Genomic DNA, 113,099 nt, shown 5'->3' with positions numbered 1-113,099 from the left:
CGCAGAAACCCTGGTGATGCGGCGGCTGCGGATCTTCCCGCGGTCGGAGAGGAACTTCCGCAGCAGGTCGGTGTCCTTGTAGTCGACGTAGGTGATCCCCGCCGCGTCGAGCGGGTTGGGGCGCGGCGCGGTCTTCTTGCGGGGGTCGGGACGACGGGGCATGGCAGGGGTTTCCTCACAGGATCGGGCCATCGAAGACGGCCGAGAATTGATGTAGATGCAGGACACACGCGTATCGCGGTTGGCGGACGCCGCCTACGGCACCGGGTCGAGCAGTTCGTCGAACGCGGTGGACAGCTGCCGCCAGTACTCCCGGCCGCGCGCGTACTCCGCGTCGGTGAGCAGGCAGGACTCCAGCAGCGCCGTCAGCCCCTCCCGGTCCAGGCCGGGCGAGGTGAACACCAGGTGCTGCGCCCGGTCACCGTGCTCGGGGTCCCAGTCCAGCGCGGCGGCGGCCCGGCGCATCGGCGGCACCATCTCCCAGGCGGCGTCCGGCAGCGAGGCCAGCCACGGCCCGGTGTTCTCCACGCAGAGCGCGCCGCCCGCCGCGTCCCAGGACAGCAGCGTGTCCGGGCGGTCGGCCAGCCAGAAGCGGCCCCGGCTGCGCGCGGCGGCACAGCACAGGTCCTCCAGCGCGGCATGCAGCCGGCCCGGATGGAACGGCCGCGTGCGGTGCCACACGAGGGTGGCGACGTCCGCCTCGTCGGCCTCCTGCGGCAGCAGTGCGCAGGCGGGGTGCTGGCGCGCTGCGGCGGCCGCGACGTCGAAGCCCGCCACCGCGGCGGCAGCCAGCTCCGGCGACTCCACCGCGATGCGCTGCGCCGTGGGGTGCAGCTGGTTCAGCAGCGCCAGGTCGGCCTCGTCGCCCGGCTCCTCACCGGGCGCGAGCACCAGCGCCGAGGGGTACTCCAGCTGGCGCGCCCAGGTGTCCGCGACGGTCCGCTGGTCGGAGGCGGCGGCCGCGAGGCCCGCCTCGGCGAGGTCGTCGCCGCAGCCCAGGTAGGGCAGCAACAGGGCCGGGTCGACGGCCGTCATGACGCCGGTCAGCGCGAGCGACTCGCCGCCGCAGGAGTCGATCACCTCGGCCATCGCCTTGGGCTCGACCGAGTCCCACAGCTCCACGACGGCCAGCCGGCAGGTCCGGCCGTCCGCCAGCCGCTCCAGCTCGGGCACCAGGTCCTCGCGCAGCGCGCAGCACGCGCAGTCGTTGACCAGCGGCGCCTCACCGCTGTCCAGCAGGCCCGTGCCGTCCCGCACGGTGCGCTGCACAACGCCGTCGGCGGCGGTGGCGAGGTCGTGGTGGAGGGCGACGCTGCCCGGGACGGTCCGCAGCAGCTGCTCGACGGCGGCCCGGCGGGCCTCCGCGTGCAGCCCGCCGACGATCACCACGGAGAGCCGGTCGCGGTCCATCAGCGGTCCCCGCGCTCACCGTCGGCCGCGCGCCGCCCGCCGGGCGTCCGCTTGCCGAACCGGCGCTCGAAGCGCTCCACGCGCCCCGCGGTGTCCAGTACGCGCGCCGTGCCCGTGTAGAAGGGGTGGCTCGCCGAGGAGATCTCCACGTCGATCACCGGGTACGTGTTCCCGTCCTCCCACTCGACCGTCTTCTCGCTGGTGGCGGTCGACCTGGTGAGGAAGGCGAAGTCGGCGGCCCGGTCGCGGAAGACGACGGGCCCGTAGGCGGGGTGGATTCCAGGCTTCATGACGCTGCTCAGCGCTCCTCTCGGAAGTCGACGTGCCGGCCGGCGACCGGGTCGTACTTCTTCAGCACCAGCCGGTCGGGGTCGTTACGGCGGTTCTTGCGGGTGACGTACGTGTAGCCCGTGCCGGCGGTGGACCGGAGCTTGATCACGGGACGTAGTTCGTTGCGGGCCATACGGGCTACTATACAGAAACGACAGTCATTTTCATTAAGCGCTCAGCAGGAGGTAGCTCACTTGTCCGCCCACTGCCAGCTGACCGGCCGCGCGCCGGCCTTCGGCAACACGATCTCCCACTCGCACCGGCGCACATCACGCCGTTTCGACCCGAACATCCAGCGCAAGCGGTACTGGCTGCCCAGCGAGAACCGCTTCGTACGCCTGCGGCTCAGCGCCAAGGCGATCAAGACCGTCGACACCATCGGCATCGAAGCCGCCGTCGCCCGGATCCGAGCACGAGGGGAGCGCGTCTGATGGCGAAGAAGAGCAAGATCGCGAAGAACGAGAAGCGCCGGATCGTCGTCGCCCGCTACGCGGCCCGCCGGGCCGCCCTGAAGGCGATCATCCGCGACCCGAAGACGCCGGACGAGGAACGGCTGGCCGCCCAGCGCGAACTGGCCCGCCAGCCGCGCGACGCCAGCGCCACCCGCGTCCGCAACCGCGACAGCGTCGACGGCCGCCCGCGCGGCTACTTCCGCGCCTTCGGCCTCTCCCGCGTCAACCTGCGCGGACAGGCGCACGCCGGCTACCTGCCGGGCGTGACGAAGTCCAGCTGGTAGCCGGCCCGGCGGCACCGGGGCCGGGGGCCGCCGTTCACGCGCCCCCCGGCCCCGGTTTCCTTCCCGTACCCCTGTACGGGTCATACTGAGCGGAACGTCCCAATCCGTACCGCGCGTACGGGTGCGCGGCCGCGCACCTACGGGAACGCACCCCAACGAGAGCGAGCCCCCCATGTTCCGCAATGCCCTCGAGCCCTGGCACCTGGTGCTGATCCTCGCCGTCCTCGTCCTGCTCTTCGGCTCGAAGAAGCTCCCCGACATGGCCCGCGGCCTCGGCAAGTCGATGCGCATCCTGAAGGCGGAGACCAAGGCCATGAAGTCCGAGTACCGCGACGGCGAGGCGGCGGCTCCGGAACAGCAGCGGACCGTCGGCCAGGAGTAACACCCCGGGTTCTACTGCCGGAGGAAGTCCTCCATCACGGCGGCCAGGGCCACCGGGGTTTCGTGCATCGGGTAGTGACCCGTGCCCGGAAGGGTGATGAGCTCGGCGTTCGGGTACCAGCTCTGCCATGTCGCGCGCATGACGTCGGCGGTGAGGGCGAGGTCGTGCTCGCCGACGACGACGCGTACGGGGACGGGGTTGCCGCGCACCGCGTCCGAGAGGTCCAGCGTGTGCCAGCTGGCCAGGTAGCCGGCGTGCGCCTCCTTGCGGGAGGCCGCCATCGAGTGGCTGATCATCCGCTGCTGCCAGACCCGCCCCGTACGGTGGCCGGTCACCAGGTCGAGGATGGCCCGGCGCTTCTCGGGGTCCTCGGACGCCCCGTAGAAGAGGGCCTGCGTCGGCTCGTCCATCGGGTACGGCGCCGCCGGTACGGGGGCGAGGCCGAGCAGGCGGCTGACCCGCTCCGGCGCGCGGACCAGCACCTGCTGGATCGCCTTGCCGCCCATGGAGTGCCCGACCAGCGCGAAACGGTCCCAGCCGAGCTGGTCGGCGAGGGCCAGCACGTCGTCGGCGATCTCGGGGAGGTCGTAGCGGCCGGGGACGTCCTTGCGGTCGCCGTAACCGCGGTAGTCCAGGAACGCGTACGTGAACTCCTCGGTGTCCAGGTAGTCCAGGACCGCGCCCCAGCCCGCGCAGGTGGCGAACCAGTCGTGCAGCACGATGACATGGCGTGGGCCCGAGCCGATGAGGCGGTGGGCGACGGTCTGCTCGGCTCTGGTCATGCGGCGGCTCCCTCATCGGTGTCCGTTTCTCCGGACTCGCGAGCGTATGGTCCCGCCGCCCGGTGGCGCGGGACCAGAGGCGGGACACGGTGAACGCCGCTGGCACCGCCGTGACTTGCGGTGCCGGGCGACTGTCAGTGACGTGCGGTGCAATGGGCGCATGAACCGAATCCTCAAGGTGCGTCACGACCAAGTGCTGGCCTGGCGGCTGCGGCAGCAGCGCCTCGCACCGCGCGGTGCCGGGTCCGTCGCGCAGCTCGCCGGCCGGCTGGCCGGGGTGCAGGCCCAGGTCGCCTCGGCCGCCGAGCTGGCGATCGCCACCCGCCGGAGCGACCCGGCCCCGGGCGCCGTCGACGCCGCGCTCGCGGACCGCTCGGTGATCAGGACCTGGGCCATGCGCGGCACGCTGCATCTGCTGCCCGCGCCGGCGGCCGGTGCGTACCTCTCCCTGCTCGGCGCGGCGCGGACGTGGGAGAAGCCGTCCTGGCAGAAGGCGTTCGGGGTGAGCCCGCGGCAGCTGGCGGCGCTGGGCGAGGCGGTCGACGAGGAGCTGGACGGGCGGGAGCTGACCCGCGAGGAGCTGGTGGCGGCCGTGTGCTCCCGCAAGGAACTCGGCGGGCTCAGCGAGCAGCTCTCCTCGGGCTGGAGCGCGGTGCTCAAGCCGCTGGCCTGGACCGGCCGGCTGTGCCAGGGCCTGCCCCGGGGACGGAACGTCACCTTCGCCGCACCGCGGTCGTGGGTGCCGGACTGGGCCGGTGTGCCGGACCCCGAGGAGGCGTCCGGTGCGGTGATCTCCGCGTATCTGGGGGCGCACGGCCCGGCGACGCCCGCCGCCTTCGACGCGTGGCTGCTGCGCGGCGCGACCCGCAGGGCGACGCTGCGCGGCTGGTTCGCGGCGCTCGGGGACGCGCTCACGCCGGTGGAGGTGGACGGCGAGTCCGGTGCGTACCTCCGCAGCGAGGACGCCGACGCGCTGGCGGCCGTGCGGCCCTCCCGCGAGGTGCGGCTGCTGGCCGGCTTCGACCAGTACGTCCTCGGGCCGGGCACCGCCGACAGCCGCCTGATCCCGGCGCACCACAGGAAGGACGTGAGCCGTGCGGCCGGGTGGATCTCCCCCGTCGTCGTGCACGGCGGCCGGGTCGCGGGCGTCTGGGCCTTCACCGATACGGCCGTGGAGATCAGCCTCTTCAAGGACCACGTGGCGGAGCACGGCCCCGTGCCGGCCGAGGGCCTGGCGGCCGAGGCGGCCCACCTGGCCCGCTGCACGGGCCTCGACCGCCCGACAGCAGTCCAGGAGATCTGAGAGCGAGGGCTCCGACGGGAGCCGGAGGGAGACCGCGCCACCGCCGGATTGTCGTACCCCGGTGCGAAACTCACGACATGCGGTGGGTGGTGGGCGAATCGGCGAACGGGGGTGTCCGGCTGTGTGCGGTGGACGGGACGGGAGCGGTGGTCGGTGCGGTCGCCGAGGAGCCGGACCTGGTCACGGCGGTGCGGGCGCGGCCGGACGTGGAGCGCTGGGTGTGGCGCTCCACGGCGGAGTCGTACCGCAGGCTGCTCGCGGCCGGGGTGCGGGTCGAGCGGTGTTACGACGTCGAGGCCGCCGAGGCGCTGCTGATCGGGCACGAGGAGGGCCAGTCCGGCCAGCCGCGGTCGCTCGCGGCGGCCTGGGCGCGGCTGCGCGGCCTGCCGGTGCCGGACGACCCGCCGGTGCGGACCGCGGAGACACAGCCCTCGCTCTTCGAGCCGGGCCCGGCCCCGCTGCCGCCGGGCACGGACGAGTTCACGGCGCTGCGGGAGGTGTACGCGGGCCAGCTGGCGCGTACGGAGAAGACCGAGCGGCCGGAGCGGATGCGGCTGCTGCTCGCGTCGGAGTCGGCCGGGATGCTGGTCGCCGCCGAGATGCACCGTGCCGGGGTGCCCTGGCGCGCGGACGTGCACCGCGCGCTGCTGGACGAGCTGCTGGGCGAGCGCTATCCGCGTGGCCTGGAGCCGCAGCGGCTGGCCGAGCTGGCGGACGAGGTGTCCCGCGCGTTCGGGGAGGGCGTGCGGGTCCGCCCCGACCTGCCGGCCGACATCATCCGGGCCTTCGCACAGGCCGGCATCAAGCTGACCTCCACCCGCAAGTGGGAGCTGCTCGGCATCGACCACCCGGCCGTCGCCCCGCTCCTGGAGTACAAGAAGCTCTACCGCCTGCACACCGCGCACGGCTGGTCCTGGCTCCAGCAGTGGGTGCACGAGGGGCGGTTCCGCCCGGAGTACCTGCCCGGCGGCACGGTCTCCGGGCGCTGGACCACCAACGGCGGCGGCGCGCTGCAGGTGCCCAAGGTGATCCGGCGGGCGGTGGTCGCCGACCCTGGCTGGCGGCTGGTGGTGGCGGACGCCGACCAGATGGAGCCGCGGGTGCTGGCGGCCGTCTCCCGGGACCGCGGCCTGATGGAGGTCGCGGGCAGCGGCCGGGACCTGTACGCCGACCTGGCTGCCCGCGCCTTCGGCGGCGACCGCGCGCAGGCCAAGCTCGCGCTGCTCGGCGCGATCTACGGACAGACCTCGGGCGACGCGCTCAAGCACATGGCGGACCTGCGGCGCCGCTATCCGGCGGCGGTGGCGTACGTGGACGACGCGGCGCGGGCCGGCGAGGAGGGCCGCCTCGTGCGCACCTGGATGGGGCGCACGTGCCCGCCCGCCTCGGTGGCCGCGCCCGACGAGGCGGGCCTGCCCCAGGAGGAGGCCCCGCCCTCGTACGGCAGCACGGCGGGCGCCCGGGCCCGCGGCCGCTTCACGCGCAACTTCGTCGTGCAGGGCAGCGCCGCCGACTGGGCGCTCCTCGTCCTGGCCGCGCTCCGCCGATCGCTGCACGAGGCGGGCATGCGCGCCGAGCTGGTCTTCTTCCAGCACGACGAGGTGATCGTGCACTGCCCCGAGGAGGAGGCGCCGGCGGTCGCGCAGGCCATCGCCGCGGCCGCCGACCTGGCGGGCCGCCTCGCCTTCGGCCCCACCCCGGTCCGCTTCCCGTTCACCACGGCGGTGGTGGAGTGCTACGCGGACGCGAAGTGAGGCCCGCGCCCGGGCCAGGGGAAGGCCGCCCCGCAGGCTCTAAACTCCGAGGAGGCCCCGGTGCGGCCGGCCGGGCCGTGCGGACGTGTAAGGACGTGGCCGACCGCCATCCGGGAGAGGACCAGCGTTGACCGGTACCGAAGGGACTGCCGACGGCACTGCCGAGGGGACTCCTGACGCCGTGCCCCCGGCCGACGACGCCGCGCCCCCGGCCCCGGCCGATGACGCCGCGCCCGCCGGCGGCGACGCCGCCTCCCCGGCCAAGCTCGGCCCCAAGGAGCGCCGGAAGCGGATCGCGGACCGGGTGCTGTCCGAGGGCCAGGTCAGCATCGAGGACCTGGTCAAGGAGCTGGGCGTCAGCCAGATGACGGTCCACCGCGACCTGGACACCCTGGAGCACCAGGGCTGGCTGCGGAAGGTGCGCGGCGGCGCCACGGCCGCGCCCAACGCCCTGTTCGAGTCGAACGCGCGCTGGCGCGGCAGCGAGCACGTCGCCGCGAAGGAGGCGATCTGCGCGGCCGCGCTGGCCATAGCGGAGCCCGGCCAGGCGGTGATCATCGACGACTCCAGTACGGCGCTGCCGCTGGCCCGCTCGCTCTCCGGACGCGGCGCGTACACCGTGATCACCAACTCGCTGCAGGTGATCAACGAGCTGGCCGACGAGCCCGACATCCGGGTGATCGCGCTGGGCGGCGAGTACCACGCCGCGTTCAACGCCTTCCTCGGCATGTCCACCGCCGACATCGCGCGCAGCTTCCGCGCCGACGTCGCCTTCCTGTCCACCTCCGCCGTCGACAACGGCCACTGCTACCACCAGGCCCAGGAGAACGTCCTGGTCAAGCGGGCCCTGATGGCGGCGGCCCGGCGCAAGGTGCTGCTCGTGGACCACTCCAAGTTCAGCCGTCAGGCGCTGTACGAGCTCGCTCCGCTGGCCGACTTCGATCTCGTCATCTCCGACCAGGATCTTCCGCAGGAGGAGCAGGAGGCGCTTCAATCGCTGGGTGTGCGCTACGAATTGGTGGCGACGAACGGCGGCTGAGGCGGAGGCGGAAGCATGAGCGAGCTGGAGCGGATCAACCCACCGCGGCTGTCCCCGCCGACCGGCTTCAGCCACGCCGTGCGCGCGCCCTCCGGCACGCTCGTCCTGCTCGCCGGGCAGACCGCGCTGGACGGCGCCGGCCGGATCGTGGGCTCGGACGTCGTCGAGCAGTTCGAGCAGGCGCTGACGAATCTGCTGACCGCGGCCGAGGCGGCCGGCGCCGCCCCCTCCGACCTCGGCAAGCTCACGGTGTACGCGGTCGACGTCGCCGACTACCGGCGCAACGCCGCCGCCATCGGGCAGGTCTGGAAGCGTCTGGTGGGCAGCGACTATCCGGCCATGGCCGTCATCGGCACGACGCGGCTGTGGGACGAGGCCGCGCTGGTCGAGATCGAGGGCATCGCCGTGGTGTCCTGAAATGCTGAGGGGCCCGGTCCGTCGTAGCGGACCGGGCCCCTTCGCGTCGGGCTCAGCGGCGGTGGCGGGCCGCCTCGGCCGGGTCCTTCTTGAAGGCCCAGGCCATCTTCGGTTCCATCGCCCAGCGGAACATCCGTTGCACGGGCGGGGTGCACAGCACGGTGATGAGCGTGCCCGCGAAGAGGGTGAGCAGAACGGCGCCCCACGGCGTGTGGATCCAGTCCCAGTCGTCGTACCAGCCCCAGAAGCGGGAGCCCTTGGCGAGGAAGCCGTGCAGCAGGTAGCCGTACAGCGTGCCGGCGCCGAGGGCGGTGCACCACATCGTGCGGCCCGGGATCCAGGCGAAGAAGCACGCGACCAGGACGAGCGAGCAGCCGAACATCGCGAGGGTCATGACCGCGCCGCTCCACCACGGGGCGGCGAGCTCCTGGGCGGCGTCGCGGTGGTAGAACCACGCGGCGTTCATCCGCGGCGCGGCCCAGTACGCGAAGACCAGCGCGCTCGCGAACACCGGCAGCGCGATGATGCGGGCCCGCTTGTTGCGCACGATCAGGAAGTGCTCGGGCTTGAGGTTCAGGCCGATGACGAAGAACGGCAGGAACTGCAGCACCCGCTGGAGGTCGAGGTCGTTGCCGATGTTCGGCGAGACGGACGCGAGGACGGCGATGGCCAGAGCCAGCGGGACCGGCCAGCGCACGACCTTCCAGATCGGCGTGGTGAGCCGCCAGATGAACAGCGCGATCAGGAACCAGGTCAGGTACCAGGGGTCCAGCAGGCTGAAGTCGTAGCCCGGGTCGTCGTCCGCGTACCGCTTGAACAGCGTGTACGCGACCTCGAACAGAACGTACGGCACCGCGACGCCGGTGATCAGCCGCTGCAGCCGGTCCTTGCGCATGTCGAAACTGCGCGAGAAGTAGCCGGAGATGATGATGAACGCCGGCATGTGGAAGGCGTACACCATGATGTAGAGCGCCGCGGCCGAGCGGCTGCCGTCCCGCAGCGGTTCCCACGAGTGGCCCATGGCCACCAGCACGATCGCCAGGTACTTGGCGTTGTCGAAGAAGGCGTCCCGCTGCTTGCCGTTCTTCGACGGCTCGGTGCGCTTCCGATCGGCCTGCTGTACGCCGCCCGTTACCGCGGCATCCGTGTCCGCCGGTGGTGCGGTCCGCGTGGGCGGGAGGGGGCTGCGCCGCTCACTGTGCGGCTGCGCGAGATTGTTCACGTCCCCTCCCCCGGGCAACCCAGGGAGAGAATTCTCCGTCTTACCGGAATTGCGGGGAGCGAGGCAGCTGAGAACATCAGAGGCACCCTAGCCCGGCACACCGAATCCCGTAAATCGTCTCCTCACATGCTTCACATGCCATGTACGTCACACGGCGGCCAGTGCATCCGAGGAGCGTGCGAAGGCGCAGGTCAGAGGATGACGCCGTCGACGCTGTAGGCCGAGAACGCCCGTTTGGCCTGACCGGCCGACACACCCCAAGTGTGCACCTCCAGCCGGTCGGCGTGCGGTCCCCACAGGCTTTGCACAGCGGACACATAGGCCGAACTCAGGCCCTTGTACGGCGGGTTGATCCAGTCGGCGAAGCGGGCGTACTCCGGGAGCTGCGCGCGGCTCGGCGTGCCGAGCACCGCCGTACGCACCTCCGGCTCCAGGGAGTGCACGCGGCGGACGGATGCGACGTCAAAGCTCTGGATGACGAGCCCGTCCATCACATGCGTCGCGTCCAGCCACCCGGACGACCGCAGCTGGGCGAGGATCTGCTTCTCGATGCCCGGGTACTTCTCGGGATTCTTGACCTCCAGCAGGAGGTGCTGGTCGTTGCGGTCCACCCGGTTCAGGTACGAGGCGAGGGTGGGCACCCGCTCCCGCGCGAATTTCCTGCCGAACCAGCTCCCGGCGTCCAGCCTGGCGATCTCGGCGGCGGTGAAGTCGCCCACCCGCCACGGCGACCGGTCGGGGTAGACCTGCTCCACGTTGGTGGTGCGCTTGAGCGTGGCGTCGTGGATGACGACCAGCTTGCCGTCCTTGGTGCGCTGCACGTCGTTCTCGACCCACTCGACGTCGCGCCGGTCGGCCGCGTCGACCGCGGCCAGGGTGTTCTCGGGGGCGTACTTGGCGGCGCCCCGGTGCGCGATGACCGTGGGGCCGTCGAGCGGCATCCCCTTCTTGGCGGAGACCAGGTGGACCGGGGCCGGCGGGGCGGCGAGGCGACCACCGCCCGGGGCACCCGCGTCGGCGGCGAGTACCGCCGCGAAAAGAAGGACGAGACCGGCGGCGGCGCTGCGGACGGCGCTTCGGAGCATGGGACCTCCTGGACGCTGGCGGCGGGCCTCGCGTGCCGGCCGGAGCGGACCGCCCACCCCTGCCAGGTACCGGAGCCCATGACAACTCCCACCACAATTGCACCAGTTTATCCGTTTTCCTATTCGTGTGCGCCAGGCGGGCTAAGCAGACCCGGTGTAATCAGGACACGGGCGCCGCCCGACAAGGGAGAAATACGAGGGGTAATTCACTGGCCATGGGTTAAAAGCGCCGGCCCCAGCACGTCACACGAGGGTGCGCAACTCCGGCAGCACATCGGCGTCCGTGCCGTCCAGTGCCGCCAGCGACAGCCGCCACTGTTCGTCCGACTCCGCCGCGCGCCCGAGAGTGCGCAGCACGTGCCCGTACTCGTACCGCGCCTTGCCGGCGGTGTACGCGTCGCCGCGCAGCTCGGCCAGGTCCAGCAGCGTCTCGCACTCCTGCGCGGCCCGCTCCGCGCGCGCCAGCGTGCGCAGCGCGCGAATCAGCCCGAGACGGCTCTCGGAGACCGTGTGCCAGTCGGTGGAGTCCTCCAGCGAGCGCAGCGCCTCTTCGAACTGACCGACCGCTGCCTCCGGTTCACCGAGCGTGAGGTAGGCGCAGCCGATATTGCAGCGCGCCGTCTGCTGCAACCGTGCGCTGTCCAGCCGGACGCCCGTCTCCAGGCTGCGCCGGTGGTACTCGATGGCCTTGCGCGCGTCGGTCAGCTCGTAGAGATTGCCCAGGTGGCTGAGGCAGATCGCCACCGCGTGGTCGTCGCCCAGCCGGTGCGCGTACGCGAGCGCCTCCTCCTGCGCCGCCGCCGACTCCTCGGCCCGCCCCAGTACGTACAGCAGCAGGCCCCGGTTGCTGAGCACCCGCTGCAGCCACTCGTCGTCACCCAGCAGCCGCCACCGGGCGATCGCGTCGTCGATCAGTACGAGCGCCTTCTCGTAGCGCCCCGACATGTAATACGCACTGGCCAGGTCGCTCATCGCGACCACCTCGGCGCCCGCGTCGCCCGACTCGCGGGCCCCGGCCCGCGCCAGGTCGCTCAGATTGGCCAATTCCTGCGTACGGCCCCGGCGTTGCAGATAGGGCGCGAGCATCCGTACCAGCGTCACCGCCGCTTCCCTGCCGTACTCGGTACCGACGTGCCGCGCCACCAGGCCGCTCATCACGGCCAGCTCCCGGTCGCCCCAGCGGAACGCCTGCTCCGCGTCCGCGAACGGCGCCGCCGCCTCCTTCGGCTCGCCCGCCAGCCGCAGCGCTTGGAAGGGGGAGGGCGGCAGGAGGACCCGTACGGACTGCGCGGCGCGGGCGGCGAACCACTCCAGGCCGCGCCGCGCCGCCGCCTCCCGCTCCGCCGCGTCCTCGTGCTGCGCCGCCAGTTCCCGCGCGAAGTCCCGCACCAGGTCGTGCGGCGCGTACCGGCCGAACGCCACCTCCTCCAGCAGCGCCACGTCCACCAGCCGGTCCAGCGCGGCACAGGTGCGCCGGGTACCGGCGTCCATCAGCCGGGCGGCCAGCTCCGTCTCGTACTCGGGCAGGTCCAGCGCGCCCATCCGGCGCAGCGCCAGCGCCGCGTCCCGGTCGGCCGGGCGCTCCGACGCCACCAGCGCGTCGTACGCGACGGCCAGCGAGCGCCGCACGCTCAGATCGTCGTACTCCAGATGGTCCAGCCGCCCGTCCTGCCCGTCCAGCAGCTCCACCAGCGCCTCCACGGTCAGCGCGCGGCGGGCCGCGAGCCGCGCCGCGACCACCCGCAGCGCCAGCGGCAGCTGCCCGCACAGCTCCGCCAGCCGCCGGGCCGCCGGGCTGCCGGCCGGCACCCGGCCGTGCCCCGACACCCGGCTGATCAGGTCCACGCTGTCCCGCTCGGCGAGCCTGGCCAGCGGGAGATGCACCGCGCCGTCCAGCGCGGCCAGCGGCGACCGGCTGGTGACCAGCACCGCGCAGCCGGGGCCCGCCGGGAGCAGCGGCCGCACCTGGGCCGCGCCGGCGGCGTCGTCGAGGACGAGGAGGGTACGGGCTCCGGCGAGCGTCGAGCGGAGCAGCGCCGAAGCGGCGTGCACCTCGTCGGGCACCCGCCCGGCCGGCACGCCGAGGTCGCGGAGCAGCACCTCCAGGGCCTGGAGCGCGCTCATGGGCGCGACGCCGGGGTTCGCGCCGTGCAGATTGAGGAAGAGCTGTCCGTCCGGGTACTGCTCGCGCAGCCCGTGGGCGACGTGCACCGCCAGCGCGCTCTTCCCGACGCCCGCCATACCGCTGAGCACGGCCGTCGCGGCCCGGCCGGCACGCGGCGCCAACGCCTCGTGCAGCGCGGCGACCTGCTCGTCCCGGCCGAGGAAGGGGTCGGGCGGGGGCGGGAGTTGGGCGGGGCGGCGGGCAGGCTTCAGGTCCGCGGGGGTTTCGGCCCGGGTTTCGGCCTCCGCGGGCGTGCCTACGGCGGCGCTCCCGACGCCGTCCTCGGCCGCGTCCCCGTCGGCCTGCTCCGGGATGCCCCGCGGCGCTTCCTGGGGCGCGTCGTCCTCCCGCAGCACCTCCTGGAGCGCTTCCTGGACCGCCGCGCCCGGCTCGACGCCCAGTTCGTCCACCAGCCGCCGGCGCAGCGCCTGGAAGACGGCGAGCGCCTCCGCCTGCCGGCCCGATCTGCGCAGGACCAGCATCAACTGCCGGTGGAATTCCTCCCGCAGCGGGTGCTCGGTGGCCAGCCGGCACAGCTCGGGGGCCAGCCCGTCGTGCCGCCCCAGCCGCAGCTCGGCCTCGTACCGCCACTCCAGCAACTGGAGACGTTCCTCCTCCAGTTGCTGCACGAAGGGCTGGGCGTCCAGCGCGTCGGACACCTCGGCCGGCAGCCCGTCCAGCGGACGGCCGCGCCACAGTGCGGACGCCGTGGCGGCCTCCCCGAGCACCGCGGTCCAGTCCGCACGGGCGTACGCCTCCCGGGCACGCCGTACGGCAGCGGTGAATTCGGTGCTGTCCAGCTCCCCCGGGCCGACCCTCAGCAGATAGCCCGGGGCCACCGAGCTGAGCCGGCCGTCGCCGTCCGCGCCGAGCGTCCGGCGCAGCCGCGTGACGTGGTTGTAGAGCGAGGCGTTGGCCGAGGCGGGCGCGTGCCCGCCCCAGAGTGCTTCCTTGAGCACGTCGACCGGTACGACGCGGTTCGCGCGCAACAGGAGGGCGGCCAGCAGCGCCTGGCCCTTCGCGCTGCTGAGAGGGCGGGCCCCGCCCGCGCCGTCGTGCACCGTCAGCGGGCCCAACAGGCCGAACCGCATGTTGCTCCTCCGTACAGGCCGACCCGTTGGCCACATGGTTGGGCACATGTTAGTCAGCCGTTGGACCCGTCCGATGAGATCGTCACATCGGATCCGGCCCGTCGGTGCGCCGGCGCGCACACCGCCCGTCGGGGGAGCGCAACCGCCGAGCCGGGTCCGCAGCCACATACAGCCGTCGGCCGGCCAGGGGCCCGGAGGTTTTGACGGCCGTCAAAGAGTGACAGGCTCTGGGGGACCGGTCAGGGACGACAGGGAGCCACGCTTGGAGAGCGACCACAGCGACCAGAGCGACGGCAGCGGTGGCGCCCGCGACGGTGCCCCGGACGAGGCCGTACGGCAGCAGGCCATCGCCGTCGTCCAGCGCATCCTGGACGGCGAGTACGACGGCGAGGCCGGGCTCTACGCCCACCTGGACTGGCTGGAGCAGGCCCTGCGGTGCCGTTACGTCAGCGACTTGATCTTCTGGCCCGACGTGCCGCCCACCGCCCAGGAGGTCGTGCGGCAGGCGCTCGCCTTCGGTCCGGCCATCCCGCGGCCGCGCGACTGCCCGCCGGACCGTACGAACGCCGCTCGCTGAGCACCGCCCCCGTACCGCCCTCGCCCCGGGCGCACCGGCCTCACAGCGGGTGCGAGGCCGCCACCGGCCGCGGCGCGACGGGCACCCTGCCCCTGCGCACCATCGCGGGCGGCAGCGCGGCAGGCAGCCGCCCGCCGGAGCCGCCGGGCCGGCCCGGTCCGCCGGGGCCGGGACCGCCGGGCCCCTGGCCGGTGCCGCACACCGTGTTGTCGTGCGGCCACAGGGCGGCGGGCCGCCGGACGATGCCCGCCCGCCATTCGGCCAGCAGCCGGTCGTAGATCGGGGTCGGCTCCATCGCGGGGCGCGGCACGACTCCCGGGCGCTGTCTGTCGAGAAAGAGCTCCACGCCGGGCTTCAACTCGTGCCCATGGCCCGTGGTTGCGGCCCGCACCCGTACCGGTTACGGAATACGCCTGCACCGGGGACGGCATGAAGATACGTTCCCTCAGCCGTACGAACGCGTCTCCGCCGGGGGCGGGACGGTGCCGGAGGGTGAAGACGGCACCGCCCCGCGAAGGCCCACGCATCACGGCCAGTGACACGTTCCGCCACACCCAGTGCAACGCCGTCACGGGCCGGGAGGTAATGACTCCGGTCCCGGTGCCACCCGGCCGTGCGCCCCGGCGGCGTCCCCGCCGCCACGAATGGCCGCAGCCCCGCCGTCTTCGCTGCTCGGCCAGAAACGGCAGGTCAGACAATACGACCGCAACCCACTGCTCCTGACGGCGCGTTGCCGATGAATTGCGCGCGGCGACCGGCCTTTGCACCGTGACGGTATCTCGGCGTTCTCCCGACGCACCGCTCGGCGGTACCGCTCGACGGCACCGCCGAGCCGACCACGGCCACTCCTACCGGTCACCCGAAAGGACCACCATGCGCATGCTCCGGAAGTCCGGACTCATCGTCACCTCCGCCGCCTGCGGCGCCCTCGTCCTCGGCACGGCCGGCCCGGCCGCCGCGTCCATCGCCGAGCGGAACGCCGCCCCTCCCGACGCGGCCGTCCTGGCGCCCGCCCCCGACGCCCCCCAGAACGGCAACGAGAACGGCGGCCTGCTGGGCGCCCTCAGCGACGTACTGCACGTGGTCGGCGACGCGCTGAAGAAGGACAACCACACCACCTCCCCCGCGAAGACCAAGACCGAGGCCCAGGCCATCGCCGCCGAGCTCGCCAGGCTGGAGGGCCGCGACGTGCGGCCGGCGCAGGGGTACTCGACGGACCAGTACGGACTCACCGGTTCGGACGCGCCCTCGGACGTGTACGCCCAGGCCGACCCGTACGCCGGGAGCGCCCCGTACGCACCCGCTGCCGGCGCGACTGCCGCCAGGAGCCCGGAGCGGACCGACACCCGGGCGCCGGCCGCCGCCGGTCCGCGGGCCCGTGCCGTCGGCGACCTCCAGGCGAAGATCGAGGCGCTCGTCCAGGCCCTCGGCGGGCGCGACCGGGAGGACGTGGTGACCGCCGCCCAGCAGACCCTGGTCGCCGCCGGCGACCTGGCCAAGACCATCGCCAACAGCCCGCGGGACCCCTGGGCACAGGCTCCGTCCACGCAGCAGCAGGACCCGTCCGAGGAGGCCCCCGACGTGGATTACTGACGGTCCGCCTCCGGTCCGCTTCCCCGTACGGCTCCGCCGGTATAACTCCTTCGGCCCACACCCGGCATAACCCGCGACCGGTACGGACGGTTGTACGTGGACGTGGACATGAAGGACGACGACGAGCACGCGGACCGGCAGCCGCCGCGCGTGCCACGGCCCGGCCGCTGGGTGCGGGAGGAGCCGACGCCGATCTACGACCGGCTGCTGGCCGAGTGGCACGCGCGGGGCCCGTTCCCGCCCCGCCGTGAACGCCCCGACGACGCCGAGCCGAAGGCCGGCCCGCGCATCCCGCCGCTCAGGCCGCCGCGCGTGCCCGACCCGCCACGCCGGCCACCCCGCCAGCGGCCGTACGAACTCTGAGCCGTACGCGAGGCCCGCCCCGGTCCGCCGCCCCACCGCGGCGGCCGGGGCCACAGCCGTGCGCGCGCCTCGGGGCCCCGGGGCCCCCGCCCCTCTCCGGTGTTCCGCGCAGCAAGAAGCCCGGGCCGTCCCCGCCGAAGGCGGAACGGCCCGGGCTCTCGTCACGCTCAGCTGTTGCCGGCGCCGTTCGCGGACAGGATCGGGATGTCGTCGAGCAGGTGCGACAGCGCCTCGTCACCCTTGTTCTGGGTGGAGTTCTCGGTGCACTGCTGGTTCTGCGGCGAGGAGAGGACGTTGATGTCCTGGACCGTGATCGGGATGAGGCCGATGAGCGAACCGACGTTCAGCTTGGCCGGCAGGCCGATGCACGGCTTGTTGAGCGAGCCCTGGATCAGACCGATCTGCGGGCTCATGTTGCCGTGGGTGGTGGAGTTGCCGAACGACTGCGACGCACCGTTGCCGGAGACGGCGGTGGCACCGTCGTCGTCACCGACAGCCATCGCCTGGGGAGCGGCGGCGGCCGAGGCACCGACGATGGACGCTGCGACTGCGGCCGAGGCCATGAACTTCTTGATCACGATTCACCCTTCTTGTTACTGAATGCCCGCATCCGGAGCGCTCTGCCCAACTCTTTTCAGCGGGTTTGGTTTTGCACTTTCACCCATATGGTTCTTCGCCTGGCAGCTAATTCACCGTGACGGCACAGCCGTACGGTGGAATAACCGGATACCCGGGCGCGTATTCGACCCGTGGAATCCCGCAGGCAATCCCGCGAAAGCGGACCGACGGCCGGCCTCCGCCGTTCGACGGTAAATTCGGCGGTGCGCCGAATTACGGGCCGGAGCGAGGTATGTTGATCGAGCGGCCGATCAGCGGGGGCGATTCCGATCCCCTTCACCTGGAACCGTCCTCGCGGTCGCGGGCCCGGACGGGCCGTACGCCGTCCCGCTGCACGGCGGCTGATCCTTGCGCCGGATCGGCCGCCCAGCGGCGTTACTTCCCGAGCGGCAGACCGGCCAGCGGAAGGTGCCCCGCGAGGTGCGTGACGCCGCCCACCAGGTCCTTGGTGTCGCCACGGCCCAGCGCGTGCGTGACGCGGTGCGCGTTGTCCATCAGCGGGTCGACCTCGGACCTGCCCGCGTTGGCGAGCGCGTCGTTCAGCCCGCCGTTCAGGCTCATGCTCGGGGAGGTCGAGGGGGCGGGGGCGGCGAGCGCGGGGGACGCGGCCCCCAGCGCCACCACCGAGCCGGCGAGGATCGCCGCGGTCTTCGCGAGCTTCATCTTCAGCGTTCCTTTCCGCAGCGGCGGGGCGACGAGAACGCCCTGCGCGTCGCGCAGGCAGTGTGGCGTGCCGTACTTCCGCCGCTGTCGTCATGCGTAACGAACCGGTCCGCACACGGAAACTGCGGGCCCGCTCCTTTTTCCCGTTCCACCCGAACGACGGGAATTCCGGCGGTTCTCCCGGCGTTGCCGTTCGCCCGCTTCCCGGACGCCCGCACAGCCGTCCATAAGGAAATCCGAATTTCTCCCCGGCGTCAGCGCCCGGCCGGCCGCGCCCGGCGGTACAGAATCGCCCCGCCGAGTACCAGCGCGGCTCCGGTGCCGGCCGCGAAGCCGATCTGCTGCGTACCGGTGTGGGCCAGCTGCGTCACCGGGGAGCCGGTGTCGTGCGCCTCGCCGGCGCGCGGGTCCGCCGGTCCGGCCGGCCGCGGCGCTTCGGGCGTCACGTGCTGCGGCGGTACGGAGTCGTCGGCGTGCTCCTGCTCGTTCGACGACCCGGCGCAGTCGTTGCCGAAGACGGGGTTCAGCAGGCCGACGATGTCCGCGGTGTTGCCGCAGGCGTTCACCGGGACGTCGACGGGGGCCTTGGCGTCGTTGCCGGAACCCACACCCGGCGAGTTCTGTGCCGAGCCGGCCGCGCCCGCGCCCTCGCCGGCGCCTTCCCCGGCGCCTTCCCCGGGCTCCTGCCCGCCCTCGGTGGAGCGCTGCTCCTGTCCGCCCTGCGGCTGCTGCCCGCTCTGCGTCTGGTGGCCGCCCCCGTCACTGGCACAGCCGTTTCCGAAGGACGGGTTGAGCGCCCCGACGACGTCCGCGCTGTTCCCGCAGATGTTCGCGGGCACCTCCACCGGTGCGTGGACGTTGTTCCCGGAGAGCACTCCCGGGGAGTTCGCGCTCTCACCGCTCGCTCCCGCGTCCGCGAACGCGGTGCCTCCGGTCACCCCGAGCACACCGGTGGTGGCCGCGGCGGCGAGGAGACCCTTAGCCAGGACCTGTCGCATTGGTCTTCCTGTCTTCGCTTGCCGTCGCGTAAGGGCTGCTGCCCGTACGCCCGTAACTACAAGGCGGCCCCGGGGCGCATGGCATGCGTCCCGAGGCCGTCCGGGTCGAACTCACAACTGCGTACGTCGCGGACGTCAGTCGTTGACGCAGGTGTTGCCGAAGGCGGGGTTCAGCAGGCCGATGATGTCGATCGTGTTGCCGCAGACGTTCACCGGAACGTGAACAGGAACCTGCAGGACATTGCCGGAGATCACACCCGGAGAGTTGTTGGCGGCACCGCTGGCACCCGAGTCGGCGAACGCCGGCGCGGCGGTCCCCGCTGCCATCAGCGTTCCAGCGGCGACCGCGGCGACCTTCGTGTACTTCACTTTCAGCCCTTTCTGCAGCGGAGTTCGTAACGGTCACGACCTTCGTGCCGCACGAGCGCTATCCCGATCGCCCGTAACAACGCTGCCGTGTCTGGTAACGAGCACCCGGGGGAATCGAAACCCCACTGCTGGAACTTTCCTCAGAACACCCTCTAATGACCCAACGACTCGGCCTGAAGTAATGTTTGTAGGAATTTCCGCTCGTCGCCTCGCCGGTACTCAATTCGGCGAATACAACCGGGGTTTCCTCTTCGGGCACGCGGCAGTTTTTCCGGGAACGCGAAGAGGCCCGGGCCGCCCAGGAGGAGAGGGGGGCGGTCCGGGCCTTCGCAGCCGGTGAGGATCAGCCGTTGCCGGTGCCGTTGGCCGACAGGATCGGAACTCCGTCGATGATGTGCGACAGGGGCTCGTCGCCCTTGTTCTGGCTGGAGTTGTCGGTGCACTGCTGGTTCTGCGGGTTCGCCAGCACGTTGATGTCCTGGATCGTGATCGGGATGAGACCGATGAGCGAACCGATGTTGGCCTTGAGCGGCAGACCGATGCAGGGCTTGTTCAGCGTGCCCTGGACCAGGCCGAGCTGGGTGCTCATGTGGCCGGCCGTCGTCTGGTTACCGAAAGACGACGAAGCACCGTTGCCGCTCAGGTTGGTGGCACCGCCGTCGTCACCGAGCGCCAGCGCCTGGGGGGCCGCTGCCGCCGACATGCCCACAATGGACGCCGCCACGGCACCCGTGGCAAGAACCTTCTTGAACACGATTCACCCTTCTCAATACGGAATGCCCGTAGTCGGAGCGAACTGGTCAACGTGTTCCGGGGAGTTTGGTTGCGTGCTGTCACTCGAATGAACGCGCAACGGCGCGGCGGCCTGACGCCCCGAAAGGCATCACGCCACCGCGCCGTACGGACGATCCGCGGCCGTGCGGGCGGCCGGTCACCGGCCGGCTCCGCGCACTCGCGTCAGTGGTTGACGCAGTCGTTGCCGAAGACCGGGTTGAGCGCGCCGATCACGGTCACGGTGTTGCCGCAGGCGTTCACGGGAACGTGCACCGGAGCCTGGACGAGATTCCCGGACCCGACACCCGGGGAGTTCTCGGCGGCGCCGAACGCGCCCGCGCCGCCGGAGGTGGCGGACGCCATACCGGAAGCACCGAGAACCGCGGCCCCGGCCACGGCGGTGAGCAGGGCGGTCTTGGCAACGCGCGACATAGCAGTACCTCTTCACTGAACAGCGGACAGTAACGTCGGCTTCGATTTCCGTCGCCCAGTTGGGCTAACAGACCGATCAACGCATCAACAGCCCGACGGGTGCGGTCCCGGCCGGGTGAACCACTGGTCAGATGTACGGATTTCAGTGTACGGAGCGCAACACGCCGAAAGCGGCTCGTGCGGCCGCTACGCAGTCCGGCGTTCAATACCCACCAGAATCCAGAATGCAGCCGGTCGCTCCTGCACATTCAGCGCATTGAGCCGATCGAAGGTTTATCGGCGGCTGCCCGTAGCCGATGAACCGGATCTGCGTTCAGCACGGTGCGGCCCGTCCGGAGCCGCGGTAACCATCCCTGGAGGGACTCCCCATGAAGACTGCCCACAAGGCCGCTATGGTTCTGGCCGCTGCCGGCCTCGCCGCGGGTGCCGCTTCCGGTTCCGCGATGGCCGACAGTGGTGCCAGCGGCGCCGCGAACAATTCGCCCGGCGTGATCTCCGGCAACGCCATCCAGGTGCCGGTCCACATTCCCGTGAATGTCTGCGGCAACTCCATCAACATCATCGGGCTGCTGAACCCCGCCTTCGGCAACACCTGCGTCAACGACTGACGTTCACGCGGCAGCAGTTCAGCGAGGAAGGGCCCCGCAGCAGCGGGGCCCTTCCTCCTTTCACTGGCCCCTCAGAGAATCCCGAGGCCGAGGTCGATGTTGATCAGGTTGTGGTCGTGGTGGTGCCAGCCCCAGCCCCAGCAGTCGTATCCCCAACCCCACCCACAGGGGCCGGCTGCCGACGCGGACGTCGGTGCGGCGGTCGTCGGCGTCTGTGCCGAGGCCACCCCGGACAGCGGGACGACCGCTGCTGCGGTGAGTGCGGCGGTGGCGGCGAAGCGTCCGATGAACTTGCGCATGGTTCTCTCCTTTTGCGCATGAAGTGGGACATAAAAATGATTACAGCCCCACCCCATTGGGCGCTCGCTCAGACTTGCGAATAACTCCACTGGCGCAATCCGCTGAACCCGCTGTCGCAGGAATTCCCGGACGCCCTTACGCTGCCCCACAACGCCCCTGAGTTTGACCATTCAACCGAATGGCGTAGCGCACCGAATGGCCGGCCCCGGCAAAAGGAAAAAGGCGGCGAGGGGTCGCCGCCGGGTGCGTGAGTCGGCTCCGGCGGCGACCTGCGCGAGAAGGCGTGGCTCCCCGTCCCCGTCTCCTGGCGCTTGTTTCGCCCGTCACCGGCCGCCGGAAGCGCGGGATGTTCCCGGCGGGACAAGCCCGGGAGGGCGGGGCCGGAAGAACCGCATGTCGCCGCAGACTCGGCGGATCTCCGGCCGTCTGTGGGCCCGGACGACGATCTCGGGGGCTCGGAGATCCCTGCACCCGCATGAACGGGTGGTCCTGCACCCCCCGACCCTACGACCCCCACCCCGCCCGCACACCGCCATTTCCCGACACATCCCCCGCCCCCGCCCGGGCCCCCGGCCCCCGGCCCCCGGCCACGACCCGGCCTCCAGCGACGCCGCACGTCCGACAACGGAAGAAGCCCCAGGTCACGATGTGACCTGGGGCTTCCCCTCGCCGAGCCGCCTAAGGGAATCGAACCCTTGACCTACGCATTACGAGTGCGTCGCTCTGGCCGACTGAGCTAAGGCGGCGTGGTGCGCGGCCCAGTCTACACATGGCGGAGGGGTGGTTCGTAATCGGATTCGGAGGGGGTCCGGGGGCCGGTGGTGCGGTCAGGAGCAGCGCTTGTTCTTGGCGGGGGGCGTGCCCTCCAGGAGGTAGGTGTTCACGGCGGTGTCGACGCAGTCGCTGCCGCGGCCGTACGCGGTGTGGCCGTCGCCCTCGTACGTGAGGAGGCGGCCGGAGGAGAGCTGGGAGGCGAGGCCGCGGGCCCACGGGTAGGGGGTGGCCGGGTCACGGGTGGTGCCGACGACCAGGATCGGGGCCGCGCCCTTCGCCTCGATGCGATGCGCCTCGCCGGTGGCCTTGGCGGGCCAGTACGCGCAGTTCAGCGGCGCCCACGCGAAGTTCTCGCCGAAGACCGGGGACGCCTTGCGGAAGGCGGGGAGCGCGGCCTCGACCTGCGCGGGCGAGGAGAAGGCGGGCGGCAGGTCGAGGCAGTTCACCGCGGGGTTGGCGAACATCTGGTTGGCGTAGCTGCCGTCCGGCTCGCGCTCGTAGTAGGAGTCGGAGAGGGCGAGCAGGCCGCTGCCGTCGCCCTTCTGGGCCTTGCCGAGGTACTCGCGGAGCAGCGGCCAGGCCGACTGGTCGTACATGGCGGCGATCACACCGCTGGTCGCGAGGGACTCGGTGAGCTTGCGGGACTCGCCGGTGGCGACCGGGCGCGCGTCCAGGCGGCGGAAGAAGGCGGAGAGCCGCTTGCCGGCGTCGGCGGTGCTCTTGGTCCCCAGGGGGCAGTCACGCTTCTTGATGCAGTCGGCGGCGAAGGAGTTGAAGGCGGTGTTGAAGCCGGCGGTCTGGTCCTCGTTGAGCTGCCGGGAGGTCAGGGAGGGGTCCATCGCGCCGTCCAGCACGAGCCGGCCGACCCGGGAGGGGTACAGGCCGGCGTACGTCGCGCCGAGGAAGGTGCCGTACGAGGCGCCCACGTAGGTCAGCTTCCGGTCGCCCAGGACGGCGCGGAAGATGTCCATGTCACGGGCCGCCTCGACCGTCGAGACGTGGCCGAGCACCTTGCCGGAGCGGGCCTTGCAGCCGTCGGCGAAGTTCTTGTAGGCGGTGGTGAGCTTCGTCTGCTCCGCCCTGTCGTCGGGGGTCTGGTCGACCTGCGTGTACCCGTCCATCTGCTTGTTCGTGAGGCAGCGGACGGGCTCGCTGCGGGCCACGCCGCGCGGGTCCATCGCGACCATGTCGTACCGGGCCTTCACGGCGGCCGGCTCCGGCGCGTACTGCTGGAGGTAGTTGATCGCCGAGGCGCCGGGGCCGCCCGGGTCGACCATCAGCGAGCCGATCCGCTTGCCGGGCCCGGTGGCCTTCTTACGGGAGACCGCGAGCTTCAGGTCGGTGGCGCGGCTGGGCTTCGCGTAGTCGAGCGGGGCCCGGAGCGTCGCGCACTGGAAGCCCTTGGGGCCGCAGGAGTGCCAGCTGAGCTTCTGGTCGTAGTACGGGCGCAGGGCCGCCGGTACGCCTGCGGGCAGCGGGTCCAGGGCCTTGGTCGCCTTGTCGCTCTCCGGGCGCGCGTCGGGGCCGTGCTGGGCCGGTGAGGCGACGGCGTCGCCGTCCGGGCCGGCGGGTTTACTGCAGGAGACGAGCAGCGCGGCGGCCGCGAGCACGGCGCCGGAGGTGCGGAGCAGACGGCTGGTGTCCATGGGAACGTCCCTCGTTCGGCGGCGGTGGCGGTGGCGGCACTCGGCTCGGTGACGATTGGTGACCAGTGGTGACAGTTCGCGACAGCTCTGGGGAGCGTATCGGTCCTGATGGGGTCATGCCTGGCCTTTTGCCCTCGTAAGAGTGAGTTCGGCCGTCCGCCCACCGTCATGGACGCCCGCGCGCCACTGCGGCCGCTGCTCGCCGCCGCCCGCGCGCTCAGCCCGCGCGGAGGGCCACCGTCATGGCCTCGACCGCCAGCAGCGGGGCGACGTTCCGATCCAGGGCTTGGCGGCAGGCGATGACCGCCTCTATCCGGCGCAGCGTGCGCTCGGGGGTGGAGCCGGCGGCGATGCGCTCGACGCTGTCCCGCACGTCCTCGTTGGCCAGCTCGGCGGCCGTGCCGAGCTGGAGCGCCAGGACGTCGCGGTAGAAGCCCGTCAGGTCGGTGAGGGCGAGGTCCAGGCTGTCCCGCTGGGTACGTGTGGAGCGGCGCTTCTGCCGGTCCTGCAGCTCCTTCATCACGCCCGCCGTGCCGCGCGGCAGCCGCCCGCCCGTGCCCGCCGCGGCGCCCAGCGCGGCCCGCAGCTCCTCGGTCTCCTTGGTGTCGACCTCCTCGGCGACCTGCTTGGCGTCCTCGCCCGCCGCGTCGATCAGCTCCTGCGCGGCCTTGAGGCAGCCGCCGATGTCGTCGACGCGGAGCGGGAGCCTGAGCACGGCGGCGCGGCGGGCCCGGGCCCGCTCGTCCGTCGCGAGCCGACGGGCCCGGCCGATGTGCCCCTGGGTGGCGCGCGCCGCGGCCGTGGCGGCGGCCGGCTCGATGCCGTCCCGGCGCATCAGCATGTCGGCGACCGCGGACGTGGCGGGCGTGGACAGCGTCAGCAGGCGGCAGCGGGAGCGGATGGTGGGGAGCACGTCCTCGATGGAGGGGGCGCACAGCAGCCAGACCGTGCGCGGCGCGGGCTCCTCGACGGCCTTCAGGAGGACGTTGCCCGCGCCCTCGGTGAGCCGGTCGGCGTCCTCCAGGACGATCACCTGCCAGCGGCCGCCGGCCGGTGACATCGAGGCCCGGCGGACCAGGTCACGGGTCTCCTTCACGCCGATGGACAGCAGGTCCGTACGGACCACCTCGACGTCGGCGTGCGTGCCGACCAGCGCGGTGTGGCAGCCGTCGCAGAAGCCGCAGCCGGGGGCGCCGCCCAGCGCGCGGTCGGGGCTCACGCACTGCAGGGCGGCGGCGAAGGCGCGCGCGGCCGTGGACCGGCCGGAACCGGGCGGCCCCGTGAACAGCCAGGCGTGCGTCATCCGGGACGCGCTCATGGACTCCGGCGCGGACTCGGGCACGGCGGCACCCGGCTGCTCGGCCGTGACCAGGGCGTCCGCGTCCCGTGCAGCGGCGGCGAGCTGCTCCTTCACCCGCTCCTGGCCCACCAGGTCGTCCCACACCGCCATTGCCGCTCCGCCGTCCTGTCCGTGTCCTGCCGCGCGCCGGGCTGCCCCGCCGCCTGTCGTGTCCCGTGTCCGAGCCCCGCCGTCGTATCCCATTGTGGTGGACGGCACTGACAATCCCGTCCACGTGGGGCGGAAAGCGCGCTACCGGGGGCGTCCGGGCCCGGAAACACCACCGGCCCCGGTACGGAATCCACGTACTGGGGCCGGAGAGGCGGGGATCAGCGGCGGCCCCAGCGGCCGCGGCGCTCCTCCTCTTCCTCCGTGTCGCGCGGGCCGAGCAGCTCGTCCGCGAGGGTCGGGAGGTCGTCGAGCGGGGTCTCCTCGGCCCACTCCGGGCGCCGCCGGCCGGCCGGCCGCGGCTGCTGCTCGTACTGGGAGTGCGGCTGCTGCGGCGCGTACGACTCGTACGGCGACTGCCCGGTGCGGCCCGGGGACGGCAGGCCCGTCGCCGGGTCGATCTGCGGCAGCTCGGCCGTGCGCTCGGTGCTCGACTCGGCGGCGGGGCGGCGCCTGCCGCCCTGCTCCGGGCGGAACATCCACGACGGCACCCGGTCCTCCGGACCCTCGGGGCGCACCGGCGGCAGTACGGCGGTCTCGTCGGCCGCGCCGCTGTGCGCCGCGTCCTCGGGGCGTGCCGCGTCCTCGGGGCGTACGGAGGGCAGTACCGCCGTCTCGTCCGTGGCACCGGAGCCCGTGGCGGGCCCCCGCCGCGCATCCCCGGACCGGCCGTCCGTCCGGTCGCCGCCGTCGCCGTCCGCGGCCGGCTGCGGCTGCGGCAGTACGGCGGTCTCCTCGGGGTCGGAGCCGGAGTCCGCGCGGGAGCCCGGACGGCTGCCGGACGCGCCACCGGAGTCCGGCCGCGTCTCCTTGCGCATCTCCACCCGCGGCGTCCCCTCGGGCACGGTCTCCGCGGCGTCCCGCGGGACCTGCTCCTGCGGCTCCTTGCGCATGCTGATGACCGGCGTCTCGGTGGTCGGCGCATCGGAGTCGTGCAGCCCCTCGGACGCCGAGGCCGCGGCGAGCCGGGCCTGCTCGGCGCGGAGCAGGGCCTCCTCGGCCTTGCGCTGCTTCTCCAGGCGGCGCTCCTCGGCCTCCTGGCGCAGCCGCTTCTCCTCCTCGTGCTGGCGGCGCAGCCGCTCGCGCTCGGCCTGCCGGGCCGCCTCCTCGGCCTCCCGGCGCTTGCGCTCCTCCTCGGCCTGGCGGCGGGCCTCCTCGGCACGCTGCCGGGCCTCCTCCGCCTGCCGGGCCTCCTCGCGCGCCTTGGCCGCCTCCAGCTCGCGGCGCTTGCGCTCCTCCTCCTCGGCGCGCAGCCGGGCCAGCTGCTCCTGGCGCTCGCGCTCCTGCCGCTCCTCCTCGGCCTTGCGCGCCGCCTCTTCCTCGGCCTTCTTGCGGGCCGCCTCCTCGGCGGCCTTGCGGGCCTCGGCCTGGGCCTTGACCTCGGCCTCGGAGAGCGGCAGCACCTGGTCCAGGCGGTGCCGTACGACCGTGGTGACGGCCTCCGGCTCCAGCCCCGCGTCGACGACCAGGTAGCGGGCCGGGTCGGCCGCGGCCAGCGTCAGGAAGCCGTTGCGCACCCGCTCGTGGAACTCGGCGGGCTCGGACTCCAGCCGGTCCGGCGCCTCGGTGAAGCGCTCGCGCGCCGTCTCGGGGGCGACGTCCAGCAGGACCGTGAGGTGCGGTACGAGGCCGTCGGTGGCCCAGCGGGAGATGCGGGCGATCTCGGTGGGGGCGAGGTTGCGGCCCGCGCCCTGGTACGCCACCGAGGAGTCGATGTACCGGTCGGTGATGACGACGGCGCCGCGCTCCAGGGCGGGCCGGATCACGCTGTCCACGTGCTCGGCGCGGTCCGCGGCGAACATCAGGGCCTCGGCGCGGTCCGACAGGCCCGACGTCGAGACGTCCAGGATGATCGAGCGCAGCCGCTTGCCGATGGCGGTGGCGCCCGGCTCGCGGGTCACCACGACCTCGTGGCCCTTGGCCCGCATCCAGTCCGCGAGCGCCTCGACCTGGGTGGACTTGCCGGCCCCGTCGCCGCCCTCCAGGGCGATGAAGAAGCCGGTCGCGGCCGGCGCCTCGGCCGGCTCGCCGCCGCGCAGCGCCTCGCGCAGGTCACGGCGGAGCGAGACGCCCTGCCGGTCGTCGGTCTTGCCCAGTACCCACGCGGCGACCGGCAGCAGCAGCGCGCCGACGAGCATCAGTGTGAAGGCCGCGCCGCCGTGCGCGAAGACGAACGAGCCGCTTCCGAGGTGGTGCGGGCCGATCGCGGCGGCCAGCAGCGGGGCGACGATCGCGGCGGGCGCGATCGCGAGCCGCACGACGGCGTGCAGGTGCTCGGTCGTACGGGAGCTGCGGAACTCCTCGGTCTCCTGGTCCAGGAGGGCGTGTCCGGTGTGGGCCGCGATGCCGGCGCTCACCCCGGTGAGCAGCGCGAGCAGCAGGACGGTGGTCGGGTCGGGCACCAGGCCCATGGCGAGCAGCGCGAGGCCGGTGACGGCCACGGAGAGGGCGAGCAGCCGGCGCCGGGAGAAGCCGGGCAGCACCTTGCGGGCGCTGCGGATGCCGAGGACCGGGCCGCCGGTCAGGGCCAGTACGAAGAGGGCGAAGCCGACCGGGCCTCCGCCGAGGTCGCGGCCGTGCAGCACGGACAGGGAGACGGCCGCGGCGATCGCCCCGGCGACCGCGGCGCAGGCCAGCACGAGCAGCGGGATCGCGCCCGTACGGCCCTTGTCGACGCCGGTGCCGGTCTTCGGGCGGCGCAGGCCCTCGAGGGGCGAGCGCGGGCGCGGGGTCCGCGTGCCGGGGAATTCGAGGAAGTACACGATCGAGACGGACGCGGCGAACAGGCCGGCCGCGACGTACGAGCCGAGCGCGGCCTGGTGGGTGTGGAACCACTCGATGCCGGCGCCCAGCGCGTTCCCGAGCAGCGTGACGACCAGGAGTCCGGCGGCGGCGATGGGGAGCGCCACGAAGCCCGTACGCAGCGAGAGGCGGCGCAGCGCCTCGTTGTTGTCCGGCAGCGGTCTCACGGCGTCGCCCTCGGCGGGCGGCGCGGGCAGCAGCGCGGGGGCCGCGCTCTCCCGGCACACCGTCCAGAAGCGCTCGGCGACACCGGCCACGAAGGCCGTGATCAGTACGTAGGCCAGCGCGTCGCCCCGTACCCAGTCGATCCACAGGGGCGCGACGATGAGCAGCAGGGCACGCAGGCCGTCCGCGGTGATCATCGTCCAGCGGCGGTCCAGCGGCCCCTCGGGGGCGGTCAGCGCGGAGAGCGGGCCGAGCAGCACGGCACCGAAGAGCAGCGTCGACAGCAGCCGGGCACCGAAGACGGCGGCGACCGCGAAGGCCGCGCTCCGGTATCCGCCGCCGAAGGCCGCGACGCCTCCGTTGGGGGTGAAGACCGCCGCTTGGAGCGCGAGCAGGACCAGTACCAGGACACCGAGGGCATCACCGATGCCACCGACGAACTGGGCGCTCCACAGCCGTTTGAGGGGAGGGAAGCGCAGCAGTGCTCGCACGGCGCGCTCGCGGGAATCCGCGGCGAGTGCGCCTGAGGTGGGGGTCACGTCCGTTGGCTGCTCGGTACGCGTCATTCCGCCAGCCTAGCGGGACCCGGTGACACACCGGGTCCCTCCCCGAACAGAAGATCGGCCTCCGGGCGGGGGGCGTACGGCGCGTGGCCGTCTGTCGCGACATCGTGGCTGGTCGCGCCCACGCGGCGGAGCCGCACATCGACGCTTCCCGCGCCCCTGGAGGCCGCGCCCTTGCGGGCGCGAGCCCCCCAGTCAGTCGTCGGACGCCGCCGACTTCGCCGCCGTCTTCTTCGCGGCAGCGGTCGTCTTCTTCGCCGTCGTCTTCTTGGCGGCCGTCTTCTTTGCCGCCGTCTTCTTTGCCGGGGCCTTCTTCGCCGTCGTCTTCTTGGCGGCGGTCTTCTTCTTGGCCGGGCCCTTGGCGCGCTTCTCCGCCAGCAGCTCGTAACCGCGCTCCGGCGTGATCGTTTCGACGTCGTCGTCGCGGCGCAGGGTCGCGTTCGTCTCGCCGTCCGTCACATACGGGCCGAAGCGGCCGTCCTTGACCACGACCGGCTTCTCGCTGACCGGGTCCGTGCCCAGCTCCTTCAGCGGCGGCTTGGCGGCCGCCCGGCCGCGCTGCTTGGGCTTGGAGTAGATCTCCAGCGCCTCTTCGAGCGTGATGGTGAAGAGCTGCTCCTCGCTCTCCAGGGAGCGCGAGTCCGTGCCCTTCTTCAGGTACGGGCCGTAGCGGCCGTTCTGCGCGGTGATGTCCACGCCCTCGGCGTCCTGGCCGACCACCCGCGGCAGCGACATCAGCTTGAGCGCGTCCTGCAGCGTGACGGTGTCCAGGGACATCGACTTGAAGAGCGAGGCCGTGCGCGGCTTGACCGCGTTCTTGCCGGTCTTCGGGGTGCCCTCGGGCAGGATCTCGGTGACGTACGGGCCGTACCGGCCGTCCTTGGCCACGATCTGGTGGCCGGTCTCCGGGTCCGTGCCCAGCTCGAAGTCGCCGCTGGGCTTGGCCAGCAGCTCCTCGGCGTACTGCACGGTCAGCTCGTCGGGCGCCAGGTCGTCCGGCACGTCGGCGCGCTGGTGGTTCTCGGAGTCCTTCTCGCCGCGCTCCACGTACGGGCCGTAGCGGCCCACGCGCAGCATGATGCCGTCGCCGACCGGGAAGGAGGAGATCTCCCGGGCGTCGATCGCGCCCAGGTCCGTGACCAGCTCCTTCAGGCCGCCGAGGTGGTCGCCGTCGCCGTTGCCCGCCTCGGAGGCGGCGCCCGTGGCGTCGCCCTCACCGAAGTAGAAGCGGCGCAGCCACGGCACGGACTGGGCCTCGCCGCGTGCGATGCGGTCGAGGTCGTCCTCCATCTTGGCGGTGAAGTCGTAGTCGACGAGCCGCCCGAAGTGCTTCTCCAGGAGGTTGACCACGGCGAAGGACAGGAAGGACGGCACCAGGGCCGTGCCCTTCTTGAAGACGTAGCCGCGGTCCAGGATCGTGCCGATGATCGACGCGTACGTCGACGGACGGCCGATCTCCCGCTCCTCCAGCTCCTTGACCAGCGTCGCTTCGGTGTAGCGGGCCGGCGGCTTGGTGGCGTGGCCGTCGGCGGTGATCTCCCGGGCGGTCAGCCCGTCGCCCTCGGCGACCTGCGGCAGCCGGCGCTCGCGGTCGTCCAGCTCCGCGTTCGGGTCGTCGGCGCCCTCGACGTACGCCTTCAGGAAGCCGTGGAAGGTGATGGTCTTGCCGGACGCGCTGAACTCGGCGTCGCGGCCGTCGCTCGCCGTGCCGCCGAGCTTGACGGTGACGCTGTTCCCGGTGGCGTCCTTCATCTGCGACGCGACGGTCCGCTTCCAGATCAGCTCGTACAGCCGGAACTGGTCGCCGGTCAGGCCGGTCTCGGCAGGGGTGCGGAAGCGGTCGCCGGAGGGGCGGATCGCCTCGTGCGCCTCCTGCGCGTTCTTGACCTTGCCGGCGTAGCTGCGCGGCTTCTCCGGGAGGTAGTCGGCGCCGTAGAGCTGCGTGACCTGTGCCCGGGCCGCCGCGATGGCGGTGTCGGAGAGCGTCGTGGAGTCCGTACGCATGTAGGTGATGAAGCCGTTCTCGTACAGCTTCTGGGCCACCTGCATGGTCGCCTTGGCGCCGAAGCCCAGCTTGCGGCTGGCCTCCTGCTGCATCGTCGTCGTACGGAAGGGCGCGTACGGGGAGCGGCGGTACGGCTTGGACTCGACCGAGCGGACGGAGAACCGGGTGTCCTCCAGCGCCGCGGCCAGCGCCCGTGCGTTCGCCTCGTCCAGGTGCAGGACCTGGTCGGACTTGAGCCGGCCGTCGGAGCCGAAGTCGCGGCCCTGGGCCACGCGGCGGCCGTCGACGGTGCTCAGGCGGGCCCCGAAGGTGCCCGGGTCGGTCGCGTCGCCCTCGCGGCCGGTGGCGAACGTGCCGGTCAGGTCCCAGTACTCGGCGGAGCGGAAGGCGATGCGCTCGCGCTCCCGCTCGACGACGAGACGGGTGGCCACCGACTGGACGCGGCCGGCCGACAGCCGCGGCATGACCTTCTTCCAGAGGACCGGCGAGACCTCGTAGCCGTAGAGGCGGTCGAGGATGCGGCGGGTCTCCTGGGCGTCGACCAGCTTCTTGTTCAGCTCCCGCGGGTTCGCCACGGCGTCCCGGATGGCGTCCTTGGTGATCTCGTGGAAGACCATGCGGTGGACGGGGACCTTGGGCTTGAGGATCTCCTGGAGGTGCCAGGCGATGGCCTCGCCCTCCCGGTCCTCATCGGTGGCGAGGAAGAGTTCGTCGGACTCGGCCAGCAGCTCCTTGAGCTTCTTGACCTGGTCCTTCTTGTCGCTGTTCACGACATAGATCGGCTGGAAATCGGCGTCGACGTTCACGCCGAGGCGGGCCCAGGGCTCGCCCTTGTACTTCGCCGGTACTTCGGCGGCGCCGTTCGGAAGGTCACGGATGTGCCCGACGCTCGCTTCGACGACGTAGCCAGGACCGAGGTAGCCCTTGATCGTCTTCGCCTTGGCAGGCGACTCGACGATGACGAGTCGGCGGCCGCCGCCTTGTGCGGTGTCGCTGGTCGGGGACAACTTCGCTCTTCTCTCCGGTCGGCGCTGGGGGGTACCTCGGAAGGGGATTCCCGAGGGCGACTCTGCGGTGACGCTGCGGAGTGTGACGGTACATCCCGCCCCCGTGTCAAACGGAAAAAGCCCACAACGCCACTCGAACGGTAACCCGAGTCCAGCCCTTCATGCCGCCCGGACCACGCGCCGGAGGCCCCGCCACTCGGCGTGATCATGCCCCGCGGGAGGGTGCGGGAAGGGGCCGCGAAAGGGCGGCCGACGGCGCTGCGCGCCACGGAAGGGGATACTCCGGATCCGGCTCCGGCAGACGGTCCGGACCTGCAACGGAAGACGTACGGAAGAAATTCCGTTTCGGTGTCCCGTCCGCATTTCTCCCGGGCTTTTCCGGGGGCATGCCCGGGTGCCGGGCGGCGCCGTGTAGGGGCCCGGGAGCGGGGCGCGGACGGCTGGCAGGATGGGTGGCGGGTCACACACAGACGTCTTCGGGGGGCACCGGCCATGACGAGCGAGCGCGACGTCCCCGCCGGTGCGGTAACAGCACCGGCGGCACCGCCCGTCCCGGGCGCGTCGGAGGCCGCCTCACCGGGCGCGTCGCAGGACGGGCGGCGGGTGCGGCGGGCGACGCTGCTGGGCGCCGCGGCGGTGACCGGTCTCACGGCGGCGGCCTGCGCCTATCTGTGGCGGACCGACCCGCACCAGCCGGGTCAGCTGCTGCCGCGCTGCCCCTTCAACGCCATGACCGGTCTGCTCTGTCCGGTGTGCGGCGGTACCCGCATGGTCTACGACCTGCTGCACGGCGATCTGCCCGCGGCCTTCCACGACAACGTGGCGCTGCTTCTCCTCGGAGTGCCGCTCGCCGCGTACGTGGGCGGGCGGCTGCTCTACGAAGGGCTGCGGGGCCGCCGCTACCGCCCCCGGCCGACGCCGCGCGCCCTGGCCGCGGTCCTGACGACCGCGGTCGTCTGGGGCGTCGTACGGAACGTGGCGGGCTGAGAGGCGCGCGGGCGCGGCCCGGTACGTACGCCCGGCCGGAGCCGGGCACCGGCGCTCAGGCGGTGAGACTCACGCGGTGGCCAGCAGCCAGCAGCCGGCCGCCAGGAACAGCGTGCCGAAGAGCGCGGTCATGGTCACCGCGAGCGGGCGGCTCACGCCGTGGGCGACCGGCGCACGGACGCTGACGCGCGCCACCAGCCACAGCAGCAGCCCGCCGCCGAAGAGTGCGAAGGCGGCACCGGAGAACACCGCGGGTCCACTTTCCATGCGGGCACCCTGGCACTCCCGCACGGCCCGCGGGCGAACAGCGGGTGAACGCGCGCGGCGACTCCCCCGTACGGGCTTCACATTCCCCGGTACGCACCGCCGACAGATACGGATGTGAGCCCGCCGTCCTCCGTCAGCCCTCCCCGGGTGCTGCGGCCGCCACCGGGCCGTCGACCGGCTCCAGGAAGCCCTGTTCGACCAGCATCCGGATCGCCTCCGGCGTGCGGTCCCGCAGCATCACGGGGTCCTCGCCGACCAGTTGGGCGATCGCGTCCAGGATGCGGCCGGCCGGCAGCGTGCCGTCGCAGACGCCGGCGAAGCCCGCGCCGACCGTGTCGACCTTCGTCGCCCGCCGCATACCGCGGTTCTGACGGAGCACCACATGCTCCGGGTCCTCCGCGCCCGGGAGCCCGACCTGCTCCTGCACGACCTCGGGTGCCAGCTTGAACCGCCCGGCCAGCAGCGCCGCGTCGTCCGTGGCCCGCAGATAGTCCTGGCGCTCGAAGTGGCGGAGCACCGCGGGGCCGAGCGGCTGCTCGACCGGATGCGGCCACTCCTCGATCGTGATCGAGGGGTCCTCGGCGCCGGACTTGCGCAGCGTGATCCACCCGAAGCCGATCGCCTTCGTCTTGCGCGCCTCGAACTCGTCCAGCCACGCCTCGTACCGCGCCGCGTACTCCTCCGGGCCCGCGCGGTGGTCGCCGGCGTCCCGCAGCCACAGCTCGGCGTACTGCGTGACGTCCTGCACCTCGCGCTGCACGATCCAGGCGTCGCAGCCGGCCGGCACCCACTCGCGCAGCCGGTCGCGCCAGTCCTCGCCCTCGACGTGCTGCCAGTTGGCCAGCAGCTGGCAGTACCCGCCGTCGTTCAGATGGCCCGCGGCCTGCTGCACCAGCGTGCGGCAGAGGTCGTCGCCGCCCATGCCGCCGTCCCGGTACGTCAGCCGCGCGCCCGGAGAGATCACGAAGGGGGGATTCGAGACGATCAGGTCGTACTTCTCCTCGCCGACCGGCTCGAACAGCGAGCCCTCCCGGAGGTCGGCGGGCTGCGCACCGGAGAGCGCGAGGGTGAGGGCAGCGATGCGCAGCGCCCTCGGGTTCAGGTCCGTGGCGGTGACCTGAGTGGCGTACTGCGCGGCGTGCAGCGCCTGGATGCCGGAGCCCGTACCGATGTCGAGCACGGAGTCGAAGGACGGGCCCGCGGCCGGGTCGCCGCCCTGGGGGCGCAGCGTGAGCCCGGCGAGGGTCGTGGACGCGCCGCCCACGCCGAGGACCAGCTCGGAGCGGTCCACGCCGGCCGGGCCGCGGCCGATGCCGCCCGCGCCGCCGACCGCGCAGCCCAGGTCGGAGACGATCCACCAGTCCTGGCCCTCGGGGCCGCCGTACGGCCGTACGTCCACGCTCGCGCGGACCTCGTCGCCGTCCCGGACGAGCCAGCCGTCGGCGAGGCAGTCGTCCAGGGGCAGCGCGGCGCCCGCGCGCGCTGCCGGCACCGGCTGCTGGAGCAGGAAGAGCCGCACCAGCGTCGCCTGCGGGTCCTCGCCTCTCGTGGCGCGCAGGGCCGGCACGGTCTCGCTGCGGGCCAGCGCGGCGTAGGCGGTGGCGCCGAGCAGCTCCAGCAGGCCATCGGCGGTGAAGCCGGCGGCCAGCAGTGCCTCCCGCAGCCGGGAGGTGCGGGCGGCGGACTCGGGGTCTCGGTCGTCTGCGACGGGGAGGTGCGTACTCACGCTCCCATTGTCAGGGCAACCAGTGACAGCGAACCACCGGCGCGACGGCTACGGCCCGGCCGGCCCTCTCCGGAGACGGATTCCCTCCGCTCTCCGGGGGCCGACCGGGCCGCGTGACCCGTATGCCGAGCGCTGAGAGTTCTTCCCGAGCGCACCGATGCTCTTCGTGAGCGCTACGAGCTCTTCTTGGGCGAAGCCGTGGTCTTCTGGGTCTGGCAGCCCTTCTGACCCGCCATCGCCTTGCCGACGTCGCCGGACTCCAGCTTCTTGAAGGCGGCCTCGCTCTTCTTGTTGAGCTTGTTGATGCCGTCCGACAGCGAGCGCAGCCCGTCGGCGAACTTCTGCTTGTCCTTGGTGTCCAGGCCGTCGACCTGCTTCTTCAGGTCCGCGTAGCCCGAGGAGAGCCCGTTCAGCTCCTTGACGGCGTTCTTCTGGTCCGCGCCGCCGCCGTCGACCGGCGGGGCGCCGGCCTTCTTCAGGGACTGCGCCAGCGAGCCGTACGCGTCCGAGATCTTCTGGAACGCCTGGGAGTCGGTCTGCTGGACCTTCTTGGAGTCGGTGCTGCCGTCGTCAGCGGTCTGCATCGAGGCGTTGGCGTCCTGGATCTGCTTGAACTGAGCCTGCGCCGGGTCGCAGAAACGCTTGGCCCAGTCATTGAGCTTCTTGTTGCTGTCGTCGCTGCAGCCGGTCAGCGCGAGCACCAGTGCCGCACCGCCGGACAGTGCAGCCGCAAGCTTCTTGTTCACCGGATTGGTCCCTTCCATGGCTCTCGGCCCCGGAACATACACGCCCAGAGTGCTTTGACCATGAGACGAGCATCCGGTACGACCCGCATTGAAGCCATTTGCACCAAGGGACGGTGACCGATACCTCTCGTATCCGGCACGCCGACAGGCGGGTGCCCGAGGCGCACAAAACACCTCGCGCACCCGCCCGTTGAGCGGTTGTGCCGTCGCCCCTTAGGAGGCGACCGCCGGGTCGACCGTCTGTGCGACCTTTCCGGAGTTGTCTTCGTCACCCACGGCGATGCCGCGGCGCTTGGAGATGTAGACCGCGCCCACGATGATGAACAGCGCGATGACCGCGACCGCGATCCGTACGCCCGCGTTCGCGTCGTTGCCGTAGCTGAACTTCACCACGGCCGGCGCGATCAGCAGCGCCACGAGGTTCATCACCTTCAGCAGCGGGTTGATCGCCGGGCCCGCGGTGTCCTTGAACGGGTCGCCCACGGTGTCACCGATGACGGTCGCCGCGTGCGCCTCGCTGCCCTTGCCGCCGTGATGGCCGTCCTCGACCAGCTTCTTGGCGTTGTCCCAGGCGCCGCCGGAGTTCGCGAGGAACACCGCCATCAGGGTGCCGGTACCGATCGCGCCCGCCAGGAACGAGCCGAGCGCCCCGACGCCGAGCGAGAAGCCGACCGCGATGGGGGTGAGCACCGCCAGCAGGCCGGGAGTCGCCAGCTCGCGGAGCGCGTCCTTGGTGCAGATGTCGACGACCCGCCCGTACTCGGGCTTCTCGGTGTAGTCCATGATCCCGGGCTTCTCCCGGAACTGCCGGCGCACCTCGAAGACCACCGAACCGGCGGACCGGGACACCGCGTTGATCGCCAGCCCCGAGAAGAGGAAGACGACCGCGGCACCGATGATCAGCCCGACCAGGTTGTTGGGCTGCGAGATGTCCAGGCTCAGGCCCATGCCCTGGGCGGCGTCGCCCACCTCGCCCACGGCCTTGGCGATCGCGTCCCGGTACGACCCGAACAGTGCCGACGCCGCGAGCACCGCCGTGGCGATCGCGATGCCCTTGGTGATGGCCTTGGTGGTGTTGCCGACCGCGTCCAGGTCGGTGAGCACCTGCGCGCCGTCGCCCTGTACGTCACCGGACATCTCGGCGATGCCCTGCGCGTTGTCGGAGACCGGCCCGAAGGTGTCCATGGCGACGATGACGCCGACCGTGGTCAGCAGGCCCGTACCGGCCAGCGCGACCGCGAACAGCGCCAGCATGATGGACGTACCGCCCAGCAGGAACGCGCCGTACACGGCGAGGCCGATCAGCACCGCCGAGTAGACCGCGGACTCCAGGCCGATGGAGATACCCGAGAGCACGACGGTCGCGGGACCGGTCAGCGAGGTCTTGCCGATGTCCCGTACGGGGCGCCGGCTGGTCTCGGTGAAGTAGCCGGTCAGCTGCTGGATGAGCGCGGCGAGCACGATGCCGATGGCGACCGCGACCAGGGCCAGCACGCGCGGGTCGCCCGCCCGGCCGGTGATCGCGTCGTCGGAGACGCCCGCGAGGCCCGCGTAGCTGGACGGCAGGTACGTGAAGGCCGCGACGGCCACCAGTACCAGCGAGATCGCGGCGGAGATGAAGAAGCCGCGGTTGATGGCGGTCATGCCGCTGCGGTCGGAGCGCCGGGGCGCGACGACGAAGATGCCGATCATCGCCGTGACGACGCCGATGGCCGGGACGAGCAGCGGGAAGGCGAGGCCGGCGTCGCCGAAGGCGGCCATGCCGAGGATCAGCGCGGCGACCAGGGTGACCGCGTACGACTCGAACAGGTCGGCGGCCATACCGGCGCAGTCGCCGACGTTGTCGCCCACGTTGTCCGCGATGGTCGCGGCGTTGCGCGGGTCGTCCTCGGGGATGCCCTGCTCGACCTTGCCGACCAGGTCGGCGCCGACGTCGGCGGCCTTGGTGAAGATGCCGCCGCCGACTCGCATGAACATGGCGATCAGCGCGGCGCCCAGGCCGAATCCTTCCAGCACCTTCGGGGCGTCCACCGCGTACACGAGGACGACGCAGGAGGCGCCCAGCAGGCCGAGGCCCACCGTGAACATGCCGACGACCCCGCCCGTACGGAACGCGATCTTCATTGCCTTGTGCGAAACGGCCGTGAGATCACGGGGCGCCGTATCGCCTTCGGCCGGCGTGGCTTCGCGGGCGGCCGCGGCGACGCGCACATTGCTGCGCACCGCGAGCCACATGCCGATATAGCCGGTGGCCGCGGAGAATCCCGCGCCGATCAAGAAGAAGGCGCTGCGCCCGATGCGCTGCGTCCAGTTGTCCGCGGGCAGCAGCATGAGCAGGAAGAACACCACGACGGCGAATACGCCGAGGGTGCGCAACTGCCGTGCGAGATAGGCATTGGCGCCTTCCTGCACGGCAGCGGCGATCTTCTTCATACTGTCGGTGCCCTCGCCGGCCGCGAGCACTTGCCGCACCAGTACGGCCGCGACGGCGAGCGCCGCCAGTGCCACGAGGGCGATCACCAGCACCATGCCGCGGTTGCCGCTCGTCAGCGATGGCTCGGCCAGGTATGTGGGGGTGTCGAGCATCTGAGGGGTGTAAGGCCCCGCCATTCGTCCTCCTTGACGTTTGGCACATGGGCGCGCGAATGCACGCTCAGGCGTCCTGAGCAAAGATGTGGACGGATTGTAGGGAGCCGCACTAGATCAAAACAGTACGCGTCAAAGGGAATTCGCCTGCAGCCGCGAAGATCAATAGGTGATCGCTTGGAGAATTCGCCCGAAAGACGGAATGCAGCAAATTCGCTGACCGCAGCCGGATGATCTCGCTGTCCTATTGAACGCCGCTGCTCAGAGCGGCGCGCGAGATCCTTTACGCGCAGGCCGTACGGGGCGCGCCGCGGAGTCACGGCCTCCGCTCCGGCGCCCGGCGCCGACGGGGCGGCACGCGTGTGCGGACGCGTACGAACGTGTAGGCGCAGGCGTAGGCCCGCCGGTACAGCTGCGCGCGGCGCTGCCACGCACGCGGACGGCATGGACCGGCGTACGGCATCGGGAGGAGCGGGGCGGGGCGGTGGGCGCAGGGGCCGGTTCCGGCGGCTGCTGAGGGCTGCTGGCAGCGCGACGTGGGATCGAGGGCGTCCCGGGGGTGGTCCCGGCGGGGTGCGGTCGTCAGAAGGCGCTGTGAGGCGCGCTGCGGCGGCGCGCGAGAGCGCTGGGTTGGCCCGGAATCGTCGGGCTGTGGCGGGTTCTGCCGGGACGAGGCCGTCCGGGCTTACTGAGACCGCCCCACTTACTGGGGCATCCCGCTGACTTGCTTACGGCAGGACCGGGTCCGGGACCGTCGGCCAGCTCATGCGGATGACGCCACCGGTCTCGCTGGAGGACACCTCGACGTCGTCGACCAGGCCGCTGATCACCGCGAGACCCATCTCGTCCTCGGCCTCGTCGCCGGTCACGGCTTCCGCGCCGTCCGGCTCGCCGGCGCCCTCGGCGCCCGACACGGATCCGGCAGGCGTGCCCGGCACCTCGTCACCGACCTCGATGGAGAACTTCTTCTCGTCCTCGATCAGCACGACCGTGATGGGCGCGGCGATGTCGTGACTGCGGTGCAGGCCCACCGCGCGGCTGCACGCCTCACCGACGGCGAGACGGACCTCGTCGAGCACCGCCTCGTCCACCCCGGCCCGTCGCGCCACGGCGGCCGCGACCAGACGCGCGGTCCGTACGTGCTCGGGCAGGGCACTGAAACGAAGTTCGACGGTGGCCATTGCCATCCCCCTCGATATGCGGGCGTGCTACGCAGGGGGCCGGACGCGTCGTCCGGTACCCCCCACTGCTTCCTGCCCCCGTGCACGCGGCACGGGGCACCGGACAGCCGTCAGTCGGTTGCCGCGACGGCCTCGTCGACCGAGGTGTGAATCGGGAACACCTTTGTCAGTCCAGTGATACGGAAGATCTTAAGAATGCGCTCCTGGTTACAGACCAGGCGCAGCGAGCCCTCGTGGGCACGCACCCGCTTCAGGCCACCCACCAGCACGCCGAGCCCGGTGGAGTCGAGGAAGTCGACGCGCTCCATGTCCACCACGAGGTGGTAGCTGCCGTCGTTCACGAGCTCGACCAGCTGCTCCCGCAGCTTGGGCGCGGTGTATACATCAATCTCGCCACCGACGTCGACGACCGTACGGTCGCCAACGGTACGGGTCGACAGGGACAGGTCCACGGATCCTCCAGCACCTTGCTATCGAGCGGTCGCCCCCCATGGATCGGCAGCCGCGATGGCATTCAATCACTTACCAGCAGGCGCGCACGACGCCTTAAGAGCATTGTCCGTCACTCCGGTGACACACTCGGTGCCGATGGCCTCCAATCAACCGCCGCCGGATGCGGGTGCGCGACCCTCCCCGGGCATGGTCCTCGACCGTCTCGCCAGGGGAGAGATCCGCGCTACGCGCATCACCCATACGGAGCACTTGCCCCCGCGGATCGGCAGCCATGCCGACTGGCCCGCATCTATCCGTACGGAAGTGATCGACGCCATCCGTACCGCCGGCATCGAGCGCCCCTGGAAGCACCAAGCCCGCACGGCGGAGCACGCGTTGCGCGGCGAGTCCGTCATCGTGGCCACCGGCACCGCCTCCGGAAAATCGCTGGCGTATCAGGCTCCCGTACTGTCGGGACTGCTGGACGGCTCGGAGGCGCCGAACGGCCGGGGCACCACCGCCCTGTACCTCGCCCCGACCAAGGCGCTCGCCGCCGACCAGCGGCGCGCCGTGCGCGATCTGGCGGCGCCGCTGGGCACCGCGGTGCGGCCGGCCGTGTACGACGGCGACACGCCGGTCGAAGAACGCGAATGGGTGCGTCAATACGGCAATTACGTCCTCACCAACCCCGACATGCTGCACCGCGGCATCCTCCCGGCCCATGCCCGCTGGTCCTCCTTCCTGCGCGCGCTGCGCTACGTGGTCATCGACGAGTGCCACACCTACCGCGGCGTCTTCGGGTCCCACGTCGCGCAGGTGATACGCCGGCTGCGCCGGGTCTGCGCGCGCTACGGCTCGGAACCGGTCTTCCTGCTGGCCTCCGCCACCTCCGCCGAACCGGCCGACTCCGCCGCCCGGCTCATCGGCCGGCCTGTCGTGCAGATCACCGAGGACACCTCCCCGCGCGGCGAGGTCGTCTTCGCCCTGTGGGAGCCGCCGCTGACGGAGCTGCACGGCGAGCAGGGCGCTCCCGTACGCCGCACCGCCACCGCCGAGACCGCCGACCTGCTCACCGACCTCGCCGTACAGGGCGTCCGCAGCGTCGCCTTCGTCCGCTCCCGGCGCGGCGCCGAGCTGATCGCCCTGATCGCGCAGGAGCGCCTCGCGGAGGTCGACGGATCGCTGCCCGGGCGCGTCGCCGCGTACAGGGGCGGCTATCTCCCCGAGGAGCGCCGCGCCCTGGAGCGCGCCCTGCACACCGGCGACCTCCTCGGGCTCGCCGCCACCACGGCACTCGAACTGGGCATCGACGTCTCCGGCCTGGACGCGGTCCTCATCGCGGGCTATCCGGGCACCCGCGCGTCCTTGTGGCAGCAGGCGGGCCGCGCGGGCCGGGCGGGGCAGGGCGCGCTCGCCGTGCTCGTCGCCCGCGACGACCCCCTGGACACCTACCTCGTCCACCATCCCGAAGCCCTTTTCTCCCAGCCGGTCGAGTCGACCGTCCTTGACCCCGACAATCCGTACGTCCTCTGGCCCCACCTGTGCGCCGCGGCCGCGGAGATCCCGCTCGGGGAGGAGGACTTGGCCCTCTTCGGCCCGGAGGCCCCCGATGTGCTCGCGGGCCTCGAACGCCGCCGACTGCTGCGCCGCCGCGGGAAGTCCTGGTACTGGACCCGCCGCGAACGCGCCGCCGACCTCACCGACATCCGCGGCCAGGGCGGCTCCCCCGTCCAGGTCGTGGAGGCCGCCACCGGCCGGCTGCTGGGCACGGTGGACGAGGCCGCCGCGCACTCCACCGTCCACGAGGGCGCGGTCCACCTGCACCAGGGCCGTACGTACGTCGTGCAGCACCTGGACCTGGAGGACAGCGTCGCCCTGGTCGAGGAGTCCACACCGCCCTGGTCCACGACCGCCCGCGACACCACCGCCATCTCCATCCTGGAGACCGACACCGAGGTGCCGTGGGGCGACGCGCGCCTGTGCTTCGGCTCCGTGGAGGTCACCAACCAGGTCGTCTCCTATCTGCGCCGCAAACTGATCACGGGTGAGGTACTCGGTGAGACCAAACTCGACCTGCCGCCGCGTACGCTGCGCACCCGCGCCGTGTGGTGGACGATGACCGAGGACCAGCTCGACGCGGCCCGGGTCAATCCGGAGCAGCTGGGCGGCGCCCTGCACGCCGCCGAACACGCCTCCATCGGCATCCTTCCGCTCTTCGCCACCTGCGACCGCTGGGACATCGGCGGCGTCTCGGTCCCGCTGCACCCCGACACGCTGCTGCCCACGGTCTTCGTCTACGACGGCCACCCCGGCGGCGCGGGCTTCGCCGAACGCGCCTTCCACACCGCGGCCGAGTGGCTCACCGCCACCCGTCAGGCCATCGCCTCCTGCGAGTGCGACGCCGGCTGCCCCTCCTGTATCCAGTCCCCCAAATGCGGCAACGGCAACGAACCCCTCCACAAACGAGGCGCCGTCCGCCTGCTGACGGAACTGCTGCGGGGGGCGGCGAAGGCGGCGGCCGGGACGGCGGGGGACGGCACCGGGACGGCCGCTGGGGCCGGGGCGGCCGGTGGGGCCGGTGGGGCCGCCGCTGGGGGCGGGGCTGCCGGGACTGCCGAGGCCGGGGCCGGGGCCGGTGAAGCCGGCGGTGGGGCCGGGGCCTGGGCGGCCGAGGCCGGGGGCGGGGCAGGCGCAGCCGGGGGTGGGCCTGCCGGGGACGGGCCTGCCGACGCGGGGGCTGAGGCCGGTGGGGACGGCGGCGGCTGATTTCGGGGCGGGGGCACGCCGGTCGGGTTCAAGGGCGCGTCCGCCGGGCCCGCGCGGGACCGGATGCGCGGGGTGAACGGTCCCGCGCGGGCTTCGGCCGACACGTCCGCGACGGCCGCCCGTACCGCACACCGCACCAGCCGGACACCCTGCGCAGCCGCGACCCGACGGGCCGCGCCGCACGCCTCCTCCTCTCCGTACACGCTCCGCGCCGAGGCGGCGAGAGCCGCCAGGTCCGCTGCCGCCCCCGCCCTGTGACGGGCCATCACGGCCTGCCCCAGCGCGATCACCACGGCGAACACCGCGCACAGCGCCATGCTGCTCACAGCCACCCAGACCGTCGCGGAGCCCCTGTCTCCCCGCCGTCTCCGCAGCTCGTCCCCGCGCCGTCCCGGCGGCCCACCGCTCGTCCCGCGCCGCGGCTCACCGCCCCACCGTCTCCTCGTCAAGAGCGACCGCCTCCCCTCTGAGCGTCATGGCCAGCGGCCCCAGCGCCGGAGCCGCCGCCTCGACCCGTACACGCACCAGGTCACCCTCCCGCCGCAGCGCCACCCGCGCCCCGCGCGGGGCGGCCGCCCGGGCCGTCGCCAGCGTGGCGCCCTCGGGTTCCGAACGCGCCGCGGCCCTGGCTCCCGCACGGGCCGCGTCCACGCACTGGATCTGCGCGCACACCGCCATCAGCCCCCACAGGAGCAGCGCCACGAACATCACCAGCGTCGGCATCACCACGGCTGCCTCGGCCGTCACCATCCCCCGGTCGGCCGTCGCCTTCAGAGACGCGGCTGTCGGCTTCAGGGCCACGGCTATCGGCTTCGGCGCCACGGCTGTCGGCTTGGGCGACACCATGGTCGGCCTGGCGGCCCCGACGGCCGGGTCAGACCTGGACATGGAGCGCCTTGCTGATCACCGAGCTCAAAGCCGAGCTCACCGCCCCGCTCGTCACGACCTTGAAGAGCACCGCGGCGAACGCACAGGCCGCCAGCGTCCCCATGGCGTACTCGGCCGTCGCCATCCCGCGGTCCAGCTTCTGCCGCAGCGCGGCACGCCGGCGTCGCCCCCACTCGCCGCTCCGGAGATGTGCCGCCCGGCGCCTCGTCGCCGACCGCCCCGTCACCTTCCTGTGGTCGAGACACGAGGCGGCCCAAGCGGCCCACGCCGCGGGCCCACCGGCCACCGTCACCCGTTCCCGACCGCCCCCGGCGGCCGTTGCTGTCCCGGCCCTTGCCTCTCGCACAACGCTGGCGGCCGCGGCGGCCCACGCGGGTACGGCAGTCTGTCGGGACGGCTTACGTGCTGCGGTTGTCATGAGATCCCCCTGTTGGACTGGCAGTTACTCAGTTCGTTGGTGCTGTTTGTTGTGCTGTTTGTTGGTGCTGTTCGTTCGGCTTATTTGCTTCGTCCGGCTTGTTTGCTTCGTGCGGCTTGTTTGGTTCGTTGGCCGTTAGTCGCTGGCGCGTTGGGTCGTCAGACGCGGGGCAGCAAGCCCTGGGCCAACCCGACGAGTACCGGGGCCACCCCGATCGTCAGGAAGGCCGGCAGGAAGCACACCGCCAGCGGCAGGGTCACGAGCACACCCGCCTTGCGTGCCGCTTCCGTTGCCGCGCGGCCCCATTCGGAACGGAGGTCCGCCGCGATCCGCGAGACCGACTCGACGGCCGGCGCACCGGATATCCCGGTGCGCGCCAGGCAGCGCCCCAGCTCCCGTGCTCCCGGAAGCTCCGCGAACCGCCCCCAGCTCGCGGCCGCTTCGCCCCCGAGGCGCAGCTCCGCCGCGGTATGGCGCAGCCGTTCGCCGACCGGTCCGCGGAGTGACTCGCCCACCGCGGCCGCCGCTTCGCCGGGGCTCGCCCCCGCCGCGAGACAGCCGGCCAGCAGATCGGCGGCGGTGGCCAGTTGCTCCCGTACGGCGACCTCCTCCGCGCGGGCGGCTGAGCGGGCCCGGGCCCGGCGCCGATGGCCTCGCGTGGCGTACGCGCCCACAGCTCCCAGTACGGCTCCGAAGACCCCGCCGACCAGGGCGAGACCGGCACCCGCCGCGGCGGCCACCACGGCCCACTCCCGAACGGTGTCGTTCCCCCGCTCCGGGCGGACGCGCCCGGCCGAGCCGGCGCCCGGCCCACGGCGGGCCGCACCGAGCCCTGTCGAAGTACGGGCCGCCGTCCCAAGAGCTGAGAAAATGCGGATCGCGCGGCGTCGTACGGCGGCCGTGAGAGCGATCCGGTGGATGACCAGTGCCGTACAGACCAAGGTAGCCGTCGTCGCGAAAACAATCCCCAGCCTGTGGATAACTTCAGCGGTCACCGCTCCGCCCGCCCCTCCGCCGTGCGGACGATGCGGCCCGTCCAGAGCACCCCGGCCCACTCCAGCAGCCCGCCGACCGCCAGGCAGGCCCAGCCGACCGGCGTGTGCAGGAGCACGTGGAGCGGGTCCGCTCCCAGCGCGCTGCCCATCAGCAGTCCGAAGGCCGGAAGGAGGGCAAGCGTCAAGGCCGTCGTGCGGGCGCCCGCCAACTGGGCTTGTAAATCCGCCTGTTGATGCCGCCGCGCCCGGAGCCCCGCCGTGACGCGCTCGATGCCCGCGGCGAGGCCGACGCCGCCCTGCACGGCGACCTGCCAGCACGCGGCCGCGCCCGTCAGCCCCTCCGCGCCCGGCAGCCGCGCCGCCTCGCGCAGCGCACCCGGCACGTCTCCGCCGAACCGCGCCGCCGCCAGCACCGCGTCCCCCGCACTGCCCCATCCGGCCGGCCCCGCCCGGCCTTCCGCGCCGGCCAGCACCAGGGCCTGCCCCGGTTGGCAGCCCGCACGCAGCTCGGCGGCGACCGCCGCGCAGAACTCGATCACGTCGTCGCGGCGACGGTCGCGCTCCCGTTGTGCGGCGCGCCCGGTCAGCCGGCGGTGCGCGACCGGCACGGCCAGCGCCCCGAGAACCACCGGCAGCAACGACTGGCCCAGGAGACCCAGAACGGCCCCAAGAGGCAGACACCACAGGGCTTGCCCCAGCTGTGCAGACCGAGCGGCCGCCCACGTCCGGCACCTGACGGCCGCTCGCTCGCCGTACGCCCAGCGCCGCCCGGTACGTGGCCACTGCCCGGTACCCCGCCGCCGTACGGCATGTCCAGGGCCGGTGTCTTCGCCACCTGCCAGCAGCAGCCGCGCGCGCCGCAAGGAGTTGCCCCGGCCGGCGGTCGTCCACAGGCCGGCGCCCGCGCACAGCAACGCCGCGCACACCGGCGTCATCGCGTCCGCCGCCACCTCCCCGCTCATGGCATGCCCCCGTTCACGTCGTCTCCCCCGTTCATGGCGCTTCCCCGGTCGCAGAGGGCGGCCAGGCGGGCCCAGCCCTCGGCCCGTCGGAAGCCGGCCGGATGCCAGACCGCGGCCGGTGTCGTGGTGACCAGGCCCGAGGGGGCGCGGTCGAGCACGTGGATCTCTGCGATGCGCCGGTGGCCCGTGCGCTCGCGTACGAGGTGCAGTACGACCGAGAGCGCGGCGGCCAACTGGCTGTGCAGGGCCGCGCGGTCCAGCCCGGCGGTCGAGCCGAGCGCTTCCAGACGGGCCGGGACGTCGGCGGCGGCATTCGCGTGCACAGTGCCGCAGCCACCTTCGTGGCCCGTATTGAGCGCGGCCAGCAGGTCCGTCACCTCCGGGCCGCGCACCTCGCCCACCACCAGCCGGTCCGGACGCATCCGCAGCGCCTGGCGCACCAGGTCCCGCAGCGTGACCAGGCCGACGCCCTCCTGGTTCGCCGGGCGGGTCTCCAGCCGTACGACGTGCGGGTGGTCGGGCCGCAGCTCCGCGGAGTCCTCGGCCAGGACGATCCGCTCGTCCCGCCCCACCAGGCCCAGCAGGGCGCTCAGCAACGTGGTCTTGCCGCTGCCCGTGCCGCCGCTGACCAGGAAGGACAGCCGGGCGGCCAGGACCGACCGCAGAAGCCGGTCACCGCCCGGCGGCACCGTGCCCGCCGCGACGAGCTCTTCCAGCGTGAACGCCTTCGGGCGCAGCACCCGCAGCGAGAGACAGGTCGAGCCGACCGCCACGGGTGGCAGCACGGCGTGCAGGCGGGTCCCGTCGGGCAGCCGCGCGTCCACCCAGGGGTGCGCGTCGTCCAGTCGCCGCCCGGCCACCGCCGCCAGGCGCTGGGCGAGTCTGCGGACGGCCGCGGCATCGGGGAAGCGCACATCCGTGCGCCGCAGTCCGCCGCCGCGGTCGACCCAGACCTCGTCGGGCGCGGTGACCAGCACGTCCGTCACCTCGGGTGCGGCGAGCAGCGGCTCCAGGGGGCCGCTGCCGGTCATTTCGGAGCGCAGCGCGGCCACCACGCCCAGCACCTCGGCATCGCCGAGCAGCCGTCCTTCCTCGCGCAGCGCCACGGCCACCCGGGCGGGCGTCGGCTCGGCACCGGCCCGGGCGATTCGCAGGCGTACGGCCTCCAGGAGCCCGTCCCCCGCGCCACCGCGTGGCCCCGTCCCCAGGCCGTGCGTGCCCACCGGGGGCTCGGCCCCGGACGGATCCGCCACTCCGGCCGGATTCGCCGCGCCGGACACACCCCTCGCTCCCGGAAGGCCGCGTGCCCCGGTGAGACCGCGCATTCCCATGAGGCCGCGCGCTTCGAGGGGATCGCGCGTCCCGGTGAGGGCCGCCGGCCGGGCCGGCCTCCCCCGCCCGGCACCGGCGTCCCACCGGTCCTCCTTCCGCACACCACCGAAACCGTTCATGAGACGGCCTCCCCGCCGTCCTCCGAGCGGGACTGCGCAGCGCCCACCGGGGCGCCACGGAGTGAGAACCCCGCGCCGGGAGCAGCGGACGTATCGGCGGCGCCGTTCGCTCCGGCCAGCACCCGCCCCCAGAACTCCGTACAGAACCGGGCCAGTGGCTCCCTCGCGTGCGCGCCCGGCGGGGCGCCGCGGGCGAGGGAGTCCGCGAGGTGGGGGTCCCACGGCACGGTGCCGACCAGGGGCAGGGAGAGCAGCCGGGCCGGCTCGGCCACCGGCAGGCCCGGGCCCGGCATCTCGCCCACCACCACGCGCAGGTCGCGCAGGACCGCCCGGGCGGGGGCCGCGACGCGCCGGGCCGCCACCGTCGCGCGCAGTTCGGCGGGGACCAGCAGCAGTCCGACGTCGATCTGGGACAGCGCTTCGGACACGGCTTCGTCGAGATGGCGCGGCAGGTCGACCACGACGACACCGCCACGTCTACGGGCCGCCGACATCACCGCGCGCATGGCCGGCGGCGGGATCGTGACCGAGTCCCCGCGGTCCCAGCTCAGGACGCGCAGCGAGTGGAGCCGCGGCAGGGACTCGGCCAGGGCGCCGCCGCCGACCCGGCCGCGGGACTCGGCGAAGGCGGGCCAGCGCAGCCCCTTCTCCCGCTCGCCGCCGAGCAGGACGTCGAGGCCGCCGCCCAGCGGGTCGGCGTCGATCAGTATCGTCCGGTGTCCCTCTCGCGCGGCGGTCACCGCCAGGGCGCAGGCGAGGGTGCTCGCGCCGGAGCCGCCCCGGCCTCCGAGCACGCCCACCGTGAGCGCCGGCCGCCGGTCACCCTCCACCGCGTCCGCGATCCGGTCGACCAGCCAGCTCTCGCCGTCCGGCAGCCCGAGGACGCGCTCGGCGCCGATCTCGACGGCCTGCGTCAATACCCGGGCGTCCTGCGCGTCCCGTCCGATGAGGACCACGCCCACCCGGCGCCCGGCGCCCCGCAGCCGGTGGACGCAGTCCTCCCCGACGATCACCAAGGGGGCCGAATCCCAGCCCGCGGCCCGGGCGCTGCCTCCGTGCGCCACGGCCGGCAGCGTGCCCGCCGCCGCGCAGAGTCTGAGGAGATCGTCGAGGAGGTTTTCGTCCTCCGTGACGATCAACGGTCCGGGCTCTTGCGGGCCCCGGTCCATACGATCCAAATCGTTGCTTCCGGCCACGTTCCGTCCCCCTGTCGCTACACAACTCGTACATCCGCGAACTTCGCGGACTTTCACGGTGCAGCGATCCGGAAAATCTCGGGGATCTTGGTCGAAAACTGTGGACAACTACTGAGGCTGTGAATATCCCGGTCACCTATACCAGCGACTATGGAAAACTTCCTGAGAGCAGTCTCCCGATTACGGTAAGTTACGAACCGTGGGCGCAGCGGCACGCGGCGGCCGAGCGCCGAGGGAAGATCAGGAAGCAGGCCCCATGGTCCGAAAACGGGTCCGGACATGCGACGACCCCCGCCGGGGGGGAGAGCGGGGGTCGTCTCCACGGCCGACTCGGGGGGGGAGGAGCCGGGCCGGGTTAGCACGGTCGCGAACGATCCGTGACTTCCATGGTGTACCCGAGAGCCTTCTCAGGCAAACCCACGCGCCACACCTTACGCCGAATGGTGCCCCCCTATGCTCGCCTTGTGGAAAACCGAAGCTCGCTTCCTTCAGCACCGCACTCAGCGCCTCGGGCGGCCGCGTTCTTCGACCTGGACAAGACAGTCATTGCTAAGTCGAGCACGCTGACCTTCAGCAAGTCGTTCTACCGAGGTGGCCTGATCAATCGACGGGCCGCACTGCGCACCGCGTACACCCAGTTCGTCTTCCTGGCGGGCGGCGCGGACCACGACCAGATGGAGCGGATGCGGGAGTACCTCTCCGCGCTCGTCCGCGGGTGGGACGTGGCGCAGGTACGGGAGATCGTCGCCGAGACCCTCCACGACCTGATCGACCCGCTCATCTACGACGAGGCGGCGTCCCTCATCGAGGAGCATCACACCGCGGGCCGCGACGTCGTCATCGTCTCCACCTCGGGAGCCGAGGTGGTCGAGCCGATCGGTGAGCTGCTCGGCGCCGACCGGGTGGTGGCCACGCGCATGGTCGTCGGCGAGGACGGGCGCTTCACGGGAGAGATCGAGTACTACGCCTACGGCCCCACCAAGGCCGAGGCGATCCGGGAGCTCGCCGCTTCCGAGGGGTACGACCTCGCGCGCTGCTACGCGTACAGCGACTCGGCGACCGATGTCCCGATGCTGGAGACCGTCGGCCATCCGCACGCGGTCAACCCCGACCGGGCGCTGCGCCGGGAGGCCGCGGCCCGCGGCTGGCCGACGCTGACCTTCAACCGGCCGGTGCGCCTGAAGCAGCGGATCCCCTCGCTCGCCATGCCGCCACGGCCGGCGCTGGTCGCCGTCGCGGTGGGCGCGGCCGCCGCGACCGCGGGTCTGGTCTGGTACGCCAGCCGGCGGCGCGGCACGCCGGCGCGCGCCCTCTCCGCCTGAGACGAGTCCCCCACGCGCACCCCTCAACCGGAGCCAGGCCCCTGCAGGCGCCCGAATCACCCCCGTTTGAAGGCAAAAGTAAAGATGTGCGGCGAGGGGTTCCGCTTACCGGACGGCAGGAGTACAAAGGAATTAACGGCCCGCGAGACCAAGGATTCTCCGAGAGGAGCACCTTTCAACGCAGTTAGGCCCCACGGACCGAGCACGAACGTCGGGCACCCACGCGACGCCGACCCGTCGATTACGGGCCAGCCGCACAGGTAAGGACAAAGACTCCGACCTGTCGGCAACCATCGTGCACGCATTGGTAACCCGGCGAGAGTGCAACGCGGCGGTACCGAGCAGGACCAGGTACCGCCGCAACCCTTGCCCGGGCCCCTGAGGGCCCCTGGGCCGCCCGAAGGCCCGTATTACGCAGCGCCCCGCTGGAGCGCCTCGCAGACCGCCGTGCTCTCGCGTGCGCCCAGCTCGACCGCGCGCCCGCAGTGGGCGATCCAGGCCGCCATACCCTCCGGGGTGCCGGACACGTAGTTCTCCAGGGCCGCGACGTACGCCGCCCGGCCCAGCTCCGCGTGGCCGACCTCCGACGGGGAGATCGACTTCGGGTCGAGGCCGCTGCCGACCAGGACGATACGTTCCGCCGTGCGCGCCACCAGGCCGTTGCAGGACCCGAAGGGCCGCAGCGCGAGCAGTTCGCCGTGCACCACCGCGGCCGTGACCAGCGCCGGCGCCTTGGTGCCGGAGAGCAGCAGACGGGCCAGCCCGTCCAGCCGGCCGGCCACCTCCTCGGCGTCCGGGAGCGGCAGCTCGATCAGCGGCTCGTCCACCGGCTCGCCCGCCAGCCGGGGCCGCCCCACGCTCTCATCGGGCACATCGCCGCCCGCCGCAACCAGGTGCAGCCGGGCCAGCACCCGGAGCGGCGACTGCCGCCACACACTGAGGAGCTGACCCGCCTCGGCCGACAGCCGCAGGGCCGCGCCCACGGTGCGCGCCTCGCCGTCGCCACTGAAGTCCGTGCGCCTGCGCACCTCCTCCAGCGCCCAGTCGGCGCCGGACAGCGCTGCCGAGCCGCGCGCGCTGCGCAGGGCCGCCTCCGCGGTGACCTCGTTGCTGCGGCGCCGCATGATCCGGTGCCCGTAGACCCGGTCGATGCTCTTGCGTACGGAGTCCACGCTGTCGGCGACTCCGGGGAGCGAGGCGAGGGTCGCGAGCGGGTCGGCTGTCGTACTCATGGGGACGACCCTACGCACCACAAGGGCCCGCCCCTCGTTGGAGTGGTCTTCTTCACGTAAACCCCTCACGTTCGGCAATTTCACAATTACGCTTCGTGAACATGAAGATCGCTTTCGTGGGCAAGGGCGGCAGTGGCAAGACCACGCTGTCCTCGCTGTTCATCCGTCACCTCGCCGCCACCGCCACGCCCGTGATCGCGGTGGACGCCGACATCAACCAGCATCTGGGGGCAGCGCTCGGCCTCGATGAGGACCGGGCCGCCGCGCTCCCCGCGATGGGCGCCCATCTCCCGCTCATCAAGGACTACTTGCGCGGCGACAACCCGCGCATCGCGTCCGCCGACACGATGATCAAGACGACGCCCCCGGGTGCGGGGTCGCGGCTGCTGCGGGTCGTCGAGGACAACCCGGTGTACGAGGCATGCGCACGGGAGGTGCGCCTCGACGACCGCACGGTCCGGCTGCTGGCCACCGGGCCGTTCACCGAGTCCGACCTCGGCGTGGCCTGCTACCACTCCAAGGTGGGGGCGGTGGAGCTGTGCCTGAACCACCTGGTGGACGGCCGCCAGGAGTACGTGGTCGTCGACATGACGGCCGGCTCGGACTCGTTCGCCTCCGGGATGTTCACCCGCTTCGACCTGACCTTCCTGGTGGCCGAGCCGACCCGTAAGGGCGTCGCCGTGTACCGCCAGTACAAGGAGTACGCGCGGGACTTCGGTGTGCGGCTCAAAGTGGTCGGCAACAAGGTGCAGGGGCCGGACGACCTCGCCTTCCTGCGCGAGCAGGTGGGTGATGACCTGCTGGTGACGGTCGGCCACTCCGACTGGGTGCGCGCCATGGAGAAGGGCAGGCCCGCGCCCTTCGTGGAGCTCGAGGACGCCAACCACGAAGCGCTGCGCACGCTGCACGCCACCGCCGACGCCGCGTACGAAGAGCGCGACTGGGAGCGCTACACCCAGCAGATGGTGCACTTCCACCTGAAGAACGCCGAGAGCTGGGGCAACGGCAAGACCGGAGCCGATCTGACGTCCCAGGTGGACCCCGGGTTCGTACTCTCCGAGGGGATGGCCACGACCGCACCGCAGCCCGCCTGACGGCCGTGCGGCGGCCCGCTCCAGGTGTCTGCCGGCCGGCTCGCCACAGGGGCCGGGCCCGCGGTCCGATACCGCGCCCGGCCCCGCGGCAAACGTCCGCGGAGCGATCACCCCTGCGTTCACCTGTTGGGCGGAATCACCTGCTCATTTGCCCGTTCTGGCTTCTTCGCAGCCGGGTGCGACATTACGATTCCTTTACCGACGCCTGAGAGTCACCGGACCGTCACGCATCGCGACGCATCCCGGCCGGCTCAGCCCCCGCAGTACACCGCCGCCCACGACCGCGCCCCGCAGCGCGGCCGCGTCGCCCCGGAGGAGACGGGAATGCCGCAGCCTCACGCACCCGAGCCGGCCGCACCGGGGTCCCAGGACCCCCGTGACGCACAGCAGGCCCCCCACCGACACCGGCCCGCCGGAAAACCGTCCGGGCCCTTCCATCGCCTCTCCACGGGGGCCTGGCGCCGTGACCTTGGCGCCTCCTTCGTCATCTTCCTGATCGCCATCCCCCTCTCGCTCGGCATCGCGCTGGCCACTGGTGCGCCGCCGCAGGCAGGGCTCATCGCCGCGGCCGTGGGTGGTCTCGTCGCCGGTCTGCTCGGCGGCGCCCCGCTCCAGGTCAGCGGTGCCGCCACGGGCCTCCTCATCGTCACCGCCGACCTCGTGCAGCGGTACGGCTGGCCGGCGACCTGCGCCATCACGGTGCTGGCCGGACTGGCCCAGCTCGCCCTGGGCGCGCTCCGAGTGGCCCGCGCGGCCCTCGCCATCAGCCCGGCGATCGTCCACGGCATGCTCGCCGGCATCGGCGTGACCATCGCGCTCGGCCAGCTGCACGTGGTGCTCGGCGGCGGCGCGCACAGTTCCTCGCTCACCAACATCGCTGAGCTGCCCGGCCAGTTGGCGGGCCTGCACGGCGCTTCGTTGCTGATCGCCGCGGTCACCGTCGCCGTACTGGCCGGCTGGCCGCGCCTGCCCGGGCGGGCGGGGCACGCGCTGCGCAGGATTCCCGCGCCGCTGCCCGCTGTCGCCGCGGCCACCGCCCTGAGTACGGGCTTCTCGGTGCCCCGCGTCGAGCTGCCCTCGTGGAGCGCGCCGACGCTGCCCACGCTCCCGGACGCGCCCCTGCTGGGGCTCACCGCCGCCGTCCTGACGGTCACGCTCGTGGCAAGCATGGAGTCGTTGCTGTCGGCCGTCGCGGTCGACAAGCTGGCCACCGAGCAGCCCGGCCCCGGCCCCGCCGGCACCCACCTGGACCGCGAACTGACCGGCCAGGGGGCGTCGAACGTCGTCTCCGGACTGCTGGGCGGTCTGCCGATCGCCGGCGGCGCGATGCGCGGGTCGGCGAACGTGAAGGCCGGGGCGGCCGGGCGCACTTCGACGGTGCTGCACGGCGTGTGGGTGCTGCTCTGCGCCGGGCTGTTCGCCGGCGCGCTGGAGCTGATCCCCCTGGCCGCGCTCGCCGCCCTGGTGATGCTCGTCGGCGTACGGATGGTGAGCTTCGCGCACATCCGGCACGTCCAGCGGCACCGCGAATTCCCGGTCTACGCCATCACGCTGGGCGGTGTGGTGGTCTTCGGAGTGCTGCAGGGGGTCGGACTGGGCATCGCCGTCGCCGTCTTCCTGGCGCTGCGCCGGCTCACCCATACCCGCGTCTCCGTCATCGAGGACGGCGGTCGGCACCAGGTGCGCGTCAGCGGCCAGTTGACGTTCCTGGCCGTGCCGCGGCTGGCCCGGGCGCTCGCCCAGGTGCCCGCGACGGCCCCTGCGGTGATCGAGCTGTACGGCTCGTTCATGGATCACGCCGCCTATGAAGCGCTGCAGTCCTGGACGAGCGCGCACCGGGCGCGCGGCGGCGAGGTCACCCTCGGCGGGCGCGGCGGCAGGCCGATCGGGGAGCCGTCCGGCACGCACGCCTGCCGCCCGTGGACCCCGTGGCGCAACCACCACTGCACCAGGACCGCGCGGCCCACCGGTACGGCCGAAGGGCAGCTCCTGGGCGGCGGCCAGCTGCTCGGCGGGGTCAGCGCGTTCCAGCGGCATACGGCACCACTGGTGCGCGAAGAGCTGGCGCGCCTCGCCCGGGAGGGCCAGGCGCCCACCAACCTCTTTCTGACCTGCGCCGACTCCCGCCTCGTCACGAGCATGATCACGTCGAGCGGCCCCGGAGACCTCTTCACGGTGCGCAACATCGGCAATCTGATGCCGCCGCCGGGCACGGAGGCGGCCTGCGACTCCGTGGGCGCCGCCATCGAGTACGCCGTCGACGTGCTGAAGGTCGGCTCGATCACCGTGTGCGGCCATTCGGGCTGCGGCGCGATGCAGGCACTCCTCGGCTCGGACCGCCACGAGCCCGGCGCGCAGACCCCGCTCGCGCGCTGGCTGCGCCACGGCCGCCCGAGCCTGGCCCGGATGGCCCGGCCCGAAGGCGCGGACGTCAGCCTGGCCGACCGGCCGGTCGCCGACGACCTGGAGCGCCTGGCGCTCGTCAACGTCATGCAGCAGCTCGATCACCTGATGACGCATCAGTGTGTGGCCCGCCGGGTGGCCGAGGGTTCGCTGTCGCTGCACGGCATGTACTTCCACGTCGGCGAGGCGCAGGCGTACGTGCTGGAGCACGGCTCGGACCGTTTCTCGGCCGTACGGCCCGAAGCCACGCCGGTCGCACCGGTCACGGCGTAGTGCGGCACGGGGGCGGCCCGCGGGGGACGCCTGTGACCTGCGGCGACACCCTCCTTGGTCAACTCCCGTGCCGAAGTCACCCGAACGGTTGATGATCATGTAAAGGTCTACACCAATTTTTATCAACAGCCCTTGTCAGAGCGACCCATCGGCTGATGAGCTAAGGCCGGGACAACCGGACGCCCTGAGACTGGGAGATGCCGTGAGCAACGAAAGCCTGGCCAACCTGATGAAGGAGGAGCGGCGGTTCGCGCCGCCCGCCGATCTGGCCGCCGACGCCAATGTGAAGGCGGTGGCGTACGAGCAGGCCGGGGCGGACCGGCTGGGCTTCTGGGCCGCGCAGGCGAAGCGCCTGACCTGGGAAACCGAGCCCACCCAGACGCTGGACTGGACGAACGCGCCGTTCGCGAAGTGGTTCGCCGACGGGAAGCTCAACGTCGCGTACAACTGCGTCGACCGGCACGTCGAGGCCGGCAACGGCGACCGCGTGGCCATCCACTTCGAGGGCGAGCCCGGCGACACCCGGGCCATCACCTACGCCGAGCTGCAGCGCGAGGTCTCCAAGGCGGCCAACGCACTGACCTCGCTGGGCGTCGAGGCCGGCGACCGCGTCGCGATCTACCTGCCGATGATCCCGGAGACGGTCATCGCCATGCTGGCCTGCGCCCGGCTGGGCGCGCCCCATTCGGTGGTCTTCGGCGGCTTCTCGGCCGACGCGCTGGCCACCCGTATCAACGACGCGGACGCCCGCGTCGTGATCACCGCCGACGGCGGTTACCGCCGCGGCAAGCCCTCCGCGCTCAAGCCCGCCGTCGACGAGGCGCTGACCAAGCCCGGCACGGAGAACGTCCGCAACGTCCTCGTGGTCCGCCGCACCGGCCAGGACACCGCCTGGATGGAGGGCCGCGACGTCTGGTGGCACGAGCTCGTCGACCAGCAGAGCGACCAGCACACGCCGCAGGCGTTCGACGCCGAGCACCCGCTGTTCATCCTGTACACCTCGGGCACGACGGGTAAGCCCAAGGGCATCCTGCACACCACGGGCGGCTACCTCACCCAGGTCTCCTACACCCACCACGCGGTCTTCGACCTCAAGCCGGAGACCGACGTCTACTGGTGCACCGCCGACGTCGGCTGGGTGACCGGCCACTCGTACATCACCTACGGCCCGCTTTCGAACGGCGCGACCGAGGTGCTCTACGAGGGCACGCCCGACACCCCGCACCAGGGCCGCTGGTGGGAGATCGTCCAGAAGTACGGCGTCACGATCCTCTACACGGCGCCCACCGCGATCCGCGCCAGCATGAAGTGGGGCGACGACATCCCCGCCAAGTTCGACCTGTCGAGCCTGCGCGTGCTGGGCTCGGTCGGCGAGCCGATCAACCCTGAGGCATGGATCTGGTACCGCAAGCACATCGGCGGCGACCGGACGCCGGTCGTGGACACCTGGTGGCAGACCGAGACCGGCGCCATCATGCTCAGCCCGCTGCCGGGCGTCACGACGGCCAAGCCCGGCTCCGCGCAGGTCCCGCTGCCCGGCATCGCGGCGACCGTCGTCGACGACGACGCGAACGAGGTGCCGGACGGCGCCGGCGGCTACCTGGTCCTGACCGAGCCGTGGCCCTCCATGCTGCGCACCATCTGGGGCGACGACCAGCGCTACCTCGACACGTACTGGTCCCGCTTCGAGGGCAAGTACTTCGCGGGCGACGGCGCGAAGAAGGACGAGGACGGCGACATCTGGCTGCTCGGCCGGGTGGACGACGTCATGCTGGTCTCCGGCCACAACATCTCCACCACCGAGGTCGAGTCCGCGCTGGTCTCGCACCCGAAGGTGGCCGAGGCGGCCGTCGTGGGTGCCACCGACCCGCAGACCACCCAGTCCATCTGCGCCTTCGTGATCCTGCGCGGCGGCGTCGAGCAGGACGAGGCGCTGGTGAACGAACTGCGGGCGCACGTCGCCCAGAGCCTGGGCCCGATCGCCAAGCCCAAGCGCATCCTGCCGGTCGCGGAGCTGCCCAAGACCCGCTCCGGCAAGATCATGCGCCGGCTGCTGCGCGACGTCGCGGAGAACCGTGACCTGGGTGACGTCTCGACCCTGACCGACTCCTCGGTCATGGAGCTGATCCAGACCCAGCTGCCGAGCGCGCCGAGCGAGGACTGACCGGTACGCAGCACCGAGGGGCGCTCCGCCGTGCACCGGCGGGGCGCCCCTCGGCCGTGCGCGAGCCGGACGCGCGCCGGGCTGGCGCGCGCCAGAGGGGGGCTGCCGCATGCCGGAAAGCCGGGCACGCCCGCGCGCCGGGGCCGGCTGCCGCGCCCCCGAGGGCCGCGGCGCCACGCGGCCGGTTGCCCCATATGCCCGTAACGTGAAGATCGCTGGATCGTTCCTGCGCCGTCCGGGTACAGTGAAGAACGCGTCAAGAAACGCGCGAACGAACTGGGGTGTGCCGGGAAGTCTGGTCGGCAACTGCAACAGCCGTGCCCAGCTGCCGCCCCGGAGGTCACCGCGTGAACTCGCCCGCTCCCCGCCGTTCCGTCTTCCTCGGGCGGATGTCCCTGCCCGAGCGGAACTACCTCGCGGACCTCCTCCGTACGGAGACCGTGGGCGGTGTCCTGCTGCTGGTGGCCGCGGTGGTCGCGCTCCTCTGGGCCAACACCCCGCTCGGCGACAGCTACGAGGCGGTACGCGGCTTCCACCTCGGCCCGGCCTCGCTCGGCCTGGACCTCTCCGTACAGCACTGGGCGGCCGACGGCCTGCTGGCGGTCTTCTTCTTCGTGGCCGGCATCGAGCTCAAGCGCGAACTGGTCGCCGGAGAGCTGCGCGACCCCAAGGCCGCGGCGCTGCCGGTCGTCGCCGCGCTGTGCGGCATGGTCATGCCGGCGGTCGTCTACACCGTCGTCAACACCACGGGCGGCGGCTCACTGGACGGCTGGGCCGTCCCGACCGCGACGGACATCGCCTTCGCGCTGGCCGTCCTGGCCGTCATCGGTACGTCCCTGCCGTCCGCGCTGCGCGCTTTTCTGCTGACGCTGGCCGTCGTCGACGACCTGTTCGCCATCCTGATCATCGCGGTCTTCTTCACCTCCACGATCAACTTCTGGGCGCTCGGCGGCGCGGCACTGGGCCTCGTGGCCTTCTACGTACTGCTGCGCAAGGGCGTCCGGGGCTGGTACGTGTACGTACCGCTCGCCCTGGTCATCTGGGGCCTGATGTACAACAGCGGCGTGCACGCGACCATCGCGGGCGTCGCCATGGGGCTCATGCTCCGCTGCCACCGGCGCGAGGACGAGCCGCACTCCCCCGGCGAGCACATCGAGCACCTCGTGCGCCCCCTGTCGGCCGGTCTCGCCGTACCGCTGTTCGCCCTCTTCTCGGCCGGTGTGTCCGTCTCCGGCGGTGCGCTGCACGACGTCTTCACCCAGCCGGAGACGCTCGGCGTGGTGCTCGGCCTGGTCCTCGGCAAGGCGGTCGGGATCTTCGGCGGTACCTGGCTGACCACCCGCCTGACCAGGGCCTCGCTCAACCCGGAGCTCAAGTGGCCGGACGTGTTCGCGGTGTCGGCGCTGGCCGGCATCGGCTTCACGGTCTCGCTGCTCATCGGCGAGCTGGCGTTCTCCTCGGACCCGGTGCTCACCGACGAGATCAAGGCCGCCGTGCTGACCGGCTCGCTGATAGCGGCCGTACTGGCCACGGTGCTGCTGAAGATCCGTAACGCCAAGTACCGGCGGCTGTGCGAGGAGGAGAACCGGGACGAGGACCTCGACGGCATCCCGGACATCTACGAAGAGGACAGCCCCGCGTACCACCTGCGGATGGCCGCCCTCCACGAAGCGAAGGCGGCCGAACACCGACGACGGGCCGAGGTGGCCGCCGCCCCCGACTCCGGGCAGGATGGTCCGGCATGATCTGAGGGGTAATCATCCGGGAGACAGAGAACGGGAGCAGTCGATGAGCACAGCAGACGACGGCGCGGCCCGCGGTGCGGACCGCAGCCTCGGACAGCTGGTGGCCCACGCCACCACCGAAGTATCCGCACTGGTGCACGACGAAATCGCGCTGGCCAAGGCCGAGCTGCGGAACGACGTGAAGCGGGCCGGTGTCGGCGGGCTGGCCGGCGGGGCGGCAGCCATCGTGCTGCTCTTCTCCCTGCCGATGCTCAGCTTCGCGCTGGCCTACGGCATCCAGGCATGGAGCGGCTGGCACCTCTCGGTCTGCTTCCTGCTCTCCTTCGCGGCCAACGTGCTGGTCGCCGGGCTGCTCGGGCTGATCGCGCTGGTGTTCTTCAAGAAGGCCAAGGCGGGCAAGGGCCCGCAGAAGACCGTCGCCTCGGCCAAGCAGACGGCGGCCGTCCTGGGGAACGTCAAGCCGCACCCGCGCCAGGCCGTGGAGGAGCACCCGGCGGTCGAGAGTGTGACACGCTCGGCCGTATGACGGCTTCAGAATCCTCGCCGGCGCCCTCGCCCACGTCGGTCGTACGGCTCGACGTCCCCGGCGGGAAAGAGGTGACGCACCGGGACGTCGCGGCCAACGGCGCGCGCTTCCACATCGCCGAGATGGGCGACGGGCCGCTGGTACTGCTGCTGCACGGCTTCCCGCAGTTCTGGTGGACCTGGCGGTACCAGCTGCCCGCGCTCGCCGAGGCGGGCTTCCGGGCGGTGGCGATGGACCTGCGGGGCGTGGGCGGCAGCGACCGCACGCCCCGCGGCTACGACCCGGCCAACCTCGCGCTGGACATCACCGGCGTGGTCCGCTCGCTCGGCGAGCCGGACGCCGCGCTCGTCGGGCACGACCTGGGCGGTTACCTGGCGTGGACGGCCGCGGTGATGCGGCCCAAGCTCGTCCGGCGGCTCGCGGTCGCCTCGATGCCGCACCCCCGCCGCTGGCGCTCGGCCATGCTCTCCGACGCCAAGCAGAGCCGCCGGTCCTCGCACATCTGGAGCTTCCAGCGGCCCTGGCTGCCCGAGCGGGCGCTGGTGGCCGACGACGCGGCGCTGGTGGGACGGCTGATCCGGGACTGGTCCGGGCCCCGGCTGCCCGAGGACGACGCGGTCGAGGCGTACCGGAAGGCCATGACGATCCCGTCCACGGCGCACTGCTCGATCGAGCCGTACCGCTGGATGGTGCGCTCGATGGCGCGGCCGGACGGGATCCAGTTCAACCGCCGGATGAAGTGGCCCGTACGAGTGCCGACGCTGCACCTGCACGGTTCGCTCGACCCGGTGATGCGTACGCGCAGCGCGGCCGGCTCCGGAGAGTACGTCGAAGCGCCCTACCGCTGGCGCCTCTTCGACGGCCTGGGGCACTTCCCCCATGAGGAGGATCCGGTCGCCTTCACCAACGAGCTCATCAGCTGGCTGAAGGATCCCGAGCCGGACCGGTGACCTCGGGGCCTGTCCCGTTACCGGTGCGCCGGACGCCGCCGTGACACTCCGCGGAACAGCGGGGAACGTACGTTTGTCGAACAGCCACTTGCCTCGCGCATAGGCCAATTGACCGACACCGGTGCGGTTACGGACCGCGGGGCACGGGCAGAGTCGAGGGTATGGGCTGGACGCACGACTACCGTGACGTGGCACGCAACCGCCGCAGCAACGCCGCTGCGCTGGGCACCAAGGAGAGGAGCGCCCCGGACCTCCGGGCGGGCGGACCTCATGCGCTCGCCGACCCACTCGGCATTCCGCGCATCCTGCGCCGCCGTGCGCGCTGGATGACCGCGCGGCTCCGCCATCCGCGGAGCTGACCCCCGCTTCCCGGGCCGCGCCGCCTGATGAGCGGCCACGCCGCCGGAAGCCCGCAGAACGGGCTCACAGGGCGGCGGACGCTCCGCGCAGGGTTCTTGGCCCCGGTGACCCCGGGGAGCCTTCGCAGCCGCCCCGGGGCCCTTTCTCACATCGCGCAGCCCTGGCTGTCGACCGTCCGCTGGGCCGTACGCCCCCGCTCGATGTCGGTGCGGACCTCGTCGGCCGTCAGGGCGTAACCCGTGCTGTCGTCGTCGAGGGACTTGGCGAACACCACGCCGTAGACCTCGCCGTCTGGGGTGAGCAGCGGGCCGCCGGAGTTGCCCTGCCGGACCGTGGCGTAGAGGGAGTACACATCGCGCGCGACCGTGCCGTGGTGGTAGATGTCCGGGCCGTTGGCCTGGATACGGCCGCGGACGCGGGCCGAGCGGACGTCGTATCCGCCGTTCTCCGGGAAGCCGGCGACGATGGCGCTGTTGCCGCTGCGCGCGTCCTGGTCGGTGAAGCGGAGCGGGCGCGCCTGCAGGTCGGGTACGTCCAGTACGGCGATGTCCCGCCGCCAGTCGTAGAGCACGACCTTGGCGTCGTAGACCCGGCCCCGGCCGCCGATCTGTACGGTCGGGTCGGACACGCCGCCGACGACGTGCGCGTTGGTCATGACGCGGTGCGGCGCGAAGACGAAGCCGCTGCCTTCGAGGACCTTGGCGCAGCTGGTGGCCGTGCCGACGACCTTCACGATGGACTGCTTCGCGCGGGCCGCCACCGGGCTGCCGGCCAGCGCCGGGTCGGGCGGCCGCACCTCCTGGATCGGCTCGTTCGAGAACGGCGTGAAGACCTGCGGGAAACCGTTCTGCGCCAGTACCGAGGAGAAGTCCGCGAACCAGGTGTCGGCCTGCGCCGGGATCACCCGGGAGACGCCGAGCAGCACCTTGGAGTTGCGTACCTCCTTGCCCAGCGTCGGCAGGGACGTGCCCGCCAGGGCCGACCCGATCAGCCAGGCCACCAGCAGCATCGCCACGACGTTCACCAGGGCGCCGCCCGTGGCGTCCAGGGCGCGCGCCGGTGACCAGGTGATGTATCTCCGGAGCTTGTTGCCCAGGTGGGTGGTGAGCGCCTGTCCCACGGAGGCGCACACGATCACGATGGCGACCGCCGCGATGGCGGCGAAGGAGCCCGGTGAGGCGTCCTCGGTCACTTCGTTCCAGATCACGGGCAGCAGGTAGACCGCGATCAGACCGCCGCCGAGGAAGCCGATCACGGACAGGATGCCGACGACGAAACCTTGGCGATAACCAACGACCGCGAACCACACGGCGGCGACCAACAGCAGGATGTCCAGGACGTTCACGCCCGCCACCGTCTCACGAGCGCCAGTCGAGCGGGACCTGCTTGTCCCGGTCCCAGGGCACTTCCCACCCCGCGTAATGCAGGATGCGGTCGATGAGACCGGCGGTGAATCCCCAGACCAGAGCGCCTTCGACGGTGAAGGCCGGGCCGACGTGGCCACTCGGATGGCGGGTCGTCACGCGGTGCGCGGGGTCCGTGAGATCGGCCACGGGGACCGTGAACACCCGGGCCGTCTCGGCCTGGTCGACCGCGCCGACCGGGCTGGGCTCGCGCCACCAGCCGAGCACCGGCGTCACCACGAAGCCGCTGACCGGGATGTAGAGCCGCGGCAGCACACCGAAGAGCTGCACGCCCGACGGGTCCAGGCCGGTCTCCTCCCACGCCTCGCGCAGCGCGGCCCGCAGCGGACCGTCGCCCTCCGGATCGCCGTCCTCCGGGTCCAGCGAGCCGCCGGGGAAGGACGGCTGGCCCGCGTGCGAGCGCAGCGTCCCGGCGCGCTCCATGAGGAGCAGCTCGGGACCGCCGGCGCCCTCGCCGAAGAGGATCAGCACGGCCGACTGCCGGCCGCCGGTCGCGGGCGGCAGGAAGCGGCTCAGCTGATGCGGCTCGACCGTCGCCGCGGCCTCGGCCACCGGGCGCAGCCATTCCGGCAGGCCGTCGGTGGTGACCCGGATGTCCAGGGCGGCCGCCCCCGTGCCGGCCGCCTGCGCTCCGTACGCCCCCTGTCCGTCCGTCTGCCGCCCGTACGCGTCCTCGCCGCACATCCCCTGCGCCATCTCCTGTGCTCTCGTCATACGCGCCCCCTCACGCCCTCATTGCGCTGGTCACCGACGTACTGGGCGGTGGTCGCCGGCGTACCGGACCCGGTGCCGCCCCGGCGTCATCCGTGCGTCATCCGGCCCCCAGCGGAGGCGCGGGCTCGCCGGGATAGCCGGCCGGCGGCCGCAGCCGCTGCCCCGGCTTGCCGCCCATCTCGTACTTGAGCAGCTTCTTGGCCTTCTCCGGGTCGGTCTCGCCCTCGCCGTACGACGGGCACAGCGGCGCTATGGGGCAGGCGCCGCAGGCGGGCTTGCGGGAGTGGCAGACGCGGCGGCCGTGGAAGATCAGGCGGTGCGAGAGCATCGTCCACTCGCTCTTGGGGAAGATCTCCGCGATCTCCGCCTCGACCTTCTCCGGGTCCTCCTGGGCGGTCCAGCCGAAGCGCCGGACCAGCCGGCCGAAGTGCGTGTCGACCGTGAGCCCCGGGACTCCGAAGGCGTTGCCGAGCACGACGTTGGCGGTCTTGCGGCCCACGCCCGGCAGGGTCACCAGGTCCTCCAGCCGGCCCGGCACCTCGCCGCCGAACCGGTCGCGCAGCGCGACCGACAGGCCGAGCAGGGACCTCGCCTTCGCCCGGAAGAAGCCGGTCGGCCGGATCAGCTCCTCCAGGGCCTCGGGGTCGGCGGCGGCCATGTCCTCGGGCGTCGGATACGCGGCGAAGAGGGCCGGAGTGGTCTGGTTGACCCGCAGGTCGGTGGTCTGGGCCGACAGGACCGTGGCGACCAGCAGCTCGAAGGGGTTACGGAAGTCCAGCTCGGGGTGGGCGTACGGATACACCTCGGCGAGCTCCCGGTTTATCCGGCGGGCGCGGCGGACCAGGGCGACACGGGACTCGGGCTTACGGGCGGCGGGGGCTTTGGAGGCGGACTTGGTGGTCTTCGTGGGGGCCTTCTTCGCTGCCGTCTTCTTGGCGGCCGCGGCGGTCTTCTTCGCAGCCGACGCGGTCTTCTTCGCGGCGGCGGTGGTCTTCTTGGCAGCGGTCTTCTTCGCGGCCGCGGTGGTCTTCCTCGCGGCCGGTGTCCGCTCGCTCGTGGTGGCCGGTTTCGTACGGGCCGGTCCGCCGGCCGTGACCGGGTCCGCCGCGGCCGGCCCGGCGGCCTCGGCCGGCTCCGTCACCCCGGCTTTTTTCCCCGCCGGCGCCCTTTTGGCGGTAGCCGACCCGGACGGCTCGGAGTCCCTTTTCAGAGGCTTCGCGGCATTCGCGCTCACCTGTTCGCCCACAGCAGAATCACGGTCTGCGCTCACTCGTCCAGCCCCCTTGTCCTGTGCTCTCACCGGCGTATTGGACACTCGGCCAGACTAAGGCCACCCACTGACATCCGGCCCGATCACCAAGAATCGCGCCCCCAATCGGCCCCCTGCCTTATGGCGGCGGACACCTGTCCGGCATCCTTGTGATTGATCGCACTGTTTTGCATTCCGGCATGATGGGGACCTACGTCACCCGGAGCATGTCGACAAGGAGAGAACTCGTGGACGACGTTCTGCGGCGCGCACCGCTCTTCGCGGCGCTCGATGACGAGCAGGCTGCTGAGCTGCGTGCCTCGATGACCGAGGTCACGCTTGCCCGTGGTGACGCCCTGTTCCACGAAGGGGACCCGGGCGACCGCCTGTATGTGGTCACCGACGGCAAGGTGAAGCTGCACCGCACTTCCCCCGACGGCCGCGAGAACATGCTCGCCGTCCTCGGCCCCGGTGAGCTCATCGGTGAGCTGTCCCTCTTCGACCCGGGCCCGCGCACGGCCACGGGCACCGCGCTCACCGAGGTGAAGCTGCTCGGCCTGGGCCACGGCGACCTCCAGCCCTGGCTGAACGCGCGCCCCGAGGTGGCCACGGCCCTGCTGCGCGCCGTCGCCCGACGGCTGCGCAAGACCAACGACCAGATGTCCGACCTGGTCTTCTCCGACGTTCCGGGCCGTGTGGCGCGGGCCCTCCTGGACCTGTCGCGCCGCTTCGGTGTGCAGTCCGAGGAAGGCATCCACGTCGTGCACGACCTGACCCAGGAGGAGCTGGCCCAGCTGGTCGGCGCCTCCCGCGAGACGGTCAACAAGGCGCTCGCGGACTTCGCCGGCCGCGGCTGGCTGCGTCTGGAGGCCCGCGCGGTGATCCTCCTGGACGTCGAACGCCTCGCGAAGCGGTCGCGCTGACCACTGCGCGTCAGCGCGCGTACTGACGCGCGTACTGAAAGGCCCCGCATCCGTGCGGGGCCTTTTCGCGCGGGGGCTCCGCCCCCGGCCCCGGAGCCGCAAGCGCCGGACGGGCTGGTTTTTGGCTAGACCAGCCCGTGCTCCCCCAGGTAGTCCAGCTGCGCCCGTACGGACAGCTCGGCCGCGGGCCACAGGGAGCGGTCGACGTCCGCGTACACGTGGGCGACGACGTCCGCGGCCGTACGGTGGCCCGCCTCGACCGCCGTCTCCACCTGGGCCAGCCGCTTGGCCCGGTGCGCGAGGTAGAACTCCACGGCGCCCTGCGCGTCGTTCAGCACCGGCCCGTGGCCCGGCAGGACCGTCGTCACGCCGTCGTCGACCGTCAGGGAGCGCAGCAGCCGCAGCGAGTCCAGGTAGTCGCCGAGGCGGCCGTCCGGATGCGCCACCACCGTCGTACCGCGCCCCAGGATCGTGTCCCCGGTCAGCACGGCGGCGTCGGCCGGCAGGTGGAACGAGAGCGAGTCGGCGGTGTGCCCCGGGGTGGGCACGACGCGCAGCTCCAGCCCTCCGGTCGTGATCACGTCCCCGGCGGCCAGCCCCTCGTCCCCGAGGCGCAGCGCGGGGTCCAGGGCCCGTACCGGCGTACGGGTCAGCTCGGCGAAGCGGGCGGCGCCCTCGGCGTGGTCGGGGTGCCCGTGGGTGAGCAGGGTGAGCGCGACGCGCTTGCCGGCCTGTTCGGCGGTCTCGACGACCGCCTTCAGGTGGCTCTCGTCCAGCGGTCCGGGGTCGATGACCACGGCGAGGTCGGAGTCCGGCTCGGCGACGATCCAGGTGTTGGTGCCGTCCAGGGTCATCGCGGACGGATTCGGCGCCAGCACGCAGTACGCGCGGGCGGTCGCGGCCCCCGAGAGCACGCCGCCGCGCGGCTGGCCGGGGAGTGCGGCTGCGTCGGTCATGTGGCGGGCCCTTCGGGGGAGCCGGGCGCGGCGCCGCTCTTGCCGGGCGCCGCTCCCGTGGGGATGTGTTTGGTGAATTCTTCGTGGCCCGGCCAGCTCAGCACGATCTGCCCCTCCGTGAGCTCCGCACGCGCCAGTACGGGGGTGAGGTCCTGCCGGGCGGAGGCGGCGAGCGCCTCGGCGGCGCTCCCGTACGGCTCCAGGGTGCGCAGCGTGGCGATCGTCGGCGGCATCATCAGCAGCTCGCCGCGGTCGTAGCCGGCCGCCGCCTCGGCGGGCCGGGTCCACACCGTACGGTCCGCCTCCGTGGACGCGTTGCGGGTGCGCTGCCCTTCGGGGAGCGCAGCGACGAAGAACCAGGTGTCGTAGCGCCGCGGTTCGAACTCCGGGGTGATCCACCGTGCCCAGGCCCCCAGCAGGTCGCTGCGCAGCGCCAGGCCGCGGCGGTCCAGGAAGTCCGCGAAGGACAGCTCGCGGTCGACCAGCGCGGCCCTGTCGGCCTCCCAGTCGTCCCCCGTGGTGTCGGCGACGACGGTGCCGGCGGACGGCCCGGCGAGCAGTACCCCGGCCTCTTCGAAGGTCTCGCGGACCGCCGCGCAGACCACCGCCTGCGCCACGGCCTCCTCGACGCCCAGCCGGGCCGCCCACTCGGCGCGCGAGGGCCCTGCCCAGGCGACCGGCCGCTCGTCACGGGGGTCGACGGCGCCGCCCGGATACGCGTACGCGCCGCCCGCGAAGGCCATCGAGGCGCGCCGGCGCAGCATGTGGACGGCCGGGCCCCGGCCGGAGTCGCGCAGGAGCATGACGGTCGCCGCTCTTCGGGGCGTGACCGGCGTCAGCTCACCACTGGCGAGCGCCCTGATCCGGTCCGGCCATTCGGGCGGATACCACTGGCCATTGGTCGTCGTCGACATGGCCGGATGCTATGCGTTCACGCGCGGATGTTCGAGGGGGCGCCGGCCGCCGGACGATCTTCGCAAGGGCGCTGTACGTGCCGCGCGTGGCACGGCACACGAGAGGGGCGAGACGCCGCGCACAAGAAGGGCGGTACGGTCCGCGGCGCGTGCCGCGATCCGTACCGCCCTTCGGGAGCCCGTGTCCGGGCGGCCGCTCAGTCCGCGATCTCGACCTGGATCTCGACCTCGACCGGCGCGTCGACCGGCAGTACGGCCACGCCCACCGCGGAGCGGGCGTGCACGCCCTTGTCGCCGAGGATCTCGCCGAGCAGCTCGCTCGCGCCGTTGATGACACCGGGCTGGCCGGTGAAGTCCGGCGCGGACGCCACGAAGCCGACGACCTTCACGACCCGGACGATCTTGTCCAGGTCGCCGACGACGGACTTCACGGCGGCCAGCGCGTTCAGCGCGCAGACGCCGGCCAGCTCCTTGGCCTGCTCGGCGTTCACCTCGCCACCGACCTTGCCGGTGGCGGGCAGGGCACCGTCCACCATCGGCAGCTGGCCGGAGGTGAACACGTAGTTCCCGGAGCGCACGGCCGGCTGGTACGCGGCCAGCGGCGGCACGACGTCGGGGAGCTTCAGGCCGAGCGACTCGATCTTGTCCTCGACCCGGCTCATGCCTGCTTCTCCCGCTTCAGGTAGGCAACCAGCTGCTCGGGGTTGTTCGGGCCGGGCACGACCTGGACCAGCTCCCAGCCGTCCTCGCCCCAGGTGTCCAGAATCTGCTTCGTCGCGTGCACCAGCAGCGGCACGGTCGCGTATTCCCACTTCGTCATGGGGCGAGCGTAATGCCTGTCCACGGCGCCCGAGGACGCGCGTCCGCGGCACCCCTGTGTGCGTCCGCCGCGCACCCGAAGGCGCGCGCCGGACCGTGGCATACGCGACAGGCCCGGCGTCTCGTGCGTAGCACCCGGGCGGACTGGTTAGGCTCCATGGCGTGAGCAGGCTCCATGTCGTCAGCGGCAAGGGCGGTACCGGCAAGACCACGGTCGCCGCTGCCCTCGCGCTCGCCCTGGCCACCGAGGGGCGACGCACCCTCCTGGTCGAGGTCGAGGGCCGGCAGGGCATTGCCCAAGTGTTCGAGACCGAAGCGCTGCCCTATGAGGAGCGCAAGATCGCTGTTTCTCCTGGGGGCGGCGAGGTGCACGCGCTGGCCATCGATGCCGAGCGCGCGCTCCTCGACTACCTCCAGATGTTCTACAAACTCGGCGGAGCCGGGCGCGCCCTGAAGAAGCTCGGCGCGATCGACTTCGCCACGACCATCGCCCCTGGGCTGCGGGACGTCCTGCTGACCGGCAAGGCGTGCGAGGCCGTCCGCCGCAAGGACAAGCGCGGGCACTTCGTGTACGACGCGGTGGTCATGGACGCGCCGCCCACGGGCCGCATCACGCGCTTCCTGAACGTCAACGACGAGGTGGCCGGGCTCGCGAAGATAGGGCCGATCCACAATCAGGCGCAGGCCGTCATGCGCGTACTGAAGTCACCCGAGACGGCCGTCCATCTGGTGACGCTGCTGGAGGAGATGCCGGTCCAGGAGACCGTGGACGGCGTCGCCGAACTGCGCGCCGCCGGGCTGCCGGTGGGCGGCGTGGTCATCAACATGGTCCGGCCCACGGTGCTGGCCCCCGACGAGGTGGACCTGGCCGCGAACGGCGCCCGCGCGGGCATCGCGGCGGCCCTGTCCAGCGCCGGACTGGGCGGCGCACGCCGTGGCGGCCGCGCCGAGCGGCTCATCGATCCGCTGCTGGAGCAGGCCCGCGAGCACGCCGAGCGGGTCGCGCTGGAGCGTGCGGAACACACCGAGATCACCGGGCTCGGGCTGCCGACGTACGAACTGGAGCTGCTGGCCGAGGGCGTGGACCTGGCAGGGCTCTACCGGCTGGCCCGGGAACTGCGGAAACAGGGACCGATATGACATCGGAGTACACGACCTTGGACGCTTCGGCTCCGCATCTGGACGTGGACACGCTGCTCGACGACCCGCAGACCCGCATCGTCGTCTGCTGCGGCTCGGGCGGCGTCGGGAAGACCACCACGGCGGCCGCACTGGGCGTCCGCGCGGCGGAGCGCGGCCGACGGGCCGTCGTCCTCACCATCGACCCGGCCCGCCGGCTCGCGCAGTCGATGGGCATCTCCGAGCTGGACAACGTCCCGCGTCAGGTCAAGGGCGTGAGCGGCCCCGGAGGCCGGGGCGAGCTGTACGCGATGATGCTGGACATGAAGCGTACGTTCGACGAGATCGTCGAGGCGCACGCGGACAAGGAGCGGGCCAGGGCGATCCTGGAGAACCCCTTCTACCAGTCCCTGTCGGCCGGGTTCGCCGGCACGCAGGAGTACATGGCCATGGAGAAGCTGGGCCAGCTGCGCTCCCGCGACGAGTGGGACCTGATCATCGTCGACACCCCGCCGAGCCGGTCGGCGCTGGACTTCCTGGACGCGCCCAAGCGGCTGGGGTCCTTCCTGGACGGCAAGTTCATCCGGGTCCTGATGGCGCCCGCGAAGGTCGGCGGCCGGGCCGGCATGAAGTTCCTGAATGTCGGCATGTCGATGATGACCGGCACGCTCAGCAAGCTGATGGGCGGCCAGCTGCTCAAGGACGTCCAGACGTTCGTGGCCGCGATGGACACCATGTTCGGCGGCTTCCGTACCCGCGCGGACGCCACGTACCGGCTGCTGCAGGCCCCCGGGACCGCCTTCCTGGTCGTGGCGGCGCCGGAGCGGGACGCGCTGCGCGAGGCGGCGTACTTCGTGGAGCGGCTGGCCGCCGAGCAGATGCCGCTGGCCGGCCTCGTACTGAACCGCGTACACGGCAGCGGCGCCGACCAGTTGAGCGCGGAACGGGCGCTGGCGGCCGCCGAGGCGCTGACCGACATGACCGGAGCGGGGAACTCCGCACCGGCGGACGAGAACGGCGCCGAAAATCTTGACGAGGGCGGAATTGTGGATCTCGAGGGCGGGAAGGCTGGATCACGTACCGCCGACGCTTCCTCCCCCGCTGCGCCGGCGCTGCACGAGCAAGACCCTTCCGCACCTCCCGAATCGAAGCAGTCCCCCGAGGCCCGGTCGGCGCGACTCGCCGCCGGCCTGCTGACCCTGCATGCCGAGCGCATGCAGGTGCTCGCGCGCGAGCGGCGCACCCGCGACCGCTTCACCGCGTTGCACCCTGAAGTACCGGTGGCCGAGATCGCCGCTCTGCCCGGTGACGTCCATGACGTCGCGGGACTGCGCGAGATCGGCAGCCGCCTCGCGTCCGGCCCCGCTGACATCAACCCCGGCCACACCAGCCCTGCCGACACCAACGGCGCGAGCGACGCCGGCTGACACACGCCCAGGGCAGCGCGAGCGCGGCAGGACCGCTCGGTCATGGGATCCGGCACAGTCGTGGGATCCGGCGCATCACGCGCCGACCTCCGTACGCCGGTACACATCACGTCGGCTCGCGTCGGCACGCCTACCGACGAGCCGATTCCGCCGCCGCGCCGCTCAGCACTCTCACCACAAGCGGCACCCACACCACGTTGGTGGACTCACACCACGTTGGCGAAACTCACCGCACAGGTGAACACGGCAACCGCGCGTGTCGACTCAAAGGCGCGTCGACCCAACAGGCCGACTCAAGCGCCGACGGCCATGCCGCAGTCGGCGCCCACCTGACCCGGCCGGATCTGCGCCGGGTGTTCATGTCCCGGCCGACGGGCCGGGCACCACGGGCCGGCTCAGCCGACCGCGGCGAAGTTGTTCTCGAACTCCTCGTCTTCGCAGTCCACGAGAATTCCCGCGCTGCGCTCGTATTCCGTACGTGCCGTCTCCAGCAGCCGACGCCACGAGGTGACGGTCGGGCGGCGGCGCAACAAGGCCCTCCGCTCGCGCTCCGTCATCCCGCCCCACACGCCGAATTCGACGCGGTTGTCCAGTGCGTCGGCGAGGCATTCGGTCCGCACGGGGCATCCGGTGCAGACCGCCTTGGCGCGGTTCTGCGCTGCCCCTTGAACGAACAGCTCATCCGGATCGGTCGTGCGGCAGGCTGCCTGTGCACTCCAGTCGGTTACCCAGCTCATGCTGGCGCCGTCCTCTCCCGAATCGAGGCTCCCCCACGGCGGCAAGCGGCATATTCACCGTTGCCAGTTGAGGACGTTACGGAAGGCAGGCAGGGCGCAACACCCCCTTCGGGCCCAATCTTGAATGGTCCGAACGGACTATGCGTATCCGGCAGATCACCCAACGGAGTGAGCGCAGGGCATACGTCGCTTTTCTGGCACGCCAGGACAGTTCAGGGTGTTTCCCACAGGTCACGGGCAAGCGCGGGCGACGCATGCGGGCAATCCGGTCACCGGTCCCGCGGCAGAAAAGGGTGATGTGCTGGTGCGGAACCACGTTCGAGTGACAAGCGTGAACAGAGTAAGCGAACACATGCGCCCCTGTCCGGTGATTGAGAACGTAGGGTGCCCTCATGGGTAAGAAGCGCGACGGTGGCGGCCTCACCGCAACCCAGCAGGCCGCGAAGTTCCTCGGCGTGAGCGTCCTGGCCGGTGCCGTGCTGGCGGGCCTGGCCCTCCCCGCCGCCGGCGCGCTGGGCCTCGCCGCCAAGGGGACGGTCGAGGGGTTCGACGACATCCCGTCCAATATGAAGACGCCGCCGCTGAGCCAGCAGACGAAGATCCTGGACGCCGACGGCGGCGAGATCGCCAAGGTCTACTTCCGCAACCGCACGGTGGTGGACCTGAAGGACATCTCCCCGTACATGCGGAAGGCGATCGTCGCCATCGAGGACTCGCGCTTCTACCAGCACGGCGCGGTCGACATGAAGGGCATCCTGCGCGCGGTCAACAAGAACGCGCAGTCCGGCGGGGTCTCGCAGGGCGCCTCGACGCTGACGCAGCAGTACGTGAAGAACGTCTTCGTCGAGGAGGCGGGCAACGACAAGGACAAGGTCGCCGAGGCCACCCAGCAGACCATCGGCCGCAAGGTCCGCGAGCTGAAGTACGCGATCCAGGTCGAGAAGGAGCTGGGCAAGAAGAAGATCCTGCAGAACTACCTGAACATCACCTTCTTCGGGCAGCAGGCGTACGGCGTGGAGGCCGCGGCCCAGCGGTACTTCAGCAAGCCCGCCAAGGACCTGAACCTCCAGGAGTCGGCGCTGCTGGCCGGCATCGTCCAGTCGCCGAGCCGGTACGACCCGGTCAACGACCCGGAGGAGGCGACCAAGCGGCGCAACACGGTCCTGCAGCGGATGGCCGACGTCCACGACGTCACCCAGGCGCAGGCCGACGCCGCCGCGAAGAAACCGATCGAGCTGCACGTCAGCACCCCGCGCAACGGCTGCATCACGGCCGTCGACGGCGCCGGCTTCTTCTGCGACTACGTCCGCGAGGCGTTCCTGAACGACCCGGTCTTCGGCAAGACACCCAAGGCGCGGCTGGCCCGCTGGCAGCGCGGCGGCATGACGATCCGTACGACGCTGGACCCGCAGGCCCAGAAGTCCGTACAGAAGTCGGTCAGCGATCACGTGTACGACTCCGACCCGGTCGCCACGGCGGCGGCGCTGGTCGAGCCGGGCACCGGCAAGATCCGCGGGATGGGCCAGTCCCGGCCGTACGGCTTCAAGGTGGAAGAGCACCAGACCCAGTTGAACCTGTCCGTGGACGGGGACATGGGCGGCGGCGCCGGCTACCAGCCCGGCTCGACCTTCAAGCCGGTGATCGCGGCGGCCGCGCTGGAGCAGGGCGTCAGCCCGGACAAGGTGTACCCCTCCCCGTACCGCATGCAGTATCCGAGTCCGGTCTCCACCTGCAAGGGCATGTGGAACGGCAGCGCGCCGGTGGAGAACGAGAACCGCAGCGAGAAGGGCCCGTACGGCATGAAGGAGGCGACCGCGAAGTCGGTCAACACCTACTTCGTGTCGCTGATCAGCGACGTCGGCATCTGCCCGGTCACGAAGATGGCCGACAAGATGGGGATCAAGCGGGCCGACGGCAAGGACATCGACCAGGTCCCGTCGATCACCCTGGGCACCCAGGAGATGTCGCCGCTGACCATGGCGGCGGGATACGCCGCGTTCGCCAACCGCGGTGAGTACTGCACGCCGGTCGCCATCGAGTCGATCACCGGCCCGGACGGCAAGGCGATGAAGGTCCCGCAGACCAGCTGCCGCCGGGCCATGTCGGAGAAGACGGCCGACACCATAAACACCCTCCTGCAGGGCGTCGTCGAGGACGGCACCGGCAAGGAGGCCGGCCTCAGCAGCCGGCCGAGCGCGGGCAAGACCGGTACGACGGACGGCCGCTACGCCGCCTGGTTCGTGGGCTACACCCCGAACATGGCGGGCGCGGTCTGGGTCGGCGACCCGGAGCACAAGCGGCGGATGGTGGACATCAACATCGGCGGCCGCCCGTACGACAAGGTCTTCGGCGGCCAGGTGCCGGGGCCGATCTGGCGCGACGCGATGGCCGGGGCGCTCGCCGGGAAGCCCGCGCCGGGCTTCCACACGGTGCCGATCCGCGATCCCAAGGGCAAGAAGAAGGACCGGGCGAAGCCGCCGTCCCGCACGGACGACAAGCCCGGCGGTGGCGGCATCGACCTCCCCGACCTGCCCGACGTCATCGGGGGCGGCGGCGGGAACGGCGGCTGGAACTGGCCGGGCGGCGGGAACGGACGCGGGCACAACGGGTGAGCACGGGCCGCGGCCGCGAGAGGTGGGCCGCGGCAGGTGAGCCGCGAGTGGTGAGCCGCGAGGCATGACGTGAAGAGGAGGGGCGCCCCCAGGCGGGGGCGCCCCTCCTCACATCAGTGCGCGGTCGGCCCGCGGAGTGTGATCGGCCCGCTGTGGGCGATCAGTCCGTCAAGCCCACGCGGCCCGTCGAGCCGACTCAGCCCGCCAGCAGCTTCTTCACCGTTGCGGCCACCCGGCCGCCCTCGGCGCGGCCCGCGACCTTCGGGTTCACGATCTTCATGACGGCGCCCATGGCCTTCGGGCCCTCGGCGCCGCTGCCCTTGGCCTCCGCCACCGCCTCGGCGACCAGCTGCTCCAGCTCGTCGTCCGTGAGCTGCTTGGGGAGGTAGTCGGCGAGCACCTCGCCCTCGGCCTGCTCGCGCGCCGCCTGCTCGGCCCGGCCGCCCTTCTCGAACGCCTCGGCGGCCTCGCGGCGCTTCTTCGCCTCGCGCGCGATGATCTTCTCGACCTCGCCGTCCGACAGCTCGCGGGCTTCGGTCCCCGCGACCTCCTCCTTCTGGATCGCGGTCAGCGTGAGGCGGAGGGTGGCGGAGCGCAGTTCGTCGCGCGCCCTGATCGCTGCGGTGAGGTCGTCCTGCAGCTTCGTCTTGAGCGTGGTCATGACCCAAGTTTGCCAGGGCGCGACGGGTACTGCGCGGAGTTATCGGGCCGGAACCCCTCCCGAGACCCCCGGCAACCGCCCGAAATCGTACGGCCGGCCGGCACCGGCTGCCCGTACGACAGCAAGATCATCCGCCCCGTGATGCTCCCGCCCCTCGCTCTCTGCCACGATGGGGCCATGCGCGCGCGATACGGAGTACCCCTGTCCCTCACGGCGGTCGGCGCGGCCGGTCTCGCCTACGCCGCCGGCATCGAAGCCCGATCCTTCCGGCTGCGACGGGTGACGATCCCCGTACTCCCGCGCGGTATGCGGCCGTTGCGGGTCCTGCAGGTGTCCGACATCCACATGGTCAGCGGTCAGCGCAAGAAGCAGCGCTGGCTGCAGTCCCTGGCCGGTCTCCGCCCCGACTTCGTCGTCAACACCGGCGACAACCTCTCCGACACCGAAGGGGTGCCGGAGGTACTGGACGCGCTGGGTCCGCTGATGGAGTTCCCGGGCACCTACGTCTTCGGCTCGAACGACTACTACGGACCGAAGCTGCGCAACCCCGCCCGCTACCTGATCGAAAAGGTCCAGGGCCGACACGGGCTGAACGGCAACGCACCCGCCGTCGGCGTCGTCCACAACCCGTGGGAAGAGCTGCGGGACGCCTTCGACGCGGCGGGCTGGGTCGGCCTGTCCAACGCCCGCGGCCGCCTGAAGCTCGAGGGCATCGAGATCGCGCTGACCGGCCTGGACGACCCGCACATCAAGCGCGACCGGTACGCCGAGGTGGCCGGTGGCCCCGAGGAGGGCGCCGACCTCTCCCTCGCCGTCGTGCACGCCCCGTACCTGCGCTCCCTGGACGCCTTCACCGCGGACGGCTACCCGCTGATCCTCGCCGGGCACACCCACGGCGGCCAGCTGTGCGTCCCCTTCTACGGCGCGCTGGTCACCAACTGCGACCTGGACACGGGCCGGGTCAAGGGCCTCTCCACCCACACCGCCGGGGAGCACACCTCCTACCTGCACGTCTCCGCCGGCTGCGGCACCAACCGCTACACCCCCGTCCGCTTCGCCTGCCCGCCCGAGGCGACGCTGCTGACGCTGGTGGAACGGGGCTGAGCGACCGGGGACGGCGGGGGCGGCCGGGACACAAGGGCCCGGCCGCCGGGGGCCGCACGGTCACGTGCCGCCTCCCGGGCCCCGGCCTGCGGGGACCCCGCTGTCCAGGTCCCCCTCCCAGAGCCAGGTATCCAGGCCCCCTCCCAAATCCAGGTATCCAGGTCCCCTCGACCCAGGTCTCCAGGCCCCCCAGATCCAGGCATTCAGGTCCCGCAGACCGTCCCCAATCCCCCCATAACCCGTCTAGCGTGGAGGGATGATCGACCCGACCCGGTCCGACCCCACCCGTTCCTCGCACTACGCGACCGGCCCGGCCGGCGCCTCGGCGCACACCCCGTACTCGGCGGTCGCGCCGCAAGTCCGCCGCCCGCTGGCCGCCGTCCTCCGCGTCCTGCTCGCCGCGGCCGCGGCCACCGGCGTCGCTCTGGAAATCAGCCTCTCCGCCGACCTGCCGCGCGTACTCAGCGACTTCTCCGTCCAGGCCGGCGCCGCCTTCGCGCTCTGCGCCCTGTGGTCCGCGTACCGCGCCGGAAGCGGCCGCCGCCCCGTCTCCCCGCGAATCACCGGCGCCCTCCTCCTCTACGTACTCGGCGCCGCCCTCCTCCACCACGCCCTCCCCGCGCCCGCTCCCGGCGACGCCACGCTCCCCGACGCCTCCTCCCCGACGGGCACCGTCGCCGACCAGCTCCTGCACACGGCCGTCCCGCTCGGTGCCGTACTGGACTGGCTCCTCCTGACCACCCCGCGCCAGTACCGCCTCCGCCACACCTGGCAGTGGCTGGTCTACCCGGTCCTCTATCTCCTCTTCGCCCTCCTCCGCGGCGCCCTGCTCACCCCGGGCACCCCCGGCCGCTACCCCTGGCCCCTCCTGAACACCGTCACCCACGGCTACCCGGCCGCCCTGACCCACGCCCTCCTCTGCCTCCTGGGCCTCTACCTCCTCGCCGTGGCCCTCCTCGCAATCGACCAGTTCAGGCCCGCTCCCCCGCGCCCTGGATACCGGATTTCGCGTACGGGGATCGGTCCGCTAAAGTAGAGCTCGTTGCTTCGGGGTGTAGCGCAGCTTGGCAGCGCGCTTCGTTCGGGACGAAGAGGTCGTGGGTTCAAATCCCGCCACCCCGACTGAAGAAACACAGGTCAAGGGCCTGGCTCTCAATGAGAGCCAGGCCCTTGCTGTATTTGCCGGCTGCCGGCCGCATTTACTGACGTGCCAGCAGGTGCCTCGTAGAAGTGTGTTCAGGGAACGCGCTGATGTGGTGGGGGTCACGGCAGCGGCATGTTGTTGATGCGGGGGGCCAGTTCGCGGGCGAGGGTGGTGGCCAGGGCGCGGAAGATGGCTACTTCGGGGTTGGGGTCGTGGGCGCGGGCCGCGAGGTGGCTGGACTCCGGTGGGGCGTCCAGGACGGGGACGAAGACCGCGCCGGGCCAGTTGTAGTAGCGGGCGAAGGAGCGGAGGCCGGAGCCGGCGCCGTGGCCGGTGAGGACGCCCGTGAGGACTTCCTGCGGGAAGAGGGCGATGCTGCGGCCGCGGCGGGCGGCCTCGTTGTGGAAGTAGAGGTAGTCCTTGAAGATCGCCGGGGTGTGGTCGGGGACCCGGAAGATCGGCAGGTCGGCCAGGTCGGCGACGCGTACGCCCTCGGTGCGGGCGTCGGCGAGCGACGCCGAGCCGGGGACGACCACGATGCGCTGCTCGGTCAGGAGCGCATCGCCGACCAGCCGGTCGTCGTCGGGCATCGGCCGGATGAAGGCCAGGTCCACCCGGTCCTCCACGAGGGCCGAGACGTGCTCGGTGAAGTTGAGCTGGATCACCTCGACGGGGACTTCGGGGCGCGCCCTGCGGTAGGCGTTCACCGCGGCCGGGGTGATCTCCGCCGAGCCGTGCCCCATGATGCCGACGCGCAGCGGGCGCGCGGTCGTCTCGCGCTCCCGGCGCACCGCCTCGTGGACGTCCTCGACCGCCGCGTCCGCCGCGGCCAGCAGCGTGCGGGCGTGCTCGGCCAGGCGTACGCCGGCGGCGGTCGGCCGGACCGGGTTCCGGTGCAGCAGCGGGGTGCCCAGCTCGTTCTCCAGGCGGCGGATGTGCTGGGTCACGGCGGCCGGCGAGAGGAAGAGGCGGGCCGCCGCCCGGCCGAAGTGCTGTTCCTCGACGACGGCCAGGAAGGACGGGAGCAGCCGGAGGTCCATGACTGCCCAGGGTAGGGCGCGGTCGCGGCCGGCGCGGAGGACCGTTCACGATTCGTGAAGGGGGGCGGCGGAGGGCGGGTGGTGGCTCGTACAACGGGTTTCGTGACCGATACCGCTGATACGACCGATACCGCCAATGTCGCTGATACCGCTGATATCGCTGATGACGTACTTGCTCGGAGCCCGACTGCCGCCGCGCCATCCGCCTCCGCGCCGCCCGCCCCTCGCCCGTACGGCATACGGACAGCGCTGATGATGACCGCCTCGGGGTGGAGCGCCAACCAGTTCGCCGCGCTGCTCGGGGCCTACCGTGCCGGGGCCGGGCTGTCGGATGCCGCGGTCAACGCGCTGCTCGCGGTGTACGCGGTCGGGCTGATACCGGGGCTGCTCGCCGCCGCCCCGCTCTCCGACCGGTACGGGCGGCGCCCGGTGGCGCTCGGCGCTCTCGCCCTGAACGCGGTGGCCACGCTGCTGCTGATGCTCGGGGCCGGGTCGGCGTTCTGGCTGGCGCCCGGCCGGCTGCTCACCGGGATCAGCGCCGGGGCACTGCTGTCGGCCGGCGGGGCCTGGGTGAAGGAGCTGTCCTCGCCGCCGTACGCGCCTACGGGCACGGAGACGGTGGCCGCCCGGCGCTCCGGCGTCTTCGTCTCGCTGGGCTTCGCCTCGGGCGGGCTCGCCGCCGCGCTGATCGCCCAGTGGGCGCCCCACCCGATGGTGCTCGCGTATCTGCCGCATCTGGCGCTGGCGGCACTTGCCTGGGGGCTGGCCCAGGGGAGCCCGGAGACCTGTCCGGCGGGCGCTGGACGTACCGCCCGAGGCACGAGACCCCTCCGGGTTGCGCGCCCCGCCTTCTGGCGCGCCGTCCTGCCCATGGCTCCCTGGGTGTTCGCCGCGCCGATGGTCGGGTTCGCCACGCTTCCCGGGCTGGTGGACGGGGGTCTGCGCGGCTGGGAGGTGGTGTACGCCGGGGTGGCGACGGCCGTCGTCCCCGGTGCCGGGGTGGCGGTCCAGCCGCTTGCCCGTCGGCTGATCCTGCGCAGCCGGCTGCTCACCGCGGTCGCCGGGCTGCTCGTGATGGCCGGGGGCTTCGCCCTCGCCGGGGCGGCAGCCACGCACCAGCAGCCGGTTCTCGGCCTGGTCGCCGGGGCGGTGCTGGGCGCGGGGTACGGGCTGGTCCTCACGTACGGCCTGGGCACCGCCGCCGCCCTCGCGGCGCCGGGCGGGCTGGCCCGCCTCACCTCGTACTTCTGGAGTCTCGCCTACCTCGGGATGTTCGCCCCGCTGCTGCTCAGCACGCTCAGCGGCGGCTTCCCGATGCCGCGCCTCCTGGCCGGCTCCGCGGTACTGGCGGTGCTGAGCTGTGCCCTGCTCGTCCTCCTGAACCGGCCGCGCCGCGCCGGAACCCGGTGAGACCGGGAAGTCCGACGCGGCGCCCATCAGTGGCCGGGGCCATGACACAAGCTCCGAGCCTCAGCCCTCGTGGCCAGGATGAGCCTCAGCCCTCATGGCCGGGGGTGAGCCTCAGCCCTCGCCCTCCAGCTCGCCCTCCGTCTCCAGGAAGATCTCGCGGAGCGCCTCGATCGCGGCCGGGTCGGGCTCGGCCCACATGCCGCGCGACTCCGCCTCCAGGAGCCGCTCGGCGATGCCGTGCAGCGCCCAGGGGTTGGCCTCCTGGAGGAACGCGCGGTTCTCCGGGTCCAGCACGTACGCCTGGGTGAGCTTGTCGTACATCCAGTCGGCGACGACGCCGGTCGTGGCGTCGTACCCGAAGAGGTAGTCGACCGTCGCGGCCAGCTCGAACGCGCCCTTGTAGCCGTGGCGGCGCATCGCCTCGATCCACTTGGGGTTCACCACGCGGGCGCGGAAGACGCGGGAGGTCTCCTCGACCAGGGTGCGGGTGCGGACGGTCTCCGGGCGGGTGGAGTCGCCGATGTACGCCTCCGGTGCCGTGCCCTTCAGCGCGCGCACGGTGGCCACCATGCCGCCGTGGTACTGGAAGTAGTCGTCCGAGTCCGCGATGTCGTGCTCGCGGGTGTCGGTGTTCTTCGCGGCGACGGCGATGCGCTTGTACGCCGTCTCCATCTCCTCGCGGGCCGAACAGCCGTCCAGGCCGCGGCCGTACGCGTAGCCGCCCCACACCGTGTAGACCTCCGCGAGGTCGGCGTCGGTGCGCCAGTCGCGGGAGTCGATGAGCTGGAGCAGGCCCGCGCCGTACGTGCCCGGGCGGGAGCCGAAGATACGCGTGGTGGCGCGGCGCTCGTCACCGTGCTCGGCCAGGTCGGCCTGCGCGTGGGCCCGTACGAAGTTCTGGTCGGCGGGCTCGTCGAGCCCCGCGACCAGGCGGACCGCGTCGTCCAGCAGGCCGATGGTGTGCGGGAACGCGTCCCGGAAGAAGCCGGAGATGCGCAGCGTGACGTCGATGCGGGGGCGGTCCAGCTCGTCGAGCGGGATGGGCTCCAGGCCGGTGACGCGGCGGGAGGCGTCGTCCCAGACGGGGCGGACGCCGAGCAGCGCGAGGGCCTCGGCCACGTCGTCGCCGGCGGTGCGCATCGCGCTCGTGCCCCACAGGGACAGGCCGACGGAGGTGGGCCAGTCGCCGTTGTCCGACTTGTACCGCTCCAGGAGCGAGTCGGCGAGGGCCTGGCCGGTCTCCCACGCGAGGCGGGAGGGGACGGCCTTCGGGTCGACCGAGTAGAAGTTGCGGCCGGTCGGCAGGACGTTGACCAGGCCGCGGAGGGGCGAGCCCGAGGGACCCGCCGGTACGAAGCCGCCCTTCAGGGCGTGCACGACGTGGTCCAGCTCGGCGGTGGTGCCGGCCAGGCGCGGGACGACCTCGCGGGCCGCGAAGTCGAGGATGTCGGCGACCTGCTGGGAGTGGTCAGCGGCGACGGACGCCACGGCGGCCGGGTCCCAGTCGGCGTCCTCCATCGCCTGTACGAGGGTGCGCGCCTTCTCCTCGGCCGCGTCCGCGGTCGTACGGGTCGCCGCCGACTCGTCCAGGCCGAGCGCCTCGCGCAGGCCCGGCAGCGCGGAAGTACCGCCCCAGATCTGCCGGGCGCGGAGGATCGCGAGGACCAGGTCCACGCGCGGGGCGCCGGTCGGCGCGCCGCCGAGTACGTGCAGGCCGTCGCGGATCTGGGCGTCCTTGACCTCGCACAGCCAGCCGTCGACGTGCAGCAGGAAGTCGTCGAAGCCGTCGTCGTCCGGGCGGTCCTCCAGGCCCAGGTCGTGGTCGAGCCTGGCGGCCTGGATGAGGGTCCAGATCTGCGCGCGGATGGCGGGCAGCTTGGCCGGGTCCATGGAGGAGATCTGCGCGTACTCGTCGAGCAGCTGCTCCAGGCGCGCGATGTCGCCGTAGGAGTCGGCGCGGGCCATCGGCGGGACGAGGTGGTCGACGAGGGTGGCGTGGACGCGGCGCTTGGCCTGCGTGCCCTCGCCCGGGTCGTTGACCAGGAACGGGTAGATGAGCGGCAGGTCGCCGAGCGCGGCGTCCGGGCCGCAGGCGGCGGAGAGGCCGGCGTTCTTGCCGGGCAGCCACTCCAGGTTGCCGTGCTTGCCCAGGTGGATCATGGCGTCGGCGCCGAAGCCGCCGTCCTCGGCAGCGGCGGCGATCCAGCGGTAGGCCGCCAAGTAGTGGTGCGAGGGCGGCAGATCGGGGTCGTGGTAGATCGCGATCGGGTTCTCGCCGAAGCCGCGCGGCGGCTGGATGAGAATGAGCAGATTGCCGCGGCGCAGGGCCGCGAGCACGATGTCGCCCTCGGGGTCGCCGCCCTGGTTCACGCGGCTGCGGTCGAGGAACATCTCGCCGGGCGCCGGGCCCCAGTGCTCCTCGACGGACTTGCGCAGCTCGGCGGGGAGGGTCGCGTACCAGCGCTTGTAGTCGGCGGCCGGGATGCGGACGGGGTTGCGGGCCAGCTGCTCCTCGGTGAGCCAGTCCTGGTCGTGGCCGCCGGCCTCGATGAGCGCGCGGATCAGCTCGTCGCCGTCGCCGGAGACCAGGCCGGGGATCTCCTCCTCGGGCCCGAAGTCGTACCCCTCCGCACGGAGGCGGCGCAGCAGCTCGATGGCGGAAGCAGGCGTGTCCAGGCCGACCGCGTTGCCGATGCGGGAGTGCTTGGTCGGGTATGCGGAGAGTACGAGCGCCACACGCTTGTCGGCGGGCGCGATGTGGCGCAGCCGGGCGTGACGTACGGCGATGCCGGCGACGCGCGCCGCCCGCTCGGGGTCGGCGACGTACGCCGGGAGGCCGTCCTCGTCGATCTCCTTGAAGGAGAACGGCACGGTGATCAGGCGGCCGTCGAACTCCGGGACGGCGATCTGGCTGGCCGCGTCGAGCGGCGAGACACCCTCGTCGTTCTCCTCCCAGTCGCTGCGCGAGCCGGTCAGGCAGAGCGCTTGCAGGACCGGCACATCCAGGCCCGTGAGGGCGCCCGCGTCCCAGGACTCGTCGTCGCCGCCGGCCGAGGCCGTCGCGGGCTTGGTGCCGCCCGCCGCGAGCACCGTGGTGACGATCACGTCGGCGGCGCGCAGCGCGTCGATCAGCTCGGGCTCGGGGGCGCGCAGGGAGGCGACGTACAGCGGCATCGGGCGGGCGCCCGCGTCCTCGATGGAACCGCACAGGGCGTCCACGAAGGCGGTGTTGCCGCTCATGTGGTGGGCGCGGTAGTAGAGCACCGCGACGGTCGGGGCGTCCGTGGCGAGGTCCGTACGGGCGGTGCGCTCCAGCGGGCCCCAGGAGGGCGCGGCGGCCGGCGGCTCGAAGCCGTGGCCGGTCAGCAGCACGGTGTCGGAGAGGAAGCGGGCCAGCTGCTCCAGGTTGGCCGGGCCGCCGTGCGCGAGGTAGGCGTGCGCCTCGGCGGCGATGCCGACCGGGACGGTGGAGGCGGCCATCAGCTGAGCGTCGGGGGCCTGTTCGCCGGTGAGCACGACGACCGGGCGGCCGTCGGCGAGCAGCTGGTCCAGGCCCTCCTGCCAGGCGCGGACGCCGCCGAGGAGGCGTACGACGACCAGGTCGCAGCCGTCGAGCAGGGCCGGCAGCTCTTCGAGGTCCAGCCGGGAGGGGTTGGCGAAGCGGTAGCCGACGGGGCCGCTCGCCGCGCGGGCGCTCAGCAGATCGGTGTCGGAGGTCGACAGGAGCAGGATCCGGCGGGTCTCGGGGTTCGGCTCCCCGGAGGAATGCAGCATGCGGCGTCGGGCCTTCCTCGGGGTCCGCGCCCCGGGCGGTGTCGGAATGGATTTCCCCTGCTCGCGCAGAGGCGAAAGCGGGGAAAGGGAGTTCCTGGCTCACCCGGCCGCTGGGGCCGGGCTCACAGTGGCGGGACCGCGCCGGATTCGCACCGGGCTTCCTCCCCTGTCGCCGTCGCCGGCGAGGGTGACGGACCGGATGGTCCGCCGTGAGCATAGTAAGGGCCACTCCCCGAGCGTGGGGCGGACGCCCGGGACGGGGTCGGTATGCTCGCCGCCATGCCCACGGCGACCAACCCTCCACCTCGGGACGAACCCCCCATACCGGTTCGCCTCGACGCCTGCCCGGGCACTTTGCGGCTGCACATGGCGGACGATGGTGCGCTGGCCCGCGTCCGGGTACCCGGCGGCGTACTGACCGCCGCTCAGGCGGCCGCGCTGGCCGACGCGGCGGTCCGCCTCGGGGACGGCGCGCTGCACCTCACCTCGCGCGGAAATGTGCAATTGCGCGGCCTGGACGGCGACTGCGGCGCGGCCCTGGCGGGCCTGCTCGACGCGTCCGGACTGCTGCCCTCGTACCGCCACGAGCGGGTACGCAACATCGTCGCCTCGCCGCTGTCCGGCCTCGACGGCGCCGGGCACGGGGACGTACGGCCCTGGTTGCGCGCCCTGGACGGCCTGTTGTGCGCGAGCGAGGCCGCGACCGCGCTCTCGGGGCGCTTCCTGTTCGCGCTGGACGACGGGCGGGGGGACGTCGCTTCGCTGGGCGCGGATGTGACATTGATCGCCTCCGGTGCGGCGGGCGCTGCTTCTGGTGGTGACGCTTCCGGTGGCGCTGCTTCCGGTGACGCTGCTTCCGATGGCGCGCTGCTGCATATCGGGGGCGCGGGCGGTGCCCTTCGGGTGCGCGACGCCGACGCCCCTCGGGCCGCGCTGGCGGCGGCCGAGGCATTCCTGGACGCGGCGGAGGGCCGGTCCCGCGCCTGGCGGGTGCGTGATCTGCCGGACAGTGCCGAGCAGTTGGTACGCGAGACGGCACGGCGGCTGGATGCGGCGGGCATCCCCGCCACGTATACGGCGAACGCCTCGCTGCCTACGGGAGCGGCGCCCACCCCGGGGGCCGTCGACGGCCCTGAAGGCCGGCGGGCGCTGTCCGTGCTCGCGCCCCTCGGCACCCTGACCGCCGACCAGTGGCGGCTGCTGGCCGACGTGGCCCACGAGGACGGCGCCGGTGAAGTACGGCTCACCCCGTGGCGCGGCGTGGTCGTCCCCGGCCTGGACCGCGCGACCGCCGACGCCCGGCTGCGCGACCTGGCCGCGGCCGGCCTGATCACCGACCCCGCCTCCCCCTGGCACGGCGTCGGCGCCTGCATCGGCCGCCCCGGCTGCGCCAAGTCCCTCGCGGACGTACGGGCCGATGCGGCCACCGCGCTCGGTACGGGCGGCGGGCTGCCCGTGTACTGGTCGGGCTGCGCGCGCCGCTGCGGCCACCCGCAGGGCGACTGGGTGGACGTGGTCGCCACCCCCGAGGGCTACGAGGTCGACGGGTACCGGGTACCGCCGCGCGGTGAAGCCCTGCGTACTGTCGTGAACGGCACCCGGGATATGAACGGGTCTTCACACGTGAACGGATCACCAGACGTGACGGCGACGAGATGAGCGAGAGCACCGTGTTCGACTACGAGAAGGACGGGGCGGAGATCTACCGCCAGTCCTTTGCCACCATCCGCGCGGAGGCGGACCTCGCGGGGCTGCCCGCGGACGTCTCCCAGGTTGCGGTCCGGATGATCCACGCCTGCGGCATGACCGACCTCGTCCGCGACCTCGCCTTCAGCCCGCAGGTCATCGGACGGGCCCGGGCCGCGCTGGAGTCGGGCGCGCCGGTGCTGTGCGACGCGCAGATGGTCGCCAGCGGGGTCACCCGCAAGCGGCTGCCCGCCGACAACGCCGTGGTGTGCACCCTCTCGGAGCCGGGCGTGCCCGAACTCGCCGAGAAGCTGGGCACCACGCGCAGCGCCGCCGCGCTGGAACTCTGGCGCGACCGCGGCCTGCTGGAGGGCTCGGTGGTGGCCGTGGGCAACGCGCCGACCGCCCTGTTCCGCCTGCTGGAGATGGTCGCGGAGGGCGCGCCGCGCCCCGCGGCCGTCCTCGGCATACCGGTGGGCTTCATCGGCGCGGCCGAGTCGAAGGACGCCCTCGCGGCGAACACGCTGGGCCTGGACTACCTGGTGGTGCGGGGCCGTCGCGGCGGCAGCGCGATGGCCGCGTCCGCCGTCAACGCGATTGCGAGCACCGCGGAATGAGCACGGAGAGCGGCGGCTCCACGAGCCTCCAGAGCGCCGGGAAGACCGGGAAGCTGTACGGGGTCGGGCTGGGCCCCGGCGACCCGTCCCTGATGACCCTGCGGGCCGTCCAGGCCATCGCGGAGGCGGACGTGGTGGCGTACCACAGCGCCCGGCACGGCCGGTCCCGCGCCCGCGCGATCGCCGAGCCGCACCTGCGGCCCGACCACATCGAGGAGCTGCTGCGCTACCCGGTGACGGTCGAGACGACGGACCACCCCGGCGGCTACCGGGGCGCGCTGAACGACTTCTACGAGGAGGCCGCGGCCCGGCTGGCCGCGCACCTCGACGCGGGCCGCACGGTCGCCGTACTCGCCGAGGGCGACCCGCTCTTCTACGGCTCGTACCAGCACATGCACAAGCGGCTCGCGCACCGCTATCCCACCGAGGTGGTCCCCGGGATCACTTCGGTCAGCGCGGCCGCGGCCCGGCTCGGTGAGCCGCTCGTCGAGGCCGAGGAGACCCTGACGATCGTGCCGGGCACGCTGCCCGAGGACGAGCTGACGGCGCGGCTCGCCGCCGCCGACTCGGCGGTCGTGATGAAGCTCGGCCGTACGTTCCCGACGGTGCGCCGCGCCCTGGAGCGCACCGGCCGACTGGCGGACGCCCGGTATGTCGAGCGCGCCTACATGGAGGGCGAGCGCACGGCCGCGCTGGCGGATGTGGACCCGGAGTCGGTGCCGTACTTCTCGGTGGCCGTGCTGCCGTCGCGCGTGGACACCGGGCCCGCGGTCCCGGAGCGCGGCGAGGTGACGGTCGTCGGCACCGGTCCCGCCGGGGCGCCCTGGCTGACGCCCGAGTCGCGCGGCGCCCTGGACAACGCCACCGACCTGGTCGGCTACACGACCTACCTCGACCGGGTGCCGGTCAGGGCCGGGCAGGAGCGGCACGGCTCGGACAACAAGGTCGAGTCCGAGCGCGCCGAGTTCGCGCTGGACCTGGCGCGGCGGGGACGGCGCGTCGCCGTGGTCTCCGGCGGCGACCCCGGCGTCTTCGCGATGGCCACCGCCGTCCTGGAGGTGGCGGCGCAGGAGGAGTACGCGGACGTCCCCGTACGAGTACTGCCGGGGGTGACCGCGGCCAACGCGGCGGCCGCCCGCGCGGGCGCCCCGCTCGGCCACGACTACGCCACGATCTCGCTCTCGGACCGGCTCAAGCCGTGGGAGGTGATCGCCGAGCGGCTGCGCGCGGCGGCCGCCGCCGACCTGGTGCTGGCCCTGTACAACCCGGGTTCGCGCAGCCGTACGTGGCAGGTCGGCAAGGCCCGCGAGCTGCTCCTCGAACACCGCGCGCCGGACACCCCGGTCATCCTGGGCCGCGACATCGGCGGCCCGGAGGAGAGCGTCCGCGTCGTACGGCTGGCCGACCTGGACCCGGCCGAGGTCGACATGCGCACCCTCCTGATCGTCGGCTCCTCGCAGACGCAGACCGTACGGCGCGAGAACGGCGAGCAGATCGTCTGGACGCCGCGGCGGTACCCGGAGGACTGAGGAGGCGGCGCCTGGGCCGGGAGGCCGCCTCAGCCCTCCAGGGCCGCGCGGAAGGCACCGCCCAGGTGCTCCGCCAGCCAGCGGACGGCCTGGTCCGGGCCGTCCGCGACGGGGACGCCGGCCGGGGCCGCCGGGCGGCGGACGACGACCACCGGGACGCCGGCCTCACGGGCGGCCGCCAGCTTGGGCGCGGTGGCCGCTCCCCCGCTGTCCTTGGTGACCACGACGTCGATCCGGTGCTCGCGCAGCAGCGCCCGCTCGCCCTCCAGGGTGAACGGGCCGCGGTCGAGCAGCACCTCCATGCGCGGCGGGCACGGCCCCTCGGGCGCGTCCACGGACCGCATGAGGAACCACAGGTCCGCGACGTCCGCGAAGGCGGCCAGACCCATCCGGCCCGTGGTGAGGAAGACCCGCCGGCCCAGCTCCGGGAGGAGCGCGGCGGCCTCCTGGAGCGATCCGGCCGAGTGCCAGTCGTCGCCGTCCCCGGGGACCCAGCCGGGCCGGCGCAGCGCCAGCAGGGGAACATGGGCCATGGCCGCGGCCGTCGCCGCGTTGAAACTGATCGTTCCGGCGAAAGGATGGGTGGCGTCGATGAGCACGTCCACCTGGTGCGCGCGCAGCCACTGGGCCAGCCCCTCCGCACCCCCGAAGCCGCCGATGCGGACCTCGCCCGGCGGCAGCACCGGGCGGGCGACACGGCCCGCGAGCGAGGTCGTCACGCGTACGTCGCCGGCCTGCGGGCCGTCGGCCAGCGCGGCGGCGAGACGGCGGGCCTCGGTCGTCCCGCCGAGTATCAGTACGTGCGTCGCGGCGTGCATCGGAACCTTCCATGAGTGAGGCGAGTGGCGGGCGCAGCGCCCAACTCAAGCACACCGGTCTACGGCCCGGCTGGACGACCGGCGCCTGTGCGACGGCGGCGGCCACCGCCGCGTACACCGCGCTGCTGACCGGCGACTTTCCCGACCCGGTGACGATCACGCTGCCCAAGGGCCAGACCCCCGCCTTCGCGCTGGCGGTAGAGGAGCTGGCCGAGGACGGGCCCGGGGAGGCGCCTGGCGGGCCGTCGGGCAGGCGCGCGACGGCCGGTGTGGTCAAGGACGCGGGCGACGACCCCGACGTCACGCACGGCGCGCTGGTCCGCGTCACCGTCCGCGCCCTGCCGCCCGGCTCCGGCGTGGTCTTCAAGGCCGGACCGGGCGTGGGGACGGTGACCCGCCCCGGCCTCCCCCTGGATGTCGGCGAACCGGCCATCAACCCGGTACCGCGTCAGATGATGCGCGACCACCTGGCGCAGGTCGCCGCGCGCCACAGGGGCGGCGAGGCGGACGTCGAGCTCACCGTCTCGGTGGACCACGGCGAGGAGATCGCCCGCTCCACCTGGAACCCGCGGCTCGGCATCCTGGGCGGCCTGTCCATCCTCGGGACGACGGGCATCGTCGTGCCGTACTCGTGCTCGGCGTGGATCGACTCGATCCGGCGCGGCGTGGACGTGGCCAGGGCGGCCGGCCGTACGCACGTGGCCGGCTGCACCGGCTCGACGTCCGAGAAGACGGTGGTGGCCGAGTACGGCCTGCCCGAGGACGCCCTCCTGGACATGGGCGACTTCGCGGGCGCGGTACTGAAGTACATCCGCCGGCACCCGGTCGAGCGGCTGACGATCTGCGGCGGCTTCGCCAAGCTCTCCAAGCTGGCCGCGGGCCACCTGGACCTGCACTCCGCGCGCTCCCAGGTCGACAAGGGCTTCCTCGCCCAGCTGGCCCGGCAGGGCGGCGCGGACGAGGCGCTGGCCGCGGAGGTCGCGGCCGCCAACACCGGCCTCGCCGCGCTCCAGCTGTGCGCGGCCGCCGGGGTCGCGCTGGGCGACCTGGTGGCGGCCACCGCCCGCGATCAGGCCCTCGAAGTGCTGCGCGGCGCACCCGTGGCGGTCGACGTCATCTGCATCGACCGCGCGGGCAACGTGGTGGGGCGCAGTACGGTGCGCTGACGCACCGCCTCCTGGGACGGCTGACGCACGGGCTCCTGGTGACGCGGGCCCGCGGGCGTCAGCACACGTGGCGGTCGCGCTCCGCCGAGTACAGGTGGCTGTCCCGGAACTGCTCGGCGCCCAGCGTGCGGCCGACGATGATGACGGCGGTACGGACGATGCCCGCCGCCTTCACCTGGTCCGCGATGTCCTCCAGGGTGCCGCGCAGCACGAGCTCGTCGGGCCGGCTGGCCATCGCGACGACCGCGGCCGGGCAGTCGGCACCGTAGTGCGGCAGCAGCTCTTCGACGACCCGGTCCGCGTACCGGGCGGCGAGGTGCAGCACCAGAAGGGCGCCGCTGCGCCCCAGGGTGGCCAGGTCCTCGCCCTCGGGCATCGCGGTCGCCTGCTGCGCGATACGGGTGAGGATGACCGTCTGGCCGACCGTCGGCACGGTCAGCTCCCGCTTGAGCGCCGCGGCGGCCGCCGCGAACGCCGGGACGCCGGGCACCACCTCGTAGGGCACGCCCGCGGCGTCCAGCCGCCGCATCTGCTCGGCGACCGCGGAGAAGACCGACGGGTCGCCGGAGTGCAGCCGTGCCACGTCGTGCCCGGCCTCGTGCGCGCGGAGCACCTCGGCGGTGATCTCGTCGAGGTTCAGCTGCGCGGTGTCCACCAGCCGGGCGTCCGGCGGGCATTCGGCGAGCAGTTCACGCGGTACGAGGCTGCCCGCGTACAGGCAGACCTGGCAGGCGGCGAGCGTCCGGGCACCGCGCACCGTGATCAGGTCGGCGGCACCGGGGCCCGCGCCGATGAAGTACACGGTCATCTGTCGTCTCCTGAAAGTGCGTCGTAGTCGTCGGTGCCTTCGGGGCGGCCGTCGTCCTGAGAACGGCCGCCGCTCACGGGGTCCTTGCGCACGGCCCACTGGGTGACCGGCATCGCCTGCCGCCACCCGGTGAAGCCGCCCACCGGTACGGCGTGCGCCACGGCCAGCCGTACCAGCTCGCCGCCGTGCTTCCGGTACCAGTCGGCGAGCAGCGCCTCGGACTCCAGCGTCACGGTGTTGGCCACCAGCCGGCCGCCGGGCGGCAGCGCGTCCCAGCAGGCCGCGAGCAGCCCGGGGCTGGTCAGCCCGCCGCCGATGAAGACCGCGTCCGGTACCGGCAGGCCGGACAGGGCGTCCGGAGCCGGGCCGGTGACGACCCGCAGGGCCGGTACGCCGAGCCGGTCGGCGTTGCGCCCGATGCGCTCGGCCCGTACGGGGTCGCGCTCGACACAGACGGCGCGGCAGGAGCGGTGGGTCCGCATCCACTCGATGGCGATCGAGCCGGAGCCGCCGCCGATGTCCCACATCAGCTCGCCGGGGGCGGGCGCGAGCGCGCCCAGGGTGGCGGCCCGTACATGACGCTTCGTCAGCTGCCCGTCGTGCTCGTACGCGTCATCGGGCAGCCCTGGTACGGCACCCAGCCGCAGCGCGTCCGGGGCGCGGCGGCACTCCAGGGCGATGATGTTCAGCGCGTCCCCGGGCGGGTGCGGCCAGTCCTCGGCGGTGCCGGCCAGCGCGCGCTCCCGCTCGCCGCCGAGCTGTTCGAGCACCCGCATCCCGCTCGGCCCGAAGCCCTGTTCCGCCAGCAGCCGGGCGACCTCGGCGGGGGTACCGGCGCCCGCGCTGAGGACGAGCAGCCGCCGGCCGTCGTGCAGGGCGGCGGACAGCTGCGCGGCGGGCCGCCCGACGAGCGTGACCACCTCGGTCTCCTCGACCGGCCAGCCCAGCCGGGCGCAGGCGTAGGAGACGGAGGAGGGGTGCGGCATGATGCGCAGCGCGTCGGTGCCGACGGCTCCGTCGCCGAGTACTTCGGTGAGCGTCCGTCCGATGCCGTAGAACATGGGGTCGCCGCTGGCCAGCACCGCGACCTTCCGCCCTGCGTGTGCCGCGAGCAGCCCGGGCACGGCGGGCCGCAGCGGCGACGGCCAGGCCACCCGCCGCCCCGCGCACTCGGCGGGCAGCAGCGCGAGTTGGCGCGGCCCGCCGATGACGACGTCCGCGTCCCGCAGGACGGTCTGCGAGGCGGACGGAATACCGTCCCACCCGTCCGCTCCGATCCCGACGACGGTCACGGCCGGTGGCGTGGGGGGTGGGGACGTGGCGGGGGTCACAGCCGGCTACCTCGGAGGTCGAGCGGGTTCGGAGCCGCACTCTACTGGCAGCCCGCGAGGACCCGTCGGCCGCCTCCTGACGGCACGCGGTCGGGCCGCCGACGGCACTGCGGACGGGGCGTCGACGGCACCGGCATCGGGCTGCTGACGACCCCGCGGACGGATCTCCGGCAGCACCGCGGTCGGATCTCCGGCGGTGCCCGGACGGTACCGCCGGCCGCGTCGCTGACATGCTCGTGGCGAAAGTTATCCACAGCCGAGCGGGCGGCCCGACGCGATATGCCTCGCCGGGCGCAGAATGGGTCGCATGACTGACGAGACCACTGCCATCACCGAGTCCATGTCGGACTGGGAAAAGCGCTTCCGGGCCCCGCGCGTCGGCCTTCCCGAGTGGGCCGAGGACGCCCCCGCGCGCTCCCTGTTCGTGTCCAACGCCACCGGCACCTTCGAGCTGTACGCGTGGGACCGGGCCAGTGGTGAGCAGCGCCAGGTCACGGACCGGCCGAACGGCACGACGGACGGGACGCTCACCCCCGACGGCGAGTGGATCTGGTGGTTCTCGGACACCGACGGCGACGAGTTCGGCGTCTGGATGCGCCAGCCGTTCGGCGGCGGCGAGGACGAGCCGGCCGCGCCCGGCCTGGCCCCCTCCTACCCCGGCGGACTCGCCCTCGGCCGGGACGGCACGGCCGTCATCGGCCGCTCCACCGACGAGGAGGGCTCGACGATCCACCTCGTCCGTCCCGGCCAGGACCCGGTGGAGATCTACCGCCACCGCGAGTCGGCCGGCGTCGGCGCCCTCTCCCACGACGGCTCGCTGATCGCCATCGAGCACACCGAGCACGGTGACGCGATGCACTCCGCGATCCGCGTCGTGCGCCCCGACGGCTCCACCGTCGCCGAGCTGGACGACACCAAGGGCGGCACCGAGGAGCTGGGCCTCTCGGTGATGGGCTTCGCGCCGGTCGACGGCGACGCCCGGCTGCTGGTCGGCCACCAGCGCCGCGGCCGCTGGGAGCCGATGATCTGGAATCCGCTGACCGGTGAGGAGACCGCGCTCGCCATAGAGCTGCCCGGCGACGTCGGCGCCGACTGGTACCCGGACGGCTCGGCCCTGCTGGTGGAGCACGAGTTCCAGGCCCGCGGCGAGCTGTGGAAGTACGTCCCCGAGGACGGCGGGCTGACTCGCGTCGAGACGCCGACGGGCACGGTCTCCGGTGCCACGGCCCGCCCCGACGGCACGGTGGAGTTCCTGTGGTCCTCCGCGGCGCAGCCCCCGGAGGTGCGCTCCACGAGCGGCGCGGTCGTGCTCGACCCGCCCGGCATGAAGGCCCCGGGCTCCGTCCCGGTGACCGACACCTGGGTCGAGGGCCCCGGCGGCCGCATCCACGCCCTGATCCAGAAGCCCGCCGGCGAGGGCCCGTTCCCGACCGTGTTCGACATCCACGGCGGCCCGACCTGGCACGACAGTGACTCCTTCGCCTCGGCGCCGGCCGCCTGGGTGGATCACGGCTTCGCGGTCGTGCGGGTCAATTACCGCGGCTCGACGGGTTACGGCCGGGAGTGGACGGACGCGCTCAAGCACCGCGTCGGCCTGATCGAGCTGGAGGACATCGCCGCGGTCCGCGGCTGGGCGGTGGAGTCCGGCCTCGCGGACCCCCGCAAGCTCGTCCTCTCCGGCGGCTCCTGGGGCGGGTACTTGACCCTCCTCGGCCTCGGCACCCAGCCGGAGTCCTGGGCGCTGGGCCTGGCCGCGGTCCCCGTCGCGGACTACGTCACGGCGTACCACGACGAGATGGAGGCGCTGAAGGCGATGGACCGCACGCTGCTCGGCGGCACGCCGGAGGAGGTGCCGGAGCGGTTCGAGGCGTCGTCCCCGCTGACGTACGTCGACGCGGTCCGCGCGCCGGTCTACATCTCCGCCGGGGTGAACGACCCGCGCTGCCCCATCCGCCAGGTGGAGAACTACGTCGACCGCCTCAAGGCCCGGGACCACCCGCACGAGGTCTACCGCTACGACGCGGGCCACGGCTCCCTGGTGGTGGAGGAGCGCATCAAGCAGCTCCGCCTGGAACTGGACTTCGCCCGCCGGTACCTGGGAGACGTATGACCAAATCTTGAGTGAGGGGGGCGCGAGGGGGGTGGAGGGGAGGGGGCGGGGGGGGAGGCCCCCCGGGGGGGGGAGGCCCCCCGGGGGGGAAGGCGGGGAAGAGGCGAGGCGGGGAAAAGGCCCGGGGGATCCCCCCGGTGAGCCCCCCGGCCGAGCCGCCCCAGCAACCCCCTCAGGAGCCGGAAGAGACCTTCTGCTCGGCCCCAGCCCCCGACTCCAGCCCCAGCCCCTCCACCGGAATCCCCAGCGCCGCGTCCCGCGCTGCTTCGGATTCGCGGCGGAAGAGGCGGAACCACATGAAGAGGACGAAGCCGGCGAAGACGAACCACTCGCCGGTGTAGCCGAGGTTCTGGAACGCCTTGAGGTCGAGGCCGCTGCCCTCGGCCGCGGCCGGCGGCACGGCCTTCATCGGCCCCTGGGCGTGCGAGACGGTGATCCAGGCGTCGTACACGTCGTACGGCACGATGTTGACCAGCGACGCCGCGCTGATCATGCCGAGCTGCCCCGGCGGCAGGCCGCCGCCGGTCTGCACGCCCTGCGTGCCCTGGTTCTCCGACGCCTGCAGCGCGCCGGTGACGGTCACCTCGCCGCGCGGCGGCGCCGGCACCTTCGCGGTGTCGGCCTTCGTGTCCGCGTCGCCGGGCAGCCAGCCGCGTACGACGGGCAGCGCCTTGCCGCCGTCCGTGCGCAGCATGGTCAGCACGTAGAAGCCGGTGCGTTCGCCGAGCTGCCGGCCGGGGACGAGCAGCTGGTGGCCGGTGTCGTAGTGCCCGGTCGCGGTGGCTCGCCGGCCCGAGGTGTTCTTGTCGACGGGCAGCAGCTGCGTCAGCGGGCGGGCGGCCGCGGTCTTGGCGTCGGCCGCCTGGTCCTCCTGCTGCTGGTGCGTGTCGACGCGGTCCTCGAAGCGGCTCAGCTGCCAGCTGCCCATGAAGACGCACACGGGGATCGCCAGCAGGACGAAGACGTTGATTCCCCACCATCGCGGGGTGAGCAGGAACCGGTACACACCATCAAAGGTACGGGCACGTGCCTCGTACCCGGACGGCGGGCCCGTATCTGCCCCGGCCCGTCCTGTCCTCCGGACAACGGTCCTCGGCCCGCCAGGTACCGGGCCCGAGGTCCCGGGCCTACTGCGCCGGCAGCGGTCCCGTGCGGTACACCGTTCCTGCGCACGCGTCGTTGATCGTGGTGGCCGCTGCCGACGGCTCGCCGGCCTCCGGGGTGTGGCTGACCGCGACGCCGGCCGCCTGCGTACCGTCGTCCGCCGCCCCGTCGCCGCCGGTGCCCGCCTGGTCTCCGCTGCCGTCGGCCGCGGTGGAGTTCGCCGGCTCGCCGGAGCCCGCCCCCTCGGAGCTGCCGGGCGTCGGCGTACCGGGCGCCGCGCAGCCCGAAGGCCCGCCGCCCTCGGCCGGGACCCAGGCGAACTTCACTTCGTACGCCTGACCAGGCTTCAGCACGATCTGGTCGGGTGCGGCGGACGGGTCCGGCAGGCCCGGCGCGGCGTCGCCCGCCGTGTGGTCGACGACCTGGACGCGGGTCGGGTCGGCGCTGCCCTGGGCGACGGCGATCACGCTGCCGCCGCCGTCGACCGAGCAGGTCGCGGCGGAGGTGTTGACGACCCGCAGGGAGCCGTAGACGCGGCCTTCGGCGTCGGGCGTACCGAGGCTGCCGCTGCCGCCGCCGAGCTGGGCGCGCAGGCAGGCGGGCGAGGTGACGTCCATCGTCGCGGCCGGGTCGGCGGCGGGGCCGCCGGACTCCTCGGTGCTGCCGTCCTTCGTGCCGCCCTTGTCCTTGCCGGTCTTCTTGCCGTCCTCGTCGGCCTTCTTGCCGTCCTTGCCGGCGGGGCGGTCGCTGTGCCGGCTGTTCGTACCGCCCGCGGTGCCGCCGGTGGTGACGTGCGCCTCGGAGCTGCTGGCGGCGTTGGCGCGGCGGTCGGCGGCGTCGTCCCCGCCGTTCGCGACGTGCAGCATGGCGGGCATGGCCGTACCGCCGAGGAGCAGTACGGCGGCGGCGCCGACCACGGCGTGCCGGCGGCGCCTGCGCCGGGCCGGTACCGCGCGGCGGAGGGTTTCGAGGGAGTCGGGGGACGGCTCCAGGTCCTGGACGGCGGACTGCAGGAGATTCCGCAGCTCCTCCTCGCCACCGCCCCCGGAACCGCCGCCGTATCCGGCCGCGCCGCTCCCGGAATCGCCGCCGTATCCGGCCGCACCGCCCCCGGTACCACTGAGGCCGCTGTCCGCGTCGCGTCCGCCCTCTGCCATGGCACCGTTGTCATCCGGCGCCGATGCCCCCGCCGATGCCGATGCCGACGGCCGCGCGGATGCCGCTCCTGAAGTACCGCGCGGCTGCTGTTCCTCGCCGCGCGTCTCCCCGGGCTCCCCCTCGGATGCGGGGTCGTGCGGGCCGTGCTGCTTGCTGGTCATGCCGGAGCCTCCATGGCGACGCGCAGCGCCGCGATACCCCGTGAGCCGTACGCCTTCACCGAGCCGAGCGATATGCCCAGCGTCTCGGCGACCTGCGCTTCGGTCATGTCGGCGAAGTAGCGCAGCACGAGGACTTCGCGCTGGCGCCGCTGCAGACCGCGCATCGCCTTGATCAATTGGTCCCGCTCCAGCTGTTCGTACGCGCCCTCTTCTGCGCTCGCCATGTCGGGCATCGGCTTGGAGAGCAGCTTCAGCCCGAGGATGCGGCGGCGCAGCGCGGAGCGGGAGAGGTTGACGACCGTCTGCCGCAGATAGGCGAGGGTCTTCTCGGGGTCGCGTACGCGGCCGCGCGCGGAGTGCACGCGGATGAACGCTTCCTGGACGACGTCCTCGCAGGACGCGGTGTCGTCCAGGAGCAGCGCGGCGAGACCGAGCAGGGAGCGGTAGTGCGCTCTGTAGGTCTCGGTGAGGTGGTCGACTGTCGTGCCCGCTGCCATCGCTTCGTCAGCGTTCCCGTGCGGGGACGGTGCCTGCGTCGGACGCGCGGCGGGCCAGGGGGCGATCACCGGCATGCCACCGGGGATGCGAGTACGCGACGGCCGCGCCACAGCTGCGCCGCCCGCGCTCCCAGGGCCGATTGCAATGCCGAGTACCTCTGCCACGCCTGTTGGACACGCTTCCCCCCGTCAGGGTTGTACGCGCAAGGCACCGTTTTTGGCGATGCGTTGAATGCCCTCATGCGTACCAGCTCTTCCCCGATGCCCCATATTGCCCGTGCCCATAAGGGCGGTTTACGTACTTGCCGCGGCCCTCATGGGACCTTCGCCGTACGCCGTGGTGCGCGTCGCCGAACCGTGCTGTGCCGAACGCCCAGGAGGGGCGGCGACAAAGACGCTCCCCGCGCGGCCGCGGTTGCAGCACGACGGGGAGCGAATGGCCGAGCGGGCCGTCATCCCTGATCAAGGGACCAGAACAGCCGGTCCGCTTACAGGACCTTCACAAGTAGTCAGCGAATTATGACCCACCGGCCGAGCTCTTGGGGAGTGGGTTCTTCGAACTTCAAGTACCCGAGCGGAGCCGCGCGCCCGGCAGCCGGCCGGCCGACCCTACGGGCGCCTCGCGGGCCGACGTCCCGTCAGCTCCCGCCCGTGAGCTCCGCCGCGACCACCTCGGCGATCTGGGCCGTGTTCAGCGCGGCGCCCTTGCGGAGGTTGTCGCCGCACACGAAGAGTTCGAGCGCGTGCGGGTCGTCCAGGGACCTGCGTACCCGCCCGACCCAGGTCGGATCCGTGCCGACCACGTCGGCGGGCGTGGGGAACTCGCCCTCCCCCGGGTCGTCGCACAGGACGACGGCGGGCGCCGCGGCGAGGATCTCGTGCGCGCCGGCCACCGTGACCTCGCGCTCGAAGCGCGCGTGCACGGTCAGCGAGTGCGTGGTGATCACCGGTACGCGGACGCAGGTCGCGGTGACGGGCAGGTCCGGCAGCCCGAGGATCTTCCGGGACTCGTTGCGGACCTTCAGCTCCTCGGAGGACCAGCCGTCCTCCTGGAGGGACCCGGCCCACGGCACGACGTTGAGCGCCATCGGCGCGGGGAACGGGCCGAGGTCGTCGCCGACGGCCCGCCGCACGTCACCGGGGGTCGTCCCCAGCTCCGTACCGGACACCGCGGACAGCTGGCCGCGCAGCGCGTCGACGCCGGCCTTCCCGGCACCGGAGACGGCTTGGTACGAGGAGACGATCAGCTCGCTCAGGCCGTACTCGGCGTGCAGCGCGCCCAGCGCGACGATCATCGAGAGCGTCGTGCAGTTCGGGTTGGCGATGATGCCGCGCGGCCGTACGCGGGCGGCGCGCGCGTTGACCTCCGGTACGACCAGCGGGACGTCCGGGTCCATCCGGAAGGCGGCGGAGTTGTCGACGACCACCGCGCCCTTCGCGGCCGCGATCGGCGCCCACGTCGCCGAGACCTCGTCCGGCACGTCGAAGAGCGCGATGTCGATGCCGTCGAAGACCTCTTCGGCGAGCGCGAGGACCTCGGTCTCCGCGCCCCGTACGGTCAGCTTCCGCCCGGCCGAGCGCGCGGAGGCGATCAGCCGTACCTCGCCCCAGATGTCGGCGCGCTCGGAGAGGATGCCGAGCAGCACGCCGCCGACGGCGCCGGTGGCGCCGACGACGGCGAGGTTCGGCTTGCGGGCCGCACGGTCCTCCGCGCGGCCCGCCCGGGCCGCCGCCTCCGGATCGCTGTCCGGGAGCGACGTCCCATGGGCCGGTGCCGGCAGCCCGTCGGCCGCCGACGTCAGCCCATCAGGTGTGATCATCGGCCGGTGCCGCCATAGACCACGGCCTCGTCGGAATCGGTGTCGAGACCGAACGCGCTGTGGACGGCCTGCACGGCCTCGTTGACGTCATCGGCGCGCGTGACGACCGAGATGCGGATCTCGGAGGTCGAGATGAGCTCGATGTTCACGCCCGCGTTCGACAGCGCCTCGAAGAAGCCCGCCGTGACGCCCGGGTTGGTCTTCATACCGGCGCCGACCAGCGAGATCTTGCCGATCTGGTCGTCGTAGCGCAGCGAGTCGAAGCCCACCGACGGCTTGGTCTTCTCCAGCGCCGCGATGGCCTTGCGGCCCTCGGTCTTCGGCAGCGTGAAGGAGATGTCGGTCAGGCCCGTGGACGCGGCAGAGACGTTCTGCACGACCATGTCGATGTTGATCTCGGCGTCCGCGATCGCCCGGAAGATCGTCGCGGCCTCGCCCGGCTTGTCCGGTACGCCGACGACCGTGACCTTCGCCTCGGAGGTGTCGTGCGCGACGCCCGAGATGATCGCCTGCTCCATCGGCTGGTCCCCTTGCGGTTCGTTGCTGACCCACGTACCCCGCAGCCCCGAGAACGAGGACCGGACGTGGATCGGGATGTTGTAACGGCGTGCGTACTCGACGCAGCGGTGCAGCAGCACCTTGGAACCGGAGCTGGCCAGCTCCAGCATGTCCTCGAAAGAGATCCAGTCGATCTTCCGCGCCTTCTTCACGACCCGCGGGTCGGCGGTGAAGACGCCGTCGACGTCGGTGTAGATCTCGCAGACATCCGCATCCAGGGCTGCGGCCAGCGCGACGGCGGTCGTGTCCGAGCCGCCGCGGCCCAGCGTGGTGATGTCCTTCTTGTCCTGGGACACACCCTGGAAGCCGGCGACGATGGCGATGTTGCCCTCGTCGACGGACGTCTTGATCCGGCCCGGCGTGACGTCGATGATCCGTGCCTTGTTGTGCACGGAGTCCGTTATGACGCCGGCCTGGCTGCCCGTGAAGGACTGCGCCTCGTGTCCGAGGTTTTTGATCGCCATCGCCAGCAGGGCCATGGAGATCCGCTCTCCGGCGGTCAGCAGCATGTCGAACTCGCGGCCCGAAGGCATGGGGGAGACCTCCCCCGCGAGATCGATCAGCTCGTCCGTCGTGTCGCCCATCGCCGAAACCACTACGACAACCTGGTTGCCGTTCTTCTTGGCTTCGACGACTCGCTTGGCAACGCGCTTGATGCCCTCGGCATCCGCAACGGATGAGCCGCCGTACTTCTGCACGACAAGGCCCACGTGTGCTCGCTCCTCGCAACTGTCTGTCGGATCCCCGGACACCTGCGGGTTCCGCAGGTCTGCGGGCGTTCCGGACCCCTGTTCAGGGGCCATGCGGTCGGCTCAGTCTATCGAGCAGGCGGAATCCGCCTCGCCAATACCACATCGTGAGACACATTGCTCGCTACGCGATCAAAACGGTCGGCGTGCCGGTCATGCGCGACCTCCTGCGAGGCCGTACGCGACCGAAGCGCCCTCCGCCGTGACCGGCGCGAGCCGACTCGCGTCCCGCTTCCGAGTATCTCCCGAAATGGTCGGCGTGGCGCATCGTCGCGCCCGCTCGGCAGGCCACCTGCCCGTTCCGGCCGGGAGCACACGGAAACGACCCGGAAACGTAAGCCAGCTCACAGGGCGTCCGGTGTTAAGCACCGGCGCTCAAGGGCACGCCGGGCCCCACGCGCACGCCCCGCCGCTCATGCCTGGCGCAGCCCGAGCGGTCCGGCGATCTCCGCCGCCATGACCTTCCCGGCCTCTTCTTCCAGGTTCTCCTCGCCGTCGGCCCCGGTGTCGGTGTCCAGGCCGTCCAGCTCGTCCAGCGGCTGGTCCAGGCGTACGTGCGCGACCAGCGACTGCAGGGCGCGCAGCGCGGCGCTCGCGGTCGGCCCCCAGTTCGACAGGTACGAGAACTGCCACCACCACAGGGCCTCGCTGATCCGCCCGGCCCGGTAGTGCGCGAGGCCGTGCCGCAGGTCGGTCACGATGTCGGCGAGGTCGTCGGAGATCCGGCAGGCCACGGGCGTGCTGCGCGGTACGTACGGGTCGAAGAGCTCGTTGTACACGTCCACCGGGTCCAGCAGCGTCGCGAAACGCTCGCGCAGCTCGTCCACGTCCGGCTCCGGGCCGATGTCCGGCTCGTAGCGGTCCTGCGGGACGATGTCCTCGTGCGCGCCCAGCCGGCCGCCGGTGAGCAGCAGCTGCGAGATCTCCAGCAGCAGGAACGGCACGGCACTGTCCGGCTCGTCACCGCGTGCGACTTCCGTGACCGCGACGATGAAGCTGTCGATCGAGTCGGAGATCTGTACGGCGAAGTCGTCCGGGTTCTGCGTGGCGTTGTGCAACGTGGGATCAGACATCGAGAAGTCTCCGTCCTTCGAAGGCCCGCCCGAGCGTGACCTCGTCGGCATACTCCAGATCGCCCCCGACCGGCAGTCCGCTGGCCAGACGCGTCACCTTCAGCCCCATGGGCTTGATCATGCGCGCGAGGTACGTGGCGGTCGCCTCGCCCTCGAGGTTCGGGTCGGTGGCCAGGATCAGCTCGCCGACCGTGCCGTCGGCGAGCCGGGCCAGCAGCTCCCGTATCCGCAGGTCGTCCGGGCCCACGCCCTCGATGGGGCTGATCGCCCCGCCGAGGACGTGGTACCGGCCGCGGAACTCTCGCGTCCGTTCGATCGCGACGACGTCCTTGGGCTCCTCGACCACGCAGATGACCGTGGGGTCGCGGCGCGGGTCGCGGCAGACCTGGCACTGCTCGTCCTGCGCGACATTGCCGCACACGCTGCAGAACCGGACCTTCGCCTTGACCTCCATCAGCGCGTTCGCCAGCCGGCGGACGTCGGCCGGCTCGGCCTGGAGGATGTGGAAGGCGATCCGCTGCGCGCTCTTGGGACCGACGCCGGGCAGCCGCCCCAGCTCGTCGATCAGGTCCTGAACCACGCCTTCGTACACGGAACGCTCTCTCCCTAGTCCGCCCTGCTCCGTACGCTAGTTGGCCTCCTGCCCGAAGGGGAGGCCCCGGCCCTCCGTCAGAAGGGCAGGCCGGGGATGCCGCTGCCGCCGCCGAGGCCCTGCGCGAGCGGGCCGAGCTTGTCCTGCTGGAGCTTGGCCGCCGCGGCGTTGGCGTCCTGAACAGCGGCGATGACGAGATCCGCGAGGGTCTCGGCCGTCTCCTCGGGCGTCGCCGCCTCCGGGTCCACCGCCTTGGGGTCGATCTCCAGGCCCTTCAGCTCGCCGGCGCCGTTCACGGTCGCCTTGACGAGCCCACCGCCCGCCGACCCCGACACGGGCGTCTGCGCCAGCTCCTGCTGGGCCGCCGCGAGGTCCTGCTGCATCTTCTGGGCCTGCTGAAGCAGCTGCTGCATATCGGGCTGACCACCGGGGATCACTGCGGACTCCTGCCGTACGACTACAAATGGGTGCGGTAGCCCGAGCCTACGTGCTCCGTGGCCGCCGCGCCCTACACCGCAGGAAGGAGGACGGATGTACGTCTCCTCCTGGCGGCCCCGAGCCCGCGGTGACCTCCGCCCCGGCCCTGCGGCGATTACGGAAAGCGACAAAGGGAGGGGCGATCCGGGGACGATGTTCACCTTCCGTCCCCCCTTTTGCCTTGTGCCGCCGGGGCCTCACTCGTTGTTGTACTCCTCTATGACCGTCGCCCCGAGCTCGCGGACGATGAGGTCGTAGCCGCTGAGGGCGGAGTCGACGAGGTCGGCGTCGTCCTCGGCCGGCATGTCCTCCTCGATCGAGTACGACGCGGGCTCCGGCTCGCGGTACGCGGGCTCGGCGGCCGGGGCCTGCGGCTGCTGCGCCCCGGCCGAGGCCACGGCCTGCCGGGCACGCTGCGCGCCCTGGCCGCCGCCCGCGCTTCCGGACCGGTCGGGCGCGGCCTGCGGGGGCGGGGCGGGAGCCGCGGCCTGCTGCGGGGGCGCGGCCGGGGCGCCGCCACCGCCGTAACCACCACCGCCGCCGAAGCCGCCGCCGGACGCACCGGCGCCGCTGCCGCCGAAGCCGCCACCGCCGCGCGGGGCCGCGCCGCCGCCCGGCGGGTTGGCGCCGCCCGACGGGTCGATGATCGCCTCGACCCGCCACTGCACGCCGAAGCGCTCGGCCAGCGCCTCGCGCAGCACGTCCTCACTGCCGCCGTTCGCGAAGCTGTCGCGCGCACCGGCATTCGGGAAGCCGACCTGCAGGGTCGTGCCGTCGAACCCGGCGACCTGGGCGTTCTGGCTGAGCAGGATCCAGGTGAAGCGGCGCTTCCCCTTCACCGCCTCCAGAATGTCCGGCCACATCTGCCGTACTTGCTGGGTCTGCACAGCGCCCTGCGCACCGGCGCCCGGCGCCTGCGCGGCGGGCTGCTGCGGCGGCGCGGGGGACGCGGGCTGCTGCGGGGCGGGTGCTTGCTGAGTCGGTGCCTGCTGGGCGGGCTGTTGCTGCCCCGGTGACTGCTGTACTGGCGCGCCGCCCTGGCCGCCCGCGGCGCCCTGGCTTCCGGGCGCGGCCGCGGTCGGCCAGCCGCCCGGCTGCCGCCCACCGGCTCCGCCCGGTCCGCCCGGTCCGCTCGTGGCTCCGGGCCAGGCGCCCGGGCGGCGCGCTGCCGCGCCGCTCTCCCCGCCGGGGCCGGCCGGCTGTCCGCTGTCACCCGGCGCACCGCCCGGCTGCTGCGCACCCGAGGGCCACGCGCCGGCCGGAGCGCCGCCGCTGCCGGCGGGCGCGGGGCCCGCCGCCGGGACGGAAGCATCGCCCGGACCGCCACCGGCGCCCGCCGGGCCACCGGCAGGCGGGCCACCAGCAGGCGGGCCACCGACAGGAGGGGCCTCCGCCCCGGCCGCCGGAGCACCGGCCGCCGGAGCACCGCCCGCCGGAGCGCCGCCCGTGGGCGCGGGGCCCGCCGGACCGTTCGTCGCACCGCGGACCGCGGCCCGCGCGGCCGCCGGACCGGCGGGACCCGCCGGGGCCGCATGCGCACCCGGCCCGGGTACATACCCCGCCGCGACGTCGCCACCGGGCTGCATCACCGGCATCCCACCGGGGCCCGGAGCGCCGCCCGGTCCCGCGGGCAGGCCGCCGCCGAGCGCGGCCGCGCCGACGCCGCGCTCCAGCCGGTCCAGCCGCGCCTGCACCGAGCGCTCGTCGTCGTACGCCGCGGGCAGCAGCACCCGCGCGCAGATCAGCTCCAGCTGCAGCCGCGGCGAGGTCGCCCCGCGCATCTCCGTGAGTCCGGTATTGACGAGATCGGCGGCCCGGCTGAGCTCCGCGGCCCCGAAGACCGAAGCCTGGGCCTGCATCCGCTCCACCACATCCGCCGGGGCGTCGATCAGCCCCTTCTCCGCCGCGTCCGGCACGGCCGCGAGGATCACCAGGTCCCGCAGCCGCTCCAGCAGGTCGGCGACGAACCGCCGCGGGTCGTTCCCGCCCTCGATCACGCGGTCCACGACCTCGAAGGCCGCGGCGCCGTCCCCCGAGGCGAACGCCTCCACGATCGAGTCCAGCAGCGACCCGTCCGTATAACCGAGCAGCGCCGTCGCCATGGCATAGGTCACACCGTCGGCACCGGCGCCGGCCAGCAGCTGGTCCATGACCGACATCGAGTCACGCACGGACCCGGCACCCGCCCGCACGACGAGCGGCAGCACCCCGTCCTCGACCGGGATGTCCTCCCGGCCGCACACCTCACCGAGGTACTCGCGCAGCGTCCCGGGCGGCACCAGCCGGAACGGATAGTGGTGCGTACGCGACCGGATCGTCCCGATGACCTTCTCGGGCTCGGTCGTCGCGAAGATGAACTTGAGGTGCTCCGGCGGCTCCTCGACCACCTTCAGCAGGGCGTTGAACCCCGCCGAGGTGACCATGTGGGCCTCGTCGATGATGTAGATCTTGTACCGGCTGCTCGCCGGGCCGAAGAACGCCTTCTCGCGCAGCTCGCGGGCGTCGTCCACACCACCGTGCGAAGCGGCGTCGATCTCGATGACGTCGATCGACCCCCGCCCGTTACGGGCGAGATCGACGCAGCTCTGGCACTCCCCGCACGGCGTCGGAGTGGGACCTTGCTCACAGTTCAGGCAGCGCGCCAGGATCCGCGCGCTGGTCGTCTTGCCGCAGCCGCGCGGTCCGCTGAAGAGATACGCGTGGTTGACGCGGTTGTTCCGCAGGGCCTGCTGCAGCGGGTCGGTCACGTGCTCTTGCCCGATGACCTCGGCAAAGGTCTCGGGGCGGTAGCGGCGGTACAGCGCAAGGGATGACACGCATACGACGATATCGGCCCGCACTGACAACCGGGCCCGCCTCCGGCTCCCCGCGGCCACCGCCCGGGAACGCAAACGCCCCCCACGCACCCGCCAGAGCCGACCTACCCTTGCTGCCTTCCGGCCCTGGGGGAGTTCAGTCAGATAGCGCCACGTGAGGGGCTGCGCCCACAGTACCTGATCCAGCGCCCCCGAAACGACCCTCACCCCCCTCCCCCGGCAGGGTTGTTCACGTCACATCCGTCGGCGGGGGATCGAGTTCGCGAGCACTCCTCCACGTCATGTAATGTCTTCCTCGGAGGATTCGCCTAGTGGCCTAGGGCGCACGCTTGGAAAGCGTGTTGGGGGCAACCCCTCACGAGTTCGAATCTCGTATCCTCCGCCAGTGCCTCACCGGGCACGACTCGAAGGGCCCCACCGTTCGCGGTGGGGCCCTTCGACGTTCCACGGCGCGACGGTCGACGACGGTCGACGACGGTCGACGACGGTCGACGACGGTCGACGAGCTGCGCCTGAGGGCGGCCGGCCGACCGACCGGGCGCGGAGGAGTCTCGCGCTCCACTGGCCACACCCGGTACCCACACCACTCACACCCCGCACTCCGCGGCAGAAACACTGCTCCCGTGCGAGCCAATATCTGTGGCCGCGGTGGGAGAAATCAGCGTGACGCGCGCTGAGGATTTCTTGCGCGGGTGGCGAAGTGGAATTACTCACCACACAGCGCCGACCGTACCGTGCTAGTGTCGTTCCCAGTTGCAGTTGTGGTTCCCAAAACTTCAAGTGCCCTCACCGTGTTTTCCGTACCGGTGGGAGCGCTTTTTGTGTTTCCGGTCTTTTTCCGGCGGGGTGATCATCGCGGCGACATGGAGTCCGCACGGTGTGGGCTTCAGGAACTGCCCCGAAGGAGAAATTGACATGGCTGCTGGAACCGTGAAGTGGTTCAACTCGGAAAAGGGCTTCGGCTTCATCGAGCAGGACGGCGGCGGCCCCGACGTCTTCGCCCACTACTCGAACATCGCCACCCAGGGCTTCCGTGAGCTCCTCGAGGGTCAGAAGGTGACCTTCGACATCGCGCAGGGCCAGAAGGGCCCGACGGCCGAGAACATCGTTCCCGCCTGAGCTTGACGCATCATCGCAGCTGGGGCCCGCACCTTGGGGTGCGGGCCCCAGCTCGTTGCTTTTCCCGGCGTACCCGATGCACGCCCCGTTCAGAAACCAGGAATACGGAATGCTGATGCAATTCTCCTGTTTCACCGGCGGGCTAGCGTTTCTTCGGGCCGCCCGCTCGGACCGCGCCGCGCGTCCGAGTGCAACGGCGCCTCGGTCGCTCAATGCCGGCCGGGCCCGCTTTCATATTTCATCCGGCTCGTTCTCGCAATTCTCCGCGCTGTGCACTCGCTGCGGGTATTCCTTGATACGTGCCGCATCGAGGAAGGTTTACCCATGAAGCGCACGCGTGGAAATGATCGCTACGCCCACTCCCGTAACGGCGGCTCCGGCGGTTCCGGCGCCGGCAGGGGCGGCGGCCGCTTCGGCTCCCCGTCCGCCGGCCGCTCCGGTGCCCCGCGCCGCTCGGGCGGCAACGGCCGCCGGCCGGCCGCTCCCCAGGGCGAGTTCGCGCTGCCGGTGACGGTCACCCCCGGGCTGCCCGCCGTCGAGGCGTTCGCCGATCTCGACATGCCGGCGCAGCTGCTGGCCGAGCTCGGCTCGCAGGGCGTGACCACGCCGTTCCCGATCCAGGCGGCGACCCTGCCGAACTCCCTCGCGGGCCGGGACGTACTCGGCCGTGGCCGCACCGGTTCGGGCAAGACCCTCGCCTTCGGCCTCGCGATGCTGGCCCGCACGGCCGGCCAGCGCGCCGAGCCGCGCCGCCCGCTGGCCCTCGTACTGGTGCCCACGCGCGAGCTGGCCCAGCAGGTCACCGACGCGCTCACGCCGTACGCCCGCGCCCTGAAGCTGCGGCTGGCCACGGTGGTCGGCGGCATGTCGATCGGCAGGCAGGCCGGTGCGCTCCGCGGCGGCGCGGAGATCGTCGTCGCGACGCCGGGCCGGCTCAAGGACCTCATCGACCGTGGCGACTGCCAGCTCAACCAGGTCGCCATCACCGTCCTCGACGAGGCCGACCAGATGGCCGACATGGGCTTCATGCCGCAGGTCACCGCGCTGCTCGACCAGGTGCGCCCCGAGGGCCAGCGGATGCTGTTCTCGGCCACCCTGGACCGCAACGTCGACCGGCTGGTCCGCCGCTACCTGACCGACCCGGTGGTGCACTCCGTCGACCCGTCCGCGGGCGCGGTGACCACGATGGACCACCACGTGCTCCACGTGCACGGCACGGACAAGCACCGGCTGACGACCGAGATCGCGGCCCGCGAAGGCCGGGTGATCATGTTCCTGGACACCAAGCACGCCGTCGACAAGCTGACCCAGCACCTGCTGAACAACGGCGTACGCGCCGCCGCTCTGCACGGTGGCAAGTCCCAGCCGCAGCGCACCCGCACGCTCGCCCAGTTCAAGACCGGCGATGTGACGGCGCTGATCGCGACCAACGTCGCGGCGCGCGGCATCCACGTCGACAACCTCGACCTGGTCGTGAACGTCGACCCGCCGCAGGACCACAAGGACTACCTCCACCGCGGCGGCCGTACGGCCCGCGCCGGTGAGTCCGGCAGCGTCGTCACCCTGGTGACGTCCCAGCAGCGCCGCGACATGAGCCGTCTGATGGCCACGGCGGGCATCACCCCGCAGATCACCCAGGTCCGCTCCGGTGACGAGGAGCTGAACCGCATCACGGGTGCGCAGGCCCCCTCGGGTGTCCCGGTCACCATCCCCAGGCCGGCGGCCGCTGAGCGCCCCCGGAGCGGCGGTCCCTCCTCGTCCCGGGGCCGTCGCAGCCGCACCGCCCAGAACCGGCGCACCGACCGCACGCGGCGCGGCCCGGGTCAGCGGCAGTCCGCCCCCGCCTCGGGGGCTGGTTCCCGCTGACCGTCCCTGTCCCTGTTCGGCCGGCCCCTCTCCCCCCTGTCTGTGAGGCATCATGCGCTGCATCATCGCTCGTTTCCCGTTCGACCTGACCAAGGAAGGGGTGCAGGCCGCCATGAAGGGCATCAAGCCGGAGCCCGTCACGGGTGACTCGGTGGTGATCGGCCGCCGCCAGTACCCCGTCAAGCAGGTGGGCGCGGTCATCACCCGGCAGGACCGCCGGGACTTCACCGCGGGCGAGGTCGTCCGGGCCATGACGCGGCTCGGCTTCACGTGCCACACGGTCGAGACCGCCGCTCCGGAGGCGCTCTCCCCGCTGGAGGCCGCGTCGGCGATGCTCGGGCACCCCGCCCCCGAGCAGTAGGCGGGAGCGGAGCGGCATCCGCACGACGAGGAGGGCCCTGCCGGCACACACCGGCAGGGCCCTCTTCTCGTACGTCTCAGGGACGCGTTCAGGGACGCATACGTCTTCTCAGTTGTCGGAGTAGCTGAAGTCGCCCACGGTCCAGGCGCTCACATCCTGGATCGCGACGCGGTACATCCCGCCCGTCTCGGGGATGCCGATGCTGCCCTGCAGGATGCGGGCGACATGGAAGTGCAGGTGCGTGGGGGTTTCGACGCCGCCGGGGCCGTTCTGTGTGCGGTCGGTGGTGAAAATCCCGGAGAACGGGCCCAGGCGCGCCGAGTCGGACAGGACCTCCGACACCCGCTGCCGCCACAGGGCTTCGGGGGCCAGCCGGCCGGTGATGACCGCACTGCTGGTGACGACGGTCAGGGGCATCTGATTGCTTTGCTCGGACTCCACCATGGCGGCGATGTCGACGAGCAGCACGTCAGGGTTCGACATGGGAACCGATTCTATTCGGCGGCTCGATCCAGCGGCTCGGCCCGCCCGCCGAACGGGCCGAAATCTCTCCTCGCCGGAGTAGACATTGAACAGCCGCACGGTGAAGGCTACGAGGTCGGCGCGGCGGCAGGCCGGACGGATGGTGTTGAATTTCCCGCGGGGCCCTGATGCCGGGGCCCTGATGCCGCACGGCACCAAGGCCCTCGACGGTCGGCTCAACGAGGTGAAATGACAGCAGATAACCCGCTCAGTGGTCGGCTGGACGACGACGACTACCCCGCGTACACCATGGGACGGGCCGCCGAGATGCTCGGCACCACTCCCGGGTTCCTGCGCGCCATCGGCGAGGCCGGACTGATCACGCCACTCCGCTCGGAGGGCGGGCACCGCCGGTACTCCCGTTACCAGCTGCGGATCGCCGCCCGCGCCCGCGAGATCGTGGACCAGGGCACCCCGGTCGAGGCCGCGTGCCGCATCGTCATCCTCGAGGACCAGCTCGAAGAGGCCCAGCGGATCAACGCCGAATACCGCCGCGCCGAGGGCAAGCCGGACGACGCCACCCACTGAGCCGGCCGCACCGTCCGCTCTCGCGTTGACGCATTCCCGTGGGGCGTTCAGCGATTCCCCCGTGACACCCGTTGCCGGGCTCTGTAAAAGAGGCTGGAAATACGCCAGTTGCGTCCGTTCGCGCCACTGCGGCCGGGCATGAGCGGCATTCCGCCGGTCGAGTATGGGCCGCCCGTCGAGGGGGTATCAGAGCACGGTCAGCGCCCTTCAAGGGGGGATTCAGAATGACCACACCGCCTCAAGAGTGTGTCGTACTCGATATTCCGGACGGATTACGGCTGGACCTCCTGGGTCTCGTCGTCGAAGTCGGCCGCGTACGGATAGTCGCTGACCGGGCGGGGCTGCTCGGCAACCTCATCGCGGCCCTGACCTGCGGTGGCGGCGCGGCCGCTGCCAGGAGCCTGGAGGCGATGGCGCAGATGCTCCGCGCCCAGGAGCAGCCCGCGGAATCCGGCCAACACGCATAGGAACGGAAGCACCTGCCCCGCCCCGGGCCACCCCCGGGGCGGGGCAGCGCGGCGTCCGGCGGATCTCCGGATAAATACGTTGCCGGCGGTGGCGGGGGTCTGCTGCACTGCCGGAAGCCACCGACCGCCGAAGAGGGAGACGGAAATGCCGAAGACGTTCATGTCCCAGCAGCAGGTAATCGCCGCCCATTCGGAGGACATGACGCTCGGTGCATTTTTTGAACCTGGGAATTCTGGCGCACGTCGACGCCGGTAAGACGAGCCTGACCGAGCGGCTGCTGCAGGCCGCCGGGGTCATCGACGAGGCCGGCAGCGTCGATGACGGAAGTACGCGGACCGATTCGCTGGAGCTGGAGCGGCAGCGGGGCATCACGATCAAGTCCGCGGTCGTGTCGTTCGTCGTCGACGACGAGCTGACGGTCAATCTCATCGATACGCCCGGGCACCCGGATTTCATCGCCGAGGTCGAGCGGGTGCTCAACGTGCTCGACGGCGCGGTGCTGGTCGTCTCGGCGGTGGAAGGGGTGCAGCCGCAGACCCGCATTCTGCTGCGGACGCTGCGGCGGCTCGGCATTCCCACGCTCGTCTTCGTCAACAAGATCGACCGGCGCGGGGCGCGCTGCGCCTCCCTGGTCCGCGAGCTCGGCGAGAAGCTGGACGCGGCGTTCGTGGCCCTGGGCACCGTCGGCGGCGGCATCGGTACGCCGGGGGCCGCGTGGGTCCCGTACGCGGACGCCGACGAGGACTTCGCGGCGCGGCTCGCCGAGGTGCTCACCGAGCACGACGACGCGCTGCTGGCCGCGTACGTGGCGGACGAGACGGCGGTGCCGTACGAGCGGCTCCGGGCCGGACTGGCCGCGCAGACCCAACGGGCGCTGGTCCACCCGGTGTTCTTCGGCTCGGCGATCACGGGCGCGGGCGTGGCCGCGCTGACCGCCGGCGTCAAGGAGCTGCTGCCGGCGGCCGCGGGCGCGGCGGACGGGCCGGTGTCGGGCACCGTCTTCAAGGTGGAGCGCGGACCGGCCGGGGAGAAGCTCGCGTACGTCCGGATGTTCTCGGGGACGGTACGGACCCGGGACCGGGTGGCCCTCGGCGGTTCGGAGGCCAAGGTCACCGCGGTCGGGGTCTTCGAGCGGGGCGCGGCCGTTCGGCGGAGCGGGGTGGTCGCCGCCGGGGAGATCGGGGTGCTGTCGGGCCTGGAGGAGGTACGGATCGGCGACACCGTCACCGGCCGGGGAACGGACGCCGTCACCGGCCGCGGAGCCGACGGCAGCACCCGGAACGGCAGCAACAGCACCACCCGCCACTTCGCGCCGCCCACCCTCGAAACCGTCATCGTCCCCACCCGCCCGTCCGACAGGGCGGCCCTGCACGCCGCGCTCTCCCGGCTCGCCGAGCAGGACCCGCTGATCGGCCTGCGCCAGGACGACGTCCGGCGGGAACTCTCCCTCTCGCTCTACGGGGAAGTGCAGAAGGAGATCGTCCAGGCGACGCTGGCGCAGGACTTCGGTATCGACGTCGCGTTCCGGAGCACCACGGTGATCTGCATCGAGCGGCTCACCGGCACGGGAGCGGCCTTCGAGATCATGCACCAGGACGGCAATCCGTTCCTCGCCACCGTCGGGCTCCGCGTCGAGCCGGCGCCGCCTGGCGCCGGCGTGGACTTCCAACTGGCGGTCGAACTGGGGTCGATGCCGTACGCGTTCATCAAGGCGGTCGAGGAGACCGTGCGCGCGACGCTGCGCCGGGGAGGCCCGCACGGCTGGCGCGTCCCCGACTGCGCGGTCACCCTGACGCACTCCGGGTACGCGGCGCGGCAGAGCCACGCGCACGCCGTCTTCGACAAGAGCATGTCGAGCACGGCCGGGGACTTCCGCAGTCTGACCCCGCTGGTGCTGATGAGCGCGTTGCGGCAGGCCGGTACGGAGGTCCACGAGCCGGTGCACCGCTTCCTGCTCGACCTGCCGGCCGACGCGCTCGGCCCGGTACTGCCCGTCCTCGCCCGGCTGGGCGCCGTACCGGACACCCCCGTGCTGCGGAACTCCGCCTGCCGCCTGGAAGGCACGATCCCCGCGGCCGGCGTACGCGAACTCCAGCGCGCTCTCCCCTCCTTGACGCGCGGCGAGGGCGTACTGGAGTCCGCCTTCTCCGGCTACCGCCCGGCCCGGGCGGTGAGCGCCCGGGAGCGCGGGTAGCCGGGCGCCATGGGTGGAATTGCCGTCGGGGTATGTGGCTGGACCGATCCGGCGCTGGTGCGCAGCGGGTGGTATCCGGCGGGCAGCCGGGGCGCGGAAGGCAGACTGCGGTACTACGCCGGGCGGTTTCCCGTGGTGGAGGCCGACGCGACGTACTACGCGCTGCCCAGCGCGCGGAACAGCGCGCTGTGGGCCGAGCGGACGCCGGACGGTTTCCGCTTCGACGTCAAGGCGTTCTCGCTCCTCACCGGGCACCCCACCCGGGCGGCGGCGCTGCCCGCCGACCTCCGCCCGGCACTCGCCCGCGGCCCCCGCAATCCGCGAGACGCCGATCCGGCGCTGCTGGACGAGGTGTGGACGCGGTTCAGCGCGGCCCTCGAACCCCTGCGGAGCGCCGGCCGTCTCGGCACGCTGCTGTTCCAGTTCCCGCCGTGGTACGCACCGGGCCCGCGGGCCGAGGAGTACCTCGCACGGTGCGCGGAGCGTACGGACGGCTGGCCCGTCGCCGTCGAGTTCCGGCATCCCGGGTGGTGGCGCCCGGAGACGGCCGACCGCACCGCGGCGCTGCTCGCGGGGCTGGGCATGGCGGCCGTGGCCGTGGACATGACCCAGACCCTGCCGGTGTCCATACCGCCCGTCACCCCGGTGACGGCCCCCGGCCCAGCGGTGATCCGCTTCCACGGCCGCAGCGAAGCCTGGGGCACGGGCGGCAAGGAGGACCGCTACCGCCACACCTACTCCCCGGCCGAACTCACCGAATGGATACCCCGCATACGCTCACTGGCCGAGCGCGCCGACACCGTCCACGTCCTGTTCAACAACTGCTGCGGGGACGCGGCGGTACGTGCCGCGGAGACGATGCAGGAGCTGCTGCCGGAGGCGGTCCGCCGGGAATCCGACGGGTCGGACCGTGCTCCGTGAGACGACCGCTGTCGATGACGGCGGTGCGGGTGGTCGCCGCTGCGGTTTCGCGGTCGTGGGTGATCAGGACGAGGGACAGGTCGGGGCGGGTGCGGAGGAGGTCGGTGAGGAGGGTGAGGAGGGCGCGGCGGGTCACGGTGTCCAGGCCGGAGGTGATCTCGTCGCAGATCAGGACGCGGGGGCGGGCGAGGAGGGCGCGGGCCAGGGCCGCGCGCTGGAGTTCGCCGCCGGAGAGCTGCTGGGGGCGGCGGCGTACGAGGTCGGCGGGGAGGCCGAGGTCGGCGAGGGTGTCCTCGGCCTCGGTCAGGGCCGCGGCGGCGGGGACGTGCCGCAGCCGGACGGCCGTGCGGGCCACCTGGTCCAGTACCGGGCGGTGCTCGTCGAAGGCGGCGCGGGCGTCCTGGAAGACGTACTGGACCGCCGCGAGCTCCGCGCGGGTGCGGGAGCGCAGGCTGCGCGGGAGCGGCGCGCCGTCGAGCAGGATCTCGCCGTCGTGGGTGCGGTGGAGCCCGGCCAGGCAGCGGCCGAGGGTCGTCTTGCCGCTCCCGGACCGGCCGACGACGGCCAGGCACTCGCCCGGGCGGAGGGTGAGGTCCGGGACGTGCAGGACGGGGGTGCGGTGGTGACGGGCGGTCAGGTCGCGGACGTGGAGGAGAGGGGTGCCGGGGGCATCGTTCGCGTGCGGGGACGGTACGTCCTGAGTCGGCGCGGCGCCCTTCAACAGCTCGCGCGTCCACTCATGTCGGGGCGACGACCACAGCTCGTCCGCCGGGCCCGATTCCACGACGCGGCCCGCGCGCATGACGTGGAGGTCGTCGGCGAGGGTGCGTACGACGTCCAGGTCGTGGCTGAGGAGGAGTACGGCGATGCCCTGCCGGGCCAGTCCCGCGAGTTGTCCGACGATGCGGCGCTTGGTCCGGTCGTCCTGGCCGGTGGTCGGCTCGTCGGCGATCACCGCGCGGGCGCCGGTCAGCAGGGCCTGGGCGAGGACGAAACGCTGCTGCTGGCCGCCGGAGAGCTCGTGCGGGTAGCGACCCAACAGGGCTTCTGCGTCTGGGAGTTGGGCTTGCTCGCAGGCACGCAGGACCCGTTCGGTGACGGCCGTACGGCGTTCGCGGCGGGGCAGGTCGCGCACCTGGGCGCGGGCGATGTCGCGGAGGAGGGCGTCGACGCGGCGGGCGGGGTTGAGGGCGGCGGCCGGGTGCTGGGGGACGTAACCGATGACACCGTCCGGTACGCGCACGTCGCCGGTGACGCGGGCGCCGGGCGGGTACTCGCCCAGCAGCGCCAGCCCCGTGGTCGTCTTGCCGCTGCCGGACGCGCCCACGAGCGCGGTGATCCGCCCGGGGTGCAGCCGCAGGGAGACCCCGTCGACGATCGCGCGGCCGGGACCGGTCTCGCCGCCGAGCACGACCCGGAGGTCCTCGATCTCCGCTACCGGGTCGGTGGTGGGCAGCCGGGAGGGGGAGGTGTGCGTGGCCCCGTTCACGGGTGGGTCTCCTTTCGCGCCGGAGCCGGTGACGGCGTGGTGCGCCCCCGCAGCCCCTCGTCGAACAGCAGGTTCGCGCCCATGGTCAGGGCGACGATCAGTACCGCGGGCAGGACGACGGCCCACGGCTGGACGAACAGGCCCGTACGGTTGCGGTCGACCATCACCGCCCAGTCGGCGGCGTCCGGGGCGACCCCCACGCCGAGGAACGCGGCCGTGGCGACCAGGTACAGGACACCGGTCAGCCGGGTCCCGGCGTCGGCGACGAGGGTGCGCAGGCAGGAGCGGCCGACGTAGCCCACGGCCAGCCGCCACCACGTCTCGCCCTGCATCCGCAGCGCCTCGACGGCGGGCCGGGCGGCCGCCTCGGCCGCGGTGGCGCGGA

The 113,099-nt window shown here is 72.5% G+C and carries 99 protein-coding genes, 3 tRNA genes, 1 other RNA gene, 1 pseudogene and 1 riboswitch (2 of these 105 only partly in view); of the genes and pseudogenes, 41 read left to right on the top strand and 63 right to left on the bottom strand.

Translation table 11 applies throughout. From position 1 onward, the window contains the following. The 4 genes from rpsR to rpmG form a co-directional block, all read right to left on the bottom strand. Positions 1-162: the 5' portion of a 30S ribosomal protein S18 gene (gene rpsR / locus ACIGXO_RS17450; protein WP_399786879.1), read on the bottom strand. Its footprint begins 75 nt before the window's first position; only the first 162 of its 237 coding nucleotides appear in the window; its start codon is at positions 160-162; its stop codon lies beyond the left edge, outside the window. Between the two features lie 93 nt (positions 163-255). Continuing rightward, positions 256-1,410 (bottom strand): GTP-binding protein, encoded by a 1,155-nt coding sequence (locus ACIGXO_RS17445; protein ID WP_399786876.1) that lies wholly within the window; start codon positions 1,408-1,410, stop codon positions 256-258. Continuing rightward, the gene (locus ACIGXO_RS17440; protein WP_030260289.1) at positions 1,410-1,700 is read right to left on the bottom strand and encodes a type B 50S ribosomal protein L31; all 291 of its coding nucleotides are present in this window, start codon (positions 1,698-1,700) and stop codon (positions 1,410-1,412) included. Before ACIGXO_RS17440 ends, ACIGXO_RS17445 begins: the two co-directional genes overlap by 1 nt. 8 nt (positions 1,701-1,708) lie before the next feature. Beyond that, positions 1,709-1,873: a 50S ribosomal protein L33 gene (gene rpmG, locus ACIGXO_RS17435; protein ID WP_030019254.1), complete on the bottom strand. Its 165-nt coding sequence runs from the start codon at positions 1,871-1,873 to the stop codon at positions 1,709-1,711. Between the two features lie 61 nt (positions 1,874-1,934). On the opposite strand from rpmG, the gene rpmB reads away from it, so the two are divergent. The 3 genes from rpmB to tatA all read left to right on the top strand — a co-directional run bounded on the left by rpmB (position 1,935) and on the right by tatA (position 2,858). Continuing rightward, entirely contained in the window at positions 1,935-2,171 is a 237-nt protein-coding gene (gene rpmB, locus ACIGXO_RS17430; protein ID WP_399786871.1) for a 50S ribosomal protein L28, read from the top strand. Then, entirely contained in the window at positions 2,171-2,476 is a 306-nt protein-coding gene (rpsN, locus tag ACIGXO_RS17425) for a 30S ribosomal protein S14 (protein WP_399786868.1), read from the top strand. Before rpmB ends, rpsN begins: the two co-directional genes overlap by 1 nt. Positions 2,477-2,648: 172 nt before the next feature. Further along, positions 2,649-2,858, top strand: coding sequence for a Sec-independent protein translocase subunit TatA (gene tatA, locus ACIGXO_RS17420; protein ID WP_399786865.1), 210 nt, complete (start codon positions 2,649-2,651; stop codon positions 2,856-2,858). Between the two features lie 11 nt (positions 2,859-2,869). Here the strand turns inward: tatA and ACIGXO_RS17415 are convergent, their stop codons facing one another. Continuing rightward, positions 2,870-3,640 carry an alpha/beta fold hydrolase gene (locus ACIGXO_RS17415; protein WP_399786862.1) on the bottom strand — a complete coding sequence of 257 codons (771 nt, stop codon included), beginning with the start codon at positions 3,638-3,640 and terminating at the stop codon, positions 2,870-2,872. A gap of 160 nt (positions 3,641-3,800) precedes the next feature. Here ACIGXO_RS17415 and ACIGXO_RS17410 point away from each other — a divergent pair, with 160 nt between their 5' ends. From ACIGXO_RS17410 to ACIGXO_RS17395, 4 genes are all read left to right on the top strand, one after another. Continuing rightward, positions 3,801-4,943 (top strand): winged helix DNA-binding domain-containing protein, encoded by a 1,143-nt coding sequence (locus ACIGXO_RS17410; protein WP_399786859.1) that lies wholly within the window; start codon positions 3,801-3,803, stop codon positions 4,941-4,943. Positions 4,944-5,020: 77 nt separating this feature from the next. Continuing rightward, the gene (locus tag ACIGXO_RS17405) at positions 5,021-6,697 is read left to right on the top strand and encodes a bifunctional 3'-5' exonuclease/DNA polymerase (protein WP_399786857.1); all 1,677 of its coding nucleotides are present in this window, start codon (positions 5,021-5,023) and stop codon (positions 6,695-6,697) included. A gap of 127 nt (positions 6,698-6,824) precedes the next feature. Beyond that, positions 6,825-7,736 (top strand): DeoR/GlpR family DNA-binding transcription regulator, encoded by a 912-nt coding sequence (locus ACIGXO_RS17400; RefSeq protein WP_399786854.1) that lies wholly within the window; start codon positions 6,825-6,827, stop codon positions 7,734-7,736. Between the two features lie 15 nt (positions 7,737-7,751). After that, positions 7,752-8,153 carry a RidA family protein gene (locus ACIGXO_RS17395; RefSeq protein ID WP_399786851.1) on the top strand — a complete coding sequence of 134 codons (402 nt, stop codon included), beginning with the start codon at positions 7,752-7,754 and terminating at the stop codon, positions 8,151-8,153. A 52-nt stretch (positions 8,154-8,205) separates the two neighbouring features. On the opposite strand, the gene ACIGXO_RS17390 is transcribed toward ACIGXO_RS17395, so the two are convergent. The 3 genes from ACIGXO_RS17390 to ACIGXO_RS17380 form a co-directional block, all read right to left on the bottom strand. Next, the gene (locus tag ACIGXO_RS17390; protein ID WP_399786848.1) at positions 8,206-9,375 is read right to left on the bottom strand and encodes an acyltransferase family protein; all 1,170 of its coding nucleotides are present in this window, start codon (positions 9,373-9,375) and stop codon (positions 8,206-8,208) included. Positions 9,376-9,566: 191 nt separating this feature from the next. Beyond that, positions 9,567-10,460: a glycerophosphodiester phosphodiesterase gene (locus ACIGXO_RS17385; RefSeq protein WP_399786845.1), complete on the bottom strand. Its 894-nt coding sequence runs from the start codon at positions 10,458-10,460 to the stop codon at positions 9,567-9,569. A 243-nt stretch (positions 10,461-10,703) separates the two neighbouring features. Beyond that, the gene (locus ACIGXO_RS17380; protein WP_399786842.1) at positions 10,704-13,715 is read right to left on the bottom strand and encodes a BTAD domain-containing putative transcriptional regulator; all 3,012 of its coding nucleotides are present in this window, start codon (positions 13,713-13,715) and stop codon (positions 10,704-10,706) included. A gap of 262 nt (positions 13,716-13,977) precedes the next feature. Between ACIGXO_RS17380 and ACIGXO_RS17375 the strand changes: the two genes are divergently transcribed. After that, entirely contained in the window at positions 13,978-14,292 is a 315-nt protein-coding gene (locus tag ACIGXO_RS17375; protein ID WP_399786839.1) for a hypothetical protein, read from the top strand. Between the two features lie 40 nt (positions 14,293-14,332). Here ACIGXO_RS17375 and ACIGXO_RS17370 read toward each other — a convergent pair whose 3' ends face one another. Further along, a complete protein-coding gene (locus tag ACIGXO_RS17370; RefSeq protein ID WP_399786836.1) occupies positions 14,333-14,602 on the bottom strand; it encodes a hypothetical protein in 270 nt (89 codons plus the stop codon). A gap of 563 nt (positions 14,603-15,165) precedes the next feature. On the opposite strand from ACIGXO_RS17370, the gene ACIGXO_RS17365 reads away from it, so the two are divergent. Continuing rightward, entirely contained in the window at positions 15,166-15,885 is a 720-nt protein-coding gene (locus ACIGXO_RS17365; protein WP_399786834.1) for a hypothetical protein, read from the top strand. Between the two features lie 96 nt (positions 15,886-15,981). After that, positions 15,982-16,248, top strand: a complete 267-nt coding sequence (locus ACIGXO_RS17360) for a hypothetical protein (protein WP_399786831.1) — start codon at positions 15,982-15,984, stop codon at positions 16,246-16,248. 167 nt (positions 16,249-16,415) lie between these two features. On the opposite strand, the gene ACIGXO_RS17355 is transcribed toward ACIGXO_RS17360, so the two are convergent. The 6 genes from ACIGXO_RS17355 to ACIGXO_RS17330 form a co-directional block, all read right to left on the bottom strand. Continuing rightward, the gene (locus ACIGXO_RS17355; RefSeq protein WP_399786828.1) at positions 16,416-16,826 is read right to left on the bottom strand and encodes a rodlin; all 411 of its coding nucleotides are present in this window, start codon (positions 16,824-16,826) and stop codon (positions 16,416-16,418) included. A 415-nt stretch (positions 16,827-17,241) separates the two neighbouring features. Further along, positions 17,242-17,529, bottom strand: a complete 288-nt coding sequence (locus ACIGXO_RS17350; protein ID WP_399786825.1) for a hypothetical protein — start codon at positions 17,527-17,529, stop codon at positions 17,242-17,244. A 254-nt stretch (positions 17,530-17,783) separates the two neighbouring features. After that, a complete protein-coding gene (locus ACIGXO_RS17345) occupies positions 17,784-18,527 on the bottom strand; it encodes a chaplin (RefSeq protein ID WP_399786822.1) in 744 nt (247 codons plus the stop codon). Positions 18,528-18,662: 135 nt separating this feature from the next. Further along, the gene (locus ACIGXO_RS17340) at positions 18,663-18,896 is read right to left on the bottom strand and encodes a chaplin (protein WP_031058604.1); all 234 of its coding nucleotides are present in this window, start codon (positions 18,894-18,896) and stop codon (positions 18,663-18,665) included. Positions 18,897-19,239: 343 nt separating this feature from the next. Continuing rightward, positions 19,240-19,650, bottom strand: a complete 411-nt coding sequence (locus ACIGXO_RS17335; RefSeq protein ID WP_399786819.1) for a rodlin — start codon at positions 19,648-19,650, stop codon at positions 19,240-19,242. Between the two features lie 203 nt (positions 19,651-19,853). Continuing rightward, positions 19,854-20,102 (bottom strand): chaplin, encoded by a 249-nt coding sequence (locus ACIGXO_RS17330; RefSeq protein WP_399786816.1) that lies wholly within the window; start codon positions 20,100-20,102, stop codon positions 19,854-19,856. Between the two features lie 368 nt (positions 20,103-20,470). On the opposite strand from ACIGXO_RS17330, the gene ACIGXO_RS17325 reads away from it, so the two are divergent. After that, the gene (locus ACIGXO_RS17325; RefSeq protein WP_399786814.1) at positions 20,471-20,710 is read left to right on the top strand and encodes a chaplin; all 240 of its coding nucleotides are present in this window, start codon (positions 20,471-20,473) and stop codon (positions 20,708-20,710) included. 71 nt (positions 20,711-20,781) lie between these two features. Here the strand turns inward: ACIGXO_RS17325 and ACIGXO_RS17320 are convergent, their stop codons facing one another. The 6 genes from ACIGXO_RS17320 to topA all read right to left on the bottom strand — a co-directional run bounded on the left by ACIGXO_RS17320 (position 20,782) and on the right by topA (position 31,479). Further along, on the bottom strand, positions 20,782-21,009 hold the full coding sequence (locus tag ACIGXO_RS17320) for a hypothetical protein (protein ID WP_399786811.1): 228 nt from the start codon (positions 21,007-21,009) through the stop codon (positions 20,782-20,784). 673 nt (positions 21,010-21,682) lie between these two features. After that, a tRNA-Thr gene (locus ACIGXO_RS17315) sits at positions 21,683-21,756 on the bottom strand. Positions 21,757-21,837: 81 nt separating this feature from the next. After that, positions 21,838-23,430, bottom strand: a complete 1,593-nt coding sequence (locus ACIGXO_RS17310) for an alpha/beta hydrolase (RefSeq protein WP_399786808.1) — start codon at positions 23,428-23,430, stop codon at positions 21,838-21,840. A gap of 217 nt (positions 23,431-23,647) precedes the next feature. After that, positions 23,648-24,880 (bottom strand): DNA polymerase III subunit delta', encoded by a 1,233-nt coding sequence (locus ACIGXO_RS17305; RefSeq protein WP_399786805.1) that lies wholly within the window; start codon positions 24,878-24,880, stop codon positions 23,648-23,650. Between the two features lie 218 nt (positions 24,881-25,098). Further along, on the bottom strand, positions 25,099-28,470 hold the full coding sequence (gene tmk / locus ACIGXO_RS17300; RefSeq protein ID WP_399786802.1) for a dTMP kinase: 3,372 nt from the start codon (positions 28,468-28,470) through the stop codon (positions 25,099-25,101). Between the two features lie 192 nt (positions 28,471-28,662). Next, the gene (gene topA / locus ACIGXO_RS17295) at positions 28,663-31,479 is read right to left on the bottom strand and encodes a type I DNA topoisomerase (RefSeq protein WP_399786799.1); all 2,817 of its coding nucleotides are present in this window, start codon (positions 31,477-31,479) and stop codon (positions 28,663-28,665) included. 492 nt (positions 31,480-31,971) lie between these two features. Here topA and ACIGXO_RS17290 point away from each other — a divergent pair, with 492 nt between their 5' ends. Beyond that, entirely contained in the window at positions 31,972-32,466 is a 495-nt protein-coding gene (locus ACIGXO_RS17290; RefSeq protein ID WP_399786796.1) for a DUF2752 domain-containing protein, read from the top strand. Between the two features lie 69 nt (positions 32,467-32,535). On the opposite strand, the gene ACIGXO_RS17285 is transcribed toward ACIGXO_RS17290, so the two are convergent. The 6 genes from ACIGXO_RS17285 to bldG form a co-directional block, all read right to left on the bottom strand. After that, entirely contained in the window at positions 32,536-32,733 is a 198-nt protein-coding gene (locus ACIGXO_RS17285) for a hypothetical protein (RefSeq protein WP_399786793.1), read from the bottom strand. 133 nt (positions 32,734-32,866) lie between these two features. Next, the gene (locus tag ACIGXO_RS17280) at positions 32,867-34,459 is read right to left on the bottom strand and encodes a methyltransferase (RefSeq protein ID WP_399786790.1); all 1,593 of its coding nucleotides are present in this window, start codon (positions 34,457-34,459) and stop codon (positions 32,867-32,869) included. Positions 34,460-34,632: 173 nt separating this feature from the next. Then, positions 34,633-35,205 (bottom strand): small secreted protein, encoded by a 573-nt coding sequence (locus ACIGXO_RS17275; RefSeq protein WP_399786787.1) that lies wholly within the window; start codon positions 35,203-35,205, stop codon positions 34,633-34,635. A gap of 213 nt (positions 35,206-35,418) precedes the next feature. Further along, positions 35,419-37,815, bottom strand: a complete 2,397-nt coding sequence (locus ACIGXO_RS17270; RefSeq protein WP_399786784.1) for a sodium-translocating pyrophosphatase — start codon at positions 37,813-37,815, stop codon at positions 35,419-35,421. Positions 37,816-38,519: 704 nt separating this feature from the next. Further along, a complete protein-coding gene (locus ACIGXO_RS17265; protein WP_399786781.1) occupies positions 38,520-38,972 on the bottom strand; it encodes an ATP-binding protein in 453 nt (150 codons plus the stop codon). A 110-nt stretch (positions 38,973-39,082) separates the two neighbouring features. Continuing rightward, a complete protein-coding gene (bldG, locus tag ACIGXO_RS17260; RefSeq protein WP_030260174.1) occupies positions 39,083-39,424 on the bottom strand; it encodes an anti-sigma factor antagonist BldG in 342 nt (113 codons plus the stop codon). 55 nt (positions 39,425-39,479) lie between these two features. Here bldG and ACIGXO_RS17255 point away from each other — a divergent pair, with 55 nt between their 5' ends. Then, positions 39,480-42,170 (top strand): DEAD/DEAH box helicase, encoded by a 2,691-nt coding sequence (locus ACIGXO_RS17255; RefSeq protein WP_399786778.1) that lies wholly within the window; start codon positions 39,480-39,482, stop codon positions 42,168-42,170. Positions 42,171-42,274: 104 nt separating this feature from the next. On the opposite strand, the pseudogene ACIGXO_RS17250 reads toward ACIGXO_RS17255, so the two are convergent. From ACIGXO_RS17250 to ssd, 7 genes and pseudogenes are all read right to left on the bottom strand, one after another. Then, positions 42,275-42,487, bottom strand: a pseudogene (locus ACIGXO_RS17250) (Rv3654c family TadE-like protein); the annotation flags it as partial. Positions 42,488-42,593: 106 nt separating this feature from the next. Further along, positions 42,594-42,920 carry a TadE family type IV pilus minor pilin gene (locus ACIGXO_RS17245; RefSeq protein ID WP_399787126.1) on the bottom strand — a complete coding sequence of 109 codons (327 nt, stop codon included), beginning with the start codon at positions 42,918-42,920 and terminating at the stop codon, positions 42,594-42,596. A 124-nt stretch (positions 42,921-43,044) separates the two neighbouring features. Further along, positions 43,045-43,476: a DUF4244 domain-containing protein gene (locus ACIGXO_RS17240; RefSeq protein WP_399786775.1), complete on the bottom strand. Its 432-nt coding sequence runs from the start codon at positions 43,474-43,476 to the stop codon at positions 43,045-43,047. Between the two features lie 158 nt (positions 43,477-43,634). Then, positions 43,635-44,219, bottom strand: a complete 585-nt coding sequence (locus tag ACIGXO_RS17235; protein ID WP_399786772.1) for a type II secretion system F family protein — start codon at positions 44,217-44,219, stop codon at positions 43,635-43,637. A 248-nt stretch (positions 44,220-44,467) separates the two neighbouring features. Next, positions 44,468-45,100: a type II secretion system F family protein gene (locus tag ACIGXO_RS17230; RefSeq protein WP_399786769.1), complete on the bottom strand. Its 633-nt coding sequence runs from the start codon at positions 45,098-45,100 to the stop codon at positions 44,468-44,470. Positions 45,101-45,429: 329 nt separating this feature from the next. Further along, on the bottom strand, positions 45,430-46,713 hold the full coding sequence (locus tag ACIGXO_RS17225; RefSeq protein ID WP_399786766.1) for a TadA family conjugal transfer-associated ATPase: 1,284 nt from the start codon (positions 46,711-46,713) through the stop codon (positions 45,430-45,432). A 167-nt stretch (positions 46,714-46,880) separates the two neighbouring features. Further along, positions 46,881-48,053 (bottom strand): septum site-determining protein Ssd, encoded by a 1,173-nt coding sequence (gene ssd, locus ACIGXO_RS17220; RefSeq protein ID WP_399786762.1) that lies wholly within the window; start codon positions 48,051-48,053, stop codon positions 46,881-46,883. Between the two features lie 467 nt (positions 48,054-48,520). On the opposite strand from ssd, the gene ACIGXO_RS17215 reads away from it, so the two are divergent. After that, positions 48,521-49,402, top strand: coding sequence for an HAD-IB family hydrolase (locus tag ACIGXO_RS17215; RefSeq protein WP_399786759.1), 882 nt, complete (start codon positions 48,521-48,523; stop codon positions 49,400-49,402). 410 nt (positions 49,403-49,812) lie between these two features. On the opposite strand, the gene ACIGXO_RS17210 is transcribed toward ACIGXO_RS17215, so the two are convergent. After that, positions 49,813-50,634, bottom strand: coding sequence for an oxidoreductase (locus tag ACIGXO_RS17210; protein WP_399786756.1), 822 nt, complete (start codon positions 50,632-50,634; stop codon positions 49,813-49,815). A gap of 101 nt (positions 50,635-50,735) precedes the next feature. Between ACIGXO_RS17210 and ACIGXO_RS17205 the strand changes: the two genes are divergently transcribed. The 7 genes from ACIGXO_RS17205 (at position 50,736) to ACIGXO_RS17175 (ending at position 60,148) form a co-directional block, all read left to right on the top strand. Beyond that, the gene (locus ACIGXO_RS17205; RefSeq protein ID WP_399786753.1) at positions 50,736-51,728 is read left to right on the top strand and encodes an ATP-binding protein; all 993 of its coding nucleotides are present in this window, start codon (positions 50,736-50,738) and stop codon (positions 51,726-51,728) included. A gap of 324 nt (positions 51,729-52,052) precedes the next feature. Further along, positions 52,053-54,404: a SulP family inorganic anion transporter gene (locus ACIGXO_RS17200; RefSeq protein WP_399786750.1), complete on the top strand. Its 2,352-nt coding sequence runs from the start codon at positions 52,053-52,055 to the stop codon at positions 54,402-54,404. 202 nt (positions 54,405-54,606) lie between these two features. Next, the gene (gene acs, locus ACIGXO_RS17195; RefSeq protein ID WP_399786747.1) at positions 54,607-56,568 is read left to right on the top strand and encodes an acetate--CoA ligase; all 1,962 of its coding nucleotides are present in this window, start codon (positions 54,607-54,609) and stop codon (positions 56,566-56,568) included. A 389-nt stretch (positions 56,569-56,957) separates the two neighbouring features. Next, positions 56,958-58,313, top strand: a complete 1,356-nt coding sequence (nhaA, locus tag ACIGXO_RS17190; RefSeq protein ID WP_399787123.1) for a Na+/H+ antiporter NhaA — start codon at positions 56,958-56,960, stop codon at positions 58,311-58,313. Between the two features lie 43 nt (positions 58,314-58,356). Beyond that, the gene (locus ACIGXO_RS17185; protein ID WP_031058676.1) at positions 58,357-58,839 is read left to right on the top strand and encodes a phage holin family protein; all 483 of its coding nucleotides are present in this window, start codon (positions 58,357-58,359) and stop codon (positions 58,837-58,839) included. Further along, positions 58,836-59,789, top strand: a complete 954-nt coding sequence (locus tag ACIGXO_RS17180; RefSeq protein ID WP_399786743.1) for an alpha/beta fold hydrolase — start codon at positions 58,836-58,838, stop codon at positions 59,787-59,789. The genes ACIGXO_RS17185 and ACIGXO_RS17180 overlap by 4 nt, the downstream gene beginning before the upstream one ends. 161 nt (positions 59,790-59,950) lie before the next feature. Continuing rightward, on the top strand, positions 59,951-60,148 hold the full coding sequence (locus tag ACIGXO_RS17175; RefSeq protein ID WP_030260123.1) for a hypothetical protein: 198 nt from the start codon (positions 59,951-59,953) through the stop codon (positions 60,146-60,148). Positions 60,149-60,294: 146 nt separating this feature from the next. Here ACIGXO_RS17175 and ACIGXO_RS17170 read toward each other — a convergent pair whose 3' ends face one another. The 3 genes from ACIGXO_RS17170 to nth all read right to left on the bottom strand — a co-directional run bounded on the left by ACIGXO_RS17170 (position 60,295) and on the right by nth (position 63,428). Beyond that, complete coding sequence (locus ACIGXO_RS17170) at positions 60,295-61,494, bottom strand: MarP family serine protease (protein ID WP_399786740.1); 1,200 nt, start codon at positions 61,492-61,494, stop codon at positions 60,295-60,297. A gap of 13 nt (positions 61,495-61,507) precedes the next feature. Next, on the bottom strand, positions 61,508-62,287 hold the full coding sequence (locus ACIGXO_RS17165; RefSeq protein ID WP_399786736.1) for an NUDIX hydrolase: 780 nt from the start codon (positions 62,285-62,287) through the stop codon (positions 61,508-61,510). A gap of 97 nt (positions 62,288-62,384) precedes the next feature. Next, positions 62,385-63,428 carry an endonuclease III gene (nth, locus tag ACIGXO_RS17160; RefSeq protein WP_399786733.1) on the bottom strand — a complete coding sequence of 348 codons (1,044 nt, stop codon included), beginning with the start codon at positions 63,426-63,428 and terminating at the stop codon, positions 62,385-62,387. 356 nt (positions 63,429-63,784) lie between these two features. Here nth and ACIGXO_RS17155 point away from each other — a divergent pair, with 356 nt between their 5' ends. Then, positions 63,785-64,459: a Crp/Fnr family transcriptional regulator gene (locus ACIGXO_RS17155; protein WP_030260115.1), complete on the top strand. Its 675-nt coding sequence runs from the start codon at positions 63,785-63,787 to the stop codon at positions 64,457-64,459. Between the two features lie 125 nt (positions 64,460-64,584). Here ACIGXO_RS17155 and ACIGXO_RS17150 read toward each other — a convergent pair whose 3' ends face one another. From ACIGXO_RS17150 to ACIGXO_RS17135, 4 genes are all read right to left on the bottom strand, one after another. Next, positions 64,585-65,415, bottom strand: coding sequence for an MBL fold metallo-hydrolase (locus ACIGXO_RS17150; RefSeq protein WP_399786730.1), 831 nt, complete (start codon positions 65,413-65,415; stop codon positions 64,585-64,587). Beyond that, positions 65,412-66,329, bottom strand: a complete 918-nt coding sequence (locus ACIGXO_RS17145) for an NUDIX hydrolase (protein ID WP_399786727.1) — start codon at positions 66,327-66,329, stop codon at positions 65,412-65,414. Before ACIGXO_RS17145 ends, ACIGXO_RS17150 begins: the two co-directional genes overlap by 4 nt. A gap of 197 nt (positions 66,330-66,526) precedes the next feature. After that, the gene (locus ACIGXO_RS17140) at positions 66,527-66,991 is read right to left on the bottom strand and encodes a RidA family protein (protein ID WP_399786724.1); all 465 of its coding nucleotides are present in this window, start codon (positions 66,989-66,991) and stop codon (positions 66,527-66,529) included. Continuing rightward, a complete protein-coding gene (locus ACIGXO_RS17135) occupies positions 66,988-67,149 on the bottom strand; it encodes a DUF4177 domain-containing protein (protein WP_003975360.1) in 162 nt (53 codons plus the stop codon). The genes ACIGXO_RS17140 and ACIGXO_RS17135 overlap by 4 nt, the downstream gene beginning before the upstream one ends. Positions 67,150-67,310: 161 nt before the next feature. Between ACIGXO_RS17135 and ACIGXO_RS17130 the strand changes: the two genes are divergently transcribed. Together ACIGXO_RS17130 and ACIGXO_RS17125 are read left to right on the top strand one after the other, a co-directional pair. Beyond that, a complete protein-coding gene (locus ACIGXO_RS17130; RefSeq protein ID WP_399786721.1) occupies positions 67,311-68,288 on the top strand; it encodes an ArsA family ATPase in 978 nt (325 codons plus the stop codon). Further along, positions 68,285-69,694 carry an ArsA family ATPase gene (locus ACIGXO_RS17125; protein ID WP_399786718.1) on the top strand — a complete coding sequence of 470 codons (1,410 nt, stop codon included), beginning with the start codon at positions 68,285-68,287 and terminating at the stop codon, positions 69,692-69,694. Before ACIGXO_RS17130 ends, ACIGXO_RS17125 begins: the two co-directional genes overlap by 4 nt. A gap of 395 nt (positions 69,695-70,089) precedes the next feature. Here the strand turns inward: ACIGXO_RS17125 and ACIGXO_RS17120 are convergent, their stop codons facing one another. Next, positions 70,090-70,431, bottom strand: a complete 342-nt coding sequence (locus tag ACIGXO_RS17120; RefSeq protein ID WP_399786715.1) for a WhiB family transcriptional regulator — start codon at positions 70,429-70,431, stop codon at positions 70,090-70,092. 392 nt (positions 70,432-70,823) lie between these two features. Here ACIGXO_RS17120 and ACIGXO_RS17115 point away from each other — a divergent pair, with 392 nt between their 5' ends. Beyond that, a complete protein-coding gene (locus ACIGXO_RS17115; RefSeq protein ID WP_399786712.1) occupies positions 70,824-73,043 on the top strand; it encodes a transglycosylase domain-containing protein in 2,220 nt (739 codons plus the stop codon). A 196-nt stretch (positions 73,044-73,239) separates the two neighbouring features. Here the strand turns inward: ACIGXO_RS17115 and ACIGXO_RS17110 are convergent, their stop codons facing one another. Beyond that, positions 73,240-73,704 carry a GatB/YqeY domain-containing protein gene (locus ACIGXO_RS17110; RefSeq protein ID WP_399786709.1) on the bottom strand — a complete coding sequence of 155 codons (465 nt, stop codon included), beginning with the start codon at positions 73,702-73,704 and terminating at the stop codon, positions 73,240-73,242. Positions 73,705-73,881: 177 nt separating this feature from the next. Between ACIGXO_RS17110 and ACIGXO_RS17105 the strand changes: the two genes are divergently transcribed. From ACIGXO_RS17105 to ACIGXO_RS17095, 3 genes are all read left to right on the top strand, one after another. Then, positions 73,882-74,808 carry a metallophosphoesterase gene (locus ACIGXO_RS17105; RefSeq protein ID WP_399786706.1) on the top strand — a complete coding sequence of 309 codons (927 nt, stop codon included), beginning with the start codon at positions 73,882-73,884 and terminating at the stop codon, positions 74,806-74,808. 256 nt (positions 74,809-75,064) lie between these two features. Continuing rightward, positions 75,065-75,844, top strand: coding sequence for a Pr6Pr family membrane protein (locus ACIGXO_RS17100; protein WP_399786703.1), 780 nt, complete (start codon positions 75,065-75,067; stop codon positions 75,842-75,844). A gap of 12 nt (positions 75,845-75,856) precedes the next feature. Continuing rightward, positions 75,857-75,930: transfer RNA gene (locus tag ACIGXO_RS17095), tRNA-Pro, on the top strand. A 141-nt stretch (positions 75,931-76,071) separates the two neighbouring features. Here the strand turns inward: ACIGXO_RS17095 and ACIGXO_RS17090 are convergent. Further along, positions 76,072-76,992 carry a LysR family transcriptional regulator gene (locus ACIGXO_RS17090; RefSeq protein ID WP_399786699.1) on the bottom strand — a complete coding sequence of 307 codons (921 nt, stop codon included), beginning with the start codon at positions 76,990-76,992 and terminating at the stop codon, positions 76,072-76,074. Positions 76,993-77,244: 252 nt separating this feature from the next. On the opposite strand from ACIGXO_RS17090, the gene ACIGXO_RS17085 reads away from it, so the two are divergent. Then, positions 77,245-78,402, top strand: a complete 1,158-nt coding sequence (locus ACIGXO_RS17085; protein ID WP_399786697.1) for an MFS transporter — start codon at positions 77,245-77,247, stop codon at positions 78,400-78,402. 111 nt (positions 78,403-78,513) lie between these two features. Here the strand turns inward: ACIGXO_RS17085 and cobN are convergent, their stop codons facing one another. Further along, positions 78,514-82,176, bottom strand: a complete 3,663-nt coding sequence (gene cobN, locus ACIGXO_RS17080; RefSeq protein ID WP_399786694.1) for a cobaltochelatase subunit CobN — start codon at positions 82,174-82,176, stop codon at positions 78,514-78,516. Positions 82,177-82,264: 88 nt separating this feature from the next. Continuing rightward, a riboswitch (cobalamin riboswitch) is annotated at positions 82,265-82,340 on the bottom strand. Positions 82,341-82,443: 103 nt separating this feature from the next. Between cobN and cobG the strand changes: the two genes are divergently transcribed. Genes cobG through ACIGXO_RS17065 form a run of 3 tightly spaced genes read left to right on the top strand, consistent with a single transcriptional unit; the run spans position 82,444 to position 86,008 of the window. Further along, positions 82,444-83,835, top strand: coding sequence for a precorrin-3B synthase (gene cobG, locus ACIGXO_RS17075; protein ID WP_399786691.1), 1,392 nt, complete (start codon positions 82,444-82,446; stop codon positions 83,833-83,835). Further along, positions 83,832-84,479: a precorrin-8X methylmutase gene (locus tag ACIGXO_RS17070; protein WP_399786688.1), complete on the top strand. Its 648-nt coding sequence runs from the start codon at positions 83,832-83,834 to the stop codon at positions 84,477-84,479. Before cobG ends, ACIGXO_RS17070 begins: the two co-directional genes overlap by 4 nt. Then, positions 84,476-86,008: a precorrin-2 C(20)-methyltransferase gene (locus ACIGXO_RS17065; RefSeq protein ID WP_399786685.1), complete on the top strand. Its 1,533-nt coding sequence runs from the start codon at positions 84,476-84,478 to the stop codon at positions 86,006-86,008. The genes ACIGXO_RS17070 and ACIGXO_RS17065 overlap by 4 nt, the downstream gene beginning before the upstream one ends. Before the next feature lie 29 nt (positions 86,009-86,037). Here ACIGXO_RS17065 and ACIGXO_RS17060 read toward each other — a convergent pair whose 3' ends face one another. Then, positions 86,038-86,826: a cobalt-precorrin-6A reductase gene (locus tag ACIGXO_RS17060; protein WP_399786682.1), complete on the bottom strand. Its 789-nt coding sequence runs from the start codon at positions 86,824-86,826 to the stop codon at positions 86,038-86,040. Positions 86,827-86,837: 11 nt separating this feature from the next. Between ACIGXO_RS17060 and ACIGXO_RS17055 the strand changes: the two genes are divergently transcribed. Further along, positions 86,838-87,992 (top strand): cobalt-precorrin-5B (C(1))-methyltransferase, encoded by a 1,155-nt coding sequence (locus tag ACIGXO_RS17055; RefSeq protein ID WP_399786678.1) that lies wholly within the window; start codon positions 86,838-86,840, stop codon positions 87,990-87,992. Positions 87,993-88,050: 58 nt separating this feature from the next. Here the strand turns inward: ACIGXO_RS17055 and cobM are convergent, their stop codons facing one another. Together cobM and cbiE are read right to left on the bottom strand one after the other, a co-directional pair. Continuing rightward, a complete protein-coding gene (cobM, locus tag ACIGXO_RS17050) occupies positions 88,051-88,800 on the bottom strand; it encodes a precorrin-4 C(11)-methyltransferase (RefSeq protein WP_399786675.1) in 750 nt (249 codons plus the stop codon). After that, positions 88,797-90,131 carry a precorrin-6y C5,15-methyltransferase (decarboxylating) subunit CbiE gene (gene cbiE / locus ACIGXO_RS17045; protein WP_399786673.1) on the bottom strand — a complete coding sequence of 445 codons (1,335 nt, stop codon included), beginning with the start codon at positions 90,129-90,131 and terminating at the stop codon, positions 88,797-88,799. Before cbiE ends, cobM begins: the two co-directional genes overlap by 4 nt. Before the next feature lie 307 nt (positions 90,132-90,438). Here cbiE and ACIGXO_RS17040 point away from each other — a divergent pair, with 307 nt between their 5' ends. Next, positions 90,439-92,241, top strand: coding sequence for a S9 family peptidase (locus tag ACIGXO_RS17040; protein WP_399786671.1), 1,803 nt, complete (start codon positions 90,439-90,441; stop codon positions 92,239-92,241). A 172-nt stretch (positions 92,242-92,413) separates the two neighbouring features. Here ACIGXO_RS17040 and ACIGXO_RS17035 read toward each other — a convergent pair whose 3' ends face one another. From ACIGXO_RS17035 to ffs, 10 genes are all read right to left on the bottom strand, one after another. Then, positions 92,414-93,247, bottom strand: a complete 834-nt coding sequence (locus tag ACIGXO_RS17035; protein ID WP_399786670.1) for an SURF1 family protein — start codon at positions 93,245-93,247, stop codon at positions 92,414-92,416. Positions 93,248-93,368: 121 nt separating this feature from the next. Beyond that, complete coding sequence (locus tag ACIGXO_RS17030) at positions 93,369-94,664, bottom strand: DUF4232 domain-containing protein (protein WP_399786667.1); 1,296 nt, start codon at positions 94,662-94,664, stop codon at positions 93,369-93,371. Further along, entirely contained in the window at positions 94,661-95,236 is a 576-nt protein-coding gene (locus ACIGXO_RS17025; RefSeq protein ID WP_363259233.1) for a SigE family RNA polymerase sigma factor, read from the bottom strand. Before ACIGXO_RS17025 ends, ACIGXO_RS17030 begins: the two co-directional genes overlap by 4 nt. A gap of 563 nt (positions 95,237-95,799) precedes the next feature. Next, positions 95,800-96,981: an aspartate-semialdehyde dehydrogenase gene (locus ACIGXO_RS17020; RefSeq protein WP_399786663.1), complete on the bottom strand. Its 1,182-nt coding sequence runs from the start codon at positions 96,979-96,981 to the stop codon at positions 95,800-95,802. Beyond that, positions 96,978-98,249, bottom strand: a complete 1,272-nt coding sequence (locus ACIGXO_RS17015) for an aspartate kinase (RefSeq protein WP_399786660.1) — start codon at positions 98,247-98,249, stop codon at positions 96,978-96,980. The genes ACIGXO_RS17020 and ACIGXO_RS17015 overlap by 4 nt, the downstream gene beginning before the upstream one ends. A gap of 452 nt (positions 98,250-98,701) precedes the next feature. Next, the gene (locus tag ACIGXO_RS17010) at positions 98,702-99,361 is read right to left on the bottom strand and encodes a DUF5063 domain-containing protein (RefSeq protein ID WP_399786657.1); all 660 of its coding nucleotides are present in this window, start codon (positions 99,359-99,361) and stop codon (positions 98,702-98,704) included. After that, positions 99,354-99,953 carry a recombination mediator RecR gene (recR, locus tag ACIGXO_RS17005; RefSeq protein ID WP_399786654.1) on the bottom strand — a complete coding sequence of 200 codons (600 nt, stop codon included), beginning with the start codon at positions 99,951-99,953 and terminating at the stop codon, positions 99,354-99,356. Before recR ends, ACIGXO_RS17010 begins: the two co-directional genes overlap by 8 nt. Before the next feature lie 77 nt (positions 99,954-100,030). Further along, positions 100,031-100,390, bottom strand: a complete 360-nt coding sequence (locus tag ACIGXO_RS17000; RefSeq protein WP_362212222.1) for a YbaB/EbfC family nucleoid-associated protein — start codon at positions 100,388-100,390, stop codon at positions 100,031-100,033. A 237-nt stretch (positions 100,391-100,627) separates the two neighbouring features. After that, entirely contained in the window at positions 100,628-103,246 is a 2,619-nt protein-coding gene (locus ACIGXO_RS16995; RefSeq protein WP_399786651.1) for a DNA polymerase III subunit gamma and tau, read from the bottom strand. Positions 103,247-103,314: 68 nt separating this feature from the next. After that, an RNA gene (gene ffs, locus ACIGXO_RS16990) (signal recognition particle sRNA small type) lies at positions 103,315-103,413 on the bottom strand. Between the two features lie 130 nt (positions 103,414-103,543). Between ffs and ACIGXO_RS16985 the strand changes: the two genes are divergently transcribed. The 4 genes from ACIGXO_RS16985 to ACIGXO_RS16970 all read left to right on the top strand — a co-directional run bounded on the left by ACIGXO_RS16985 (position 103,544) and on the right by ACIGXO_RS16970 (position 106,592). After that, positions 103,544-103,631 (top strand) — tRNA-Ser (locus ACIGXO_RS16985). Between the two features lie 530 nt (positions 103,632-104,161). Then, positions 104,162-104,365 (top strand): cold-shock protein, encoded by a 204-nt coding sequence (locus ACIGXO_RS16980; RefSeq protein WP_030259935.1) that lies wholly within the window; start codon positions 104,162-104,164, stop codon positions 104,363-104,365. Positions 104,366-104,689: 324 nt separating this feature from the next. Continuing rightward, positions 104,690-106,231: a DEAD/DEAH box helicase gene (locus ACIGXO_RS16975; protein WP_399786648.1), complete on the top strand. Its 1,542-nt coding sequence runs from the start codon at positions 104,690-104,692 to the stop codon at positions 106,229-106,231. 52 nt (positions 106,232-106,283) lie between these two features. Beyond that, positions 106,284-106,592 (top strand): SCO5918 family protein, encoded by a 309-nt coding sequence (locus ACIGXO_RS16970; protein ID WP_399786645.1) that lies wholly within the window; start codon positions 106,284-106,286, stop codon positions 106,590-106,592. A gap of 108 nt (positions 106,593-106,700) precedes the next feature. Here the strand turns inward: ACIGXO_RS16970 and ACIGXO_RS16965 are convergent, their stop codons facing one another. Then, the gene (locus ACIGXO_RS16965) at positions 106,701-107,075 is read right to left on the bottom strand and encodes a hypothetical protein (RefSeq protein WP_399786642.1); all 375 of its coding nucleotides are present in this window, start codon (positions 107,073-107,075) and stop codon (positions 106,701-106,703) included. Positions 107,076-107,303: 228 nt separating this feature from the next. On the opposite strand from ACIGXO_RS16965, the gene ACIGXO_RS16960 reads away from it, so the two are divergent. Beyond that, complete coding sequence (locus ACIGXO_RS16960) at positions 107,304-107,642, top strand: MerR family transcriptional regulator (RefSeq protein WP_399786638.1); 339 nt, start codon at positions 107,304-107,306, stop codon at positions 107,640-107,642. Between the two features lie 272 nt (positions 107,643-107,914). On the opposite strand, the gene ACIGXO_RS16955 is transcribed toward ACIGXO_RS16960, so the two are convergent. Continuing rightward, positions 107,915-108,103 (bottom strand): hypothetical protein, encoded by a 189-nt coding sequence (locus ACIGXO_RS16955; protein WP_399786635.1) that lies wholly within the window; start codon positions 108,101-108,103, stop codon positions 107,915-107,917. 215 nt (positions 108,104-108,318) lie between these two features. Between ACIGXO_RS16955 and ACIGXO_RS16950 the strand changes: the two genes are divergently transcribed. Beyond that, on the top strand, positions 108,319-110,304 hold the full coding sequence (locus ACIGXO_RS16950) for a GTP-binding protein (RefSeq protein WP_399786632.1): 1,986 nt from the start codon (positions 108,319-108,321) through the stop codon (positions 110,302-110,304). A gap of 9 nt (positions 110,305-110,313) precedes the next feature. Next, the gene (locus ACIGXO_RS16945) at positions 110,314-111,225 is read left to right on the top strand and encodes a DUF72 domain-containing protein (RefSeq protein WP_399786629.1); all 912 of its coding nucleotides are present in this window, start codon (positions 110,314-110,316) and stop codon (positions 111,223-111,225) included. On the opposite strand, the gene ACIGXO_RS16940 is transcribed toward ACIGXO_RS16945, so the two are convergent. Together ACIGXO_RS16940 and ACIGXO_RS16935 are read right to left on the bottom strand one after the other, a co-directional pair. Beyond that, positions 111,119-112,714, bottom strand: a complete 1,596-nt coding sequence (locus ACIGXO_RS16940; protein ID WP_399786626.1) for an ABC transporter ATP-binding protein — start codon at positions 112,712-112,714, stop codon at positions 111,119-111,121. The two genes, ACIGXO_RS16945 and ACIGXO_RS16940, sit on opposite strands and share 107 nt — an antisense overlap. Further along, a protein-coding gene (locus ACIGXO_RS16935) for an ABC transporter permease subunit (protein ID WP_399787120.1) crosses the window boundary here: on the bottom strand, positions 112,711-113,099 show its 3' end. The gene runs 415 nt beyond the window's last position; only the last 389 of its 804 coding nucleotides appear in the window; its start codon lies off the right edge, out of view — the gene reads right to left on this strand; it ends in the stop codon at positions 112,711-112,713. Before ACIGXO_RS16935 ends, ACIGXO_RS16940 begins: the two co-directional genes overlap by 4 nt.

This window comes from Streptomyces sp. NPDC053542, from assembly GCF_044544685.1.
In the GTDB taxonomy this organism is placed as follows: Bacteria; Actinomycetota; Actinomycetes; order Streptomycetales; family Streptomycetaceae; genus Streptomyces.
Note: the sequence above shows the minus strand (reverse complement) of the source record. Positions and strands in the feature narration are given on the sequence as shown.

Excerpts from the sequence above, each read along its gene's own strand:
- ACIGXO_RS17085 (WP_399786697.1), top strand. The coding sequence starts at position 77,245 with ATGATGACCGCCTCGGGGTGGAGCGCCAACCAGTTCGCCGCGCTGCTC.
- ACIGXO_RS17415 (WP_399786862.1), bottom strand. The coding sequence starts at position 3,640 with ATGACCAGAGCCGAGCAGACCGTCGCCCACCGCCTCATCGGCTCGGGC.
- cobG (WP_399786691.1), top strand. The coding sequence starts at position 82,444 with ATGCTCGCCGCCATGCCCACGGCGACCAACCCTCCACCTCGGGACGAA.
- ACIGXO_RS17180 (WP_399786743.1), top strand. The coding sequence starts at position 58,836 with ATGACGGCTTCAGAATCCTCGCCGGCGCCCTCGCCCACGTCGGTCGTA.
- ACIGXO_RS17125 (WP_399786718.1), top strand. The coding sequence starts at position 68,285 with ATGACATCGGAGTACACGACCTTGGACGCTTCGGCTCCGCATCTGGAC.
- ACIGXO_RS17060 (WP_399786682.1), bottom strand. The coding sequence starts at position 86,826 with ATGCACGCCGCGACGCACGTACTGATACTCGGCGGGACGACCGAGGCC.
- cobN (WP_399786694.1), bottom strand. The coding sequence starts at position 82,176 with ATGCTGCATTCCTCCGGGGAGCCGAACCCCGAGACCCGCCGGATCCTG.
- ACIGXO_RS17135 (WP_003975360.1), bottom strand. The coding sequence starts at position 67,149 with ATGACGAAGTGGGAATACGCGACCGTGCCGCTGCTGGTGCACGCGACG.
- ACIGXO_RS17200 (WP_399786750.1), top strand. The coding sequence starts at position 52,053 with ATGCCGCAGCCTCACGCACCCGAGCCGGCCGCACCGGGGTCCCAGGAC.
- ACIGXO_RS17285 (WP_399786793.1), bottom strand. The coding sequence starts at position 32,733 with ATGGAAAGTGGACCCGCGGTGTTCTCCGGTGCCGCCTTCGCACTCTTC.
- ACIGXO_RS17365 (WP_399786834.1), top strand. The coding sequence starts at position 15,166 with ATGCGCATGCTCCGGAAGTCCGGACTCATCGTCACCTCCGCCGCCTGC.
- ACIGXO_RS17025 (WP_363259233.1), bottom strand. The coding sequence starts at position 95,236 with ATGCCGGTGATCGCCCCCTGGCCCGCCGCGCGTCCGACGCAGGCACCG.
- ACIGXO_RS17145 (WP_399786727.1), bottom strand. The coding sequence starts at position 66,329 with ATGTCGACGACGACCAATGGCCAGTGGTATCCGCCCGAATGGCCGGAC.
- ACIGXO_RS17205 (WP_399786753.1), top strand. The coding sequence starts at position 50,736 with ATGAAGATCGCTTTCGTGGGCAAGGGCGGCAGTGGCAAGACCACGCTG.
- ACIGXO_RS17185 (WP_031058676.1), top strand. The coding sequence starts at position 58,357 with ATGAGCACAGCAGACGACGGCGCGGCCCGCGGTGCGGACCGCAGCCTC.
- tatA (WP_399786865.1), top strand. The coding sequence starts at position 2,649 with ATGTTCCGCAATGCCCTCGAGCCCTGGCACCTGGTGCTGATCCTCGCC.
- ACIGXO_RS17100 (WP_399786703.1), top strand. The coding sequence starts at position 75,065 with ATGATCGACCCGACCCGGTCCGACCCCACCCGTTCCTCGCACTACGCG.
- ACIGXO_RS17010 (WP_399786657.1), bottom strand. The coding sequence starts at position 99,361 with ATGTCTGATCCCACGTTGCACAACGCCACGCAGAACCCGGACGACTTC.
- ACIGXO_RS17215 (WP_399786759.1), top strand. The coding sequence starts at position 48,521 with ATGGTGCCCCCCTATGCTCGCCTTGTGGAAAACCGAAGCTCGCTTCCT.
- ACIGXO_RS17305 (WP_399786805.1), bottom strand. The coding sequence starts at position 24,880 with ATGGCGGTGTGGGACGACCTGGTGGGCCAGGAGCGGGTGAAGGAGCAG.
- ACIGXO_RS17270 (WP_399786784.1), bottom strand. The coding sequence starts at position 37,815 with ATGGCGGGGCCTTACACCCCTCAGATGCTCGACACCCCCACATACCTG.
- rpsN (WP_399786868.1), top strand. The coding sequence starts at position 2,171 with ATGGCGAAGAAGAGCAAGATCGCGAAGAACGAGAAGCGCCGGATCGTC.
- ssd (WP_399786762.1), bottom strand. The coding sequence starts at position 48,053 with ATGGACCGGGGCCCGCAAGAGCCCGGACCGTTGATCGTCACGGAGGAC.
- ACIGXO_RS17320 (WP_399786811.1), bottom strand. The coding sequence starts at position 21,009 with ATGCGCAAGTTCATCGGACGCTTCGCCGCCACCGCCGCACTCACCGCA.
- ACIGXO_RS17110 (WP_399786709.1), bottom strand. The coding sequence starts at position 73,704 with ATGACCACGCTCAAGACGAAGCTGCAGGACGACCTCACCGCAGCGATC.
- ACIGXO_RS17165 (WP_399786736.1), bottom strand. The coding sequence starts at position 62,287 with ATGACGAGAGCACAGGAGATGGCGCAGGGGATGTGCGGCGAGGACGCG.
- ACIGXO_RS17255 (WP_399786778.1), top strand. The coding sequence starts at position 39,480 with ATGGCATTCAATCACTTACCAGCAGGCGCGCACGACGCCTTAAGAGCA.
- ACIGXO_RS17055 (WP_399786678.1), top strand. The coding sequence starts at position 86,838 with ATGAGTGAGGCGAGTGGCGGGCGCAGCGCCCAACTCAAGCACACCGGT.
- ACIGXO_RS17290 (WP_399786796.1), top strand. The coding sequence starts at position 31,972 with ATGACGAGCGAGCGCGACGTCCCCGCCGGTGCGGTAACAGCACCGGCG.
- ACIGXO_RS16975 (WP_399786648.1), top strand. The coding sequence starts at position 104,690 with ATGAAGCGCACGCGTGGAAATGATCGCTACGCCCACTCCCGTAACGGC.
- ACIGXO_RS17395 (WP_399786851.1), top strand. The coding sequence starts at position 7,752 with ATGAGCGAGCTGGAGCGGATCAACCCACCGCGGCTGTCCCCGCCGACC.
- ACIGXO_RS17115 (WP_399786712.1), top strand. The coding sequence starts at position 70,824 with ATGGGTAAGAAGCGCGACGGTGGCGGCCTCACCGCAACCCAGCAGGCC.
- ACIGXO_RS17345 (WP_399786822.1), bottom strand. The coding sequence starts at position 18,527 with ATGCGACAGGTCCTGGCTAAGGGTCTCCTCGCCGCCGCGGCCACCACC.
- ACIGXO_RS17405 (WP_399786857.1), top strand. The coding sequence starts at position 5,021 with ATGCGGTGGGTGGTGGGCGAATCGGCGAACGGGGGTGTCCGGCTGTGT.
- ACIGXO_RS17175 (WP_030260123.1), top strand. The coding sequence starts at position 59,951 with ATGGGCTGGACGCACGACTACCGTGACGTGGCACGCAACCGCCGCAGC.
- ACIGXO_RS17210 (WP_399786756.1), bottom strand. The coding sequence starts at position 50,634 with ATGAGTACGACAGCCGACCCGCTCGCGACCCTCGCCTCGCTCCCCGGA.
- ACIGXO_RS17410 (WP_399786859.1), top strand. The coding sequence starts at position 3,801 with ATGAACCGAATCCTCAAGGTGCGTCACGACCAAGTGCTGGCCTGGCGG.
- ACIGXO_RS16965 (WP_399786642.1), bottom strand. The coding sequence starts at position 107,075 with ATGTCGAACCCTGACGTGCTGCTCGTCGACATCGCCGCCATGGTGGAG.
- ACIGXO_RS17065 (WP_399786685.1), top strand. The coding sequence starts at position 84,476 with ATGAGCACGGAGAGCGGCGGCTCCACGAGCCTCCAGAGCGCCGGGAAG.
- ACIGXO_RS17330 (WP_399786816.1), bottom strand. The coding sequence starts at position 20,102 with ATGTCGCGCGTTGCCAAGACCGCCCTGCTCACCGCCGTGGCCGGGGCC.
- ACIGXO_RS17325 (WP_399786814.1), top strand. The coding sequence starts at position 20,471 with ATGAAGACTGCCCACAAGGCCGCTATGGTTCTGGCCGCTGCCGGCCTC.
- ACIGXO_RS16960 (WP_399786638.1), top strand. The coding sequence starts at position 107,304 with ATGACAGCAGATAACCCGCTCAGTGGTCGGCTGGACGACGACGACTAC.
- ACIGXO_RS17440 (WP_030260289.1), bottom strand. The coding sequence starts at position 1,700 with ATGAAGCCTGGAATCCACCCCGCCTACGGGCCCGTCGTCTTCCGCGAC.
- ACIGXO_RS17240 (WP_399786775.1), bottom strand. The coding sequence starts at position 43,476 with ATGACAACCGCAGCACGTAAGCCGTCCCGACAGACTGCCGTACCCGCG.
- ACIGXO_RS17385 (WP_399786845.1), bottom strand. The coding sequence starts at position 10,460 with ATGCTCCGAAGCGCCGTCCGCAGCGCCGCCGCCGGTCTCGTCCTTCTT.
- ACIGXO_RS16970 (WP_399786645.1), top strand. The coding sequence starts at position 106,284 with ATGCGCTGCATCATCGCTCGTTTCCCGTTCGACCTGACCAAGGAAGGG.
- ACIGXO_RS17020 (WP_399786663.1), bottom strand. The coding sequence starts at position 96,981 with ATGATCACACCTGATGGGCTGACGTCGGCGGCCGACGGGCTGCCGGCA.
- ACIGXO_RS17090 (WP_399786699.1), bottom strand. The coding sequence starts at position 76,992 with ATGGACCTCCGGCTGCTCCCGTCCTTCCTGGCCGTCGTCGAGGAACAG.
- nhaA (WP_399787123.1), top strand. The coding sequence starts at position 56,958 with ATGTCCCTGCCCGAGCGGAACTACCTCGCGGACCTCCTCCGTACGGAG.
- ACIGXO_RS17350 (WP_399786825.1), bottom strand. The coding sequence starts at position 17,529 with ATGAAGCTCGCGAAGACCGCGGCGATCCTCGCCGGCTCGGTGGTGGCG.
- ACIGXO_RS17105 (WP_399786706.1), top strand. The coding sequence starts at position 73,882 with ATGCGCGCGCGATACGGAGTACCCCTGTCCCTCACGGCGGTCGGCGCG.
- cobM (WP_399786675.1), bottom strand. The coding sequence starts at position 88,800 with ATGACCGTGTACTTCATCGGCGCGGGCCCCGGTGCCGCCGACCTGATC.
- ACIGXO_RS16980 (WP_030259935.1), top strand. The coding sequence starts at position 104,162 with ATGGCTGCTGGAACCGTGAAGTGGTTCAACTCGGAAAAGGGCTTCGGC.
- tmk (WP_399786802.1), bottom strand. The coding sequence starts at position 28,470 with ATGACGCGTACCGAGCAGCCAACGGACGTGACCCCCACCTCAGGCGCA.
- ACIGXO_RS17040 (WP_399786671.1), top strand. The coding sequence starts at position 90,439 with ATGACTGACGAGACCACTGCCATCACCGAGTCCATGTCGGACTGGGAA.
- ACIGXO_RS17140 (WP_399786724.1), bottom strand. The coding sequence starts at position 66,991 with ATGAGCCGGGTCGAGGACAAGATCGAGTCGCTCGGCCTGAAGCTCCCC.
- rpmG (WP_030019254.1), bottom strand. The coding sequence starts at position 1,873 with ATGGCCCGCAACGAACTACGTCCCGTGATCAAGCTCCGGTCCACCGCC.
- ACIGXO_RS17120 (WP_399786715.1), bottom strand. The coding sequence starts at position 70,431 with ATGAGCTGGGTAACCGACTGGAGTGCACAGGCAGCCTGCCGCACGACC.
- ACIGXO_RS17030 (WP_399786667.1), bottom strand. The coding sequence starts at position 94,664 with ATGACCAGCAAGCAGCACGGCCCGCACGACCCCGCATCCGAGGGGGAG.
- ACIGXO_RS16945 (WP_399786629.1), top strand. The coding sequence starts at position 110,314 with ATGGGTGGAATTGCCGTCGGGGTATGTGGCTGGACCGATCCGGCGCTG.
- ACIGXO_RS17245 (WP_399787126.1), bottom strand. The coding sequence starts at position 42,920 with ATGGTGACGGCCGAGGCAGCCGTGGTGATGCCGACGCTGGTGATGTTC.
- ACIGXO_RS17150 (WP_399786730.1), bottom strand. The coding sequence starts at position 65,415 with ATGACCGACGCAGCCGCACTCCCCGGCCAGCCGCGCGGCGGCGTGCTC.
- ACIGXO_RS17380 (WP_399786842.1), bottom strand. The coding sequence starts at position 13,715 with ATGCGGTTCGGCCTGTTGGGCCCGCTGACGGTGCACGACGGCGCGGGC.
- ACIGXO_RS17310 (WP_399786808.1), bottom strand. The coding sequence starts at position 23,430 with ATGGACACCAGCCGTCTGCTCCGCACCTCCGGCGCCGTGCTCGCGGCC.
- ACIGXO_RS17445 (WP_399786876.1), bottom strand. The coding sequence starts at position 1,410 with ATGGACCGCGACCGGCTCTCCGTGGTGATCGTCGGCGGGCTGCACGCG.
- ACIGXO_RS17070 (WP_399786688.1), top strand. The coding sequence starts at position 83,832 with ATGAGCGAGAGCACCGTGTTCGACTACGAGAAGGACGGGGCGGAGATC.
- ACIGXO_RS17265 (WP_399786781.1), bottom strand. The coding sequence starts at position 38,972 with ATGGCCACCGTCGAACTTCGTTTCAGTGCCCTGCCCGAGCACGTACGG.